General features: G+C 67.5%; 80 protein-coding genes and 2 pseudogenes (1 of these 82 only partly in view). 39 read left to right on the forward strand and 43 right to left on the reverse strand.

Annotation, left to right across the window (positions count from 1 at the left end; translation table 11 throughout):
* Positions 1-1,814 carry the 5' portion of an acyltransferase family protein gene (locus B7R21_RS02575; RefSeq protein WP_116281680.1) on the reverse strand. Its footprint begins 439 nt before the window's first position, so the window shows 1,814 of its 2,253 coding nt (coding positions 1-1,814); its start codon is at positions 1,812-1,814; its stop codon lies beyond the left edge, outside the window.
* A gap of 113 nt (positions 1,815-1,927) precedes the next feature.
* Here B7R21_RS02575 and B7R21_RS02580 point away from each other — a divergent pair, with 113 nt between their 5' ends.
* The 4 genes from B7R21_RS02580 (at position 1,928) to B7R21_RS02595 (ending at position 4,831) form a co-directional block, all read left to right on the forward strand.
* Positions 1,928-2,374, forward strand: a complete 447-nt coding sequence (locus B7R21_RS02580) for a YdeI/OmpD-associated family protein (RefSeq protein WP_116281681.1) — start codon at positions 1,928-1,930, stop codon at positions 2,372-2,374.
* A 4-nt stretch (positions 2,375-2,378) separates the two neighbouring features.
* Entirely contained in the window at positions 2,379-2,792 is a 414-nt protein-coding gene (locus B7R21_RS02585) for a nuclear transport factor 2 family protein (protein ID WP_172592018.1), read from the forward strand.
* Complete coding sequence (locus B7R21_RS02590) at positions 2,789-3,211, forward strand: hypothetical protein (protein ID WP_116281682.1); 423 nt, start codon at positions 2,789-2,791, stop codon at positions 3,209-3,211. Before B7R21_RS02585 ends, B7R21_RS02590 begins: the two co-directional genes overlap by 4 nt.
* 186 nt (positions 3,212-3,397) lie before the next feature.
* Positions 3,398-4,831, forward strand: coding sequence for a DUF6421 family protein (locus B7R21_RS02595; protein WP_116281683.1), 1,434 nt, complete (start codon positions 3,398-3,400; stop codon positions 4,829-4,831).
* Between the two features lie 41 nt (positions 4,832-4,872).
* Here B7R21_RS02595 and B7R21_RS19930 read toward each other — a convergent pair whose 3' ends face one another.
* Positions 4,873-5,043, reverse strand: a complete 171-nt coding sequence (locus B7R21_RS19930) for a hypothetical protein (RefSeq protein ID WP_172592019.1) — start codon at positions 5,041-5,043, stop codon at positions 4,873-4,875.
* A gap of 105 nt (positions 5,044-5,148) precedes the next feature.
* On the opposite strand from B7R21_RS19930, the gene B7R21_RS02600 reads away from it, so the two are divergent.
* Together B7R21_RS02600 and B7R21_RS02605 are read left to right on the forward strand one after the other, a co-directional pair.
* The gene (locus B7R21_RS02600; RefSeq protein WP_116281684.1) at positions 5,149-6,219 is read left to right on the forward strand and encodes a threonine aldolase family protein; all 1,071 of its coding nucleotides are present in this window, start codon (positions 5,149-5,151) and stop codon (positions 6,217-6,219) included.
* Positions 6,220-6,330: 111 nt separating this feature from the next.
* On the forward strand, positions 6,331-6,924 hold the full coding sequence (locus tag B7R21_RS02605) for a nitroreductase family protein (RefSeq protein WP_116281769.1): 594 nt from the start codon (positions 6,331-6,333) through the stop codon (positions 6,922-6,924).
* 36 nt (positions 6,925-6,960) lie between these two features.
* On the opposite strand, the gene B7R21_RS02610 is transcribed toward B7R21_RS02605, so the two are convergent.
* Positions 6,961-7,401, reverse strand: coding sequence for a MarR family winged helix-turn-helix transcriptional regulator (locus B7R21_RS02610; protein WP_116281685.1), 441 nt, complete (start codon positions 7,399-7,401; stop codon positions 6,961-6,963).
* Between the two features lie 175 nt (positions 7,402-7,576).
* Here B7R21_RS02610 and B7R21_RS02615 point away from each other — a divergent pair, with 175 nt between their 5' ends.
* The 4 genes and pseudogenes from B7R21_RS02615 (at position 7,577) to acs (ending at position 13,374) form a co-directional block, all read left to right on the forward strand.
* Entirely contained in the window at positions 7,577-8,416 is an 840-nt protein-coding gene (locus B7R21_RS02615; RefSeq protein WP_116281686.1) for a bacteriorhodopsin-like, read from the forward strand.
* A 117-nt stretch (positions 8,417-8,533) separates the two neighbouring features.
* Complete coding sequence (locus tag B7R21_RS02620; RefSeq protein WP_172592020.1) at positions 8,534-9,784, forward strand: lycopene cyclase family protein; 1,251 nt, start codon at positions 8,534-8,536, stop codon at positions 9,782-9,784.
* The gene (locus tag B7R21_RS20840; RefSeq protein ID WP_116281688.1) at positions 9,771-11,126 is read left to right on the forward strand and encodes a Brp/Blh family beta-carotene 15,15'-dioxygenase; all 1,356 of its coding nucleotides are present in this window, start codon (positions 9,771-9,773) and stop codon (positions 11,124-11,126) included. The genes B7R21_RS02620 and B7R21_RS20840 overlap by 14 nt, the downstream gene beginning before the upstream one ends.
* A 69-nt stretch (positions 11,127-11,195) precedes the next feature.
* Positions 11,196-13,374, forward strand: a pseudogene (acs, locus tag B7R21_RS02630) (acetate--CoA ligase).
* Between the two features lie 242 nt (positions 13,375-13,616).
* Here acs and B7R21_RS02635 read toward each other — a convergent pair.
* Entirely contained in the window at positions 13,617-15,782 is a 2,166-nt protein-coding gene (locus tag B7R21_RS02635; protein ID WP_116281689.1) for an ATP-dependent Clp protease ATP-binding subunit, read from the reverse strand.
* Positions 15,783-15,926: 144 nt separating this feature from the next.
* Between B7R21_RS02635 and mptB the strand changes: the two genes are divergently transcribed.
* Positions 15,927-17,477 carry a polyprenol phosphomannose-dependent alpha 1,6 mannosyltransferase MptB gene (gene mptB, locus B7R21_RS02640; protein ID WP_147305781.1) on the forward strand — a complete coding sequence of 517 codons (1,551 nt, stop codon included), beginning with the start codon at positions 15,927-15,929 and terminating at the stop codon, positions 17,475-17,477.
* Positions 17,478-17,519: 42 nt separating this feature from the next.
* Here mptB and B7R21_RS02645 read toward each other — a convergent pair whose 3' ends face one another.
* The 5 genes from B7R21_RS02645 to dnaK form a co-directional block, all read right to left on the reverse strand.
* Positions 17,520-18,401 carry a hypothetical protein gene (locus B7R21_RS02645; RefSeq protein WP_116281691.1) on the reverse strand — a complete coding sequence of 294 codons (882 nt, stop codon included), beginning with the start codon at positions 18,399-18,401 and terminating at the stop codon, positions 17,520-17,522.
* A 52-nt stretch (positions 18,402-18,453) separates the two neighbouring features.
* A complete protein-coding gene (locus tag B7R21_RS02650; protein WP_301182542.1) occupies positions 18,454-18,870 on the reverse strand; it encodes a heat shock protein transcriptional repressor HspR in 417 nt (138 codons plus the stop codon).
* A 75-nt stretch (positions 18,871-18,945) separates the two neighbouring features.
* Positions 18,946-19,956 carry a DnaJ C-terminal domain-containing protein gene (locus B7R21_RS02655; protein WP_116281692.1) on the reverse strand — a complete coding sequence of 337 codons (1,011 nt, stop codon included), beginning with the start codon at positions 19,954-19,956 and terminating at the stop codon, positions 18,946-18,948.
* Positions 19,949-20,596, reverse strand: a complete 648-nt coding sequence (locus B7R21_RS02660; protein ID WP_116281693.1) for a nucleotide exchange factor GrpE — start codon at positions 20,594-20,596, stop codon at positions 19,949-19,951. The genes B7R21_RS02655 and B7R21_RS02660 overlap by 8 nt, the downstream gene beginning before the upstream one ends.
* A 2-nt stretch (positions 20,597-20,598) precedes the next feature.
* Complete coding sequence (gene dnaK, locus B7R21_RS02665) at positions 20,599-22,476, reverse strand: molecular chaperone DnaK (protein ID WP_116281694.1); 1,878 nt, start codon at positions 22,474-22,476, stop codon at positions 20,599-20,601.
* A gap of 192 nt (positions 22,477-22,668) precedes the next feature.
* On the opposite strand from dnaK, the gene B7R21_RS02670 reads away from it, so the two are divergent.
* The gene (locus B7R21_RS02670; protein ID WP_116281695.1) at positions 22,669-24,015 is read left to right on the forward strand and encodes an MFS transporter; all 1,347 of its coding nucleotides are present in this window, start codon (positions 22,669-22,671) and stop codon (positions 24,013-24,015) included.
* A 5-nt stretch (positions 24,016-24,020) separates the two neighbouring features.
* Here the strand turns inward: B7R21_RS02670 and B7R21_RS02675 are convergent, their stop codons facing one another.
* From B7R21_RS02675 to B7R21_RS02685, 3 genes are all read right to left on the reverse strand, one after another.
* The gene (locus B7R21_RS02675; RefSeq protein ID WP_116281696.1) at positions 24,021-24,782 is read right to left on the reverse strand and encodes an SDR family NAD(P)-dependent oxidoreductase; all 762 of its coding nucleotides are present in this window, start codon (positions 24,780-24,782) and stop codon (positions 24,021-24,023) included.
* A gap of 70 nt (positions 24,783-24,852) precedes the next feature.
* Positions 24,853-25,629 carry a hypothetical protein gene (locus B7R21_RS02680; RefSeq protein WP_147305782.1) on the reverse strand — a complete coding sequence of 259 codons (777 nt, stop codon included), beginning with the start codon at positions 25,627-25,629 and terminating at the stop codon, positions 24,853-24,855.
* Positions 25,626-26,006, reverse strand: coding sequence for a hypothetical protein (locus tag B7R21_RS02685; protein WP_116281771.1), 381 nt, complete (start codon positions 26,004-26,006; stop codon positions 25,626-25,628). The genes B7R21_RS02680 and B7R21_RS02685 overlap by 4 nt, the downstream gene beginning before the upstream one ends.
* A gap of 179 nt (positions 26,007-26,185) precedes the next feature.
* On the opposite strand from B7R21_RS02685, the gene B7R21_RS02690 reads away from it, so the two are divergent.
* Positions 26,186-26,683 (forward strand): MarR family winged helix-turn-helix transcriptional regulator, encoded by a 498-nt coding sequence (locus tag B7R21_RS02690; protein ID WP_116281698.1) that lies wholly within the window; start codon positions 26,186-26,188, stop codon positions 26,681-26,683.
* A 36-nt stretch (positions 26,684-26,719) separates the two neighbouring features.
* Here B7R21_RS02690 and B7R21_RS02695 read toward each other — a convergent pair whose 3' ends face one another.
* The 6 genes from B7R21_RS02695 to B7R21_RS02720 all read right to left on the reverse strand — a co-directional run bounded on the left by B7R21_RS02695 (position 26,720) and on the right by B7R21_RS02720 (position 32,314).
* Entirely contained in the window at positions 26,720-27,586 is an 867-nt protein-coding gene (locus B7R21_RS02695) for a prenyltransferase (RefSeq protein ID WP_116281699.1), read from the reverse strand.
* Positions 27,583-27,915 carry a lycopene cyclase domain-containing protein gene (locus B7R21_RS02700; RefSeq protein ID WP_116281700.1) on the reverse strand — a complete coding sequence of 111 codons (333 nt, stop codon included), beginning with the start codon at positions 27,913-27,915 and terminating at the stop codon, positions 27,583-27,585. The genes B7R21_RS02695 and B7R21_RS02700 overlap by 4 nt, the downstream gene beginning before the upstream one ends.
* Entirely contained in the window at positions 27,912-28,262 is a 351-nt protein-coding gene (locus B7R21_RS02705) for a lycopene cyclase domain-containing protein (RefSeq protein WP_116281701.1), read from the reverse strand. The genes B7R21_RS02700 and B7R21_RS02705 overlap by 4 nt, the downstream gene beginning before the upstream one ends.
* A gap of 37 nt (positions 28,263-28,299) precedes the next feature.
* Positions 28,300-30,102, reverse strand: a complete 1,803-nt coding sequence (gene crtI, locus B7R21_RS20565; protein WP_437184172.1) for a phytoene desaturase family protein — start codon at positions 30,100-30,102, stop codon at positions 28,300-28,302.
* Positions 30,103-30,329: 227 nt separating this feature from the next.
* Entirely contained in the window at positions 30,330-31,268 is a 939-nt protein-coding gene (locus tag B7R21_RS02715) for a phytoene/squalene synthase family protein (RefSeq protein WP_116281702.1), read from the reverse strand.
* The gene (locus B7R21_RS02720; RefSeq protein ID WP_116281703.1) at positions 31,265-32,314 is read right to left on the reverse strand and encodes a polyprenyl synthetase family protein; all 1,050 of its coding nucleotides are present in this window, start codon (positions 32,312-32,314) and stop codon (positions 31,265-31,267) included. Before B7R21_RS02720 ends, B7R21_RS02715 begins: the two co-directional genes overlap by 4 nt.
* Before the next feature lie 57 nt (positions 32,315-32,371).
* On the opposite strand from B7R21_RS02720, the gene idi reads away from it, so the two are divergent.
* Positions 32,372-32,956, forward strand: a complete 585-nt coding sequence (idi, locus tag B7R21_RS02725; protein WP_116281704.1) for an isopentenyl-diphosphate Delta-isomerase — start codon at positions 32,372-32,374, stop codon at positions 32,954-32,956.
* Positions 32,957-33,017: 61 nt separating this feature from the next.
* On the opposite strand, the gene B7R21_RS02730 is transcribed toward idi, so the two are convergent.
* The 4 genes from B7R21_RS02730 to B7R21_RS02745 form a co-directional block, all read right to left on the reverse strand.
* The gene (locus B7R21_RS02730; RefSeq protein ID WP_116281705.1) at positions 33,018-33,728 is read right to left on the reverse strand and encodes an HAD-IA family hydrolase; all 711 of its coding nucleotides are present in this window, start codon (positions 33,726-33,728) and stop codon (positions 33,018-33,020) included.
* Between the two features lie 106 nt (positions 33,729-33,834).
* Entirely contained in the window at positions 33,835-34,884 is a 1,050-nt protein-coding gene (locus tag B7R21_RS02735; RefSeq protein ID WP_116281706.1) for a hypothetical protein, read from the reverse strand.
* A 108-nt stretch (positions 34,885-34,992) separates the two neighbouring features.
* Complete coding sequence (gene dcd, locus B7R21_RS02740) at positions 34,993-35,643, reverse strand: dCTP deaminase (RefSeq protein WP_116281707.1); 651 nt, start codon at positions 35,641-35,643, stop codon at positions 34,993-34,995.
* Positions 35,644-35,672: 29 nt separating this feature from the next.
* Positions 35,673-37,244, reverse strand: a complete 1,572-nt coding sequence (locus B7R21_RS02745) for an FAD-dependent oxidoreductase (protein WP_116281708.1) — start codon at positions 37,242-37,244, stop codon at positions 35,673-35,675.
* 128 nt (positions 37,245-37,372) lie between these two features.
* On the opposite strand from B7R21_RS02745, the gene B7R21_RS02750 reads away from it, so the two are divergent.
* Positions 37,373-37,633 carry a DUF4190 domain-containing protein gene (locus B7R21_RS02750; RefSeq protein WP_172592021.1) on the forward strand — a complete coding sequence of 87 codons (261 nt, stop codon included), beginning with the start codon at positions 37,373-37,375 and terminating at the stop codon, positions 37,631-37,633.
* Between the two features lie 72 nt (positions 37,634-37,705).
* Here the strand turns inward: B7R21_RS02750 and B7R21_RS02755 are convergent, their stop codons facing one another.
* Positions 37,706-42,253 carry an ExeM/NucH family extracellular endonuclease gene (locus B7R21_RS02755; protein WP_116281710.1) on the reverse strand — a complete coding sequence of 1,516 codons (4,548 nt, stop codon included), beginning with the start codon at positions 42,251-42,253 and terminating at the stop codon, positions 37,706-37,708.
* 250 nt (positions 42,254-42,503) lie between these two features.
* Between B7R21_RS02755 and B7R21_RS02760 the strand changes: the two genes are divergently transcribed.
* On the forward strand, positions 42,504-43,361 hold the full coding sequence (locus B7R21_RS02760) for an SMP-30/gluconolactonase/LRE family protein (RefSeq protein ID WP_172592022.1): 858 nt from the start codon (positions 42,504-42,506) through the stop codon (positions 43,359-43,361).
* Between the two features lie 43 nt (positions 43,362-43,404).
* On the opposite strand, the gene B7R21_RS02765 is transcribed toward B7R21_RS02760, so the two are convergent.
* From B7R21_RS02765 to B7R21_RS02790, 6 genes are read right to left on the reverse strand one after another with little or no spacing between them, the layout of a single operon-like run.
* Positions 43,405-44,292: a hypothetical protein gene (locus B7R21_RS02765; RefSeq protein ID WP_147305783.1), complete on the reverse strand. Its 888-nt coding sequence runs from the start codon at positions 44,290-44,292 to the stop codon at positions 43,405-43,407.
* 43 nt (positions 44,293-44,335) lie between these two features.
* Positions 44,336-45,082, reverse strand: a complete 747-nt coding sequence (locus B7R21_RS02770) for an alpha/beta fold hydrolase (RefSeq protein ID WP_116281712.1) — start codon at positions 45,080-45,082, stop codon at positions 44,336-44,338.
* 23 nt (positions 45,083-45,105) lie between these two features.
* Complete coding sequence (locus B7R21_RS02775; RefSeq protein WP_116281713.1) at positions 45,106-46,125, reverse strand: ABC transporter substrate-binding protein; 1,020 nt, start codon at positions 46,123-46,125, stop codon at positions 45,106-45,108.
* A gap of 21 nt (positions 46,126-46,146) precedes the next feature.
* Complete coding sequence (locus tag B7R21_RS02780) at positions 46,147-47,037, reverse strand: ABC transporter ATP-binding protein (protein WP_253259602.1); 891 nt, start codon at positions 47,035-47,037, stop codon at positions 46,147-46,149.
* Entirely contained in the window at positions 47,034-48,107 is a 1,074-nt protein-coding gene (locus B7R21_RS02785; RefSeq protein WP_216364089.1) for a FecCD family ABC transporter permease, read from the reverse strand. Before B7R21_RS02785 ends, B7R21_RS02780 begins: the two co-directional genes overlap by 4 nt.
* On the reverse strand, positions 48,104-49,114 hold the full coding sequence (locus B7R21_RS02790; protein WP_116281714.1) for a FecCD family ABC transporter permease: 1,011 nt from the start codon (positions 49,112-49,114) through the stop codon (positions 48,104-48,106). The genes B7R21_RS02785 and B7R21_RS02790 overlap by 4 nt, the downstream gene beginning before the upstream one ends.
* Before the next feature lie 36 nt (positions 49,115-49,150).
* On the opposite strand from B7R21_RS02790, the gene B7R21_RS02795 reads away from it, so the two are divergent.
* The 5 genes from B7R21_RS02795 (at position 49,151) to B7R21_RS02815 (ending at position 53,011) form a co-directional block, all read left to right on the forward strand.
* Positions 49,151-50,005 carry a siderophore-interacting protein gene (locus tag B7R21_RS02795; protein WP_116281715.1) on the forward strand — a complete coding sequence of 285 codons (855 nt, stop codon included), beginning with the start codon at positions 49,151-49,153 and terminating at the stop codon, positions 50,003-50,005.
* Positions 50,006-50,061: 56 nt separating this feature from the next.
* Positions 50,062-50,973 carry an alpha/beta hydrolase fold domain-containing protein gene (locus B7R21_RS02800; RefSeq protein ID WP_116281716.1) on the forward strand — a complete coding sequence of 304 codons (912 nt, stop codon included), beginning with the start codon at positions 50,062-50,064 and terminating at the stop codon, positions 50,971-50,973.
* 54 nt (positions 50,974-51,027) lie between these two features.
* Positions 51,028-51,927 (forward strand): DUF808 domain-containing protein, encoded by a 900-nt coding sequence (locus B7R21_RS02805; RefSeq protein ID WP_116281717.1) that lies wholly within the window; start codon positions 51,028-51,030, stop codon positions 51,925-51,927.
* Between the two features lie 103 nt (positions 51,928-52,030).
* Entirely contained in the window at positions 52,031-52,516 is a 486-nt protein-coding gene (locus B7R21_RS02810) for a nucleotidyltransferase family protein (protein WP_116281718.1), read from the forward strand.
* Between the two features lie 168 nt (positions 52,517-52,684).
* Positions 52,685-53,011, forward strand: coding sequence for an antibiotic biosynthesis monooxygenase family protein (locus B7R21_RS02815; protein WP_116281719.1), 327 nt, complete (start codon positions 52,685-52,687; stop codon positions 53,009-53,011).
* A 65-nt stretch (positions 53,012-53,076) separates the two neighbouring features.
* On the opposite strand, the gene B7R21_RS02820 is transcribed toward B7R21_RS02815, so the two are convergent.
* Complete coding sequence (locus B7R21_RS02820) at positions 53,077-54,192, reverse strand: hypothetical protein (protein WP_116281720.1); 1,116 nt, start codon at positions 54,190-54,192, stop codon at positions 53,077-53,079.
* 99 nt (positions 54,193-54,291) lie between these two features.
* Between B7R21_RS02820 and B7R21_RS02825 the strand changes: the two genes are divergently transcribed.
* Complete coding sequence (locus B7R21_RS02825; protein ID WP_172592023.1) at positions 54,292-54,882, forward strand: TetR/AcrR family transcriptional regulator; 591 nt, start codon at positions 54,292-54,294, stop codon at positions 54,880-54,882.
* A 52-nt stretch (positions 54,883-54,934) separates the two neighbouring features.
* Here the strand turns inward: B7R21_RS02825 and B7R21_RS02830 are convergent, their stop codons facing one another.
* Positions 54,935-55,951, reverse strand: coding sequence for a PDDEXK nuclease domain-containing protein (locus B7R21_RS02830; RefSeq protein WP_116281722.1), 1,017 nt, complete (start codon positions 55,949-55,951; stop codon positions 54,935-54,937).
* Between the two features lie 68 nt (positions 55,952-56,019).
* A complete protein-coding gene (locus tag B7R21_RS02835) occupies positions 56,020-57,519 on the reverse strand; it encodes a SulP family inorganic anion transporter (RefSeq protein WP_116281723.1) in 1,500 nt (499 codons plus the stop codon).
* Between the two features lie 146 nt (positions 57,520-57,665).
* On the opposite strand from B7R21_RS02835, the gene B7R21_RS02840 reads away from it, so the two are divergent.
* The 4 genes from B7R21_RS02840 to B7R21_RS02850 all read left to right on the forward strand — a co-directional run bounded on the left by B7R21_RS02840 (position 57,666) and on the right by B7R21_RS02850 (position 60,123).
* Positions 57,666-58,070: a MerR family transcriptional regulator gene (locus B7R21_RS02840; protein WP_253259603.1), complete on the forward strand. Its 405-nt coding sequence runs from the start codon at positions 57,666-57,668 to the stop codon at positions 58,068-58,070.
* 63 nt (positions 58,071-58,133) lie between these two features.
* Entirely contained in the window at positions 58,134-58,409 is a 276-nt protein-coding gene (locus B7R21_RS19655) for a hypothetical protein (protein WP_147305784.1), read from the forward strand.
* A gap of 9 nt (positions 58,410-58,418) precedes the next feature.
* Positions 58,419-58,823, forward strand: coding sequence for a DoxX family protein (locus tag B7R21_RS02845; RefSeq protein ID WP_116281725.1), 405 nt, complete (start codon positions 58,419-58,421; stop codon positions 58,821-58,823).
* Positions 58,824-58,833: 10 nt separating this feature from the next.
* On the forward strand, positions 58,834-60,123 hold the full coding sequence (locus B7R21_RS02850; protein WP_116281726.1) for an ATP-binding protein: 1,290 nt from the start codon (positions 58,834-58,836) through the stop codon (positions 60,121-60,123).
* Between the two features lie 74 nt (positions 60,124-60,197).
* Here the strand turns inward: B7R21_RS02850 and B7R21_RS02855 are convergent, their stop codons facing one another.
* The 3 genes from B7R21_RS02855 to B7R21_RS02865 all read right to left on the reverse strand — a co-directional run bounded on the left by B7R21_RS02855 (position 60,198) and on the right by B7R21_RS02865 (position 63,552).
* Positions 60,198-61,391 (reverse strand): thiolase family protein, encoded by a 1,194-nt coding sequence (locus tag B7R21_RS02855; RefSeq protein WP_116281727.1) that lies wholly within the window; start codon positions 61,389-61,391, stop codon positions 60,198-60,200.
* 146 nt (positions 61,392-61,537) lie between these two features.
* Positions 61,538-63,007 (reverse strand): MFS transporter, encoded by a 1,470-nt coding sequence (locus B7R21_RS02860; protein WP_253259604.1) that lies wholly within the window; start codon positions 63,005-63,007, stop codon positions 61,538-61,540.
* A gap of 137 nt (positions 63,008-63,144) precedes the next feature.
* Entirely contained in the window at positions 63,145-63,552 is a 408-nt protein-coding gene (locus tag B7R21_RS02865; protein ID WP_216364091.1) for a nuclear transport factor 2 family protein, read from the reverse strand.
* Positions 63,553-64,271: 719 nt separating this feature from the next.
* Between B7R21_RS02865 and B7R21_RS20845 the strand changes: the two genes are divergently transcribed.
* A complete protein-coding gene (locus tag B7R21_RS20845; RefSeq protein WP_301182544.1) occupies positions 64,272-64,673 on the forward strand; it encodes a GreA/GreB family elongation factor in 402 nt (133 codons plus the stop codon).
* Between the two features lie 354 nt (positions 64,674-65,027).
* On the opposite strand, the gene B7R21_RS02875 is transcribed toward B7R21_RS20845, so the two are convergent.
* Together B7R21_RS02875 and B7R21_RS02880 are read right to left on the reverse strand one after the other, a co-directional pair.
* The gene (locus B7R21_RS02875) at positions 65,028-65,729 is read right to left on the reverse strand and encodes an ABC transporter ATP-binding protein (protein WP_116281730.1); all 702 of its coding nucleotides are present in this window, start codon (positions 65,727-65,729) and stop codon (positions 65,028-65,030) included.
* On the reverse strand, positions 65,726-66,796 hold the full coding sequence (locus B7R21_RS02880; protein WP_116281731.1) for an FtsX-like permease family protein: 1,071 nt from the start codon (positions 66,794-66,796) through the stop codon (positions 65,726-65,728). The genes B7R21_RS02875 and B7R21_RS02880 overlap by 4 nt, the downstream gene beginning before the upstream one ends.
* 165 nt (positions 66,797-66,961) lie before the next feature.
* Between B7R21_RS02880 and B7R21_RS02885 the strand changes: the two genes are divergently transcribed.
* The 5 genes and pseudogenes from B7R21_RS02885 to nagB all read left to right on the forward strand — a co-directional run bounded on the left by B7R21_RS02885 (position 66,962) and on the right by nagB (position 71,553).
* A complete protein-coding gene (locus B7R21_RS02885) occupies positions 66,962-68,146 on the forward strand; it encodes a sensor histidine kinase (RefSeq protein ID WP_116281732.1) in 1,185 nt (394 codons plus the stop codon).
* Complete coding sequence (locus B7R21_RS02890) at positions 68,143-68,769, forward strand: response regulator (protein WP_116281733.1); 627 nt, start codon at positions 68,143-68,145, stop codon at positions 68,767-68,769. Before B7R21_RS02885 ends, B7R21_RS02890 begins: the two co-directional genes overlap by 4 nt.
* 342 nt (positions 68,770-69,111) lie before the next feature.
* Positions 69,112-69,324 (forward strand): hypothetical protein, encoded by a 213-nt coding sequence (locus tag B7R21_RS20570; RefSeq protein WP_253259605.1) that lies wholly within the window; start codon positions 69,112-69,114, stop codon positions 69,322-69,324.
* Between the two features lie 42 nt (positions 69,325-69,366).
* Positions 69,367-70,731: pseudogene (locus tag B7R21_RS02895) on the forward strand (sialidase family protein); the annotation flags it as partial.
* A gap of 48 nt (positions 70,732-70,779) precedes the next feature.
* Positions 70,780-71,553, forward strand: coding sequence for a glucosamine-6-phosphate deaminase (gene nagB / locus B7R21_RS02900; RefSeq protein ID WP_116281734.1), 774 nt, complete (start codon positions 70,780-70,782; stop codon positions 71,551-71,553).
* Positions 71,554-71,575: 22 nt separating this feature from the next.
* On the opposite strand, the gene B7R21_RS02905 is transcribed toward nagB, so the two are convergent.
* The 5 genes from B7R21_RS02905 to B7R21_RS02925 form a co-directional block, all read right to left on the reverse strand.
* A complete protein-coding gene (locus tag B7R21_RS02905; protein WP_116281735.1) occupies positions 71,576-72,571 on the reverse strand; it encodes a DUF4862 family protein in 996 nt (331 codons plus the stop codon).
* Entirely contained in the window at positions 72,568-73,617 is a 1,050-nt protein-coding gene (locus B7R21_RS02910; RefSeq protein WP_116281736.1) for a Gfo/Idh/MocA family protein, read from the reverse strand. The genes B7R21_RS02905 and B7R21_RS02910 overlap by 4 nt, the downstream gene beginning before the upstream one ends.
* Positions 73,614-74,639 carry a Gfo/Idh/MocA family protein gene (locus tag B7R21_RS02915; RefSeq protein WP_116281737.1) on the reverse strand — a complete coding sequence of 342 codons (1,026 nt, stop codon included), beginning with the start codon at positions 74,637-74,639 and terminating at the stop codon, positions 73,614-73,616. The genes B7R21_RS02910 and B7R21_RS02915 overlap by 4 nt, the downstream gene beginning before the upstream one ends.
* Positions 74,629-74,802, reverse strand: coding sequence for a twin-arginine translocase TatA/TatE family subunit (locus tag B7R21_RS02920; RefSeq protein ID WP_116281738.1), 174 nt, complete (start codon positions 74,800-74,802; stop codon positions 74,629-74,631). The genes B7R21_RS02915 and B7R21_RS02920 overlap by 11 nt, the downstream gene beginning before the upstream one ends.
* An 87-nt stretch (positions 74,803-74,889) precedes the next feature.
* Positions 74,890-75,630 (reverse strand): FadR/GntR family transcriptional regulator, encoded by a 741-nt coding sequence (locus tag B7R21_RS02925; RefSeq protein WP_116281739.1) that lies wholly within the window; start codon positions 75,628-75,630, stop codon positions 74,890-74,892.
* 90 nt (positions 75,631-75,720) lie between these two features.
* Between B7R21_RS02925 and B7R21_RS02930 the strand changes: the two genes are divergently transcribed.
* The 7 genes from B7R21_RS02930 (at position 75,721) to B7R21_RS02960 (ending at position 83,920) form a co-directional block, all read left to right on the forward strand.
* A complete protein-coding gene (locus B7R21_RS02930; RefSeq protein WP_116281740.1) occupies positions 75,721-77,331 on the forward strand; it encodes an ABC transporter substrate-binding protein in 1,611 nt (536 codons plus the stop codon).
* Complete coding sequence (locus tag B7R21_RS02935) at positions 77,328-78,281, forward strand: ABC transporter permease (RefSeq protein WP_116281741.1); 954 nt, start codon at positions 77,328-77,330, stop codon at positions 78,279-78,281. The genes B7R21_RS02930 and B7R21_RS02935 overlap by 4 nt, the downstream gene beginning before the upstream one ends.
* 4 nt (positions 78,282-78,285) lie before the next feature.
* Positions 78,286-80,313 (forward strand): dipeptide/oligopeptide/nickel ABC transporter permease/ATP-binding protein, encoded by a 2,028-nt coding sequence (locus B7R21_RS02940; protein WP_116281742.1) that lies wholly within the window; start codon positions 78,286-78,288, stop codon positions 80,311-80,313.
* A complete protein-coding gene (locus tag B7R21_RS02945; protein ID WP_116281743.1) occupies positions 80,310-81,167 on the forward strand; it encodes an ATP-binding cassette domain-containing protein in 858 nt (285 codons plus the stop codon). Before B7R21_RS02940 ends, B7R21_RS02945 begins: the two co-directional genes overlap by 4 nt.
* Before the next feature lie 79 nt (positions 81,168-81,246).
* On the forward strand, positions 81,247-82,173 hold the full coding sequence (locus B7R21_RS02950) for a dihydrodipicolinate synthase family protein (RefSeq protein ID WP_116281744.1): 927 nt from the start codon (positions 81,247-81,249) through the stop codon (positions 82,171-82,173).
* Positions 82,170-83,198, forward strand: coding sequence for an ROK family protein (locus B7R21_RS02955; RefSeq protein WP_116281745.1), 1,029 nt, complete (start codon positions 82,170-82,172; stop codon positions 83,196-83,198). The genes B7R21_RS02950 and B7R21_RS02955 overlap by 4 nt, the downstream gene beginning before the upstream one ends.
* Positions 83,195-83,920, forward strand: a complete 726-nt coding sequence (locus tag B7R21_RS02960) for an N-acetylmannosamine-6-phosphate 2-epimerase (RefSeq protein ID WP_116281746.1) — start codon at positions 83,195-83,197, stop codon at positions 83,918-83,920. The genes B7R21_RS02955 and B7R21_RS02960 overlap by 4 nt, the downstream gene beginning before the upstream one ends.
* 210 nt (positions 83,921-84,130) lie before the next feature.
* On the opposite strand, the gene B7R21_RS02965 is transcribed toward B7R21_RS02960, so the two are convergent.
* Positions 84,131-84,542 (reverse strand): transposase (locus tag B7R21_RS02965; RefSeq protein WP_437184171.1); only part of this gene is annotated, 412 nt, incomplete at its 5' end.

The raw sequence follows: 84,542 nt of genomic DNA on the forward strand, positions 1-84,542 counted from the left end.
GCGTCGTACGGCTGCACAGAGGCGAGCTCTGCGGTGAGGTTCGATCGCCACGTATTGCAGGAGACCGAGAAGGCATCGGCACCCGTCATCGCCTCGGTGTTCCAGGTGCAGCCGCCCTTGATGTAGGTGGTGAGCGCCCAGCCGTTCTGTTCGGCGAGCTGGATGAACGGGCCGAGCACCTGGTAGGCGTGGCTGTCGCCGATGAGCGCGACGCGTTTCGCCGAAGGTTCACTCGACCCGAAGTGGCAGGCGGAGAGCGTGGAGTCGTTCAGCGTGACGAGGCACTCCGGGTGCGAAGGGCGGTCGGCATTGCCGAAACCGGGCGACGGGATGATCGTGTCGGCCAGCGCCGGGTCGGGGCAGGACGACGAGGCAGCGTCCGCCGCGGCGGGGTCAGCGGTGGTCGCCAGGGCGCCGGTGACGACCGGGTTCGGGCCCTCCGCTGCGCCGAAGCAGTCGGGCAGGTTCGCCACGGTGCGTGCGAGCTCACTCGCCGCGGCGTCGTACTTCGGCTGCTGCACCACGGAGACACCACCGATGACAAGGCTCGCCACGGCCATGCCCGCCACCATGAAGGCGAAGCTGACGCGCGGCTTGCGCTTCGTCCAGAAGCTCCATCGGCGGGTGGGGTCTTCGACGAACTTCTTCGTGAGCCACGCCAGCAGGAAGCAGATCGCCAGGAGGGCGATGCGATTGTAGATCGACAGGCCCCAGCCGGGCACGAACGGTGCGACGACGATCAGCGGCCAGTGCCAGAGGTAGAGCGAGTACGAGATGTCGCCGATGAAACGGGGCACCCGGCTGCCCAGCACGCTGGCAGCGTCGAACCGCCGGGTGGCACGGTGCGAGACGATGATGGCCGCGGTGCCGAGAACGGGCACCAGTGCCGCATACCCCGGGAACGGCGTGTTGCGGTCGAAGACGAACCCGGCACCGACGACGGCGGCGATGCCCGCATAGCCCAGCAGGTTGCTCTGCCAGACGCGCGCGGGCCGGAACCTCGGCAGCAGGGCGAGCAGCGCACCGACCCCGAATTCCCACACCCTCGTGTAGGTGACGAAGTAGGCCGATGCGGGGTCGTTCTTCGTGAACACGATCGACAGCACGAAGGAGGCCACGGTGGCCAGCACCACGAGCACGATCATCGCGTTCCACCGGGCCTGCCCGACGGCCGGACCGCCCTGGGCGATGCCCTCGGCGAGGCGCCCCGCACCGGATCGGGAACCGGACACAGGGCCGGAGCCGGCACCACGCGCAGCCCGCCGCTTCGCGAACCGCCGCACCCCGAAAGCGGATGCCGCCAGCAGCAGGATCGGCCAGACGAGGTAGAACTGCTCCTCGAGCGAGAGCGACCAGTAGTGCTGCACCAGCGAGGCGTCGTTCGAGGCGGCGAGGTAGTCCACCGAGTTCGCCGCGAGCGCCCAGTTCTCGACGTAGAAGGCGCTCGCCAGGATCTCGCGCACGTTCTCGGCAAGGGCACTGAGAGGCATGATCGTCAGTGTCATCACCGCGCTGAAAAGCAGCACCAGCAGCGCGGCGGGCAGCAGCCGCCGTACCCGCTTCGCCCAGAAGGTGGGCAGCCGGATCCGGTCGGTGCGTTCGAGCTCGCGGGAGAGCTGCTGGGTGATCAGGAAGCCCGAGATGACAAAGAACACGTCGACACCGATGTACCCGCCCGTGAGCCGGCCGGGCCAGAAGTGGTAGATGACCACGAGCAGCACGGCGATTGCACGCAGCCCCTGGATGTGCGGAAGGAAGTGCGCGGAGACGCCTGCTTCTCGGGCAGCCGTGCTGCTGGTGTGCGCCTCGTTCATATGGCCCCATGCTACTTTGCGGCCTCTGGGCAGAGCCTCCACCGCTCGGTAACGGTGGAGAACTTGGACAGTCACCGTGGCTGTGGACGAGAAGAACCTGCATACTCCTTGATATGAGGTTTCGAACGACGCTCTTCGAGAGTGGGAGGTCCGCCACCGGCATCGTCGTACCCCTGGAGGTCTACGAGGCACTCGGAACCGCCAAGAAGCACGCCGTCGCCGTGACCATCAACGACTTCACCTACCGCAGCACCGTGACGCCCTACCGTGGCGAGATCATGCTCCCGGTGAGCGCGGCCGTACGGAAGGCGTCGGGCATCGCTCCCGGCGACGAGTTCGAGGTCGACATCGTGCTCGACGACCAGCCCCGCGAGGTGGTCGTGCCTCGAGACCTGCAGGCGGCCCTCGACGCCGCCCCCGAGGCGGCAGCGTTCTTCGAGACTCTCTCGTACAGCAACAGACGCCGCTTCACCGTTCCGCTCGAGGAGGCGAAGACGGCCGAAACCCGCCAGCGACGCCTCGAGAAGGCGATCGAGAACCTGACGATCGGAAAGCTCTAACCTCGTGCCCGACGACACCGAACCCCGGTCATCCGGAATCACCGACTGGATCGTGCGCTACCGCGCGGCCTGGGAATCGAACGAACCCGACGACATCCGCGCCCTCTTCACCCCCGATGCCGACTACCGCACCGAGCCCTACACCCCCGCCTGGCACGGCCACGACGAGATCGTCGACGGCTGGCTCGCCACCCAGGACGCGCCCTTGTCGACGACGTTCAGCTGGCAGATCCTGCGCGCTCCCGACGCCTACCTTCCCGACGATATCGCGATGGTGCAGGCCACGACCGCCTATACCGACGGCCCGACCTACAGCAACCTGTGGCTGGTCAGGCTGGCACCGGATGACCGTGCGAGCGAATTCACGGAGTGGTGGATGGAGCAGCCCGAAGCTGAACCGCAGGAGCGACCCGAATGACGACAGAAGCGACAAGCGAGCCGGTCTTCGGCCGGAAGGACCGGGGTTCGGGCAAACTCGGCGACTACGGCTATGACATGCGCCCGAAGAACGCCCGGGTGAGGCTGCAACTGGCGGGCAGCGACCCCTTCCAGCAGGCCATCGCCGATGTGCTGGCGAAGGGTGTGAGCGAACTGCAGGTGTTCATCCCCCGGCGTTCGGCCGAAGAGGAACGAACGGATGCGCCCGTTGCTGTGCGCTTCTTCGTCGATTCGCGCATGACGCCTGTCGTGGGGTTCGTTCCCCGCGGGCTCGAAGCCGTGGCTCTCGACACACTCGCCCGGTTGGAGGCCGCCGGGCGGTCGCCCCGTATCCCCGCCGCCATCGTGAAGTCCCGCGCCGGGCTTCGCGTCGACCTGCTTCTCGGCCAGACGCGCTGACCCCGGCGCGACGGCGGCGCACGGCAGCGTCAGGAGCGAACCCGCGCGCAACGATCCGCCGTCGAGCCCCGATCTGCGCGCAATAGTCGCTGCAACCTGCGGATACCGTGGCGCGAATCTGCTTAGGCTCACTGCTGAGCTGACCGGCTCGACCCCACTCTCCCCCCTCAGCGAACGGAGGTTCTCATGTCCAAGCCAGCGCTTCTCACCACCGCGGCCCGTGACGCCGTCATCGGCGAGCCGGAGGTCGTCGAAGACCTCCGTCCCCACGCCGCGAGCCTCCCCGCCGACGCCCGCCCGCACTGGGTCCTCCTCCGAACCGCGGTCACGGGCATCCAGAGCCTGCAGCTGGCCGACGGCTCTGCCGACCCCGCAGCCGATCGCGGCGAACTGCACTCGCTCGTCGAGACCGTCACGGGCGCGCTCCGGATGCTCGTGCACGAGTTTCCGCACGACGCCGGCTACCTCGCCGCCGCTGCCGACGACTTCGAGCGCTGGGCGGCAGGCGACTTCGGCGTTCCCGACTTCCTGGACTCGCTGAACGCCTTCCAGCCCCAACAGCACCGGGTCGACGGCCTGCAGCACATCGTCGTGTTCCCGATGTACACGCAGAACGGCAGCACCGAGCGCCTCTTCGAAGCCGTCGCCGTCGAGGTGGTCTGGCCCGAATTCGTGGCGACGCTGGAGGCGACGGACTACTCGAACGCCCTGTTCGTGCCGATCCGGTTCCTCGACTTCACAGCCGGGTACGACACCAACTCGGCCGTGCTGTTCCCCGAGACGATCGCGATGCGCACCGTTCCGACGTTCACCTGGGGCGCGATCTTCGCCGACCGCGAGGCCGCGCGCTTCCGGCTGGTGGTGAAGGCCGCTGCCGAAACGACCCGCCTCGAACTCCCGGCTGACGCACGGGTGCTTCTCGGCGACCAGCACCTCGCCGAAGAGACCTTCGTGATGTGGGACCTGATCCACGACCGCACGCACATGCGGGGCGACCTGCCGTTCGACCCGTTCATGATCAAGCAGCGGATGCCGTTCTTCCTCTATTCACTCGAGGAGCTGCGGTGCGATCTCACTGCGTTCCGGGAGGCCGTGCGCATCGAGCGGGAGGGGCTCTACTCGCCGCAGACGGTCGAGACGGCGAAGCGCGTTCAATATGCGATCATCTTCGACCGCATCTTCCGGTTCGCCATCACGGGCTCGCGCGTTCGCAACTACGACGGGGTCGGTGGGCAGCTGCTGTTCGCCTGGCTCCACCAGCGCCGCGTGCTGCACTGGACGGACACCCGCCTCACCATCGACTGGCCCCACGTCGCCGACGCGGTGATCGCGCTCGGCGAGTCGATCGACGACCTGTACTGGCGGTCGATCGACCGGCCGAAGACCGCGCACTGGCTCGCGGCCTATGCTCTGGTGTCGGCGACGCTCACCCCGAATCCCGCGTCGGTGTGGGCGAAGGGGCCGGATGCCCTGCCCCTCGATGGGCCGCCGCGAGGTCTGACCGACCAGGTGCTTCCCGACGAGTTCCCGCTGTCGATGTTCTACGAAGCACTCGCCAAGAAGATGGTCGGGGTGATCGACTCGACGAAGGGCCTGACGGGCGCGTCCGCGGTCGCGTGAGGCGGGGGGGCGGGGGGGCGGCCCGGGCGATGCCCAGCCGCTCACCCGCCCGGCGTCGACAGCGGCAGCGCGGGGATGTCGCGGGGCGGTGCACTCGGGCTGTAGGGCGCCCCCGGAATCACCTGCGCCACCACCAGGTAGATCACCACGGCGATCGCGGCGAGCACGATCATCGACACCGCGATGAAGACCAGCGTTCTGAGATTCTGCATGCGCCATCCACCCCCGACGCCGCCCGGCGTCTTCCAAAGAACTATGCCCGATCTTCCGCCCGACCGACCACCCGCGCTGCCGCAGTGCGCGAAACTGGAGCTGTGATGAACTTCGACCCCGCCCTCCGCCTGCACGACCCCGCCCTCCGCGGTTTCGCCTCCGACAACTACGCCGGGGTGCATCCGCTGATGCTCGAGGCGATCGCAGCGGCGAACGAGGGCCACCAGATCGCCTATGGCGAAGACCTCTACACCGCACGGCTGCAGCAGGTGATGAAAACGCACTTCGGCGAAGCGGCGGAGGCGTTCCCCGTCTTCAACGGCACCGGCGCGAACGTGCTCAGCCTGCAGTCCATGCTCCCCCGCTGGGGCGCCGTCGTCTGCACGGCGACCGCCCACATCCACACCGACGAAAACGCCGCCCCCGAGCGGATCGGCGGGCTGAAGCTCCTCACCGTCGAGACGCCCGACGGCAAACTCACCCCCGAGCTGGTCGACCGGGAGGCCTGGGGCTGGGGCGACGAGCACCGCGCCCAGCCGCTCGCGGTCTCCATCACGCAGAGCACCGAGCTCGGCACGCTCTACACGGTCGACGAGGTGCGGGCGATCGCCGAGCACGCGCACGCCCACGGCATGCGGCTGCACATGGACGGTGCCCGCCTCTCCAACGCGGCAGCGTCCCTCGGCGTGCCGCTCCGCGCCTTCACGGCGGATGCCGGGGTCGACGTCCTCTCGTACGGCGGCACCAAGAACGGCCTGCTCTACGGCGAGGCCGTCGTGGTGCTGAACCCCGAAGCATCCGAGGGCCTCAGCTACCTCCGCAAGATGGACATGCAGCTCTCAAGCAAGATGCGTTTCGTCTCGGCGCAGCTCGTCGCGCTGCTCGAGTCGGGGCTCTGGCTCGAATCGGCGTCGCACGCGAACGCCATGGCCGCCAGGCTCCGCGCCGCGGTCGAACGGATGCCCGGGGTGACGCTCACACGGCCGACCCAGGCGAACGCAGTGTTCGCCATCCTGCCGCCCGGGGTGGCCGACCGGCTCCGCGAGGTCTTCCGTTTCTACGACTGGGACAATGCGACCGGCGAGGTGCGCTGGATGTGCTCGTTCGACACCACCGAATCCGATGTGGATGCGTTCGTCGCCGCGCTCGAGGGGCTGCTCACCACACACGGCTGAGCCGAGGGCATGCGAACGCATGGAATACGGGCACGATACGGTGGGTTGAAGTACCCGAAGGACAACGGCGCCCTGACCGAGATCCGTTCGACCGATCATCCAGGAGCCACCATGACCCTCACAGACACCACCACCGCGCGCACCGCCGACACCAGTGCGCCGATCCTCGACGTTCTCGCCGGTCGCTGGAGCCCACGCTCCTTCGACGGGGCCGCCGAGGTGAGCGAGAGGGCACTCACGAGCGCACTGGAGGCGGCACGCTGGTCGGCTTCGGCTTCGAACACCCAGCCGTGGAAGTTCATCGTCGGCCGTCGCGGAGCGCCCACGTTCGATCTGATCAACGAGAACCTGATGGGATTCAACCGGGTCTGGACGCCGAACGCCAGCGTGCTGATCGTGAACGTCGCCGAGGTCGTCGACGAAGACGGCAAGCCGCGTCGCTGGGGCACCTACGACCTCGGCCAGGCCGTCGCGAACCTCACGGTGCAGGCCCACGCCGACGGGCTGCACGTGCACCAGATGGGCGGTATCGAGGTGGAGGGGCTCCGCTCCGCCTTCGGTCTCGGCGAGCGCTGGGAGCCGGTCACGGTGACCGCACTCGGGGTCGTGGCACCGGCCGAGAACCTGGCCGACGAGAAGACCCGCGCCCGCGAGGTTGCCCCGCGCGTGCGCAAGCCGCTCGACGAGATCGTCGCCACGGCGTAGCCGGCGTAGCCCCGCTGCCGCTGCCCCGGCACCGCACTACTCGCGGATCGACTCCGTCATGTGGCGGAGGGCGGCCATCGCCGCGGCGAGTTCCCGTTCGTCGATGCCTTCGACCGCCCTCTCGAGCATTGCGGCAAGCCCGGAGTGCATGGAGCGCATCGCGGTGTGCCCCGCGGGAGAGAGCGTGAGGTAGAGACTCCGACGATCATTCGGGTGGGCCTCACGGTTCAGGAGCCCGGCGGCGATGAGGCGGTCGGAGAGCCCCGTGATGGCGCCATTGGTGACACGGAGCTGGTCTGCGAGCTGCTTGGGGCGAAGACTCCCCGCTTCGGCGATCATGAAGAGTGCGCGGAACTCGATGCTGCTGAGACCGTGCTCCTCGGCCGAACGCACCCTTGGTGCCTCCATCGCCCGGATGAAGGGGATGGCCGCTCCGGTGATCCCGGTCAGCTCGTAGCTCGCACTCTCGTCGGGCATCCGTCTCTCCAAGGGTCGGTCTCACTCGCAGGTCTCTGTCCGGCGCCAAATCATACCCGATCGAGATCCGTTATGGCAGCCATACATTTGATCTACTAAGTGTTTTAGTGTCTCAATCACATGGCCGAAGCCACAGCACCCAGCTGGCGACGCGGCCCTCCGATGGAGGATTCCAGTGATTCCCGACACCCTGTCGAATGGGCAGTTCGAAACCGTCTACAACTTCCTGTCACTCGTGATCGCTTCACAGCTGTTCACGGCTGTGTTCCTGCTCATCTCGCTACCGCGCATCCTGCCCCGCTACCGGCAGGCCATCACGGTTGCGATCATCGTCTGCGGAATCGCCGCCTACCACTACTTCCGCATCTTCGATTCGTTCAAGGGCGCCTTCGTCACCGACTCGGTGGGCGGTACCGGCACCTACACCCAGGCCATGGGAGAGGGCTTCAACGAGGGCTACCGGTACGTCGACTGGCTGCTCACCGTTCCGCTTCTGCTCGTGGAACTGATCGCCGTGCTCGCGCTCACCCGCAAGATCCAGTCGAAGCTCCTCATCCGCCTGGTTCCCGCTGCAGCCCTGATGATCGCCCTCGGCTACCCCGGCGAGATCAGCGGCGACAATGGCCTCCGCGGTCTCTTCGGCATCCTGTCGACCATCCCGTTCGCCTACATCCTGTTCGTGCTCTTCACCCAGCTCAGCAAGTCGCTCGTGAACCAGCCCGCCGGGGTGCGGGGAACACTCGGACGCCTCCGCTTCCTGTTGCTGCTGAGCTGGGGCGTGTATCCGATCGCCTACCTCCTGCCCCTGCTGAACATCGCCGGCTCCGATGCGTGGGTGGCCAAGCAGGTCGGCTACTCCGTGGCGGACATCGTGGCCAAGGCGGTCTACGCGCTGATCATCTTCCATGTCGCGAAAATCAAGTCGTACGATGACGACCACGACTTCGCTGCGGTCGAGACGTCGCGTGACGAGGGCGCCGACGAGATCCGCGCACCCCGGGGAACGGCGCGCTGAGCCATGCCGCTCTCCTCGACGACAGTCCACCTGCCACGAGGGGCTGTCGTCGAGGTTCCCGCCTCCCTTCTCGAGGGAGGTCCCGGGTCTGGCAGAGCCCCCTCTTCGCTCTACGACGTGGTCATTCTGGGTGCCGGATGCGCGGGTCTGTCCGCTGCGGTGGCGATGCTCGATGCCGGGTCGACCGGCCCGATCCTGCTCATCGACTCCCGCACCGAGTACCGGGACGACCGCACCTGGTGCTTCTGGGACGTGGAGCCGACCCCCTTCAGTCACCTCGCCCGGAGCCGGATCACCACGTGGGAGGTCCGAGCCTCCCGCAACAGCGGCTCCCGCGGCAGCATCCCTCCGGGGCTCTCCGCCCGGGCATCCGCTCCCGCCACCGCCTACCTCAGCCTCGCCGCCAACGACTTCTACCAGGCCGCGCTCGACCGGCTCGCCGAATCGGGCACGGTGGGCCTGCTCCTCGGAGAGCCGGCCCTGGGCTGGCTCGAATCCCCCACGGAGGTCTTCCTCACGACGGCTTCCCGCCAGATCAGGGCGAAGCAGATCGTCGATGCCCGAGGGCTCCGGATGCCCGTGGCGGCGTCGCCCGAGGAGGCGTCGCCCGTGGAAGCGGCCGAAGCCCGACGTGGGCGCGGAACGCGCATCCACCCCTCGGAGACGTGGCTGCCCCAGGCCTTCGTCGGCCTGCACATCGTCACCGAGCGTCCGGTCTTCGATCCTGGATCGTGCCTCCTGATGGACTTCACCGTCGACCAGGGGTGCGGGCTCCGGTTCATGTACGTCGTTCCCGTAAGTACGACCGAAGCCCTGGTGGAGCACGTGTTCCTCACCGAGACCACCCTCAGCGAGGTCGGGTTCGTCGCCGGGATCGACCTGTACCTCGCCCGTGAATTCGGTCTCGAACCGCGCGACTACCGCGTACTCGCGACCGAGCGGGGGTGCATCCCGATGACCGACAGCGTCTTCAGGGACCGTCCCTCTCCCCGGGTCACGCTTCTCGGAACCCGGGGCGGGGCGACCCGCCCGAGCACGGGATACACCTTTCTGCGCATCCAGCGTTCGTGCCGCGCCCTCGCAGAGCGCCTGGTGCGGGGGACGGATGTGCGGGACCCGGCCGACCCGCCGACCCGATCCCTGCTCGATGCGATCTTCCTGCGGTTCCTCGCCGACCATCCCGGGCGTGCTCCACTGGTGTTCCACCGCATGTTCGATCGGGTCGAACCGTCTGCGCTGGTGCGGTTCCTCTCCGAGCAGAGCGACTGGCGCGACAATGCGCGCCTCATCCTCGCGCTGCCGAAAGGCCGGTTCCCGGCCGCAGCAGCCGCCGTTCTGCTGGGCCGGGTGCGCCATGCCCGGCACTGATCTCGCGATCTGGCGCCTGGCCCGGCGACGGCTGTTCCTCCCGGTCACGGTGCTGTTCATCGCGCTCTCCCTCGTCTGCCTGGCCGGGGTGCGCATCCCCGAGCCTCTCCAGTACGTGCCATTCGCCGTGGGTCTGGTGGTTCTCGGCCTGCCACACGGAGCACTCGATCACCTCGTACCCGCGCGGCTGGCCTCGCGGCCGCCCACCCTCCGCCGCATCGCGCCGGTCCTCGCCCTGTACGGCCTGCTCGGAACCGCGGTGCTGGGGCTGTGGTGGGCAGCCCCCGGGGTCGCCTTCGTGTTCTTCATCGGCCTGACCTGGTTCCACTGGGGACAGGGAGACCTGTTCGTCGAACGCCAGAGGTCCGGGCGGCCGGCCGCTACTCCACCTCGCCCGCCTCAAAGAGGACCGGAGCCACGCTGCGGCCCCCACGACCGCGACGCTCGTCCAGTCCTCCTTTACGCGGGCGGGCGCGGTGGACGGGCCGCGATCAGCCCGAGCTCCGCCGCCGACGCCACCGGGCGGGCCGGGGGTGCGGCCATGCTGGTGCTGCGGGGCGCCCTGCCCATGGTGGTGCCGCTCATCGCCTTCCCCCAGGTGTACCTCGCCGTCGCGGCGAGCGCCACGGGCGTCTTTGCGTCCGATGGGATCGGCGGCGGGGTCGGCGGCGCGGGCGGCGCGGGCGGCGCGGGCGGCGCGGGCGGGAGCGTTGGCGGCGTCGGGACCACCGGCTTGAGCGGCGGAAGTGGTGCAAGTGAGCTGACGGATGCCGCGGCCGCCCTCACCTCGACCGGGGGCCGCATCGGCCTGGCACTGGGCATCGGTGCGCTGATCGTCGCCACGATCATCCTGAACCGCTCCGCACGGCCTGTGCGACCTGCCGCGGAGACGCTCGTGCTCGTGCTGTTCTTCGCCACCGTGCCGCCGGTGCTCGCGGTGGGCCTCTACTTCTGCCTGTGGCACTCGCTCCGGCACGTGGTGCGGCTCTGCCTCCTCGACCCGGAACAGCGGAGTCCATTGCTGCAGGCACGGTACGGGGTGGTGTTGCTGCGATTCACGCGGCAGGCTGCGCCGGTGACGCTCGTCGCCCTCGTCATCCTGGTGGGTCTCTTCTTCGCGGTGCCGCACGCCGGCACAGACCTGCCGTCACTGCTGGGGCTGTACCTGGTGCTGATCTCTGCGCTCACGGCTCCGCACGTGGTGATCGTCGCGGTCATGGACCGGGTTCAGGCACGACAGCCGACCCCGGCCCGGGAGTCGCCCGGCTCCGCACCCATAGCCGCGACCGCACCCCCACCCGCAACCGCAACCGCATCGGCACCGGCCCCGGCACCGGAATGAGCGATCGCGGATGACGGCCTGTGACGAACGCGGGGCGCTGGCCCCGGCCCAGCCGGTAGCGTTTGGCACGTGTCTGCCACCATCGAGAACCTGCTCAGCGAGAACCGTCTCTACCCGCCGTCACCGGCCTTCGCCGCCGCGGCGAACGTCACGGCCGACGAGTACGACCGCGCAGCGGCCGATCCGGTCGCCTACTGGGAGCGGCAGGCCGACCGGCTCGACTGGACCGAGCGCTGGCACACCGCCCACACCTGGAAGCCGGCCCGACCGCTGACCCTGGCCGAGGCTGCCGCCCAGGAGGGCGTGACGCTGCCCGACCCGGGCGGCGCCAGCACCGCCGACCCCGCCGGCCCCGCAGCCTCCGCCTTCACCGGGCTCGACGACGACGGGCAGCCGCTCCTCAGCATCCCCGAGGCCGCCTGGTTCGTCGGCGGCCGCCTCAACGTCGCCGTCAACTGCGTCGACCGGCACGTCGATGCCGGCCGCGGCGACGTCGTCGCCATCACCTTCGAGGGCGAACCGGGCGACCGCGAGCAGATCACCTACGCCGAGCTGCAGCGCCGCGTCGCGAAGGCCGCGAACGCCCTCGAGGCGCTGGGGATCGTCGCCGGCGACCGGGTCGTCGTGTATCTGCCGGTTATCCCCGAGACCATCGTCATCACGCTCGCGATCGCCCGGATCGGCGCGATCCACTCCCTCGTCTTCGGCGGCTTCTCGGCCGAGGCGCTGAAGTTCCGCGTCGAGGACACGGGTGCGAAACTGCTGGTGACGAGCGACGGCCAGTTCCGCCGCGGCAAGGCGGTCGCGGTCAAGGCGAACTCCGACGAAGCCGTGGGCGGCCCCGTCGGCCCGGGCAGCAGCGGCGCGCCCGGTGGAGTGAACACGATCGAGCACGTGCTGGTCGTGCGCCGAACCGGCGACCTCACGCCGGACATCCCGTGGACACCGGGGCGTGACGTGTGGTTCCACGACGCGATCGCAGAGGCCGCCGACACTCACACGGCCCAGAGCTTCGACTCCGAACATCCACTGTTCATCATCTACACCAGCGGAACCACCGGCAAGCCGAAAGGCGTCGTGCACACCAGCGGCGGCTACCTCACGCAGGCCAGCTGGAGCCACGCCGCCATCTTCGACGCGAAGCCGACCGACGTCTACTGGTGCACCGCCGATCTCGCCTGGGTCACCGCGCACACCTACGTGCTCTACGGTCCGTTCTCGAACGGCGCCACCAGCGTGATCTACGAGGGCACGCCCAACACCCCGCACACCGGGCGCCACTTCGAGATCATCGAGCGCTACGGCGTCACCACCTACTACACCGCTCCGACGCTCATCCGCACGTTCATGACCTGGTTCCCGGATGGCCTCCCTGCCTCCTTCGACCTGTCGACGCTCCGCCTGCTCGGCACGGTCGGCGAGGCGATCAACCCCGAGGCGTGGGTGTGGTTCCACGAGAACGTCGGCGGCGGCCGGGCCCCGATCGTCGACACCTGGTGGCAGTCGGAGACCGGATCCGCCATCATCGCCCCCCCTGCCCGGCGTCACGGTGCTGAAGCCCGGGTCGGCGACGTTCTCGCTGCCGGGGCTCCGCGCGCTCATCGTCGACGAGGAGGGCGTGCAGGTACCCGACGGTTCGGGTGGGTACCTCGTGATCGACGGCACCTGGCCCTCGATGGCGCGCGGCGTCTGGGGGAACCCCGGCCGCTTCCGGGATTCGTACTGGAAGAAGTACGCCGCCCAGGGCTACTTCTTCGCGGGCGACGGAGCAAAATACGATGCAGACGGGTACATCTGGCTGCTCGGACGCGTCGACGACGTCATCAACGTCTCCGGCCACCGCCTCTCGACCATCGAGATCGAGTCGGCCCTGGTGTCGCATCCGGCCGTCGGCGAGGCGGGCGTCGTGGGAGTGACCGACCCGGTGACGGGTGAGGCCATCGCGGCTTTCGTCATCCCGTCGCGCGACGTGTCGGTTCAGGATGCCGCGGACCCTGCGTTCTGGGCGGGCGTCGAACGCGAACTGGGGTCGCTGCTGCGGGCTCACGTCTCGCACGAGATCGGCCCCATCGCGAAACCGAGGGACCTCGTGGTGGTGCCGGACCTGCCGAAGACCCGCTCGGGCAAGATCATGCGCCGCCTGCTCGGCGACCTCGTCGACGGCCGCCCGCTCGGTGACACCACGTCACTCCAGGACGAGGCCGTGCCCGCCCGCATCGCGGCCATCCTGCTGGCCGGCCGCGGCTGACGCGGCGCCGCACCTCCCGCCCCTCCCGCGCACGCCAGCTCAATCGAGTGGGCAGAAGCGGCCCTTGCTCCGCGGTTTAGGGGCCGAAACTGCCCACTCGATTGACGTGGCGGGCGGAACGGGGCGGACGCGGAGCGCGCGGGCGGGGCGGGCGCGGCGAGCGGCGGGGCGGCACGGGCGAACGGCCCGACGCGGGGCGGGCGGGGCGGGCGGGGCGGGCGGGGCGGGGCGGGCGGGCGGGGTCAGTCCTCGGGGACCAGCACCACGGGGCCGACCGTCAGGCCGGTGCCGTCGGGCGCGAGCCCCACGTAGGCCGTGTCGCCGTCGCGGATCGCCCCGGAGAGCAGCGCCATCGAGAGCCGGTCGTCGATCTCGCGCTGCATCAAGCGCCGGAGCGGCCGGGCTCCGAATGCGGGATCGTAGCCCGCCTCCGCGAGCCAGGACCGGGCATCCGGAGTCACCGCCAACGCCAGTCCGCGTTCCGACACCCGCCGGGCGAGCCGGTCGACGTAGAGCGACACGATCTGCGCGAGGTCGTCATGCGTCAGCGATGTGAACACCACGATGTCATCGAGCCGGTTCACGAACTCGGGCTTGAACGTCTGCCGCACCACCTGCATCACGGCCCGCTCGCGGGCATCGTCAGACAGCGCCGGGTCGACCAGGAACTGCGACCCGAGGTTCGACGTCAGAATCAGGATCGTGTTGCGGAAGTCGACCGTGCGTCCCTGCCCGTCGGTCAGTCGTCCGTCGTCGAGCACCTGCAACAGCACGTCGAACACCTCCGGGTGGGCCTTCTCGACCTCGTCCATCAGTACCACCGAGTAGGGTCGACGCCGCACCGCCTCGGTGAGCTGTCCGCCCTGCTCGTACCCGATGTAGCCGGGAGGGGCGCCGAGCAGCCGCGCGACCGAGTGCTTCTCGCCGTACTCGCTCATGTCGATGCGGATCATCGCCCGCTCGTCGTCGAAGAGGAACTCGGCGAGCGCCTTCGCGAGCTCCGTCTTGCCGACACCGGTCGGCCCGAGGAAGAGGAACGACCCGGTCGGCCGGTTCGGGTCGGAGATCCCCGCACGTGTGCGGCGCACCGCATCGGCGACCGCGCGAACGGCAGGCCGCTGCCCGATCAGCCGTTTGCCCAGCTCGTTCTCGAGGTTCAGGAGCTTCTGGGTCTCGCCCTGGGTGAGACGGTCGACGGGGATGCCCGTCCAGGCGGCGATCACGGCGGCGATCTCGGCCTCGGTGACCTGGTCGCTCACCATCCGCTCGCCATCGGGGAACTTCTCGGCGCTCTCCGCCTCGCGGAGCTGGCGTTCGAGAACGGGGATCTCCCCGTAGAGGAGTCTGGATGCCCGCTCGAGGTTGCCCTCACGCTGGGCCTTCTCGGCCGACATCCGGGCGGCGTCGAGCTGCGTCTTGAGCTCGCCGACACGGTTCAGCACGGCGCGCTCGCGATCCCAGCGTTCCTGCAGCACCGCCAGCTCGGCCGAACGCCCGGCGAGGTCGGCACGGAGCTTCTCGAGGCGCTGCTTCGACGCGTCGTCCTTCTCCTTCTTCAGCGCCAGCTCCTCGAGCTTCAGCCGGTCGACGCTCCGACGCAGTTCGTCGATCGCCACGGGCGCCGAGTCGATCTCCATGCGGAGGCGCGAAGCGGCTTCGTCGATCAGGTCGATCGCCTTGTCGGGCAGCTGGCGCCCGGAGATGTACCGGTTCGAGAGGGAGGCCGCGGCCACGAGGGCAGCGTCGGCGATCGCGACCTTGTGGTGCGCCTCGTAACGCTCCTTCAACCCGCGCAGGATGGCGATGGTGTCCTCGACGCTCGGCTCCCCCACGAACACCTGCTGGAACCGGCGCTCGAGCGCCGCATCCTTCTCGATGAACTCGCGGTACTCGTTCAGTGTGGTCGCGCCGATGAGCCGCAGCTCACCCCGGGCGAGCATGGGCTTCAACATGTTGGATGCCGCCACCGACCCCTCTCCGCCGCCGGCACCCATCAGCGTGTGGAGCTCGTCGACGAAGGTGATGATCTGGCCGTCGGCGTCGTTGATCTCCTTGAGCACGGCCTTCAGCCGCTCTTCGAACTCGCCCCGGTACTTGGCTCCCGCGACCAGCGCGGCGAGATCGAGCGAGACCAGCTGTTTGCCCTTCAGCGAGTCGGCGACGTCACCGGCGACGATGCGCTGCGCGAGGCCCTCGACCACCGCGGTCTTGCCGACGCCGGGCTCACCGATGAGCACGGGATTGTTCTTGGTGCGACGGGTCAGGACCTGGCTGACGCGTCGGATCTCGGCGTCACGCCCGATGACCGGATCGAGTTTTCCGCTGGCGGCGATCTTCGTGAGGTTGACGCCGTACTTCTCGAGAGCGCTCTGCTCGTCGACATTCTGCTGACCGCTCTGCGGCTGCATCCCGGGGAGACCTTTCGTTCGTACTTCTCAGCGACCCATAAACTTGAGTCGACCTAGCTCAACTTTACCCGAGAACATGCTCCAGCGCCACCGGTTCACCTCCGGTCATCCCCTTCACAGCCGGATCGACCTAGAGTATTGACAGTGAAGAGTATTTTGAGGCGTGAGCTGGGTTCCCCCCTGCTCCTCGGGCTGGTGGGAACCCTCTTCATCGCGCTCGGATCCCTGGCCGTCGGCTGGCTCGGGCCGGGGTCGAACGTGCGGGGCTGGCCGATCATCCAGAGCCTGCGGGGCAACGACCTGCTCGTGCACATCTCGACGTTCGTCGTCATCGGCGCGGGTCTCCTGCTCGTCATCGCGTGGCTGAAGCTCGGCTCGGCCATGCGCCGGAATCCCGCGGATGCCCTCAAGCGCGTCGTCGTCACCAGCGTCGTCTGGGCGCTGCCGCTCGCCGTGGCCGTTCCCCTGTATTCCCGCGACCTGTTCGCCTACGTGGGCCAGGGGCGGCTCATGGCCGGCGGATTCAACCCCTACGTCGACGGCATCTCGGCCATCCAGGGCTGGTTCAACATCGGCGTCGACCCCATGTGGGCGAACGCGAAGACGCCCTACGGCCCGGTCTACCTCGCGATCGAGGAGGCGACGGTGACGATCTCGGGCGACTCGCCGATCGTCGCGGTCGCTCTCTTCCGGCTCATCGCCATCGTGAGCGCCCTCGCCATCGCGTTCTACGCCTACCGGCTCGCACGGATGCGCCAGATCGACCCGGGCAAGGTGCTCTGGTTGGTGCTCGCGAGCCCCGTGGTCATGTTCAACTTCGTGGTGGCCGGCCACAACGACGCGCTGATGCTCGCGCTGCTGATCGCGGGCATGTACTACGCGCTCCGGCGGCATCCGATCATCGCGATCCTGCTGGTCACCGCCTCGGTCGGGGTGAAGCCGATCGCCGTGCTCGCCCTGCCGATCATCGGCATCATCTGGGCCGGCCAGAACCGCACCCTCCGCAGCACCGTCAAGTACTGGGTGATGACCGTCGTGATCTCGGGCGCCGTACTCGGCGCGCTCGGCTTCGCCCTCGGCATCGGCTTCGGCTGGGTGCTGACGCTGGCGACCCCCGGATCCGTGTCGCACTGGTACGCACCCGTCAACATCCTCGCGATCGCCGTCGGCGGCGCATTCGGCGCGTTCGGCCTCGACGGCGAGATGCCCGCCAACATCGTGAAGTTCGTGGCCATCGGGGCGATGGTCGTCGTCGTGGCCTGGGTGATGCTGACCAAGCGCACCTTCGACCCACTGATGCGCCTCGCGCTCGCGTTCACGGCCACGGTCATCCTGTCGCCCGTCATCCACCCCTGGTATGCGGCCTGGTGCATCATCCTGTTCGCGATCGTGGGCATCCGAGAGGGTCTGGCGACCCATCTGGCCGTCTCTGCATCGATCTTCTTCGCGTGTGTGAGCATCGCCGAAGGCATGGACATCTCGGATGCCGTGCAGGGCGACATCCTGGGCTATGTGATCCGCACGGTGTTCATCACGGGCGGTGGCATCGCGCTGATCATCGCGTACTGCATCCACGAGGAGCTGTCGGTGAAGCTGATCGTGCAACGCCTCCGGTCGTACCGGGAGCGGCGCGCCATCCAGAAACTGAACCGCGCCGCGGCGGGCGGATCGGTGAAACCCCGCACCTCGGTCTGAGGCCGAAGCCGCAGCCGCAGCCGCAGCCGCAGCCGCAGGAGGCTACAGCCCCAGCTTCGCGACCCAGTGGGCCAGGAATGCCGCCCCCGCCTCGTCGTGGATCAGCTCGCCCTCCACGATGACCCGGTACGGCTTCTCGAGGATGCCGTCGGCCGGCCGCACATCCACGTGCGCCACCTCGTAGCCGGCGGCGTACAGGTAGTCGGCCATCTTGTAGTCGCTCCGCGAGTCGCCCACCGAGCGCCAGACGCGCGGCAGGTCGCCCTGCTCCTTGAAGAACCTGACCGCCCGCTCGGCACCGCGGTCCTTGTCGAGCGTGACGGATTCCACATCGGTCGAGATGATCGTGGGATCGAGGCGGAACGGGATGTCACCCGCCGCGTTCGGCGTCTCACGCTCGCCATAGCGCGCACCGAGCCCCCGCTCGACGAGCGCGGCGTAGGCGACATCGTTGTACTGCAGCTGCAGCGGGCGGTACTCGTCAGCTGTCAGCTCCGTCCTCTGCTCCACCGACACCATCGCGAGCTTGCCCTCATCGAAGAACATCGATTCGCTGAACCGCTCCTCGACGAGCGATCGGATGTGCGACCGGAACTCCTCCGGCAGCGCCACCGTCGCATCGACCTCGACCGGCAGCGGGCCCCCGGCTCCCATCGCGAACCACACCGCACCCTTCTCGCACACCACGAACATCCGCCCCCCGCCGGCGAGTGCGTCGTCGAGCCCGGCGGCACGAAGCGGTGCCACGACCTCCTCGAGCACGAAGTCGGCGGAGCGCCCGGTGATGAACGCGATCGGGATCCCCGCGGCCGTCAGTTTCACCAGGTCGGCGAGGATGCTCGGGATGGTCACCGACCGGGTGACCGGCGAGGCGATCGGTCCGTCGATGTCGAGCAGCAGACCGAGCGGAGGGGTGTTCGTCATCCCCCCATTGTCGCAAGGTTCGACAGCCCGCCGATCCACTGACCCCCGGTGGTCAGGGGCGCCAGACCATGATCTCGGTGCGGCGCTGGCTCCGCGTGCCGTTCTTCAGTGACACGATCTCGCCCTCGGTTCCGGCGGCGAACACACGTCGGCCGGGGCGGTTCAGCAGCTCGTCTGCGAGCGCCGATTCGAGCTCGCGCACGCGGCGGGCGAGTTCCTGGTTGATGTTCTCGAGCTCCAGGATGCGCCGGATGCCCTCGAGGGTGATGCCCTCGGAGCCGAGCCGCGCGATCTCGCGCAACTGCATCACGTCGCGGAGCGAGTAACGGCGGGACTTGCCCGCGGTGCGGCTCGGGCTGACAAGGCCCAGCCGGTCGTACTGCCGGAGGGTCTGCGGGTGCATCTCGGCGAGCTCGGCGGCCACGGCGATCGCGAAGAGCGGCGCGTTCTCGTCAACGGGTTGCTGCACCGGGTCTCCCTTCGTCGTGGTCGGTGTGGTGCGGGTTCCGGATGACCGTCGGCACGGTCATCCGGAACCCGCCTGTCACTCCTGTGCCTTTGCGAGCAGTTCTGCCCGCGGATTCTCGTTCGGTTCGAGCGAATGGAAGGCGACGAGGGCTTCGCGCGCCTCATCGGACAGGTGCGACGGAACCGCAACCTGCACGACGGCGAGCAGGTCGCCCGTGCCCTTCGGCGTCTCGACTCCGCGTCCCTTGACGCGAAGCACACGCCCGCTCGGGGTGCCCGGCCCGACCCGCAGCTTCACGGGATCGCCGCCGAGGGTCGGCACTTCGATGGTCGCACCGAGCGTTGCCTCGACGAACGTGACCGGCACGTTCACCCGGAGGTTCAGCCCGTCGCGGTCGAAGACGGGATGCTTCCGCACAGACACGGTGAGCACGATGTCGCCGGGTTCGCCGCCGTCCTGGCTCTTCTCGCCCTTGCCCCGCAGCTTGATCTTCTGGCCGTCGGAGACACCCGCCGGGATCTTCACCGTGATGGTGGTTCCCTCGGCGGTCTGCAGCTTGATCGTGTCGCCCTTCGTCGCCGTGACGAAGTCGACCGTTGTGCGGGCCGTGACGTCGCGGCCGCGCGTCGGTCCGCCGTAGCCGCGGAAACCACCGCTCGGCTGGCCGAAGCCGCGATTGCCGCCGAACATGCCGCCCAGGAGGTCGTCGTAGCCGGCCTGCTGGAAGCTGTAGTTCGAGCCGGCACTGCCGCCCGCACTGCCACCCCGGCCGCCACCGCCGAACATCCCACCGAAGACGTCTTCGAAGCCGCCCGACTGGCCCTGGCCACCCGCCGTGAAGCGGGCACCTGAACCCATCGCACGGATCTGGTCGTACTCCTTGCGCTGCTCGGCATCGGCGAGAACCGAGTGGGCTTCGCTGATCTCCTTGAACTTCGCCTCGGCTGCAGTGTCACCGGGATTCGAGTCCGGATGGTACTGCCGGGCGAGCTTGCGGTACTGCTTCTTCAGGTCGGCCGCAGAGACGTCCTTGGAGACACCGAGGACCTTGTAGAAGTCCTTGTCGAACCAGTCCTGGCTAGCCATTCGGCACCGCTACGACGACCTTGGCCGCCCGGAGCAGTGTCGAGCCGAGGTAGTACCCCGTCTCGACGACGTCGGCGATGGTCGCCACCTCGACGCCCGGAGTCGGCTGCTGGAAGATCGCCTCGTGCTCCTTCGGGTCGAAGACCTCGCCCGTCGTCCCGAAGGGCTTCAGGCCGAGGCGCTCCACACCCGTGCGGAGTTTGGCGGCGATCGAGGCGAAGGGCCCCTCGGCGAGGTCGCCGTGCTTCTCGGCACGGTCGAGATCGTCGAGCACAGGCAGCAGGATCTTCACGACGTCACCCACCGTGCGCTCCCGTTCCACCTCCCGGTTCGCTTCGGTGCGCTTGCGGTAGTTGGCGTACTCGGCGGTGACGCGCTGCAGGTCGGCGAGCCGCTCCGCAGCGAGATCGTCGGCCTGGCCGGCGCTCACGGCGTCGAGAAAGCTCAGGTCGTCGTCGTTCAACGCACCCTCGCTCGGAGTCTCTACATCGGGACCTTCGGCCTCGACGAACGCTCCGTCCTCGACCGGCTCGCCCGTCGCCGGGTCCGAGGAGAATGCCTCGGGCCCGGCGGGGGGGAACTGGCCAGACTCGTCATCGTTCGGGCTCTTGCCCTCGCGGTTCGACTTGTCAGCGGCCATGGTTACTTCTGCTCTTTCGACTCTTCGTCGTCGACAACCTCGGCGTCGACGATGTCCTCGTCGGACGACGGCTCCGAAGCAGGCTCCTCGCCCGATCCCGCAGCGGCGGAGGCAGCGGCCTCGTCGGCCTGCGAATTCGCGTAGATGGCCTGGCCGAGCTTCGACTGGCTCTCGTTGAGCTTGTCGAACGCCGACTTCACCGCGTCGTCGTCGTCACCGGCGAGAGCGGTCTTCAGTGCATCCACATCGGCCTGCACCTCGGTCTTCACGTCTTCGGGCAGCTTGTCCTCGTTGTCCTTGATCAGCTTGTCGATCGAGTACGCGAGCTGCTCGCTGGTGTTGCGGGTCTCCGCAGCCTCACGACGCTTCTTGTCCTCGGCAGCGTGCTCCTCGCCCTCACGGACCATGCGGGCGATGTCGTCCTTCGACAGGCTCGAGCCGCCGGTGATCGTCATCGACTGCTCCTTGCCGGTGCCCTTGTCCTTCGCGGACACGTGCACGATGCCGTTGGCGTCGATGTCGAAGGTGACCTCGACCTGCGGGATGCCGCGCGGGGCCGGTGCGATGCCGGTCAGCTCGAACGTTCCGAGGTTCTTGTTGTCGCGGGTGAACTCGCGCTCGCCCTGGAAGACCTGGATCGCGACAGACGGCTGGTTGTCGTCGGCCGTGGTGAAGGTCTCGCTACGCTTGGTCGGGATGGCGGTGTTCCGCTCGATGAGCTTGGTCATCATGCCGCCCTTGGTCTCGATACCGAGGGAGAGAGGCGTGACGTCGATGAGCAGGACGTCTTTGCGCTCGCCCTTCAGCACACCGGCCTGGAGTGCCGCACCGACGGCCACGACCTCATCCGGGTTCACGCCCTTGTTGGGCTCACGGCCCCCGGTCATCTTCTTGACGAGGGAGACGACGGCGGGCATGCGGGTCGATCCACCGACGAGCACCACGTGCGCGATGTCGGCGACCGAGACACCGGCCTCCTTGATGACATCGTGGAACGGCTTCTCGGTGCGGGCCAGCAGGTCAGCGGTGAGCTCTTCGAACTTCGCCCGGCTGAGGGTCTCATCGAGGTTGGCCGGGCCGTTCTCGGTGAGGGAGAGGTACGGGAGCTGGATGGTCGTGGAGAGCGAACCGGAGAGTTCCTTCTTGGCCTGCTCAGCGGCCTCCTTCAGGCGCTGCTTGGCGATCTTGTCGCCGGAGACGTCGACACCGGTCGAGTCCTTGAAGCGCTTGACCAGGTAGTCGACGACGCGCTGGTCCCAGTCGTCGCCGCCCAGGCGGTTGTCGCCGGCGGTCGAACGCACCTGGATGGTGCTGAAGTCGTCGTCCTTGCCCACTTCGAGCAGGCTCACGTCGAACGTTCCGCCACCGAGGTCGAAGACGAGGATGAGCTCGTCCTCCTTGCCCTTGTCGAGGCCGTATGCCAGCGCAGCGGCGGTCGGCTCGTTGATGATGCGCAGCACGTTGAGGCCCGCGATCTCACCGGCCTCCTTGGTGGCCTGGCGCTCGGCGTCGTTGAAGTACGCGGGAACGGTGATGACAGCATCGGTGACCTTGTCGCCGAGGTACGACTCAGCGTCACGCTTCAGCTTCGCGAGGATGCGGGCCGAGATCTCCTGCGGGGTGTACTTCTTGTCGTCGACGGCCACGGTCCAGTCGGTGCCGATGTGGCGCTTCACACTGGAGATGGTGCGGTCGACGTTGGTGACGGCCTGGCGCTTCGCGGTCTCGCCGACGAGCACTTCACCGTCTTTCGTGTAGGCCACGATCGAGGGCGTGGTGCGAAAGCCTTCAGCGTTCGCGATGACGGTGGGTTCTCCACCCTCGAGTACGGACACAACAGAGTTGGTGGTTCCGAGGTCGATTCCTACTGCACGAGCCATGTGCGTGTTCTCCTTCGTGGCCTGGCGGCCGTTTCGCAAGTCCTGTGGGCCAACCCATCAGAGTTGAGTCCCGTAGCATCAAGTTTACCGACCCCGGATGCCGTGTCAAGCTCGGAGCTGAAAACTTGAGTCGGACTGGCTCAACTCTCAGGAGTTTCACTGCTGTTTACGCGAGGAATGTACTGTTCAGTCATGACAGCACCCTCCCCGACTCCGGCACGGGCATCCGGAGCTGCCGACGACCGCGTCGTGCCCCGTCGGCGCATCGCCGCCTGGGCACTCTGGGACTGGGGCGGCGCCTCCTTCAACGCCGTCGTGACGACGTTCGTGTTCACGGTCTACCTCACCGGCAATGCGGTCAACCACCCGTTCGGCGACGAGGCCTTCGTGTCGGCCCAGCTGGGCTGGACGCTCGGCGTGGCCGGCCTGATCGTCGCCCTGCTCGCCCCCGTGACCGGGCAACGCACCGACACGTCCGGGAGGCGGAAGCTGTGGCTCGGCGTGAACACCTACATCGTGGTGGCGATCATCGCGGGGCTGTTCTTCGTGCAGGCAGCTCCCGAGTACCTCTGGCTCGGGTTGCTGCTTCTGGCGGCAGGGTCGGTGTTCTTCCAGTTCGCCGAGGTGAACTACAACGCGATGCTCTCGAGCGTCTCGACGAAGCGCACCATCGGCAAGGTGAGCGGGTTCGGCTGGTCGATGGGCTACTTCGGCGGCATCGTGCTGCTGCTCATCGTGTACTTCGGCTTCATCCACCCCGATGTGGGCCTGTTCGGCGTGACGAGCGAGAACGGCCTCTCCGTGCGGGTCTCGATGCTGATCGCCGCGATCTGGTTCGGCATCTTCGCGCTGCCGGTGCTGCTCTCGGTGCCCGAACTCGAACCACACGGATCGGCAGCCCGGCCGAAGGTGAGCTTCTTCGGCTCCTACGCGCGCCTCGGGCGGGACCTCGCCGGGCTCTGGCGCACGAACCGCCACACCGTCTACTTCCTGATCGCCTCCGCCGTCTTCCGCGATGGGCTGACCGGCGTGTTCACGTTCGGCGGCGTACTGGCCGCCGGCACCTTCGGGTTCTCGGCGAGCGAGGTCATCGTCTTCGCCATCGCGGCGAATGTCACGGCGGGAGTCTCGACCGTGGTCGTCGGTCGACTGGATGACCGGGTCGGGCCGAAGCCCGTCATCGTCGTGGCTCTGGTCGGCCTGGTGATCTGCGGCTCAGCGGTCTTCCTCCTCCACGACGCCGGGAAGTCGGCGTTCTGGGTCTTCGGCCTTCTGCTCTGCCTGTTCGTCGGCCCGGCACAGTCGGCGAGCCGGTCGTTCCTCGGCCGCGTCATCCCGGCCGGCCGCGAGGGCGAGATCTTCGGCCTCTACGCCACGACCGGCAAGGCGGCGACCTTCCTCGCGCCGGCCGCGTTCGCCCTCTTCGTCACCCTCGGCGGCGCCCAGTACTGGGGCGTGCTCGGAATCGTGCTGGTGCTGCTGGTCGGGCTCATCGTGCTGCTGCCGGTCTCGGCGAAGCAGAAGCAGCTGAGCGGCTGAGGACGTCAGACCGCCACGTAGCCGCCGTCGATCGGCAGCGTGTGTCCGGTGATCCAGGCCGCATCGGAGGAGGCGAGGAAGAGCACCGCGTTCGCCACGTCGTCGGCGGTCGGCATGCCCGGGATCGGGTTGAAGTTCGCCATCCGCTCGGCCATCTCCCTCGGGTCGGGCGCGGTGTCGATGAAGTTCTGCACGAGCGGTGTCAGTACGACGGTCGGTGCGACCGCATTGACGCGGATGTTCGACTTCGCGTACTCGACGGCGGCCGATCGCGTGAGCCCGACGATGCCGGCCTTGGCGAACGTGTAGGGCGAGATGTTGTCCTGAGCGGTGAGACCGGCGGTGGACGAGGTGTTGACGATGCTGCCGCCACCGTTCGCCAGCAGGGCGGCGATGCCGTACTTCAGCACGTAGAAGACTCCGTCGCCGTTGATGTTCCGCACCTTCTCCCAGTTCGCGAGGTCCATCTCGTGGAGCTTCTGCTGCTTGCCGTCGATGCCGGCGTTGTTGAAGATGACGTCGACGTGGCCGTAGTGCTCGATCGCCGCTGCGAAGCCGGCCTCGACGCTCGCGGGGTGTGAGACGTCGACCTGCACTGCGAAGCCGTCGGGCAGCGTTGCCGCGAACGCTGTCGCGCCGTCGATGTTGAGGTCGGCGATGACCACCCTGGCGCCTTCGCCTGCGAACCTGGCGGCTGCTGCCGCTCCGAGCCCTGAGGCTCCTCCCGTGACGAAAACGACCTTGCCGTCGAACCGCTGGGCTGACATGTGTTCCTTCTTCCATTCCTGAGAAGCCGCAGGCATTTACCTGTAGTTACAGCTACCACCCTACGCCTGTTCAGAAGACGCGGATGCGGAACCGATCAGCGGCGCGAACCAGATTCTCGTCCGAGACGAGGAGGGGGTCGGGGCCGAGAGCGAGGAGGCCTGCGGACCAGTCGTCCGCCTCGGACGGCAACCAGATCGCCTGGCAGGTGCCACCGCCGTGCTTACTCCCATAGGCGATGCCGCGCGCTCTGTCTCCGCCATCCAGGGTGAGGCCCCGGATCGTCGCAGCGATCCCGGTCGTGACAAGCCTGTTCTCGCCACGGAGAACAGCAGTGGTGAGCGAGGTGATGCCATTCTCGATCAGGACGTCGCTCGCGAGAACCTCCAGCGCAGAGAGCGAGTCAGGATGCTCCACGTCGGCCCACCACCCATCCCCCTCGGCAGACACCGGGAACAGGCCTCGTTCGTGCCGCCAGATCGACGGAATCGCACCGACACCCATGAAGGACTGCTCCTGCCACTCCGTCGCGACTTCTTCGAGAAACTGTTCTCGCGTCAGTCCAAGCGCGACGGCATCGGCCTCGAGGGGGTCGCGCCCACCGATTGCTCGCTTGAACGAGGAGAGCACCTCGGCGTAGGCGGAGGTGGGGTCTGCGGCGACGTACAGCGTGGCGCCAGGAGTGTCATACCGTCCCCATCCGGCCCGACTCGCGCCTTCGACGCGCACAACAGCAGACAGCGCCTCGTATCGTCGCCGCGAAACGCGGTACCACCGATCAGCCGGATTGTTGCGCACGAGTCGGAGGCCCGTCGCAGCGCAGCGTCGTGCCGCCGCTCCTTCGGTCATACATCAGCCGCGCTGGAGAGAAAACCATCCAGAGCCACCGAGACCTCACGCAGACGATCCTCGCGAATCGCGGTGAGGGGGGTCACTTCTCCGAGCAGCGGATTACCGCCGATGAACCACTGACGTGCAACGTGCGCACCCTCTTCGCCCTCGATGCGCTTCCAGGTTCGGTGCCCGAACTGCAGGCGGCGAAGGAAGTCGGTCGATGGCGTGGGCCCGTCTGGCCTCGCCCACTTGCTCGGCAGTTTTCTGTCCTTCGAGCCCGTCATTGCCGCCACGAGAGTCGGCCCGAGCGCACCAACCATCTCCGCGGCGATCTGGTGACTGTCCATTCGCGCGGTGCTTGCGTGCTGGCCTGTCGACGTGAGGCGTGTCATGACACTCACATTACCCCTGATTTCCACGTGGCAAGCCCCTTCTTGCGTCTCTGATACCCCCTGTCCGCAAACAACGCTATGCGGGTCGCCCCCTGGCACCGAGACCCGGGAGTACTACTGAACTTATCTCATTACCTGCATCCTCGGAAACAGGGGATAGGGCTATCCTCGGAGACACCATGACCGACCCGTCGCCCACCCCCGATGCCGCGCACTTCGCCGCCTGGGCGGACTTCGTTCTGGCCTACACGAGGATCATGCGGACGGTCGAACGGGCGCTCAAAGCCGAACAGTCGATCAGCTGGGCGCAGTACGACCTGCTCTACAACCTCGGCACAGCGCCCGGGCACACCCTGAGCGTGACCGCCGTCTCCCGCACACTGCTCTACAGCAGTGGGTCGGCGAGCAACCTCGTGTCGAGCATGGTCAAGGCCGGCCTGGTCGAGCGCCAGCCGTCGCCGGATGACCGGCGGAGCAACCTCATCCGGCCGACACCGCACGGGGAGAGCACGTTCACCGCATCGACCCGGCTCGTTCTCGAGGTGGTGCAGCGGGAGTTCGCCGGGCACCTCGCGGATTCCGAGCTCGGGCCGGTGGCAGCGTTCCTCGCGCGGCTGCGGGCGCAGGATGCGCAGCTGAGGCACCCGCCGTACGATCTGCCGGTCGACCTGGGCTGATCCCGCTGCCCCCGCTCGGGCACACGCGAGCCCCGTTCAGGCCGTGAGCAGCACGTACCAGATCAGCAGCATCGTCACGAGGAACCCCGTGGCGAAGTTCAGGTAGAGGAACCTCTTCCAGCCGGCATTGGCTCTCTCCGCATCCGCGTCGGTGATCGACCAGAACGGCAGCACGCTGAACGCATAGGGCAACGCCAGAAGGGCCGCGAGGGGGCCGGGCCAGCCGGCGAAGAGCATCAGCACGCCGCCCAGCAGGTAGGCGAAGAAGGCGAATCTCACGGTCTGGCGCCCGCCGATGACGGTGGCGATGGAGGCGATGCCGCCTTCGCGGTCGGCCACGATGTCCTGCACGGCGCCGAACGCGTGGCTGGCGATGCCCCAGAGGAAGAAGGCTGCGAGGATCGCCCAGAGTCCAGGGCTGAAGACCGCGCCCGCCAGCACGAGGCCGTACACGGCCGGGCTCACGAAGTGGGTGCTCGAGGTGAGCGAGTCGAGGAACGGGCGCTCCTTGAACCGGAGCTTCGGCGCGCTGTAGGCGATCACGGCGAACACGCTGATGGCGAGCACCAGCCATGACAGCGGGGAGCCGACTATGACGAGATATGCCAGGAACGGAATATTCGTCGCTGCGGCACTGACGAGCGTGATGCGATGCATCGAACGGCTGAGCACGGCACCCTCGACGCCGCCCTTCCGGGGGTTCCTCATGTCGGACTCGTAGTCGAACACATCGTTGATGCCGTACATCGCGAGGTTGTACGGCACCAGGAAGTAGAGGGTGCCGAGCACGAACGTGAGGTCGACCTCGCGGGTCGTGAGCAGGTAGCCGGCCGCGAACGGGAAGGCGGTGTTCACCCACGACAACGGCCTCGACGAAAGGATGACCTGGCCGAGCCTGCTCATCGGGTCTCCTGCTCGGCAGCGGGGGCCGGCAGGGCGGCGCGGGCTGGCAGGAGGTACCAGAGGGCGGGGAGGAGGAGCACAGCGCCGACGACGTAGGCGAAGTCCTCGAGTGGAGCGATGCCGAGGAACGCACCCGAGATGAGGTCGCGGTTGTAGCCGACCAGACCGATTGCGATCATCACGTTGTCGAACACGGCGCTGACCACGAACAGCACCAGCACGGTGACGGCGAGAGGAAGCAGCCGGGGGCGTCGCCGCACGAGCAGCGCGACGACGGAGACCGCGAGAGCGATCGCCAGGAAGACGGCGTTGAGGGTCCAATAGGTCATGAGCGGCGCCCTGGTCGCGCGCCTGCCGCCGCGCGGGTGTGGGCGAGCATCCGGCCGACCGCCTCGAAGAGGTTCATCGTGAGGTAGCAGAGCAACGTCAGGAAGAAGACCTCCTCGAGCGGCAGTTCCTTCGCCACCAGGATGCCCGTCATGAACGACGTCTCGCCGCGGAAGAAGATACCCGCCGTGATGCCCGACACATCCCAGGCCAGGAAGAACAGCACGCCCACGACGAGCACGATCGCGGCGCGCCGGGCGTCCTGCCAGAAGAACAGCCGGAAGCGGCGGTCGAGCATCACCATCCCGGTGAGCGCAATGAGCAGCGCCAGCAGGTACAGGATGCCCATCAGCACCTCCCCCGCCGGGCTCCGGCGCGGGCCGGGCTCACAGCGGCTCCGGCAGTGCCGTCGTCGAGATGTCGCCCCGCAACCGCTTGATCACGAGTTCGGCACTGATCAGGCACATCGGAAGTCCTATGCCCGGAATGGTGGATCCACCGGCGTAGTACAGGCCGGCGACCTTCTTGCTCACGTTCCCTGCCCGGAAGAAGGCGCTCTGGCCCAGCGTGTGGGCGGGCCCGAGGGCCGTGCCGTTCCACGTGTTCAGGTCGTTCGCGAAGTCGGCGGGGCCAACCGTTCTGCGCACCGTGATGCGTTCGGCGAGGTCGGGGATACCCGCCCATTCGGCAATCTGTGCGATGGCCTCGTCGGCGATGGCCTCGACCTGCGGGGAGCCTGCACCGTCTTCGCCGCCCGACCCGATGCCCGGATCGGCGGGGATCGGCACCAGCACGAAGAGGTTCTCCGACCCTTCGGGCGCGACCGACGCATCCGTGGCACTCGGCCGGCAGACGTAGATCGACGCCGGGCTGGGAACGGAGGTCGTGACCGGCCGGCCCATGCCGACGCTCTTCAGCAGCCCGGCCGCGACACCGCCCTTGCCGAAGATCTTCTCGAAGTCGCTCTTCCACGTCTTGGTGAAGAAGAGCGTGTGGTGCGCCAGCTCGGGGATCTCGCCGGAGACGCCGAGGTAGATGAGCACGGCGCTCGGTCCGGCCGTCTTCTTGGCCCAGTAGCTCTCGGGATACGTCTGGAGCTCGGGCAGCAGCATCGTGGTCTCGACGTGCTTGAGGTCGGTGGCGGCGACCACCACATCCGCATCGAGAGTGTGTGCTGCGCCGGTGGCGTCGAGGTACTGGATGCCCGAGACCCGCACGGGCGTCACCGGGGGTGTCTCGGCAGGAGTCTCGCCCGTGAGGGCATCCGTGTCACGGGGAGCCGTGGCCTTCGTCGCGGCGCCTGTCGGCTCCGCCTCGCCCTCCAGCACTCGCCGGAGCTCGTCGCGGTCGATCACGTTGGTGTCGAACTCGTTCGTCGGGTAGTCGTACGGCCCCGGTGCGGGCGGCTCCGACAAGGCGGCGTCGAGGTCGTCGCCCGACGTCACGATGCGGCTGACCGTCGCCCCGGTGACGATGGTGACGCCCGCCGAGACGGAGAGCTGCTCGATGCTCTCGATGACGCGGGCGAAGCCGCCCTGCGGGTAGAGCACACCGTCGTCGAGGTCGAGGTGGCTCATGAGGTGGTACATGCTCGGAGTGGAATACGGCGACGAACCGAGGAAGACAGCGGGGTATCCGAGGATCTGCTGCAGCCGGGGATCGCGCACCGTGCGGCCCGCGAAGCTGTCAAGGGACTCGAGCAGAAGGCGCACGAGACGCAGCGAACGCTTCAGCACCGGCCCCTTCAGGAGCGGGCGGAAGTCCTCGAATGTCGAATAGAGAAAGTACTCCTTGGCCAGTTCGTACGTCTCGGCCGCCGAGTCGAGGTACCCGGCCATCCGCACTCCGGATCCCGGTTCGAGCGACTCGAAGAGTTCGAGGTTCTCCTCGCGGCTCGCAGCGATGTCGACGGGGCGGAACTCGTCCTGGAACAGCACCCGGTAGCCGGGGTCGAGCTTCGAGAGGTCGAGTTCGGAAGCGGCGGATGACCCCATCAGCTTGTACCAGTGGTCGAAGACCTCGGGCATGAGATACCACGAGGGGCCCGCATCGAACCGGAAGCCGTCCTTCTCCCAGAGCCCGGCGCGACCGCCCACGGCGGGCTGCTTCTCGACGACGGTGACGCTGTAGCCCTCGCGGGCGAGGAGACCGGCGGTGGCGAGTCCGCTGATGCCCGCGCCGATCACCACGGCTTTCTTGCCTGCACCCGGGCGGAGGGCAGCTGCCTCACGCTCGGCCGCGGCGCTCGGGCGGGCGGCGTAGGCATCGAGGATGTAGTCGTCGGGCAGACGCTCGATCACGTCGGTCTCCCCGTCGACGATGTCGTCGAAGGAGTTCGCGCGCGGCTCAGACTCGGCCTCGGTGGGCTCGGCGTCAGACTCGGCGCCGGTGGGCTCGGCGTCATCTCGCTCGGGGGTCAACGGTTCTCCTTGGCAGGGTTTGATCTGCTGATGGCGGTGGGCAGTGACTCGCGCGGCAGCCGGCCGGCGGCAGCGGAGGCGGCGATCCGGAGCTTCACCGGATTCGGCACACGGATGCGCGTCTCGGCCAGTACGGCAGCCGGAGTATCCCGGAGCCGCCTGGTCAGTTCGCCGAACAGACCCTGGGCGAGCGCAACCGCCCGCCGCGATGACGAGGGAAGCAGGGGGAGGCTCGCGCGCGCAATGCGGAGGTCGTTGTCGATGTCGTCGAGGATGTCGCTCTTCGCGGTCTCCCCGAAAGTCGACACGTTCACCCCGGGGAAGTAGCTTCGCCCGAGCCCCGCGAAATCAGCGGAGAGATCGCGCAGGAAGTTGATCTTCTGGAAGGCTGCGCCGAGGTGCCTGGCCCCGTCGACGAGAGTGCTTCGACGGTCCTCCGAAACCGTATGCCCCTCGAGGAATGCGCAGAGGCACATCAGCCCGACCACCTCAGCCGATCCGTAGACATACTCCTCGAACGACTCGGGGGTGTGTTCGGACTCGGTGAGGTCAGCGCGCATGGACGCATAGAACGGAACGACCAGCTCGGGGCCGAAGGAGACCTCCCGCGCCGTGAGGGCGAATGCGTGCACGATCAGGTTGGTGCTGTACCCGACGGTCATCGCGTCGAGCGTCTCCTGCTCCAGCGTGTCGAGCAGGCGCGCGATCTCGGGCGCTCCGAGCGACGCCGAGGCCGCCACGCCGTCGACGACCTCGTCGGCGAGCCGCACCAGAGCGTAGATGTTGTCGACGTGGCGCCGAACGGGCGGAGACAACAGTCGCGACGCCAGCCCGAAGGAGGTGGAATACCGGTGGATGACGATCCCCGCCGTCTCGACGGCGACCCTGTCGTAGAGCGACCGTGCCCTCGCGAGGTCGGTCGTCTGCCCGCTCACCGCACCCGCCGGAGCACGGAGTCGATGACGGGCTGGAACTCCGCGCGGGTCGCGTCGGGGAGAGCATCCGACGCCAGCTCCTCGATGGCACGGTCGGCGAACTCGCGCGCCAGATCCTCTGCGTACTTGCGGGCGCCGCAGGCCTCGAGCGACCGCCGCACCACACCGGCCTGTTCGCGGGTGAGATCGGGGAGACCGAGCCACTGCGAGATCTCGAGCCACTCCGGGCAGCCCGACGCGTAGGCGATGAGCACGGTGCGCTTGCCCTCCCGCAGGTCGCCGATGGTGGTCTTCCCGGTGGCGGCCTCGTCGCCGAAGACGCCCAGCACGTCATCCACGATCTGGTAGGCGATGCCGATGTTCCGGCCGAAGGAGGCGAGTGCACGCACGGCCTCGTCGCTCGCGCCGGCCAGAACGGCACCGGCCTCGCAGGGGCTCTCGAACGAGTAGACGGCGGTCTTCAGGCGCTCCATGTCGACGACCTCGTCGACCGTCGGCATCGACTTGAGCTGTGAGAAATCTACGTCGAAGAGCTCGCCGGCGGCCGAGGCGAACAGGGCCTCGTCGAAGATGTCGTGGAGGCGGCGGCGCATCTCGTCTCCGACACCGGCCTTGTCGATCATCCGGAACGCGTTCGAGAGCGCCAGGTCGCCGGCGATCACGGCGACAGAGAGTCCGCGGTGTTCTGCTGCCGGGATCGGGATGCCCGCGGTCTGCGCGAAATCGCGGTAGACCCCGGAGACGTTCACTCCGCCCCGCCGGATGAAGTCCCGGTCGATCACGTCGTCGTGCACGATGAGGGCTGTGTGCAGGAGCTCGAACGCCGCCCCGATGTGGGCTGCGGCTTCGATGTCGGTGCCGCCGAGGGACTCGTAGGCGCCCATGACCATGCCCGGTCGGAAACGCTTGCCACCCGAGGTGTTGCGCTCCAGGGTCTGCCACAGCGTGACGTATCGAGGCCCGATCGCCGCCGCGCGGTTCTTGGCTAGGCTGAAGAAGCGGTCAAGCACATCGTCGACATTCTTCTGTCGCCGCGAGCTTGCCACTACGAGATCCTGTGGGTCCACCTTTTGAGCGTAACCCACCGAGCGAGAGAGGGCGTTATGGCTGCCTCCGATGAGCAGGTCGTGCTACTGTCCGATGCCGGAAATCCGATCGGTGTCGCCGACAAGGCCACGGTGCACACCCTCTCGACACCGTTGCACCTTGCCTTCTCGTGCCACGTCTTCGATCGGGCGGGGCGGATCCTCGTCACCCGCCGGGCACTGTCGAAGCGCACGTGGCCGGGCGTCTGGACGAATTCGTTCTGCGGGCATCCGGCGCCGGGCGAGAGCTTCGAGGATGCGCTGGTGCGGCGGGCGAGCGACGAGCTCGGGATCGGGAGCAGCGGCGCGGGTGACGCTGGCCTCGCTTCGGTCGAGGTCGTGCTTCCCGACTTTCGCTACCGGGCGGTGGACGCCACCGGAATCGTCGAGAACGAGATCTGCCCCGTCTACACGGCGGTCTTCACGCCCCCGTCGGCGGCTTCGGATGCCCTCCAGCCCAATCCCGACGAGGTCGCCGAATGGCAGTGGTCCGAGCCTGCTGCTCTGCTGGCCGCGATCGAGGCGACTCCGTGGGCATTCAGCCCCTGGCTGACCCTGCAGCTGCCCGCGCTGATGGCGGCCCGCGCCGCCCTCGCGGCCTGACCCACTCCCGGCCTGACCCACTCCCTGCGTGACCCACTCCTCGGAGGAACAGGGGCGGGGGTCAGAAGTCGAGGCGGAAACCCCCGGGCACGGGGACGAACCGCACGTCGGCGAGGCTGTCGACCACGAGGTCGGCGTCGAGTTCTGCTGCCGAGTGCGTTCCGGCGACGCCGACGGTGGTGCATCCGGCAGCACGTCCTGCAGCCAGCCCGGCCGGTGCATCCTCGAACACGAGACAGTCGCGCGGATCCACGCCCAGCCGGCGCGCACCCTCCAGGAACGGCTCGGGGAACGGCTTGCCCCGAGGCGTGTCGTCGATCGTGACCACCGTGGCGGGGGCAGGGATGCCTGCCGCCCCGATGCGCGCCCGGGCGAGTTCGCGCGTGCACGAGGTGACGATCGCGCGGCGCTCCTCCGGCAGGCTGCCGAGCAGCTCGGCGGCGCCCCTGAGAGGCGTGATGCCGTCGAGGTCCACGAGTTCGAGGTGGAGGATGCGCGCGAACGCCTCGGTGACGAGTTCGGGGGCGATGACGGCACTCACGAGTCCGATCGCCGGCTTGCCGTGCATCCCCTCCCGGAACGCGGGGTCGAGGCCCCACTCCTCACCCCAGGTCGTCCACGAACGGTCGACGGCCGGCGTCGAGTCGATGAGCGTGCCATCCATGTCGAAGAGGGCCGCCGTGAACACGCGGTCGCGGATGCCCGGGGCCGCCGCTCGCGGGTTCTCTTCGTCGTTCGGGCGTGAGCGGGGTTCCGGGTGCTGCTGGGTCATCGTTCTCCTTACGTTTCCAGCGTATCGGCCCGGCCGCGGCGGCCCCGCCGGGATCGGCCCCTCCAGCAGTGCGGGGCCGGTTGGGAACCCGCGGCGAGGGCGCGCCTCAGTCGCGGTCGTACGGAACCGACGAGTCGAGCGTGAGCGCGCCGTCCGGCAGCCACCGCACCGAGAGCCCCACTCCGGGCGTCACCAGGCCCGAGTCCGGGTCCCGGTAGTCACGCGTCGCGAGCGACACCTGCAGCCCCCGGGTCGCCACCCGGTCGACGTCGTCGCAGGTGTAGCCGTAGTCGACCGGGTTGCCGTAGACCACGAGGCACACCTGGTTGGACGAGCTGATGGCGGCATAGACCGCCCCCGGACTGTTCTGGGAGACGTTCAGCGCCCGGAAGGTCGAGACCAGGAGCTCCTGCGCGGGTTCTGACGGCGGGAGGTCGGCGACCAGCTGCCCGTGGGAGAAGACCGCGGAGTACGAGTCGGCGCCGATCCCCGGCGGGAAGTTCGGGTAGGGCGCCGCCGTGAGCCGTGGTGTGGGAGCGGCGGAGCCGTCGCCGCCCGTGGCGCTGTAGCTCGACCCGCCGTCGGCCGCAGCCGTTCCGGCCCCGTCGGCGGCGCTCTCGGCGGCGTTGTCGCCATTGTCGCCCGGGGCTCCGTTCGCACTGTTCCCGACACTCTTGCCCGCGCTGTCGCCGTCGGCAGCGATGCCGGCCCCGCCTGCTGCGGACTGGGACGCGATCACCGTGGTCGCCACGAACACTGCCGCCCCGGCCAGGCAGCCTGCCGCGATGAAGGCTCCGGCCAGCAGCACGGTGGTCCTCCGGCGCATGGCCGGCCGGGCATCCAGAGTCGCGAGGGCCTCAGCGAGTGCCCGTTCCGTCTCGGCTCGTTCACTCTCGAGCGATGTGCCGATGGCGTCGAGTTCACTCTGGGCGGCGAGAGCCCTGACCTCCTCGCCCGCTCCGGAGGGCCGGGCGAAGGCGGCGCGCTGCAGACCGGCGAGCGCCCTCCGCGGCGCCGGTTCCCCCGACGGGCAGTCGGCAGACGGATGATCGAGCCACCACAGTGCGTCGCCGACGTCATACGCACCGTCGTATTCGGCTTCGACGGCGTGCCGGAATCGCGCGTCGCGCTCGAAGCGAGCGTGCCAGTCGGTCATGGTCACCTCCGCCCTCCGCGCTCGGTCACGCGTACCGCTGTCGCGGCTCACCCCATCATCACCCGTCCGCCACCGTGACGCCAGCCCGCGCGCTGGTCCCGGGAGGGGTCAGCCGTGACCGCCGAGAGTGGTCGGCCCGGAGGTGGAGGGGTGGGCATCCGGAGCCGAAGCCAGCGCGCCCGCCGACACGTCGGAGTGCACGAAGTTCAGGTGCGAGCGCGACGCAGTCGGCCCGCGCTGGCCCTGGTAGCGGGAGCCGTAGACGCCGGAGCCGTACGGATGCTCGGCCGGCGAGCTGAGCTGGAAGAAGCAGAGCTGGCCGATCTTCATCCCCGGCCAGAGCTTGATGGGGAGGGTGGCGACGTTCGACAGCTCGAGGGTGACGTGGCCCGAGAATCCGGGGTCGATGAAGCCGGCGGTCGAGTGGGTGAGGAGCCCGAGGCGGCCGAGCGAACTCTTGCCCTCGAGGCGGGCAGCGATGTCGTCGGGCAGGGTGATGAGCTCGAAGGTCGAGCCGAGCACGAACTCGCCGGGGTGCAGGATGAACGGCTCATCCGCTTTCGTCTCGATCAGCCGGGTCAGCTCGGGCTGGTCTTCGGCGGGGTCGATGAACGGGTACTTGTGGTTGTCGAACAGGCGGAAGAAGCGGTCGAGGCGCACATCCACACTCGACGGCTGCACCATGCGGGGCTCGAAGGGTTCGAGCCCGACCCGCCCGCTGCCCAATTCGGCCCTGATGTCGCGGTCGCTGAGAAGCATGCGGCCAGCCTACTGCGCCGCCAGAGCGGTCAGACCGACTGGGGCTGGGTGAAGAGGCCGCGTGGGTCGTGCTGCTGCTTCAGTTGCTGCAGGCGCGGGAGGTTCGCTCCGAAGTAGGCGGTCTGGGCATCCGGAACCGTGCTGTCGCAGTAGTTGACGTACGCCCAGTTCTGCCAGTGCGTGGTCATGGTGGTGCGAAAGCCACGCACGTAGGCGTCGAACGGCGCAGGGTCGGCACCGACCGCGAAGGTCGCCGTGTACTGCACCGTCATGAGCGCCTTGCGGTGCACGAACGCCGTCGCGGCAGGGTCGACCGACGAGACGACGCCGCCCAGGGCATCCATCGAGATGCCGCCCTCGGTCATGCCCGTCACGGCCTGCGCCTGCTCGACGGCCGCCACGAGGTCGTGGATCCCCGATGCGTCGAGGGTCGTGTACGCGACGTTGGATGTGCCGGATGACGGCTCGCGCGTCAACGCCCCATCGGGGCCCGTCTTGCACTGGGCCAGCGGGGTGTTCTCACATCCTGCCTCGGTCATCATCGCCTCGAGGTAGGTGTGGTGGAACGACTGGTTGTCGGTCGGCCGGGCGTCGACCCCCGCCAGCAGCGGCTTCAGCTGCTCCGGCAGGTCACCGATGTCGCCGGTCCAGGTGCCCGAGACCGAGACGCTCGGAGTTCCGGTGTGCGACTGGCCGCCGAGCAGTTTGAGAGTCGACCAGAGCCGGTTGTCGGCGCCGGGCGCCCAGACCTGCCACGACGCGACGACGTCGGATGCGCTGCTCCACGGCCACTCGACATACCAGGTGTTCACGTCTGGAGCCGACTGCGTTTCGAACATGAGCTTCGTGACGACGCCGAACTGGCCTCCACCGCCGCCCTGGCACGCCCAGAAGAGATCGGCATCCGTCTCCCTGCTGGCCTGGTGCACCGTGCCGTCTGCAGTCACGATCTCGACGCCGGTGAGCTGGTCGCAGGCGAGGCCGAACGAGCGCACCAGCACCCCGACGCCGCCGCCGAGGGTCAGTCCGGTCGCGCCGACGGTGGCGCAGGATCCGCCCGCGACGGCGCGGCCCGCCGAGCCGAGAGCACTGTAGACCTCGACGAGGGTGGCTCCCGCACCGACGCTGGCCGTGGTTCCGTCTGCTGAGAGCGCGACGTCGGTGAGCGTGGCGGTGCTGATCACGAGGGAGGGTGCGACGCCGGTTCCGGATGCTCCGCCCGCCGAGTATCCGATGTAGTTGTGTCCGCCGGAGCGGAGCGCGATCGGCACACCGTACTTCGTGGCGAAGGCGAGCCCGGCGGCGACGTCTGCCGCGCCTGCGGCCTCGAGCACGGCGAGCGGCTGCGCGTCGTCGAACCGCGGGTTCTCGGTGAGTGCTCCGGAAGCGTAGCCGGCGTCGGCGGGGAGGAGCAGGCTTCCGGTGACGGCGGCGGTCAGCTCACTCCACACCGGCGGGCCCTCGGGAGTCGGTGGTGGGGTGCCCGGTGAGGCCGTGCCCGTCGACTCCGGAGCGGGGGCGGTGCACGCGGCGAGCAGGGCGGCCGTCGCTGCGGAGCCCCCCGCCGCAATCAGGAAACGGCGGCGGGTGAGTGCGGGCATGCCGCAACTGTAGCGGCGCAGTCCCTTCCGTTGGTGCGGTTCTGAAGGCTCATCAGATTCGAATGTACTTCTGTGATGAATTCTCGTATTCTGGTGGAACCGATATTTCTTCGACTTTAGGATCACTGATGACTGACACCTCCTACACCGGCAGCGCGCCGGCCAAACTCAACACGCTCTCGATCGTCGCCATCATCGGAGGGTTCCTGGTGCCGCTCGTCGGCATCGTTCTGGGCTTCTTCGCGCTCCGCCAGATCAAGGAGACCGGCGAGCGCGGCCACGGCCTCGCGATGGCCGGCATCATCGTCGGCATCGCGCTCACCGTCATCTACGCGCTGATCGGCATCATCGGTGCCGTGGCCGGCGCCGCGATCAGCTCCGGGTACTGACGGTGACGAACGGCCGCCGGACATCACCCCGACGACCGTTCGTCACGCAGTCAGCGTCGCCGCCTCACCTTCTCAGGCGAGCCAGGGGAAGAGCGCCTTCAGCAGCGCCACGAAGTACGCGTGGAGCGCCGCCGCCACGGCCTGCAGCCAGGCCGTGAACGGGTCGACTGGCGGCGGGGTGACCGCCTTCGGCGTGACCGTCACCGGTACGCGCACGGTCGTGCCCGACTCCTTCGCAGTGATCACGATCGTGCTCGCACCAGAGGCGTTGGCGGGGATCGTGTAGGTCACGGTGGCAGCGCCGCCGCTCACTGCGGTGACGGTGCCGGAGGCGGTGTTGCCCGCCAGCGTCGTGGTCACCTTCGTGGTGACCGGGCTACCGAGCGACGTCAGGTCGAGCTTCGACAGGTTCAGAGTCACTGTGTTGCCGGCGACGACCGCGGCCGTCGGCGCGCCCGTCAGTGAGACCCCGCGACGGTCGAACGCCGGCGAGACGGGGCTCTTCGCCGCGAGGAAGCTGATCCACGCATCCCGGTCGATCAGGCCCGAGTCGCGGGTGTTCGTCCCTGCCGTGAAACCGCGGAAGTTGTCGCCGCCCTGCACGAGAAAGCTGAACGATCCGATGCGGTAGGCCTTCCGGGCATCCAGAGGCGCACCGTTCACCGTGACGGAGGTGATGCGGTCACCGGATGCCCGACTGGCGTCGTACGTGTAGGTCACGTTCTTCGACAGGCCGAGGGCCAGGAATGGACGTGAAGGCACGGTGCCCGCCGCATCCGTCTGCCACTGCTGCTCGAGCACGGTCTTGAACTGCGCCCCGGTCAGCGTGGTCGTGTACAGATTGTTCACGAATGGCAGCACGGCGTTGGCTTCGGCGTAGGTCACCACGCCATCGCCTTCACCGACCGAGGAGGATCTGTAGAGCAGGTCGCTCCGGAGCCCGCCGGGGTTCACCACGCCGATCTCGGCGCCACCGAGGTTGGCGGGCGCGAGAGCCGACACGAGTGAATCGGCGACGAGATTGCCGAGCGTCGATTCGCTGGCCCGGTCATCCCGAACCGTTCCGTTTGTCGTGTAGGCGGTCGTGATGTCCTTGGTGATGGTCGCGACCGGCTTGTTGCCGATCGTCGCGGCGCTCGCGATGGCGGCATCGACGATCCTCTTCACCTCGGCCACGCGCGGGTACGTCGCCACCAGGGTGGTGTCGGCGACCGTGGTGCGCGGCACGTTCCGGGCCGTGTACTTCACGACCGCGTCATCCGCGTTGCGGTCGACGCTCAGAACGACCTGGCCGATGTTCTCACCGTAACTGCCGGTCTGGAGCACCGGACGGGTCTTGCCGGCCTGGCCCGGGATGGGCGCATCCCACGAATACTGCTTGTGGGTGTGGCCGGTGAAGATGGCGTCGACGTCGGCGCTCGTCTGGGTGACGATCTTCGAGAAGGCGCTGTCGGTCACCCCGACCTCCTGCTCGAGGCTCGCGCCGTCGGGCGTTCCGGCGCCCGCACCCTCGTGGTACTCAGCCACGAACACGTCGGCAGCATCCGTGGCCTCGAGCTTCGCGACCACCCGGTTGACGGCGGCGACGGGGTCACCGAAGTCGAGCGAGGCGATCCCGGCGGGCGACACCAGAGTGGGCGTCTCGACGGTGACCGCACCGATGATGGCGATGCGCACCCCGTTCACCGTGACGACCTTGTATTCCGGCAGGGCCGGCGTGGTCGTGCCCTTCAGGTAGACGTTCGCGCCCAGGTAGTCCCAGTTCGCGGCGTCCGTCACCCGGCCGGTCAGGTCGGTGAAACCCTGGTCGAATTCGTGGTTGCCGACCGCCGAGGCCGTGAGGCCCAGGGCGTTCAGCACGTCGATCGTGGGCTTGTCCTGCTGCGATGACGAGGCGAACAGACTCGCGCCGATGTTGTCACCGTCGCTCAGCAGCAGGCTCGAGCCGTCGCCCTTCTCGGCCTTCAGCTGCTCGACGGTTCCGGCGAACTTCACCGTGTTGGCGTCGATCCGACCGTGGAAGTCGTTGATGTTCAGCAGGTTGAGGTCGACGACGTCGGCCTTCGGCGCGAGGTTCAGTCCGACGACGATCGGATCGTGGTCGCTCGAACGATAGGGGTTCGCCTGGTAGAAGTCGGTCGCGTTGTAGTTGTTGCGGCTGTACTCCAGGGCGATCGACTCGACCGAGTTGATGTTCCAGACGTCGACGGCGTTCACCGACGTGTTGGCAGCCGAATTCGCGAAGAGGTGGTCGAGCGAACCGACGGCGCCGTCGAAGGCGTAGGTCGACTTGCCCGTGGTGGACCCGAGGTCGACGTAACCGGCCGCGACGAGCACGTCGATCGGGTCTTCCTTCAGGTAGGCGTTGAAGTCGCCGTCGAGCAGCACGCGGTCGATCTTCGACGACGCCTTCATCGTGTCGGCGAACGCGACGAGGGCCTTAGCCTGGTTGACGCGGGAGGCATTGGATGCCCCCTGGCCGTCGCCCTGGTCGGCGTCGACCCCCGAGCCGGAACCCTTCGACTTGAAGTGGTTCACGATTGCGAGGAACGAGGTCGAATCGGCCCCACCCTTCAGCTTGAACGCCTGGGCGAGCGGCTGGCGGGCGTTGACGAAGGCGGGATCATCCAGAACCGACGACGCGCCCACGGTCTCGAGCACGGCGGGCTTGTAGATGAAGGCCGTGCGGATGACGTCCTCCGTCGCCGGCAGCGTGGCCGGTGACGGAACGAACGCCCAGGTGCCGGCGCCCGCGGCGCTGTTGAGTGCGTCGGCGAGGGTCGACAGCGCGGTGTCACGGGGCTTGCCGAAGCGGACCGAATTCTCGATCTCCTCGAGCGACACCACGTCGGCGTCGAGCGCATTGATCGCCGAGACGATCTTCGCCTGCTGGCGCTCGAGGTCGTCGGCGTTCGCGGCACCCCGGGCGTCGCAGCCACTGTTGACCGTGTTCGGGTTTCCGGCGCGGTCGGTGTAGTACGTGCATCCGGCGATCGAGTCCCCGGTGGTGGTGAAGTAGTTCAACACGTTGAACGAGGCGAGAGTCGCGTCGCCGCCCACGGTGGCCGGGGCCGCGGTGCGCGTGTTCGCAAACGTGGCGGGCTGCACGGTGGCGGCGTTTGCGGCGGTGAGCTGCTGGGTCGGCTGGAAGTTCCAGGTGCCGAACCGGTAGTCGAGCACGACGGGCTTGGTGAGCGTCGCGGCAGCGCCGATCCGCACCGGGTTCGTGGTCGACAGGTAGGGCAGTGGGGTCGCCTTGTTGGCCGCGGTGTTGAAGTTGAGGCTCGAACCGTCGTCGAGCGTGACGCTGCGGGCCGCATTCGCCGCGACGAGGGCGGTGTACTCGGCGCTGCCGGGTTCGGTGACGGCGGTGGGGGTGTCGAGCGGTTTCGTGCCCTGCGCGAGCACGATCGACGCGTAGAAGTTCGTGTCGTAGTTGTCGGTGACGGTGAAGTCGCCGGCGGGAGCGAGCAGCATGCCCTCGAGCGACTCGCGTTGGAGGGCATCCGTCGGCAGCTCGTTGGTGACGGGCACGGGCGGGGCGACCGCGTCGTTCAGCACGGTGAGTCCGCCTGCGTCGACGGTCAGCTCGGTGAGTCCCGAGAACTCGGAGACGACGCCGGTGACCCTGACGTGACTGCCGATGGTGGCCTGGCCGACCGTCGTCGCGGAGAACACGTAGAGGCCGTCGGAGGCCTTCTGCGTGCTGAAGTCGCGGGTTCCGCCGGTGCCGGGGGTCTGGATGAAGTATCCGTTGAAGCCGCCCGTGGGATAGCTCGCGGTGACGACACCGGTCGTGGTGACGGTCTGGCCGGCCAGCGGGCTCGTATCGGTGGCGCCCTGGATCTGGGCGATCGTGACGGTGTCGCCGGGCGTCGGGGCGCCGGTGGTGGGCGGATCGGTCGGGGTGGGCGGATCCGTCGGGGTGGGCGGATCCGTCGGGGTGGGCGGATCCGTCGGGGTGGGCGTGCTGGCGTCCGAGGCCGCGTTCTGCGGAGTCGGAGCCCCGGCCCTGAAGTCGGACGCGTTGCTGTCACTGTCGGCCCCGCTGCCGCTCCGGGCGAGCGAGGTGGTGACGGATGCCGCGGGAGCCGCCAGCGTCTCGTAGGTGTTCGACGTGCCGTAGCCAAGCAGGTCGACGATGGCGCTGTTGCCCGTCACCGATCCGGTGGGCGGGGCGGTCAACGCGGTGGTCTGGTTGGCGAGGAACAGGGTTCCGCCACCGGCGGCGAACGAAGCGCCGAGTGTCTGGTCTGGCGTCGGCAGTGCAGCACCGTTCGCAGCGTTCGAGGAACCGCCGATGAGGTAGTGGCCCTTCGCGGCGATAGTGCCGGTGAGCGGCAGCGTCGCGGTGGGGTTGGCGGTGCCCGTGGCCGACCGGTACTGCAGCGACATCGACGACAGCGAGATCGGGGCGTTCGTGGGATTGTAGAGCTCGACGAACTTGTTGAGGTAGGTCGCTCCAGCGCTGCCACCGTTGAGGTACGCCTCGCTGATGACGACGCCCGTGCCGGCGGGAGCGGCGAAGGCGGGAGCGGCCGCGAGCGGCGCAACGGCCAGCCCGAGGGCGGTGAGGACGGCGATGCCCAGCTGGGATCGCCTGGCGGATCTGTGGCGCATTCGTGTGGTCTCCTCGGTGTCGGATCTCGCGCAACCCCTCGGTGCGCCTCTCAGGAGCCTGCGCGATTCATGTGAACTCCGCGTTACCGAACCGTGTACCTGCCGTTCGGTGATCGGCGCTGAGTCGCTATCTGGCCAGCCAAAACGCTGGTCAGACCCCCATTCGGGGGGGGTCTTGCGTCGCTGGTAACGAATTCATAACAAATGTGTCTCCTCTCAGAATTGCGGCGCTATGGAAGACACTGGTCACATGGCGATGGCTGACCAACTCACAGACCCCGTGACACACCACGGAGAAGGCGCCGTCTGGAGCGACCTGTGGGGCGAACTCAAGTGGGTCGACATGCTCGCCGGGACCGTGCTGTCGCTTCATCCGGAGACCGGAGCGGTCAGCCGGATGCCCGTGGGATCCCCCATCGCAGCGGCCGTGCGGCCCCGGCGAAACGGCGGCATGCTCGTCGTGACCGAACGCGAGTTCACGCTCTGGCGGGGCGACACACAGGAGTTCGCGACCCCGCCGCTCTGGCGGGATGACCTGCGCCGCTTCAACGAGGGCGGCTGCGATCCCTCCGGACGGATGCTCTGCGGCACCCTCGCGTACGCCGGAGACGTCGGCGGCGGCGAGATGTTCCGCCTGAACACCGACGGGAGCACCGAGCGCCTCTGGGGCGACGTGACGACATCGAACGGGCTCGGTTTCACGGCCTCGGGCGATCGGATGTACTACATCGACTCAGAGACCCGGCGCATCGACGTGTTCGATGTCGGCGAGGACTCCACACTCTCCGACCGTCGCCCCTTCGCCCCGATCGAGGAGGGCCGGGGGTTCCCCGACGGGCTCTGGGTAGACGAACTCGACGGCGTCTGGGTCGCCCTCTACGGTGGTGGCGCCGTGCACCACTACGACAGCCGCGGCATCCTCGCCGACGTGATCGAACTGCCCGTCTCGAAGGTGACGTCATGCTGTCTCGGCGGGCCCGACCGCAACACCCTGTTCATCACGACGTCACGGGAGCACCTCGCAGCAGACGAGGAGCCCGCCGCGGGCTCGCTCTTCACAGCGCAGGCGGGTGTGCGCGGCGTGGAGGCGCGCCCCTTCGCGGGCTGAGCGCCGAACGCGCGAATCTATGGCGCCCGGCCGAACGGCAGGGTCAGCCGTTCTCGAGGCGGAGCTGTACAGCCGGCGACACGGGGGTGGAACCCGCAGCAGGCGTGCCCCACTGGGAGACCACCGTGACCGGGGCTGTTCCGGAGCCGAACACGAAATCGAAGTCGAAACTGCCGCCTGCCGTGGACGTGGTGTGCAGAACCGAGTACCCGAAGTACGGTGCGGCGAGAGACCAGCCCGAGGGAAGCCCGATCGTCCCTCCCGCGGGCAGTTCCTTCGAGACCAGGATGGAGGCCTCGGTTCCGATTGCATAGCAGTTCGCCGGAACCGTCAGCCGCAGGGTCGAGGTGCCGCCGAACGCCGCGGGGTTCGTGGTCCAGTCGAGTGCCGGGAAGCCCCGCGGCCCCACGACGATCGTCGACGAGACGGAGCCGGACGCGCCGCTCTCGGTCCACGTCGCCACGACGGTCCAGTTGCCCGACAGCTCACCCCAATCCACGTTGAAACCCTTGGAACCCGCGGTGACCCCGGGTGGAGCAACGACGGTGATGGTGCGACTCGAACCAGCCCCGGTGACGGTCCAGCCGGCGGGCGGAAGCACGGCCCGCGCCGGTGAGTAGGCGTAGCTCTCCAGCACGGTGAGCGTGAGCGTTCCTGTCCCTCTGATGACGGGGCCCCCCGCCGCTGGCGGTTGGAGCGTGAGCATCAGCAACGACGACTCGTTCTGCACACCGGGTGGATCGATCCAGGCGAGTGTCGCCGTCACAGGGCCTGGGCTGGCCACCGCGAGAGGCGCTCCGACGGCAAGTGCGACGACGGGGGCCGACCAGGCAGCGCCAAGCACGGTGCGGCGCGCCACGCGGGGCCGGACGCGGCGCACCTGCGAGGCAGGGGGCGCGTCAGCAGAGTCTGGAGTGTCGGGAACAGTCATCACAGCCCAGTGTCCTGAACGGTACATACGCCGACAAGAGCCTCTAGCGGACGTGTCCGCTAGAGGCCACGGGTGAGCCGAGGAAGTCGCGCACGACGAACGTCACGAAGTCGAGCCGCTCCTCGATGATGCCGTGCGTGGAGCCCGGCACGATGCAGAGCTCCGCGCCCGGGATCGATGCGGCGATCAGCGCGCTGTGGTCGACGCGGATGGTGTCGCGGTCGCCCGAGATGACGAGGGTCGGCGCGGTCACAACCGAAAGCGCCGAGGGCGGGATGTGCGGCTCGGTCACCCAGAGCCAGCGGAGCTTGCCGATGACAGTGCGCGCATGGCCGGGTCCGTCGGGCGACAGGGCGTCGTAGTCGTCGCGTTCCGCGCCCTGCCAGTCCGGAGGCTCCTCCTCGGGGTCGACCTCCGCGACCGTTCCGATGAAGCCTCCGGGGTCGAGGTTGCCGCTGATCGCCGTGAGCGAGAGCACGCGGGACGGATGCCCGAGGGCCAGCATCAGCGCGATGTTGGCGCCGTCGCTGAACCCGACGACATGTGCAGCACCGACGCCCGACGCATCGAGGAAGGCGAGAGCATCCAGAACCATCTCGTCGTAGCTGTACGGCCCCGGCCGATCCGGCGTGCGACCGTGGCCGGGGCGCTCGTACATGTGCACCTCGAAGTCGGCGGAGAGTGCCACAGCGAGCGGACGCAACGGTTCGAGCGAGGCGAAACCCCCGTGCAGCAGGAGCAGCGGCTCGCCCGAACCGAGCATTTCGCTGTACAGGGGCGAAGAGCCCATCAGCGGTTCGGAGTGCAGCAGGGTCAGAGCTTCTTCGTGTCGCGGATGATCGTCGCGAGCTCCGTCATGTGCTTCGCCTGCGAGGCGTAGTCGAGCGCGGCCTGGTTCCAGGGGTGGATCTGGCCGGCGACGAGTGCCGGGTCGCTGGCGAACGTGGCCTGGGCGAGCAGGTCGTCCTTCTGGAAGCCCTCGACATTGACGAGCAGCACGTCGCCATTCATCACCTGGCCCGCGTTCTCCCAGCTGTAGATGTCCCAGTAGTAGTAGCCGTCGGGGTTCTTGTTGGTGAACGTCACACCGAGGCTCGCGTAGAGCTCGGTCTCGGGCTCGTCGGCGGTCTTGGTCACGTAGATGCCGTCGGCGTCGGCGTACATCTGGGTGATCTCGATCGGGTTCTCCGCGGCGGCGGCGGTGAGGTCGGCGGCTGCGGCGTCGTACTTCGTCTTCGCAGCGGCGACCGTGTCGGCGCTGGCCCCGAGCGACTCCGACAGCCGGTTTATGCTGTTGATCACGTCGATGCCCTTGCCGCCCACCGTGATGGCGACGACCGGGGCGATCTTCTCGAGCTGGGTCTGCTGCTCGGTGTCGGCGAGGCCGTAGAGCGGGCCGGTGAGGTCGAGCGTTCCCTCGCGGTCGGTGGGGTATATCCCGGTGACGATGAGGTCGGGCGCGGTCTCAGCCAGCTTCTCGAGGTCGATCTCTCCGTAGCTGTTGCCGACGATCGCGGTCTTCGAGAGGTCGTAGTCGGCGAAGCGCTCGTCGCTGGCAACATCGACACGGCCGAAGATGGCGACGGGGTCGATGCCGTAGCTCATGAGGCCGAGGGCATAGTCGGCGTAGCTCGCCACGTTCTGCGGCTGGTGGTCGAGGGTGACCGTCTTGCCGGTTTCGTCGGTGTAGGTCCACTCGCCCGAGGCGGCGGCACCGGAGCTGCCGGAACCGGCGTCGGCGGTCTGGGCGGAGGCGCAGCCGGAGAGGGCCGCGAGGGCGATGACAGGGGCGAGGATGAGCGCCGATCGACGCAGAGCACGAGAGAGATTCACGGGATTTAGGTTAGCCTATCCTTAGGCAGAAGGCGAGTCGGGATCGGGATCAACCGGCACGATGAGGGGCGATCCACTGCTCGGATCGGGGATCACCAGGGCCTCGAGCGCGAACGCCTCGCGGAGGATCCCGGGCGTCAGCACCTCCCACGGCGTACCGTCGGCGATGATCCGCCCACCGCCCACCACGACCAGCCGGTCGGAGTAGCGCCCCGCCAGAGTGAGGTCGTGCAGCACCATCACGACGGTCGCGCCGCGCTGCCGGTTGATCGTGCGCACAAGCCGCAGCACGTCGAGCTGGTGGGTCAGGTCGAGGAACGTCGTCGGTTCGTCGAGCAGGATGGTCGGGGCCTCCTGCGCGAGGATGAGGGCGATCCACGCCCGCTGCAGCTGACCCCCTGACAGCGATCCGGCGTCGCGGTCGCCGAGCTCGGTGAGGCCGGTGGAGGCGAGCGCGGCATCCACGACGACCGAGTCGTTCGGGGTCCACGGCCGCAGCAGGCTCTGGTGGGGGTGTCGCCCGCGCGAGACGAGATCGCGCACGGTCGTCGCCGAGGGGGTGAGCGGCTTCTGCGGCAGGATCGCGAGCAGGCGCGCGACCTCCCGCGTGCCCATCGCCTTCACCGGGCGGCCGTTCAGCTCGACAGAGCCCACGCTCGGCGCAAGCAGCCGCCCGAAGGCCTTCAGCAGGGTCGACTTGCCACTTCCGTTCGCCCCGATGAGCGTTGTCACCTGGCCCTCGGCGATCGACAGGTCGAGCCCTTCGAAGATCACCGTGCGTTCGTAGGCGAGCGTGACGCCCTTCGCCTCGAGCGCCAGCGGATGCGGATGCGAGTGCTCGTGCTGGTGCGGATGGCGTTTCGTCGTGTCGCCGGACTTCGTCGTACTTCGGGCACCGGATGCCTGGTTCACGCGTTGCTCTCCTTCGAATTGCGGCGCGTCAGCAGCCAGATCAGGTAGGGCGCCCCCACGATCGCCGTGATGATGCCCACCGGGATCTCTCCCGGCAGCACCCCGCGCGCCAGGGCGTCGCCGCCGGCCACGATGATCGCGCCGACCAGCCCTGACGCGAGAAGCGGCGGCCGCCCTGTCTTCGAGAGCCGCCGGGCGATCTGCGGCGCGACGAAGGCGACGAACTCGATCGGCCCGCTCGCGGAGACCGCGGCAGCCGTCAGCAGCACTGCACAGACGATCACGATCAGGCGGTGACGCTGGATGGCCACCCCCAGACCGGTCGACACGTCGTCGCCGAGCTGGCTGATGTCGAGGTTCGTCGACTGCACCAGCGCGACCGGTGTGACGATGACCAGCATGACGAGCACAGGCCAGACACTCGCCCACGAGATGCCTGACAGGCTGCCGACGAGCCACTGGGCCGCGGTCGCGGCCTCGGTGATCTGGGCTCTGGCGATGAGGTAGCTCGTGATGCCGGTGAGGGTCGCCGTGGCGCCGATGCCGATCAGGATGAGCCGGTAGCTGTCGACGCCGCCCCGCCAGGAGAGCCCGTAGACGATCGCCGCCGTGACGAGAGCGCCGATCGTGGCGATGGCCGGCAGCCCGATGGTGAGCAGGCCCGCCGCCACGGAGTAGGTGCCACCCGCGAGCACGATCGCCGAGACGGCGCCGAGGCTGGCTCCGGATGTCACGCCGATGATGTCCGGCGTGGCGAGGGGGTTCCGGGCGAACGTCTGGGTGAGGGCGCCAGCGAGCCCGAGCGCGGCCCCCACGAGCAGTCCGCCGACCACGCGCGGCAGGCGGAGATCGATCACGATGAGGTTCTGTGCGCGGGTTCCGGCTCCGAACAGGGTCTGCAGGACATCCGGAACCGTGAGCGACGACGAGCCGGCGAGGATGCCGAGAACGCCCACCGCCAGGGCTGCGGCGAGCAGGATGATCGTGGCGGCCACCACGCGGCCTCGCCAGTGCCGGCCGAAGAACCGGTGTCCGTCACGCGATGCGGTGCGTTCGAGCTGCCTGGTCACAGGGTCGCCATCTTTCCGCGGCGCACGATCGAGATGAACACGATGCCGCCCATCACCGTGAGAACGACGCCGACCGAGACCTCTGCGTTGCCGCCGATCATCCGTCCGAGCACGTCGGCGGCCAGGAGCACACAGGCCCCGACGAGGCCGGAGGCGGGGAGGAGCCAGTGGTGGTCGCCCCCCACCAGGCGGCGGGCGATGTGCGGAGCGGTCAGGCCGACGAATCCGATCGGGCCCGAGATCGCGACCGCGGCGGCGGTGAGCAGGGTGATCGCGGCGAGCCCCACGATGCGCGCGCGCAGCAGGCTCTCGCCGAGTCCGCTGGCGAGCTCGGTGCCGAGGGCGAGGGTGTTGAGCGAACGGATGTTGGCTGCCGCGAACACCGTGCCGGCGGCCGCGAACAGCAGTGCGGCATCCACACCCGAAAGGGAGCGACCCGAGAGGGAGCCGACGACCCAGATGCGGTAGGCCGAGAGCGTGGTCTCGTCGCTCAGCACGAGGAACGAGGTGAGCGCGACGAGCAGCGCAGACACGGCGGTGCCGGCGATCGCCAGCGGAACCGGGCTCGACAGGCCCCGGCCCATCGCGGCGACACCGAAGACGACGACGCTGGCCACCGTCGCGCCGGCGAGCGCCAGCCAGAGGGTCGTCAGCACCGAGCTGGTTCCGAGCACGTAGACACCGATGACCACGGCGAAGCTCGCCCCGGCCGAGACGCCGAAGAGGCCCGGATCGGCGAGCGGGTTGCGGGTCTGGCCCTGCATGACGGCGCCGGCGACTCCGAGGCAGAAACCCACCAGCAGGCCGAGCACCGTACGCGGCACACGTGATCCCCAGACCACGGAGCCGACATCCCGGGACGGATCGAACAGGCCGGTCACCACCGCGCTCGGGCCGATCAGGTTGCTGCCGAGCATCAGGCTCACGAACGAGAAGGCGATGACCGCCGCCCCGAGCGCGACGAGCACGGCGGCGCGCGGGGATCGACGGGTCAGGGTGCGGAGCATCGTATAAGCGTAGCCTTACCTAATAAGGTGGTGTGCATGGCCCGCTATCCCCGACTCATGCCGACCGACCCGCAGCTGTTCACCACGGTGATCTCGCGATCGGAGCGGATCTCGCCGTCGTTCCAGCGCGTGACGATCACGGGCGACACCCTCTCCACCTTCGAGTGGAGCGGATTCGACCACTGGTTCCGTCTGTTCCTCCCCCCGGCAGCCGGCGCGCCACTACACCTGCCCGCCGTGACCGGGCGCGGCTGGTACAAGCACTACCTCGCGATCCCCGAGGAGACCCGGCCGCACTGCAGCAACTACACCGTCTCCGATTTCCGAACGGTCGACGGGCGCACCGAGCTCGACATCGACGTCGTCATCCATCGGGATGCTACGGGCGAGGTCACGGGCGGCGTGGCCATCTGGGCGACGACCGCCACCGTCGGCTCGCCGGTCGCGTTCCTGGACCAGGGGCCGATGTTCGACCCGCCGACAGACCTCCGCGGCGTGCACCTCGTCTCCGACGAGAGCGGCCTGCCGGCCCTTCGCGGCATCCTGCGGGATCTCGACCCGCAGGTCACGGGAACGGCCATCATCGAAGTGCCGTCGGGTGACGACGTGGAGTCGCTGGCTGCGCCGTCGGGGGTCGAGGTGACGTGGGTGGTGCGGGGCGGTGCAGCGGAGCATCCGGTGGCCGAGCATCCGGTGGCCGGGCATTCCGCGCCCGGGCACGGCGCGCTCGAGGCTCTGCGTGCGAAGATCGCGCCGCATCCTCACGACTACGCCTTCGTCGTGGGCGAGTCGACGCTCGCCACCGAGGGGCGCCGCGCCCTGCACCGAGCGGGCCTGCCCAAGTCGCGCATCACGTTCTCGGGATTCTGGAAGCACTCCCCCGCGCACTGACGCTCCGCGGCTCGCTCGTGCGCCCACTTGCCCGCCCACAGGAGCAGAATGGGGCGATGGTGACCCTTCCGAGTGCACTCATGCCCCCGCTGCTCCGCGCGATGCGGGCGAACCGCATCTTCGTGTCGGCCGACGCCGCGAGGCGACGGGTGCGGGAGCGGGAGCTCCGACCGGCCCCCTACGGGCCTCCCGGGCGCCTCCGCGAGGACGTGCGGGTCGATGTCTCCCGCCCGGCAGGACTCTGGCCCGTCTACACGATCAGCCCGTTGGCTGGAGCCCCGGACGGCTCTGTGGTCTACGTGCACGGCGGCGGCTGGGTCAACGAGATCGTCCGTCAGCACTGGCAGCTGGCGGCACAGATCGCGGCCGAGGCCCAGACGACGGTCATCCTGCCGATCTACCCGCTCGCGCCCTTCGGAACGGCTGCCGACGCATCCGCGGGCGTCGTCGATCTGGTTCTGCGCGGCCGAAAGCAGTACGGCGCCACCTGCCTGGCCGGCGACTCCGCGGGCGGACAGATCGCCCTCTCTGCCGCACTCGCGCTCCGGGACGACCACGGCGTCATCCTGCCGCAGACCGTGCTCATCTCGCCCGCACTCGACCTCAGCTGGAGCAACCCGCGCATCCCTGTCGTGCAGCCGACCGATCCGTGGCTCGCGACACCGGGCGGAAAGGTGCTGGCTGAGCTCTGGCGGGGCGACCGCGACCTGCTCGACCCGGTCGTCAGCCCGCTCTTCGGCGACCTGTCCGGGCTCGGACCGATCACCCTCTACAGCGGCACGCGCGACGTGCTGAATCCGGATGCGCACCTGCTGGTCGAGAAGGCCGCCGCCGCCGGCGTCGCGCTCGACTTCCACGAAGGTGCGGGCCAGGTGCACGTCTATCCACTCCTGCCCACCCCGGCCGGCCGTGCGGCCCGCGCCGCCATCGTGCGGGCGCTGCAGCGCGGATGCGTCCGGCTACAGTGAGAGGGCCACCCTCGCCCCGGTCGCACCGCGACCCACCCCGCCAAGGAGAACTCCATGTCGGTCGGCCTCCTCGCCGTCGTCGATGACATTCTGACCGCCGCCCTGAAGGCGAGCGCGAAGACCGCCGGCGTCGTCATCGACGATGCGGCCGTCACACCGCAGTACGTGCAGGGGCTGACCCCCGCCCGTGAACTCCCGGTCGTCTGGCGCATCGCGCTCGGCAGCCTGTTCAACAAGTTCGTCATCATCATCCCGCTCGCGCTGCTGCTCTCCGCGTTCGCTCCCGGAGTGCTGCCCTTCCTCCTTCTCCTCGGAGGCACGTACCTGTGCTTCGAAGGGGCAGAGAAGGTCTCGGAGTGGTTCGGAACGCATCACGCCACCGAGAATGCGGAACCACGGGACGAGAAGAAGCTGGTGTTCGGCGCCATCCGAACCGACCTCATCCTGAGCACGGAGATCATGCTCATCGCCCTGGCGAGTCTCGATCCCGATTTCGGAATCTGGATGACGCTCGCAGCCCTGGTCGTGATCGGCCTCGGCATGACGGCGCTGGTCTACGGCGCGGTCGCGCTGCTGGTCAAGATCGACGACGTCGGGCTGCGACTCATGAAGAACCCGTCGAGGAGCGTGCGCCGCACGGGCGCTCGGATCGTCGCGTCGATGCCCGCCGTCTTCCGGGTGATCAGCGTCGTCGGAACGGTCGCCATGCTCTGGGTGGGCGGCCACCTGGTGATCGCGAACCTGGCCGAGACGTTCTGGCACGCCCCGTACGATCTCGTGCACATCGTCACCCATGCGATCGAAGCCGCCGGGCCCGTCGTCGTGTGGTTCGCCGACACCGCCCTGTCGGCCGTCTTCGGGCTGGTGCTCGGGGCGATCATCGTGGTGATCGTGGCAGGCGCACGGCGCCTGTTCAAGCGCGACAACACGGCTCGAGCCGCAAGCGGCGTCTGATCGCAGGCCCCGCTGCTTCGTGCATCCAGCCCGAGGCCGCGCGCTCACCGCGGCGGCCGATGGCTCGTGATACCCGTAGATAGCAGGTGATAGCAGGTGCTATATGGCCGACCGTGAAGCAGTGTCCCGATTGCGAGCCACGGCGCGCAGGGCGGATCAGCTGCACGCGCAGTCCCGAAAACTTCTTGTCGAGAGCGCCCGCTCCGGGGCAGCGGCAGGCCTCTCGCAGCGGCAGATCGGCGAAGCAATCGGTCGCAGCCAACCTGAAGTATCACGACTCCTTCGATTTCACGGGCATACGACGTTGGCGCAGACGCTGGTGTCGCATCGCAAACCGCTCCTCAGCCTTCTGGCGTCGGCAGGCGGCCGGAACGTCCGCGTTTTCGGGAGTCTCACTCGAGGAGAAGACGGGCCCGATTCGGACGTGGATCTGCTTGTCGACTTCGCCAAACCGGTCGGCCTGTTCGGCCTCTCTCGCCTAGAGGCAGCTGCGACCGAGATTGTCAGCGCGCCGGTCGACGTAGTTCCGAGCACCAGCCTCCGAAAGAACCTGGCCGACAGCGTGCGGGCTGAGGCGGTGCCGCTGTGAGCCGCACCGATTCAGAGGTCGTCCAGACTGCCTTCGGGCGCTTCGACCAGTGATCTGCCAGGCACGCATCGAATGGCCCCAGCCGGCCGAAGGCCGCGCACTCCCAGCAGCGGGTGCGACGATGGATCGCACGAAGACCGCGCCGCCTCGCAGAATGGATGAAACCCCGTGACCGTCATCAAGATCAACGCCATCACCGTGTCCGCCGACAGCGGCGACGAACTCGCCCACCGTTTCGCCGCGCGAGCCGGTGCCGTCGACGGCCAGGCCGGCTTCGAGGGATTCGAGCTGCTGAAGCCTCTGGATGACCGCACCACTTGGCTCGTCATCACCCGGTGGAGCGACGAGGAGTCCTTCCAGGCCTGGGTGAGCTCCCCCGCCTTCGGCCACGGCCACCGCAGCGAAGCCGAACGCTCCGGCCAGCCCGCGCCCGCCCACGTCGGCGTCAGCAGCGAGCTCTGGAGCTACGCGGTCGCCGGCGGCTCCGCCGCCTGACGCCGACGCCTGACCCTCCGCCGCCCGACCCCCCGCCGCCCAACACCGCCGCTCGAGCGGGCCGGTCAGGCCGCGTGCGCCGGGTGGGCGTGGGCAACGTGAGCTCCGTTCGCGCCTTCACCGGTGTGCCCGGCGCGAACCGACGGTTCCTCGTTGGTGAACCGGGCCCGCACACCCTCACGGAAGTGACCCGCCAGCGCCAGCACGATACCGAGCGCCGCCCACCCGGCCACCACGAGCCAGGGGAAGAGCAGGTTCGCGGCAGGGAAGTAGGAGAGGTCGCGGAGCAGCGTCGAACCTGCTCCCGGCGGGAACCACTGGCCGACAGCGCCCCACGGCTGCGGCAGGAACTCAAGCGGCTGCGTTGCCGACGAGATCGGGTTCGCAATGAGGAGGAAGAGCACCGGCCCCACCGCGATGCCCGCCCGCCCGACCAGAGACGCGACACCCACGATCGTCGCGCTCACCGCGAGCAGCGTCAGCGCGATGGCTCCGGCGTTCACGAAGAAGTTCCCCTGCAGGGCGCCGAACCAGCCCCCGAGAATCGCCTCGAGCGCAATCCCTGCCACCACTACGTAGACCGTGATCGCGACGACTCTCCGCCACGCCCCCACGATCAGGATGGAGGCAAGGATCCCGCCGAGCATCCCACCCAGCGTGAGCGGGAACGCCGCGGCGGTCAGGCCGGAGCCGCGGGGGTCGGATGCCGCGAGCGGCACGACATCGGTGACGATGACGGTCACAGCGGGGCTCGACCCGCCGCCGGCCGCTGCCGTCGCTGCCGCGACTTGCGCCTGGAGCTTCGGAGCGAGGCCGCTGAGCAGCTGGCTCACGACCGGGCTCGCTGCAGATGACGTGAGCACCTCGGGCGACGGGCCGAGCACGATCGCGCCGTAGACCTCGCGGGACTCGATCCTCGAAACCGCTGCGGCTCGGTCCTCCGCCCCGGCGAGAGCGAAGGTGCCGGGCGATGCCGCCGTCAGAGTGGCCTCCACCTGGGTCACGGCACTCTCGGGGCCGACGACCGCGAGCGGGATGTTCTTGACCGCCGAGGTGACAGACGGCCAGGAGAAGGCAAGCACGATGACGCCGACCACTACGGCGAGCGCAACCCCGATGCCGATGATGCGGCGCCAGGGCGTCGGAGAGGGAGGTGCTGTCGTGAGCGTGCTGTCGGTCATCCTGAGCCTTTCAAAAAAGAACGTTCTTTCTTTATATGATGCGACCCCCGTAGACTCGGTGTCAAGAATGAATGTTCTTTTTCAGTCGATGAGGTGATGATGCCGAAAGTTACTGCCGAGTATCGTGAAGCCCGGCGCGACGAGATCACGGCAGCGGCACTCCGCTGCTTTCTGGCGCGGGGATTCGCCGCGACATCCATGTCCGACATCATCGCGGAGTCCGGGCTCTCAGCCGGGGCGATCTACGGCCACTTCGAGGGCAAACACGACATCATGATGGCTGCTGCGCGCGAAGTCATCGGGCACCGGATAGCCGACCTCCGCGAACTGGCCGGCGAATCGGCGCCCTCCCCCGCCGAGGTGGTCACGCGCATGATGACCGGGCTGTCTGGCGATGTCGCGAAGCCGCCGCTCCTCCTTCAGGTCTGGGCGCAGGCGATGGTCGAAGACGGGGTGCGCGAACTGTTGTGGACGGTCTTCGCCGACATCAGGGAGGCCTACGACCACTACTTCATGAGGTGGGCCGTCGAACACGAGGGCCTCGATGAGGTGGCGGCACGCGAGTGGACAGCGACCCTGATGCCCGCCGCGGTCGGGCTCGCTCAGGGGTACATCGTGCAGTCGGCCGTCTTCCCCGCCTTCGACAGCGCCGCCTACATCGCGTCGGTGCGGAGCGTTCTCCAGCAGTGACCCACTGCCGCCACCCCGCCTGCGGCTTGTCACAGACAGCTCACCCCACTCGTCAGAGCACCGACGCGAGGGCGTCAGCATCCGGCAGCGCTGCCTGCTCCTCAGGGGGCAATGACTCGTAGGCGTAGGTCGCCACAGCCATGGGGGAATCCGACCGGCCGAGCGAGTACCGCACCGTGTGATCATTGCGACTGCCGCAGATCAGGATGCCGACGGTCGGCGCATGCGCCTCGCGTCGGAGCCGGTCGTCGACCAATGCGACGTAGAACCCGAGCTGTCCGGTGAATCCCGGTTCGAACCTGCCCGTCTTCAGCTCGATGACGACATACCGCAGCTGCTCGACATGGAAGAACAGGAGGTCGAGGTAGAAGTCGTCGCCACCGACATCGAAGTGCACCTGCCGGCCGACGAAGGCGAACCCCTGGCCCAGCTCACGGAGCGTCTCGACCATCCGGTCGGTGAGCGCCTTCTCGAGCTGGCGCTCCGCCACCTCGTCGCTGAGCCCGAGAAAGTCGAAGACGTACGGGTCTTTCGCGATCTCTTGCGCGAGTTCAGAATCCGGCTTCGGGAGTTTGGACTCGAAGTTGCTCGGCGCCGACCCCGACCGCTCGAACGTGCGGTTCTTGATCTGATGGAGCAGAACGTTGCGCGACCACCCATGAGCGACCGCTTCGGATGCATACCAATCCCGCGCAGATTGGACTTGGAGACGGTCGAGCAACACGGTGACGTGCCCCCAGGGCAATTGTCCAACAGGTTGTTGGACAATTGCGTTTCGCTCAGGCCACGCAGCCGCCATTCCGCGCATGTAATGAAGATTGCTTCGGGAGAGTCCCGTCATCTGCGGGAACTCAACACGAAGATCTTCGGCAAGACGCCCAATAACCCCACTTCCCCAGCCGTCACTCTCCTGACGTTCCAGAATTGTGTGGCCGATGTACCAATAGAGGTCAATCAGCACAGTGTTCACAACACGCCGGGACCTCCGTCTGGCTGCCGTGATCTGCTCGCGCAACGAGCTCAGGAGTTCGTTATAGCCAACGGGAAGAGAAATGTTTTCGGGTTTCATTTCCTCAGCATAACTGAATTATCGTCAATATATTCGAATGAGACGAGAAATCGTCAGCGTTGGGGACGTCAGGCCCCGAGGTTGCCGCTCAGCCGCCCGTGCATCCGCGCGCTCCGGTCGTCGAGGCCGCTGATGGTCACGGCCGTGCCGTGGGCGGCGAACTTCGTCTCGATCGAGTCGAGGGCGGCGACGCTCGACGCATCCCACACCTGCGCGCGGCCGAAGTCGAGGGTCGCGAGGGGCGGATCCTCGGCGTACGAGAATCGGTCGACGAGGTCGTTGCTGCTGCCGAAGAAGAGCGGCCCGTCGATGATGTAATGCACTGACATCCCATCGTCTGCGAGCTGACGCTCGACGCGGATGACGTGAGCCACCCGGCGCGCGAACAGGATCATCGCCAACACCACACCGACCACGACGCCGATCGCGAGGTTGCCGGTCGCGACCACCACAACCATGGTCACCACCATGACGAGCGTCTCGGGAACGGGCATCCGTCGAAGAGTGGAGGGCCTGACACTGTGCCAGTCGACCGTCGTGATCGCCACGATCATCATCACGGCGGCGAGCGCCACCATCGGAATACGCCCCATGACGCCGCTCAGCCCGGTGACGAGCGCCAGCAGCACGAGGCCGGCGAAGAAGGTCGAGACCCGGGTGCGCGCCCGGCCGATCTTCACGTTCACGATGGTCTGGCCGATCATGGCGCAGCCGGCGATGCCGCCGTAGAAGCCCGCGGCGATGTTCGCGACACCGAGCGCCCACGACTCGCGGCCCTTGTGCGAGGGCGTGTCGGTGAGCTCGTCGACGAGTTTCGCGGTGAGCAGGGTCTCCATGAGGCCGACGAAGGCGACGCTGAGCGCAGTCGGCCAGATGATCTGCAGCGTCTCGAGATTCAGGGGCACGAGGAATGGAGTGAGGCCGGGCAGGCCTCCGGTGAGCGGGCCCTCGTCCGCGACATCCGGAACCATCAGACCGGCCACCACCACCAGAGCCGTCACCACCACGATGGCGACCAGCGGTGCCGGCACTGCCTTCGTGAACCTCGGCAGCACCAGGATGATCGCGACCGTCAGCGCGAACAGTGGGTACACGACCCACGGCACGTCGATGAGGTGCGGCACCTGCGCCACGAAGATGAGGATGCCCAGGGCGTTCACGAACCCGATCATCACCGAACGCGGGATGAACCTCATCAGCCGGGCGAGGCCGGCCAGGCCGAAGACGATCTGCACGATGCCGGCGAGGATGACCGCGGGGAGCACGTACTGCGTTCCGTGTTCGTGCACCAACGGCGCCACGACGAGGGCGACGGATCCGGCCGCGGCCGTGATCATCGCCGGACGACCGCCGAGGAAGGTCATCGTCAGCACCAGAACGATCGACGAGACGAGACTGACCAGCGGGTCGACGCCCGCGATGACGGAGAACGAGATGACTTCCGGCACCAGGGCCAGCGTGGTCACGATGCCGGCGAGCGCCTCCCGGGTGAGGAGCCTCGGCGAGCGGAGCACGTCGCGAACGCCGATGCTCGCGGGAGGGGCGGTCACGGTGGTGGGAAGCTGCATACGTGGACTTTCGCGAGTGGGGCACCCGGAGGGGCGCCAGTGGGCAGTGAACTGCGCACCCTTGCGCGAACATCCATGTCGATGCCCCAGAATCGTCTGAGCACAACCGACACCATCAACTCTACCCTTACGTAAGGGTAGAGTTGATGCAGGAAAGAGACGTGATGACGGATGCCCCCGAGCAGATGATGCAGATCGGCGAGCTCGCGGAGAAGACGAGCATGTCGCTCCGCACGATCCGGCACTACGACGAAGTCGGCATCCTGCGGCCGAGCGGACGTTCGGAGGGCGGCTTCCGGCTGTACACCCACTCCGACTTCAGCCGGCTGATGCTGATTCGTCGCATGAAGCCGCTCGGCTTCACGCTGGAGGAGATGGCCGAGCTGCTCCGCACCATCGACCGGATGCGCACCGAGACCGATCACGACGCGCTGGTCGCCCTCCGAAGCACCCTGGCCGATTTCGTCGAGCAGACGACCGTGCGGCGAGCTCGACTCGAAGAGCAACTGGGCATGGCCGACGAGTTCCTGGAGCTGCTGCGCGCCCAGTGAGCAGAACACGGTCGCCGTGGGCCGCGAGACCCCGCAGCGGTCCATCACGGTCACAATGCGGCAATGCGGTTGCTCGAAAACGGCGTCGATCCTTCGGATCGTGAACAGCGCTGTCTGCCTATGACCTTCCATCAGGAGGCCCGCGTTGACGAGGATCAGGATGTTCACGATGCGCCCGTTTCCGTCTTCGAAAGATCCGATGTCGCCAATGCCGCTCGAAGATCCTCACAACGTGTAAAAAAATCGCCATATTTTTTACACGTTCCGATGATGTGTAAAAAGCCTTTGCATATCTTGTCGGCGGGCAGCATCAAGACAGCGGGAAACCGGCGTCGGTAGAATTGTGCGATGACACGCAGCGCATCGAGCTCCCCCGCACGCACCATCGCCCGCCTCCTGCTCGGCGGAGCCCTCGTCTTCGCCGGAACGAGTCACCTGACCTTCGCGCGCGACGACTTCCGCGCCCAGGTACCGGACTTCGTGCCACTGAAGACCGACACCACCGTGCTGGCCTCCGGTGTGGTCGAGATCGGCCTCGGCGCCGCTCTGCTGCTCACGCGGGGCAGCGCGCGGAAGGCCACCGGCAGCATCGCGGCCGCGTTCTTCACCGCCATCTTCCCGGGCAACATCGCCCAGCTCGTGCACCACCGCGACGCTTTCGGTCTCGACACCGACCGGAAGCGGGCGATCCGCCTGGTCTTCCAGCCCGTGCTCATCGCCGTTGCCCTCTGGTCGACGCGCAGCCCCCGGTGATGCGCCTCCCATGACCACGGCCCGCATCCGCGACTTCCAGCCAGACGACATCGACGGCATCCTGCACCTCTGGGAGGAGATGCGCCTGGCCCAGACCGAGCCGGTCTACAGCCTTCCCGAGGTGCTCGCCTCCTGCCAGCAGGACCACGCCGTCGTGGCCGTGATAGACGACGTTGTGATCGGTGCCGCTGTGGGCCGGGCCGCCCATGCCCAGGGCTGGATCGTCTTCCTGGCCACGGCCGCGACGCACCAACGCCTGGGTATCGGCGGCAAGCTCCTCGCTGCCCTGGAGAAACGGATGGCGCCGCTCGGCCTGTCGAAGCTGTCGGTGCTGCTGCCCGAGAACGTCGTGCAGGTCGGTGCGTTCAGCGAGCAGGGCTTCGAGACCAAGAAGAACCTCCGCTACCTCGAACGCCGCATCCCCGTGCAGCGCAACGAGCTGAGCGCGCTCAGCGAGCTGGGCGGACGGATCCTGCCGCGCGGCCTCTGGACGTCGATCGGCGGCATGGCGAAGGAGAAGGAACTGCTCGAACGCCGGCTGGTCATGCCGCTCGCGAACAGCGACCTCGCCGAACGGTTCGGCGTGCAGCCGCCGAGCGCCGTGGTGCTGTTCGGGCCTCCCGGCACCGGCAAGACGACGTTCGCCCGGGCGATCGCCTCACGCCTGGAGTGGTCGTTCGTCGAGGTGTTCCCGTCTCGCCTCGCGAGCGATCCGGCGGGCCTCGCCGGCGCTCTCCGGGAGACTTTCACGAAGATCGCCGACCTCGAGCACGCCGTCGTGTTCATCGACGAGGTCGAGGAGATCGCCGTTCAGCGCGGCGGCGAGCCGCCGTCGGCGATGCAGGGCGTGACGAACGAACTGCTGAAGATCATCCCGACCTTCCGTGACCAGCCCAACCGCCTGCTGGTGTGCGCCACGAACTTCATCCGGGCGCTCGACACGGCCTTTCTCCGTCACGGCCGGTTCGACTACGTCATCCCTATCGGCCTGCCCGATGAGGATGCCCGTGCGTCGATCTGGGCCCGCTACATCCCGCCCCAGTCGCTGGAGGGCGTCGACCTGCCGGCGCTGGTCGCCCGCACCGAGGGGTTCTCGCCCGCCGACATCGAGTACGCCGCTCGCCGGGCCTCGCAGGGAGCGCTCGAGGCGGCACTCTATCCGGAGCAGGATGGCGCGGTGCGAGCGACGGGCCCGCAGACGGCCGACTACCTGCACGCCATCGGCGAGACGCGGGCGACGGTGTCGTCGGATGTCGCCGCGGCCTTCCTCGAGGACATCGACCGCATCGCGAGGCTCTGACCCGAGCGGTCGCACCCGGCCGAGCGGTCGCACACAGCCCGCGGTGGGTCCCCGCCCCGACCGGCCGCACCCGGTCAGAGTCGCTCGATGATCGTCGCGTTCGCCATGCCGCCGCCCTCGCACATCGTCTGGAGGCCGTAGCGGCCGTGCGTCTCCTCGAGGTGGCCGAGCAGCGTTCCGAGCAGCCGGGTGCCCGACGATCCGAGCGCGTGCCCGAGGGCGATCGCCCCGCCACGCGGGTTGAGCTTCGCCGGATCGGCGTCGAACTCGTGCGACCAGGCGAGCGGCACAGAGGCGAACGCCTCATTCACCTCGTACGCGTCGAGGTTGTCGAACGAGAGGCCTGAGCGCTCGAGAATGCGCCGCGTCGCCGGGATCGGCCCGGTCAGCATGAACAGCGGATCGTCGCCGACCACCGCGAAGTCGACGAAGCGGGCGCGCGGCCGGAGCCCGAGTTCGAGCGCCTTCTCCTCGCTCATGATGAGGGTCGCCGACGCTCCGTCGGTGAGCGGAGACGAGTTGCCGGGCGTGATGTTCCAGTCCACGTCGGGGAACCGCGCGGCGAGCTGCTCCGTGCGGAACGCGGCCTGCAGTCCGGCCAGCCCCTCGACCGTCGTCGACGCCCGGATCGTCTCATCGCGCGCGAACGGCGCGGATCCGGCGGCAGCACCCGGCATCTCGACGGGCAGCAGCTCCCCTTCGAACAGCCCCGCCTCTGTCGCAGCCGCAGCGCGCCGGTGCGACTCGGCAGCGAAGGTGTCGAGCGCTGTGCGGTCGAAGCCCCACTTCGTGGCGATCAGTTCGGCCGACACGCCCTGGTTCACCAGGCCCTCCGGATAGCGGCCCCTGAACGACTCACCGAACGGAGTGCCGCCGGCAGACGACGACCCGAGCGGCACCCGGCTCATCGACTCGACCCCGCCCGCGATGACGATGTCGTACGCTCCGGCCATCACCCCCTGCGCGGCGAAGTGCACCGCCTGCTGGCTCGATCCGCACTGCCGGTCGATGGTGACGGCAGGCACCCGTTCGTCGAATCCCGCTGCGAGAACGGATGTTCGGGCCAGGTTCAGGCTCTGGTCTCCGACCTGGCTCACGCAGCCGAGCAGTACGTCGTCGACCCGCAGGGAGTCGAGCCCGCTCCGTTCGAGGAGGGAGCGCAGCACCTGCCCCATCAGGTCGGTGGGATGGATGCCCGACAGGGATCCGCCCGGCTTGCCCTTCCCGGACGCGGTTCGGACGACATCGACAATGACGGCGGTGGGCATGATGCTCCTTCGGATCAGGCAGTCGGTCCCGCTTTCAGACCTCTCCCCAACCTACCCCCGCACCAGCACCCGATCGACTTTCCCGGACGTGCAGCGGATGCCGCAGATCCCCGCGCGAACGGGAAGGTCGACGGGAGCGCGGGCGCTCACGGGCGGGGGCGGGACGGGCGGGGCGGGCGGGGCGGGCGGGGCGGGCGGATGCCCGCGCCGATCGTTGCGGGCGCCCGCAGCGCTTCCACGGTGGCGATGAGCGTCAGGATGCCCAACAGCACGAAAGCGAACGAGTAGGCGCTGAACGCGGGAGCGGCATCCGGAGCGGAAGCGGAAGCGGAAGCCGACTGCAGCACGTCACCGAAGCGCAGTGCGAGCGCCCCGACCGCCACCCCGAGCCCCGCAGCGAGCTGCTGCAGCGTCGACGTCAGCGTGTTGACCTCCGTCATCGCCCCGTCCGGCACGTCGGCGAAGGCGATCGAGTTGTAGGCCGTGAAGCCGACCGAACGCACGACGCCGCTGATCACCATCAGCGCGACGATCAGCCCGAGCGGGGTATCGCCGCCGAGCGTCGCCGTGACGAACATGCTGAGAGCAGCCCCGCCGGTCGCCGCCACGATCACAGACCGGAATCCGAACCGCCGGATCAGCCCCGTCGTCGCCGGCTTGATCGCCAGATTCCCGACGAACAGGAACAGCACGAGCGTGCCCGAGAGCACCGGCGTCAGGCCGAAGCTCTCCTGGAAGAGCAGCGGCAGCAGGAACGGCATCGCGCTGATCGTCAACCGGAACACGGATCCGCCCGCGTTCGCCACCCGGAGGCTCGGAATCCGCAATGCCCGGAGATCGAGGAGTGGATGTCGCGTGCGCAGGAGGTGGCGCGCCGCGAGGCCGGTCAGCGTGGCCCCCGCCACCGCGGCGACGGGAACGAACATCCCGCCCGCTGTTCCGTCGGCCACCGCATGACCGTCCGCCAGCGCCGAACCCGCCCCCACCAGCAGGCCGAGCCCCAGCCCGATCAGCACGAAACCGAGCCAGTCGAGGCGCTCCGAGACCTCCCGCTCGGTGCGAGGCATCAGCCGGAGTGCCGCGACGATCGCGACCGCGCCGAGCGGCACGTTGATGAGGAAGATCCAGTGCCACGACGCCACCGTGACGATGATGCCCCCGGCCAGCGGCGCGATCACGGGTGCCGCGAGGGCCGGCCAGGTGAGCAGGGCGATGGCCCGCAGCACATCCTTCCGCTCGGTCACCCCCAGCACCACGAGCCGGCCGACCGGCACCATCATCGCTCCCCCGGCCGCCTGCAGCACCCGGAAGGCGGTCAACTGCAGCAGGTCGGCGCTCAGCGCGCAGAGGATCGAGCCGAGCGTGAACACCACGATGGCGAGCACGAACACCCGGCGAGCGCCGAACCGCCGCGTGATCCAGCCGCTGATCGGCACCAGCACCGCAAGGGTGAGCAGGTAGGCCGTGATCGTCACGCCCACTGCCGCCGGGCTCACACCGAGCGAATTCCCGATGGCGGGAGCTGCCGTCGTGACGATGGTGCCGTCGAGGTTCTCCATGAAGTAGGTGCCCGCGACCAGCAGCGCGAGGTTCCTGGATGCTCGGGGCGACGTCACAGCATGTGAGTCTGTCAGTCCCCGGCGCTCAGATGGGGATGTGGGGAGGCTCCCGTGACAGCAGCGTGACACCCAGGCTGTTCGCCGAGGCACCCGGTCTCGGCGTCGGCCTCGGCCTCTCGTCCGTCGTCGCGTTCTCAGCCGGCCTGGTAGACCTTTCGGAAGGCGTCCTTTCGGGCGATCTTTCCGCCGCGGAACTCGTAGATGTCGCAGCCCCGCGTGACCTGGACCTGACCGTCGGGCCCAGTCCCGGTGAACGACCAGGTGCCGGCACCGCGGGTCCCGGCGATGATGGGCCCCTCGTCCTCGTGGCGCTCCTGCCCGGTGTCATGGGCGAGCATGATCGCGAAACCCTCCCGCACCTGCTCCGTGCCCGACCAGGTGCGCCCGGGTTCGGGACCGACGGACGCACTGTAGACGCAGTCGTCGGTGATGTGGCTCATCAGCGCCTCGAGGTCGTGGCGGGCCCACGCGTCGCTGAACGCCGCCAGCACCTCGGGCGTCATGTCACTCGTGCTGTCTGCGGTCAAGGAGGAATCAGTCATAGGTGAACTATGGCACCGGACTCGGCAGGATGTCTCGCCCGCTTCCGGACATGACCGCTAGAGGATGTTGCGACCGCACTCTGCGTCTTGTGGGGGTTTGCCGGCAGAGGTGCGCGTCTGCCGAAAGGTCGGCCATGCCCGAGTGGTAAGGATCCTCCTCCAACTCGCCCGACACCACGCGTCGCTGTCACCGGCGCCGCCTCCCCCGCCATCCCGACGCGCCCTTTCGCGTCGGCGTCATTCCCGTCGACCCGAACCTCCGCCGCAGCGGAACCTTGGTGACCTAAGTGATCGCGGAGGACATCCTGCTCGCCCGACTGCCTCGAGCCTGCGCTTCGGATCCGCTCAACTCTTTCACGAGGCAGCCCTCCGACGCCGAAAGGCGTGATCGATAATCCCGCCCGCGTCTCAGGAACCCTCCAGCTGCATAACAAGACGTCACGTCCAGCGAGACGAGTTGTTGAGACAGGCCAGTCCTGCGAGATCCAGCGCATCCCGACAGCGGCCAGGGAGACCCGCCCTGTGTCTTGAAATCCTTTAGGTTTTCGAAGCACGCTAAATCGTATTGACCCGAACCTCGCAGGGTGTTTTCGGTAGCGGGGCACGGTGGCCTTTGCCTTCCAGATCGAGTAAACCGTCCGCAGTCCCCGTAGGCTGTTCAGTTCATCTGGTGACAAAGCCACCTAACCTCGAGAGAAGGAAAAGGTATGTACGACGAAATGACGTGGATCCCGCCGTCTGCGCTTGCAACGTTAACGGAGGAATTCGCGAAACTCACGAGCCTCCCCACCCCAACCCCAACCGAAGTTGAACGGGTGCAGGAATTGCGGCAACTCCTTCGGCGTGCTGAAGCGACGATCAAGCCAGACGACGGCCTTGTCGAACCCGGGATGCGAATCACCGCTCTGTTCGCAGGCGACACCCGCTCCACCGTCTTTCTCCTCGGCGATAGGAACCTTTCCGTACTCGACCCGAATGTCACCGTCGAGGTGTACTCGCCATCATCATCGCTCGGGCACGCGATCATCGGCAGCCATGTCGGAGACACGATCAGCTACACCTCCCAGTCGGGGGCGCAGCTCACTGTCGAGATCCTCGCGGCCGCGCCCTACAACGGATAGGCCCGGTTCTTACGAGTGCCGGCTTCAGCGACGAAGCTGCGGTCGGCATTCGTTCTTTTATATATTCAACACAGAATACTGATGATTGAATTGCCCAGTTTCTCTAGCCGTTGTCCGCTGTCTTTAGTGCTTGATGATCTTTTAGGAGAACATGCTTTCGGCGGCGGCCGTGTTCGCGAACTGGGGGAGGCAGCCGCATCACATCTCGTCCGGATTCCGATCAATAGGCACGGAAATCGAGCGAGGTAGTCCCGCGTCTACGCGTCACCGAGCGATCACGGAACAAGGCCATTCACCGGTTAGCTCAGCAACACAAGGTCGCGGCAACCCATGCTGTCTACTGGATATCCACATCTAGGACGGGCTTATTGTGGCCATTTCGTCGACGAGTCGGCCGTCGACGAGGTGGACTGTTCCGTGCATCCTGGGTAGGTGGACGAGGTCGTGGGTGACGAGCAGGGTGGACGTGTTGAGCTCATCGGTTAGTCGAACGATGAGGTCGATGATGCTTGCACCGCGTTCCTGGTCGAGGGCGCTTGTGGGTTCGTCGATCAGGAGGACACTGGGGTTGTTCATCAGGGCGCGGGCGATGTTGATGCGTTGGCGTTGGCCTCCGGAGAGCTGGTGGGGTCTTTTGTCGCCCTGGCCTGCGAGGCCGACGGCGTCCAGGAGACGGTCTGCCCTGGCGGAAACGACGGTGCGGTTGCGCCTGCCGTGCGGGGCACCGAGTTCGTTCATGACGGTCAGCTGTTCGCGGGCGGTGAGGGAGGGGATCAGGTTGGCCTGCTGGAAGACGATTCCGATCTTCGTGCGGCGGAGCTCGGTTGCCTCACCGGGGCTCAGCCGGGTGGCGTCGATGTCGTCGATGAGTACCTGGCCGGAGTCGGGGCGGATGAGGGTGGCGGCGACGGCGAGGAGGCTGGATTTGCCGGACCCGCTGGGCCCGGTGATCCCTGTGACGGTTCCGGGGTGGGCGGGGAGGGAGATGTTGTCGACGGCGGTGACGCGGGCGTCGCCGTCGGGGAAGGTGAGGGTGATGTTGTTCAGGCGGATCATCGGTTGCTCCCAAGGGCTGTGAGGGGGTCGGCGGAGGTGACGGAACGAAGAGCGAACGCGGCCCCGACAAGGCCCAGGACGATCATGATCGTGCCGGGAATAATGGTCGTGATCGGGCTGAGGAGGAAGGGCAGCGCGGTGCCGGCGAGGGTACCGAACACGGTCACCAATCCCAGGCCGATACCGATTCCCAGGATCAGCACGATCAGTGCTTGTCCGAGTGCGTCGCGGATCAGCGAGCGCGTGCTGGCGCCGAGGGCTTTGAGGACAGCGACATCGCCTTTTCGTTGCATGGTCCAGACGGTGAAGAACGCGCCGATCACGAGTCCGGAGATGCCGAACAGCATGACGACCATGAGGAGTAAGGATCCGATCTCGGAACGGAACGCGCCGAGCGCCATCAGTGATCCGAGAGTGCCCTGGGACACGGTGGCGTTCGTGGTGTCTGCGGTATCCCAGTCCGGGCTGCCGGTGACGGCGAGAACGGTGGCGTAGGCGCCAGCATTGCCGGTCGAGGCGGAGTAGGCCTGCCAGTCGGTGAGGGTCATCTGCACGACGGGGGTGTGGCTGTACCAGCCGTCTCCGCCTATCGTTTCGACGGTGTAGGTGGTACCGGCGATGGTGACCTCGTCGCCGCCGGTCACGTCGAGTGCTTTCGCTGCGGGGTCGGACAGGCCGAGCAATCCGTCGCCTGTCGGCGCATCGGGGTCGAAGCCCGGTTCCACGCCGAACACGGCGATCGCTGCGCGGGTGTCGCCGGCCTCCCCGCGGGTCTGGCTGATCCCTATGGGTTTGGCGGACGTGACTCCGCTCGTGTTGGCCCAGTCTGTTGCCTGCTGCTTCGTGATGGTGGAGTCGGAGAAACTCGCGCCGCTGTCTCCGGTGGTGGGCGCAGAGAACACGACACGGTCACCGGGCAGCGCGAGCACGGCCGAAATGTTCTGGGTGGCGAGTCCACCCGTGAGGCCGCTGAGGAAACCGACGAGGATGGTGATGAGGGCGACGACGGAGCCGATCAGGATGAACCGGCCGCGGGCGAAGCGGAGATCGCGTAACGCGACGAACATGGTGTGTGCCTTTCCTGCCACCGGATGCGGCGGCCACTCCACTCTCGCGTCCCGGCGGGGCCGGGTCATCGGCCACCCGGACACCCTTTCCCGCCCGAAATGGTGAGGCCCCAATCGTCCTTTTGTACGATGACCCACACGGAGTCGCCGCGTAGAGTTCAGGCCATGGCGCACAACGCATTGACTCCCGTTTTCGTGGGGTTGCGCGCAGGCCTGCACGTGCTCGTCATCGCCCTCACCGCGCTGGTCATCCTCCGCGCCATCCTCACCCCGACCGACGCGAGCGTCGCGGTGGTCCTCGTCGCGGTGTTCCTTGGGCTGACCTATGCTGTCGGCGCTGTGCTGCCACGAACCGTTCGATCAGGCAGAGGACTGCGTCTGGTCTGGTTGGCGGCCCTGACCGTGGAATGGGTTGTTCTGCTGTGGCTGAGCCCGGATGCCGCCTACCTGGTTTTCCCGCTGTTCTTCCTCTTTCTTCATCTCCTCGGACGTTGGTGGGGGTCGGCCGCGATCCTGGGGTCCACGATTGTCGCGATCTGCGCCCTCGGGATCCATGGCGGCTGGACCGTTGGAGGTGTCGTCGGCCCGCTCGTCGGCGCTGGCGTCGCACTACTTATCGGGCTCGGCTATCAGGCTCTCGCCCGCGAGGCCGTGCAGCGCGAAGCGCTGCTGAGCGAGTTACTGGCAACCCAGGGCCGGCTCGCGGCGACCGAGCACGAATCGGGTGTTCTCGCCGAACGGGCACGGCTCGCCCGCGAGATCCACGACACTCTCGCGCAAGGTCTCTCCAGCATCCAGATGCTGCTGCACGCCGCGGAACGCGCCGACCCCGGCCGCCCCGGCATCGAACACCTCCGGCTCGCCCGCGAGACAGCTGCTGCGAACCTCGTCGAGGCGCGCCGGTTCATCCGCGAGTTGACCCCGCCCCAGCTGGATGACCAGACCCTCGGCGCTGCGCTCCGCCGCCTTGCCCGCACGCAGTGGGTGGCCCAGGGACTCGACGTTCACGTGCGGGTCTCCGACACGATCACTCTGCCGATGCACCTGCAGACAGCGCTGCTGCGCATCGCGCAGGGAGCAGTCGCGAACGTCATCCAACATGCCCACGCCACCACCGCGACCATCACCATCGCCACCGACCACGACGAACTCCACTTCACCGTCACTGACAACGGAACCGGCTTCGACCCGGAGCACCTTCTGCAGGATACGGCCGAAAAGTCGGACTCCTTCGGATTGCAAGCCACCTCGGAGCGGGTCCAGCAGCTCGGCGGAACCCTCACCCTCGACGCCGCGCCCGGCCGCGGCACCACCCTGGCCGTCGATCTGCACCTGGCGGAGGTCACATGATCCGGCTCGTGATCGCGGATGACCACCCCATCGTCCGCGCCGGTCTCGTCGCCCTGTTCAGCCTGGAGGAGGATTTCGTGGTCGCCGCCGAAGCCGGCACACCCGACGAGGCCGTCGATCTCGCCGAACGCACCAACCCGGACGTCGTGCTGATGGATCTCCAATTCGGCTCCCAGCAGACAGTCACCGGTGCAGACGCCACACGGCGGATCCGCGCCCTCGAAGCCCCGCCCTATGTCCTCGTGCTCACCAACTACGACTCGGACTCCGACATCCTCAACGCCGTCGAGGCCGGAGCCAGCGGCTACCTTCTCAAAGACGCCCCACCCCACGAACTCATCGCTGCTGTCCGCGCCGCCGCAGCAGGTGAGAGCGCCCTCGCCCCGGTCATCGCCTCCCGGCTCCTCAACCGGATGCGCGCACCCCAGATCAGTCTCAGCGGCCGCGAAATCCAGGTGCTCGAACTCGTCGCCGCAGGCCGATCGAACACTGAAGTTGCCGAGGAGCTCTTCGTCAGCGAGACGACCGTCAAGTCCCACCTCGCGCACATCTTCTCCAAACTCACCGTCAATTCCCGCACCGCCGCCGTCTCCGCCGCCCGCCGACAAGGCATCCTCCGCTAACTGCCGACACGATCCAACAAGCAGAGCTCGGCCTCAATGCCCGTGGGGGACAAATAGTGCTGCAGCCAAGAGGCCAATCATCGCCGCGATTCCCACATATGGGCCAACCGTTTGGGTGAGTGGTGTGCCTCAGAAACTTCAGGTTTCCGAAACAGCACAAGTCGGCAGGCAACTCGCCGGCCCTGACGCGTCGATCAGGGTGACAGGAATGGTCATATCAGGCGGGGGAGTGCTGACGAGCCGGTCAGTCCATTCGGCAAGCCTGGCTTGACGTGTGATGCGGCAATCCTCTACCCTGAGCGACATAGGACATCTGATGTCATCTGTTCAAAGGAGCTTGCAATGTCGCATCGCCGCTGGTTGTCACCAATCGTTGCAATCGCTGTCGCCGTAGGCCTTGTCGCCACTGGCGCCATTGCTGCACAGGCGACCCCGACCGATCCGCCAGGCACCTTCGCTCAGCAGAACCTCGGCTCGACGCTTGCCGGGAATTTCGCCGCCTATCGAATTCCAGCGCTCGCCTATCTGGGCAACAACATTGTCGTGGCGGCTTGAGACGGGCGGCCCACCAGTGCGGCCGATTCGCCGAATCCGAACTCGATCGTGATGCGGCGCAGCACAGATAATGGTGCGACGTGGGCCGCGCAGACCATCGTTCGCGCCGGCAACCCTGACACAGCCGGTAATGGCGCCGCCAAGATCGGCTACAGCGATCCGAGCTTTGTCTACGACGCGGTGGCCGCGAAGCTCTTCGTGTTCTCGGTCTACTCGAAGGGCCAGGGCTTCGCAGGAAGCGCGTACGGAAATGACGACGCGAACCGCAGCATCATCAGCGCGCAGGTGTCAGAGTCGACCGACCTAGGGCTGACGTGGGGAGCCCCACAACTAATCACGACCATCGTGAAACCCGGAACCAGTGGAAGCAGCCCTCAACCGGGCGCCGTCAAAGGAATGTTCGCCTCGTCGGGAGAGGGCATCCAGCTGAAGTATGGAGCGTATGCAGGCCGACTCGTGCAACAGTTTGCCGGAACGGTGCTGCAGGCGGATGGCTCCACGACCGTGCAGGCGTATTCGGTGTATTCCGACGACCATGGCGCGACCTGGAGACGCGGTGCCTTCGTCGGCACGGGAATGGATGAGAACAAGGTCGTCGAGCTATCGAACGGGTCGCTGCTGCTGAATTCGCGGGCCAGTACGGGCGGCAGTCGCAAGGTCGCGACTTCGACTGACGGCGGTCAGACCTGGGGTGCGGTGACCACCGACACCGATCTGCCCGATCCGGGCAACAACGCGTCGATCACGCGGTTGTTCCCCGACGCGGCGCTTGGTTCTGCGGACGCGGCCAAGCTGCTGTTCACGAATGCTGACAGCACGAGCTCCCGTCAGAACGTGTCAGCTCGTGTGTCCTGTGACAATGGTGCGACATGGTCGTCGGTGCGTCCGATCGCTTCCGGGTTCTCGGCGTATTCGACGGCGACCAGGCTGGGCAACGGGCAGCTCGGGGTTCTCTACGAGTCCAGCTACACCTCGGGCATCCAGTTCGCCCGCTTCAGCGACACCTGGCTCGACTACAGCTGCCCATCGGCTGCGACGACCACAACGTCGATCGATGGAGTGCACATCACGGGTTCCCGAAACGATGCAGGTCGGAACGTCACCACCCAGCCCTACACGGCCGGCGAACTGGTTCCCTACTCTTTCGCGGTGACCAACACCTTCTCGACAACCGTCACCGTCGCACCGACCTCGGGCAATGTCTCGCCCCTTGTCCCCCCGGGCGCGGGCAATTGCCGGTACACCAATCTTGCTCCCGGCGCCGGGTACACGTGCTCTACGCCGAAGCACACGGTCACGGCCGCCGAGGTCGCGCAGGGCTACTTCGTGCCCGATTCGACCTGGACGGTCACCAGCGCCTCGACCTCGACCGCCCGCGTGATCGGCGCCCGTGTGGCTCTGAAATAGGTTCTCGTGTCGCTGTCAATTTTTTCGACCTGTATATAAGGAGTCGTTGTGTCTGAAGTCGTGATTGTCGCAAACGCGGAGGAGGCTGGTGTTCTGGCCGCTGGCATCATCGGTCGACTGGTGCAGGATTATCCTGCCGCCGTGCTGGGTGTGGCGACCGGTTCCACCCCGCTTCCGCTCTACCGGGCGTTGGCGGCTCTCGGGCTCGACTTCTCAGGGGTTACCGCGTTCGCTCTCGACGAGTATGTCGGGTTGCCGACCGGGCACCCCGAAAGCTACCGGCAGGTCATCGAGCGGGAGGTGGTCGCGCCGCTCGGGCTCGATCCTTCGCGGGTTCATGTGCCGAACGGTAACCCGGACGAACTGGCGCATGCCGGCGCCGACTACGAGGCTGCGATCGCTTCAGCTGGCGGCGTCGATGTGCAGGTGCTCGGCATTGGCACCGATGGTCACATCGGGTTCAACGAGCCGGGGTCATCGCTCGCTTCACCGACGCGCGTCAAAACGCTGACACCCGAAACGCGGGCCGACAACGCGCGGTTCTTTGACTCGATCGATGACGTGCCAAAGCATTGCGTCACACAGGGGATCGGCACCATCCTCCGTGCACGGCACCTTGTTCTGCTGGCATTCGGTGAGGCCAAAGCCACTGCGCTTGCTGCGGCAGTCGAGGGGCCGGTGACCGCGTCTGTTCCGGCCTCCGCCATCCAGCTGCATCCGCGCGTGACGGTAATCGTCGACGCTGCGGCCGCGGCGCAGCTCGAACGTGCCGACTACTACCGGTACGTCTACGCGAACCGTCCAGCCTGGCAGCAGCTCTGACGAAGCGTCGTTACTCAGGCGCTCAGGATGGGCTCCCGGACCGGGTTTGAGCGGTGAGGGTGGTGAGCGCGCCGAGCGTTGCAAGGGTGGGCTGTACGCGCTGTCCGATCGACGTCATCTCCGGTGCCGCACCCACCTTCACTCCGGCGTACATCAGCGGCCCTGCCGTGGCCAACAGTGCACCCATCGCCTCGGTCGTGAGCAGTGACGTCGGCTCGGCACCAGTGTTCTCCGGGATCCCCGGGCAGGAGAGTTCTGGAGCGCAGGGCAGGTGCGCGTCCAGCCAGGCTACGCCGTAACCGGTCGCTTCAGGCGAAACCCCCGAGAACATGAGCGCGGTACGTGCGCCCGCTTCGCGGAGAAGTACCGCGTGCCGGGACGCCTCCAAGGGATCGTGGGTCTCGATGACCGATCGCGCCCAGTTGAGGGTGTGGCCGAGGCGAGTGCCGCTCGCCTCGGCATCCTGGACCGCGGCGATCTCCTCCTTCAGTGTGAGAAAACCCTTCTGGGCAGCCCACGCAGCCTCCGGCAGGAAGGCGTCGCAGTGCTCCACCATGAGGGCGGCTCCCCGCCAGTCGAGCGCCTGGAGTTCGGCCAGCGATGCGGTGAAGGCGCCGACTGACGACGCGGCGACGGTTCGGTTCGGTGCTGACTGCAGTTGGATCGCTTGCACGGAGCCTTCGCCGAGAAGATCAGTGAGTGCCGTGACCTCGGTATGCACCGTTCGCATGTCGGTGAGCGCACGCCGACGACCAGCCGGGTCGTTCGACGCGAGACCGTAGAGCGGATCGGTGGGGAGGATGCGTCCGGTTCCGGGAATGCAGGTCACAACGTTTCGCCAGGCAGGGTCGAGCAGATGGGCGAGCCGTGCCATGCCCCCCGCATGAAGCGTTGAGGCGAATGGCAACTCCAGCCCGGTGGTGCCCGGCGTCTGGCGGAGCCTTCGGTACCACTCTTGCTCGAGATCTGGTCTCGAGGCGAGGTCAGGCGGTGCAGCCGCGTAGGCGCCGACGATCATCGCGGCACCGTGACGGCGCCCGAGGCGATCGCCCGGTAAGCGGCGTCGATCACCGAGATGGAGGCGCGGGCATCCGCAATACCGTAGTCCGGCGTTCGCCCCGCAACGAGTGCGTCTACGAGGTCTGTGAAGAACCCCGCCAGCGCGGCACCGGATCCGACTCCTCCCACGGCGTGGGAAGCGACAATCGGCTCGCGGCCATAACGCGTGACGGCTGGCCGGTCATCGTCGATACTCGCGTGCCCGTGCGATCCGAGCAGCCGGATGCTTGTGCTCGTCGGCCCGAGCCCGGGAGCGAAGGGAACGCGCCCGACCGTCACGGTCGCCGTCACTCCGTGTTCGAGCCCGAGCGAGACGACCGCCGTGTCTTCGACGCCGAAGCGTGCGTGGCCATTGTCGAACAGTGCACCGGCCATCGCGTAGACGCTGGTCGTCTCGATGCCGGTCAGGTACCGGATGCTGTCGACGCAGTAACCCAGAAAGTTCAGCAGCTCGCCGCCGCCGCTGAGAGCGGGATCGATCACCAGCTCAGGGCGTTCGACTGACGTGGTGAAGTGGGCGCCGCTTGCGAGAAACTCGACGTCGATGTGGCGCGGCAGGCCGAGGTGCCCGGCATCGACCCAGGCGCGGGCCCGGCGAAGCCCTGGGGCGTGGGTGCGGTTGATGACGGCACAGACCCGTCCGGTGCGGCGGGCGGCGGCGGCGATCGCGTCCGCGTCGGCGAGGGTGGTCGCAACGGGTTTGTCTACGAGGACGTCGATGCCGTTTTCGAAGGCTTCGAGGGCCAGCTGGGCGTGCCGGGTCGGTTCGCTGCAGACTACGACAAGGTCAACGGCCTGAGCATTGAGGGCGTGTGCGATATCGCCGAGCCACGGTACGCCCGCCTCCGCTGCAGTCCGGCGGCTGTCGGCGATCATCCAGTCGGGGCAGTCGTCATGCTCAGCCACCCCAACGATCTTGACCCGGGGGTCACGGCCGAGCAGCTGGAGGTAGGGCAGCGCATGCCGGACGCCAGACGCAAAGCTCACTCTGAGCGGAGCGGTCATGCCGCGACTCCCGTTAATCGGGCTTTCGGTTGGTCATGCGAGATTCGAACGGGCTGGCCGGTCTCGAGGGAACGCTGCGCCGCAACCGCGGTCGCCAACGCGACACGCGCCTGCGTCGTCGTGACGATGAATGGTTCGAGGCCCTGCGCCGCCCGCACCCAGTGCCCGAGCTGCAGGGAGAGAGCGTTCTCGATCGAGGGCGGGGCAACCGGATGCCCGGGCGAGGAAAGCCCCGGATCGCAGTCGGTGCTGTGCGCCAGCGTGCCTTCCGTGCCGACGAGTACGATGCGCCGAAGGAACTCGCCCGGTTGACGGAGCGCGTAACAGAGCTCCAGCGTCGCAAGTGCTCCGCTCTCGAATCGCACCTGCACCTGGAAGCTGTCGGGCATGGGCATCTCTGCCGCAAAAGTGGGGAAGTTCCGCGCGAATACCTCGACCGGCGTCGAGCCGGTCAGCCAGACGGCGAGATCGATGCTGTGCGTGCCGTTATGTACCGGGTGCCCGCCCGACCGTGACACGTCGAGCTGCCAACCCCGCCAGCCGTTCGGCCAGACATGCCCGGTGTACCAGCTCACATGCAGAAGTTTCGGATCACCGATCTCACCGCGTGCGAGGGCCTGCTGCAACTCCGTGATCACCGGCTGGAAGCGTACAGTCTGACCCACCATCAGGGTGACACCACGGCCTTCGGTCGCTTCCACCATCTCGTCGAAATCGCTGACAGTGAGGGCGGCGGGTTTGTCGACGTGAACGTGCTTACCCGCCTCGCCCGCGGCCACAGTCCACCGGTGGTGGTCTGGTGTCGCGTTCACGACGTCGACCGCGTCCACATCGTCCCGGTCAATGGCGGCGTGAATGTCGGTGGTGGCGGCAGCGCCGCCAGCCAGCGCCGCGAGGGCATCAGCCCTGCGAAGATCGGAGCCTGCTACATGCGTGACGGCCACGCCGGGGAGGCTTCGCAGTGCGAGTACATGCTCGCGGGCGAACGCACCGGTGCCGACGACCGCGACTCTAAACGTCATCGGTGGCGGCGGGGGTGCGAAGCTCTGGCTTGACCTCGTCTTTGAGGATACGAGCCGACTGGCCGAGGCTGCGCGCGAGTGCGGGAAGCTTCGTTGCTCCAAACAGAAGGAGCAGAACAGCAATGACGATGACGGCGTGCCAGCCGTTGAGATTTGCGAGCATGTGGGATCCGGTTTCTACTGGAGGTCCGCCCACCCAACCACATCAGACATCCTATGTCCAGCCCGTACGTGGTATCGTCGCCAAAGCTCAGTGAGCCGTGGTCGCTTTCTCGAGAGCGCGGCGAAGGGGCTGGTAGTGGTCGATGACGGCCTTTTTAAAAGCCTCGAGGTCGCCGGTCTGTGCGGCGTCGAGCATGGCACCGTGGGCTTTCGCTGTCTCGTCCATGTCGGCCGCAGGCGGTAAGCCGAGGAGGGGGTATACGACAGTGTTGACCTCCCAGAATGCGGCCACGAGCTGTCCCACCAGAGCGTTGTCGAGATAACTCAGGAGGCGGGAGTGGAATGCGAGGTCTTCGTCGGGGAAGGACTCGCCGGCTGTGGACTTCTTGACCATTGTTGCCACCAATTCCCTGAGGGCGAGATCGTTCGACCCATTCAGGGCCGTGACAATCGCCGGCGCCATGGCCAGGTCGAGCGCCTCGCGAACTTCCACGACCTCACGGAGGGCTGCGAAATTGTTCTCAGGGCTGAGCACGCCCCGGAAGACCAGGCCCTCGACGAGAGGTGCCAGAGACAGGTTGCCGACATACGTGCCATATCCGTGGCGCACCTCGACGATGTCCAGAGCTTGAAGGGTGCGGATAGCCTCGCGAACGCTTGACCGGCTCACGTCCAGCGCGGCACAGATCTCCGACTCCGTGGGCATCAGATCACCCGGGCGAAGCTCGTTCTTCAGGATGTAGTTCTTGATCTGGTCGGTGACCGTGTTGCGGCGGCGGCCGGGTTCGATGATGAACGCTTCGCGTGGAGGCGTTGTAGTGGATTCCATCTCGAGCTTGACCTTTCGCGTGGTGAGGTATTAGTTTCAGTGTACTGACTTAGGACATCTGATGTCCGATATTCCCTCGAAAGGCAGAACATGCTCAAAGACGTGCTCCACCTGCAGACCAGCCGCCGCGCCTTCATCGGCTCCGTCGGCGCCATGGGTATTGTCGCCGCACTGGCGGCCTGCTCCGGCCCCAGCTCGACGACCGGAGCCAACGGTGCCGCCGGCGGGTCCGCCGGTCCGGTCAAGACCGACGGGCTCATCACCGCCGGAATGTCCTACCCGCTCTCGACCGGCTTCGACCCCATGACCACCTCGGCCGCGCTGACCGTCGCAGGCAACTGGCACGTGCTGGAGGGCCTCGTCGACCTCGACCCGGTCACCCGCAAGCCCTACGCTGCCCTTGCCACGTCCCTTCCCACGCAGGTCGACGACACGACCTGGCAGGCGACGCTCCGCAGTGGGGCGACGTTCCACGACGGCAGTCCGGTGACGATCGACGATGTCGTGTTCTCGTTCACCCGCGTGCTCGATCCGGCGAACAATTCCCTGTATCTCGGCTTCCTGCCGTTCGTCGATTCAGTGACCGCTGTCGACGCCTCGACCGTGCAGTTCAAGCTGAAGTACGCCTTCAGTCTGTTCCCGAGCCGCATCTCGGTCGTCAAGGTCGTGCCAAAGGCCTTGGTGACGGCCGACCAGGCCGCTTACGACAGCCTACCCGTGGGCTCAGGGCCGTACAAGTATGTTTCGGCTACCAAAGACGACAAGATCGTGTTCGAGCGTTTCGATGCCTACAACGGCCCGCGGCCAGCGCTTGCCGCCGGCATGACCTGGAACCTGCTCTCGGATGCGTCGGCCCGGGTCACCGCCGCGCAGTCGGGCCGGGTCGAGGCGATCGAGGACGTGCCCTACCTAGACGCCGACGGACTCGCCAAGACGCTGACCGTCGACTCAGTGCAATCGTTCGGATTGCTGTTCATGATGTTCAACTGCTCAGTGGCCCCCTTCGACGACAAGCGTGTTCGCCAGGCCTTCTTCTACGCCATCGACATGGACAAGGTGATCAGCACAGCCCTGCTCGGCAACGCGACGGCCGCGACGAGCTTCGTACCGAAAGATCATCCCTCCTATGTCGAGGCGAAGACGGTCTACAGCCACGACCCGGCCAAAGCGAAGCAACTGCTCGCCGACGCCGGTGTCTCCAACCTCGCGGTGACGCTCCTGACCACCGATACGGCGTGGGTGAAAGACGTCGCACCGCTAATCAAGGAGAGTCTCGACTCGGTGGGCATCGCCACGACACTCGACATCGGCCAGTCGGGGGGTCAGTACAAGAAGGTTGACGGCGGAGAGCTGCAGGTCATGGTCGCGCCCGGTGACCCGTCAGTATTCGGTCCCGACGCCGATCTGCTGCTGCGCTGGTGGTTCGCCGGTTCGGTCTGGCCGGTCAGTCGCTACCGTTGGGCGGGCACTCCGGAATTCGCCGAGGTGACATCGTTGCTCAACCAGGCTGCGTCAGCGTCCGACGAAGCCGCCCAGAAGGCGACGTGGGGCCAGATCTACGACATCATCTCTGAGAACGTCCCTCTCTATCCCCTCTTCCACCGCAAGCTGCCCACGGCGTACGACGGCGCGAAGGTCCCCGGTTTCAAGCCCCTGTCGATCACCGGCCTGTCGTTCCTGGACGTGGGTTCGACCGTATGATCGCACTGCTGAGGCTGGCGGGGCGGCGGCTCATCTGGCTGCCGTTCATGGTGCTCGGTATCACGCTGCTCGTGTTCTTCGTGATGCAGTTCACGCCGACGGATGCCGCCACCAATGCGCTCGGTGAGAGCGCCACGGAGGCGGCCAAGCAGGCCTACCGTGTCTCGCATGGGCTGACCGATCCGTTCTTCGTGCAGTACTTCCGTTTTCTCGGCGGGCTCTTCACCGGCAACCTCGGCGACACGGTCCCTCCCGCCCAGCCGGTCACCTCGCTCATCTCAACCGCGTTCCCGCTCACCCTGCAGCTCACCTTCCTCGGGCTGCTGATCGCGGTCGTGCTCTCGCTCGTGCTCGGAGTACTGGCTGCGCTCTACCGCGACCGGTGGCCCGACCAGGTCATCCGGGTGGTGTCGATCGCCGGCATCGCCACGCCGTCGTTCTGGCTGGCCATCCTGCTCATCAAGTCATTCGCTCTCGACCTGCAGATATTCCCGAGCGGTGGCTACGTCAACCCAGGCGACTCGTTCACCGGCTGGCTGCAGTCGCTCTGGCTTCCCGCACTCGCCCTGGGAATTCCCGTAGCGGCCTCGCTCACCAGAGTTGTGCGAACGTCGATGGTCGAAGAACTCGACCGGGACTACGTGCGCACGGCCATCGGATCTGGTCTGCCGATGAGGGTAGTCGTGGGCCGCAACGTGCTCCGCAACGCCCTCATCACACCCGTCACCGTTCTTGGGCTTCGGGTGGGCTACCTGCTGGGCGGCGCGGTGGTGATCGAGGTCATCTTCGACCTCCCTGGTATGGGAAAGCTCATTCTGAACGGAGTGACCGCCGGTGACACGAACCTGGTGCAAGGCGTGACGCTGATCATCGCGCTCACCTTCGTGATCGTCAACATCGTCGTCGACATGCTCTACCTGCTCATCAACCCACGAATCAGAACGGTCTGAGACCATGCGCCGTACGCTCACCGACCGCCTCAGCGCACCCGGCCTGCGCCTGAAAGCGCTGCCAATCGGATCGAAGATCGCCCTCGTCTTCTTCGCACTCATCGTGCTGGCCGCCGTCTTCGCCCCCCTCGTGGCACTGCACGACCCACTCGAGTCCGGCATCCCCGCACAACCGCCATCGGCCGATCACTGGTTCGGCACCGATCGCACCGGCCGGGACATCTACGCCCGCCTGGTGTATGGAGCGCGCTACTCGCTCGCCATCGGCCTGGGAGCGACCGCCATCGCGCTCGTCGCGGCTGCCGTACTCGGCTCGATCGCCGCGACCGCGAGGAAGGCCGTCTCCGAGACGATCATGCGCCTGCTCGACATCGTGATGTCGTTCCCCGGCATCGCCCTCGCCGTCGTCTTCGTGGCGGTGTTCGGCAAGTCGCTGCCCGTGCTGATCTGCACGCTGGCGTTCCTCTATGTTCCGCAGCTCTCGCGCATCGTCAGGGCGAATGTGCTCAGCCAGTTCGGAGAAGACTATGTCCTGGCCGAGCGGGTGATGGGCGCGCGCATCGGGTACATCCTGCTGAAGCACGTCGCCCGCAACTGTGCGGCGCCGGTGATGGTCTTCGCGACCATCCTCGTCGCCGACGCCATCGTGTTCGAGGCAAGCCTGTCATTCATCGGGGCGGGCGTTCAGGACCCTGCACCCTCCTGGGGCAACGTCATCTCCTACGGACGCAACCTGCTGCTGAGCGGCGGCTGGTGGGCCACATTCTTCCCCGGCCTCCTCATTCTGCTCACGGTGCTCGCCCTCAACATCCTCGCCGAAGGCATCACGGATGCCATGGTGCGACCGAGCGTACGCAAGAACGCTGCCGCCGTGGCGGCCGTCGCCGAAGTCGACGGGTCGGAGGCAGAGCTGGCAACGGTCACGACCGCCGCGACGCTCTATGAGCCTGAGACGCTCCGCCGCCACCTCGATCAGCTGCGGGCAGCCGAACGCGGCCGCACCGACCGTCTGGTGTACCGCGGGATCGCTGCCCCGCTTCTGGAGGTCAAGAACGTGAGCATCCGGTTCCCGGAACGGCACGGCGATGTCGCCGTGGTCGACAACGTGAGCTTCTCGGTGCGACCCGACGAGACCATGGCACTTGTCGGCGAATCAGGCTGCGGCAAGAGCATCACCAGCCTGGCGATCATGGGGCTGCTGCCCGCATCAGCGAAGGTCACCGGCGAGATCCTCTTCGAGGGAAGGAACCTGCTTGAACTTGCTCCCGGCCAGCGCAATGCGCTGCGTGGCCACGACATGTCCATGGTCTACCAGGACGCCCTCAGCTCACTGAACCCGTCGATGCTCATCCGCAGCCAACTGAACCAGCTGCTCAAACGAGGCGGAACCCGCACCGCCGAAGAGCTGCTCGAACTAGTGGGACTGGACCCTGCCCGCACGCTGAAGAGCTACCCGCACGAACTGAGTGGCGGCCAGCGGCAGAGGGTACTGATCGCGTTGGCGCTGACCCGCAGCCCGAAGCTCATCGTCGCCGACGAGCCCACCACTGCACTCGATGTCACGGTGCAGGCGCAAGTGATCGACCTGCTGAACGACTTGCGCGAGAAGCTCGGCTTCGCGATGGTGTTCGTCAGTCACGACCTCGCCCTCGTGGCAGAGCTCGCCCACCGCATCACCGTGATGTATGCCGGCCAGGTGGTGGAGTCGGCACCGACGACCAGCTTGCTCGTCAGGCCTCAGCACGAGTACACCAGAGGGCTGCTCGGCTCAGTGCTCTCGATCGAAGATGGGGCGGAGCGCCTGCACCAGATTCCCGGCATGGTGCCCTCTCCCCGAGACTTCGCCTCGGGCGACCGGTTCGCGGCGCGATCCCTCAGCGGGTCTGTTGTTCGTGCGGAGCGGCCGGAGCTGCAACTCATCCCGGGCACGGAGCACTCCTTCGCAAGCTTCAACCCCGTCGACCTACCGGTCGGTGACGAACTAGCGGCCGGCATCGGCCTGCCCGTCGATGAACTGGAGGCGCGGCGATGACCGGCACGGCAGACACGGGCGCAGCCACGGTTGCGACAGGAACAGCGGCGACAGGAACAGGTGCGACCGAGATCCTGCGGCTCGAGAACATCAATGTGGTGCACAAGGCGCGTACCGGTGGGCTGTTCCGGCCCGACCGTGTCCACGCCGTCAATGACGTGAGCCTGAGCGTTCACCGCGGTGAGACGATCGGTGTCGTAGGGGAGTCGGGCTGTGGCAAGTCCACCCTCGCCCGAGTGATGGTGGGGCTGCAAAAGCCCACCTCGGGCTCGGTCTTCTTTCGCGGTACGAACATCGACAGGCGGTCGGCATCGACCGCGAGGGCCTACGGCAAGGCCGTGTCGGTGATCTTCCAGGATCCGGCCACCGCGCTCAATCCTCGGATGAGCGTGCACGACGTGCTGATCGATCCTCTGAATGTGCACGGGATCGGCTCGAAGGCTGCGCGGGAGAGCCGCGTGGCCGAGTTGCTGGCCTTGGTCGGGCTGCCACCATCGGCCGCCGAAGTGCTTCCGTCTCAGATCTCCGGCGGCCAGCGCCAACGCGTCGCGATCGCGCGGTCGCTCGCGCTGGAGCCTGACGTGATCATCGCCGATGAACCGACTTCGGCGCTTGACGTGTCAGTGCGGGCGCAGATCCTGAACCTGCTCACCGACCTTAAAGTACAACTCGGGCTCGGGATGGTCTTCATCTCGCACGACATCCAGACCGTGCGCTACGTCTCCGACCGCATCCTCGTCATGTACTTCGGGCGGGTCGTGGAAGACGGTACGGCAAGACAGGTGTTCGAGCATCCCGCCGACCCGTATACCCGCACGTTGCTGGGCGCTGCCCCCGGGCTCCTGACGCGCTGACCCGACAGGCGGGCCAACCACCTTGGAGCCTCGCCGCCGACTTTCCCTACCTTTCTTCACCAATTCAAGGAGAACCACCATGACCACCCCCCGCTTCCACGGCGTCATCCCGCCCGTCGTCACCCCCCGCACCGCCGACGGCGCTCTCGACCTGCCCTCGCTCGCAACCCTCATCGAGTACCTGATCGCCGGTGGGGTGCACGGTCTCTTCGTGCTCGGTTCATCCGGCGAGGTCGCCTTTCTGACCGACGCTGAGCGTCGCACGGTCATCGAAGAGGCCGTGCGAGTCGCGGCCGGCCGGATTCCGATCGTCGTCGGGCTCAACGAGATGACGCCGCCGCGGATGCTCGAGCAGCTGCAGCTCGTCGAAGCAGCCGGCGCCGACGCTGTCGTCGCGACCGCTCCCTTCTACGCCCGGCCGAGCGCCGCCGAGATCGAAGCCCACTTCCGCATCCTCTCCGCCGCCACCACGCTGCCGGTGTTCGCCTACGACGTCCCGGTGCGGGTGTACAACAAGCTCTCGGTCGAGATGCTCGTGCGGCTCGGCAGCGAGGGTGTCATCGCGGGAGTGAAGGACTCCAGCGGCGACGACGTGGCATTCCGCCGCCTTGTACTGGCCAACAGGGCCGCTGGCAGCCCGCTCGTGCTCTTCACCGGACATGAGGTCGTAGCCGACGGCGCACTGCTCTGGGGCGCCGACGGCATCGTGCCAGGTCTCGGAAACGTCGACCCGCGCCGCTATGTCGAGATGTACAACGCCTCACAGAATGCCGAATGGGATCGCGTCCGGGACCTGCAGGAAGACCTCTGCTCACTGTTCGAAATTGTCTTCCAGGCGCAGGGTGTAAGCGGTGAGGCTGCCGGTCTCGGCGCGTTCAAGACGGCCCTCGTCCGACTGGGCATCATTGCCACCAACCACATGTCGCCTCCAGTGCCGCCGCTCGACACCACCACCACCGACCTCATCAACGCGATCGTTGACCGCGCGGGTCTGCTCGTTCGATGAGTGCGAGCACGGTACCCGTGTTCGAGGCCGACGAAGGCCGGGTCTCGGCCGGGGCAGATGCGCCGGCCGGAGAGTTAGTGCTCGGCATCGACATCGGCGGCACCAAGACAGCCGTCGGGCTGGTCGACACAGACGGCCGGGTCTGGGCCGGAACATCCGCCCGCACACCCTCCGAGCTCGGGCCCGAAGCCGTTGTCGAAACCGCGATCCGGCTCGCCGTCGCCGTGCTCTCGCGATCGGGTGCCTTGCCGGTGCTGGGTTGCGGCGTCGGCTCGGCCGGTGTCATCGAACCGGGTGTCGGCCGTGTCATTTCGTCGACCTCCTCCCTGCCCGGCTGGACTGGCACGCCGTTGTCACGCCTCCTTGCGACGCGACTCCGGATGCCCGTCACCGTCGTCAACGATGTACACGCCCATGCCGTGGGTGAGTCCCAGTTCGGTGCTGGCCGGGGTGCACGAACAGTGCTGATGGTCACCGCTGGCACCGGGATCGGAGGCGCCCTCGTCATCGACGGCACCGTGCAGACGGGCGCCCACGGTGCATCCGGACACTTCGGGCACATGCCCTCTGCCGAGGCCTCGGGCCTGCCGTGCACCTGTGGGCGGAGCGGGCATCTCGAGGCAGTGGCCTCCGGTCCGGCGATCACGTCTGTCTATTCGGCCCGTGCGCTGCCCGCTGGAATCGATCCTGCGACGAACGCCGAGGCCGTCTTCACGCTTGCCGATGGAGGCGATTCGCTCGCCGCCATCGTCATCGACACCGCTGGCATGGCACTCGGCCGAACGCTCGGTAGCCTCATCAACGCTTTGGACCCCGATGTCGTCGTGGTTGGTGGTGGTTTAAGCGGCGGCGGTGACCGGTGGTGGTCGGCGGTATTGCGAGGGATCGAGAATGAGGTCATTCCGATGCTCCGCGCCTGCCCCGTCGTACCCGCCGAGTCAGGTGCGGATGCTGCACTCGCGGGAGCGGCGTCGGTTTTCCGCAGTGAGCATCCAGCCCTAATCGAGGCGGGGGCGGTCTCGTGAGCGGCCTCACACCCGAGACCCCGTCGACCCTTCTCTCAGTGCGGGGCGGGCTGATCGTGTCGTGCCAGGCCTATCCCGGGGAGCCCATGCGCAACGCCGAGACCATGACGCAGATCGCAGAGTCCGCGGTTCTAGGGGGAGCGGTCGGAATCCGCGCGCAGGGCCTCGGCGACATCGCCCTCATCCACGAACGCGTAGCCCTACCCCAGATCGGCCTCTGGAAAGACGGCCACGACGATGTCTTCATCACGCCCACGTATGAGCATGCTCTGGCTGTTGTGCGCGCGGGCGCTGAAATCGTTGCGATCGACGGTACACGCCGGGCGCGGCCCGACGGGTTGTCGCTCGCCGAGACGGTTCGGCGCCTGCATAAAGAGACCGGCGCTCTGGTGATGGCTGACGTGGGGTCTTTCGATGATGGCCTCGCCGCAGAAGATGCGGGAGCGGACTGTGTCGGCACCACGCTCAGCGGGTACACGGGCGAACGGCCCAAAACCGATGGACCCGACCTGGAACTGCTTGCAGCGCTGGCCGGTCGCCTCGCTGCACCTGTCATTGCCGAAGGGCGCATACGAACGCCAGCCCAAGCGCATGACTGCCTCACTGCCGGCGCCTTCGCAGTGGTCGTCGGCACGGCAATAACTCACCCCCAATCGATCACCCGCTGCTTCGCCGATGCGGTCGCAGACGCGCGTGCCGGAACGGCACCCACGCGCACCTGAAAACAGCCGCCCGAGGGCCTCGAGAACTCGCATAGCGGACCGAGTGTGAGAACTAATCGGCCTCGGCTAGCCATCGCCGACGTGTCTCGTAAACCTATTCTTAACCCAATTCCAGAAGTTCTTACGTCCCTGATTTACTGCCCTTCAAGTGGATTCCCGAGGACAAGAGGGTCTGCCCAGAGTTTGGTTGTCACTGGGGGTTGATGGTTTTCAGGCCGCGTTTGCGGTTGTGTAAATTGTCTCAAACTCGACGGGGGTGAGTTTTCCGAGCGGTCGTTGGCGTCGGCGGCGGTTGTATTTCGTTTCGATCCAGACCACGATCGCGAGGCGGAGCTCCTCGCGGGTGTTCCAGCGCCGGGTGTTCAGAACGTTCTTTTGAAGGAGCGAGAAGAACGATTCCATGGCCGCGTTGTCACTGGAGGACCCCACCCGTCCCATCGATCCGTGCAGCCCGTTGTTCTTCAGCAGCCGCACGACGCGTTTGGATCTGAATTGGCCGTATTCAAGCAGTCGATGCAACAGCGGCTTGTTGTGTTGAGCGTAGCTGTTCGGCGAAGGCTTCTGCGGGGGTTCGCCAGCCCAGGATTTCTCGGGGCCGGTTATTGATGGTGTCGGCGACGGC

This window comes from Subtercola boreus (assembly GCF_003399625.1).
Taxonomy (GTDB): Bacteria; Actinomycetota; Actinomycetes; order Actinomycetales; family Microbacteriaceae; genus Subtercola; species Subtercola boreus_C.

Coding starts and splice junctions, on each gene's coding strand:
- B7R21_RS02635 (WP_116281689.1), bottom strand. CDS start 15,782: ATGCAGCCGCAGAGCGGTCAGCAGAATGTCGACGAGCAGAGCGCTCTC.
- B7R21_RS02755 (WP_116281710.1), bottom strand. CDS start 42,253: ATGCGCCACAGATCCGCCAGGCGATCCCAGCTGGGCATCGCCGTCCTC.
- B7R21_RS02600 (WP_116281684.1), top strand. CDS start 5,149: ATGAACTTCGACCCCGCCCTCCGCCTGCACGACCCCGCCCTCCGCGGT.
- B7R21_RS02955 (WP_116281745.1), top strand. CDS start 82,170: ATGAGTGCGAGCACGGTACCCGTGTTCGAGGCCGACGAAGGCCGGGTC.
- B7R21_RS02590 (WP_116281682.1), top strand. CDS start 2,789: ATGACGACAGAAGCGACAAGCGAGCCGGTCTTCGGCCGGAAGGACCGG.
- B7R21_RS02690 (WP_116281698.1), top strand. CDS start 26,186: ATGACCGACCCGTCGCCCACCCCCGATGCCGCGCACTTCGCCGCCTGG.
- B7R21_RS02935 (WP_116281741.1), top strand. CDS start 77,328: ATGATCGCACTGCTGAGGCTGGCGGGGCGGCGGCTCATCTGGCTGCCG.
- B7R21_RS02700 (WP_116281700.1), bottom strand. CDS start 27,915: ATGACCTATTGGACCCTCAACGCCGTCTTCCTGGCGATCGCTCTCGCG.
- B7R21_RS02830 (WP_116281722.1), bottom strand. CDS start 55,951: ATGAAACCCGAAAACATTTCTCTTCCCGTTGGCTATAACGAACTCCTG.
- B7R21_RS20845 (WP_301182544.1), top strand. CDS start 64,272: ATGACGTGGATCCCGCCGTCTGCGCTTGCAACGTTAACGGAGGAATTC.
- B7R21_RS02805 (WP_116281717.1), top strand. CDS start 51,028: ATGTCGGTCGGCCTCCTCGCCGTCGTCGATGACATTCTGACCGCCGCC.
- B7R21_RS02880 (WP_116281731.1), bottom strand. CDS start 66,796: ATGTTCGTCGCGTTACGCGATCTCCGCTTCGCCCGCGGCCGGTTCATC.
- B7R21_RS02950 (WP_116281744.1), top strand. CDS start 81,247: ATGACCACCCCCCGCTTCCACGGCGTCATCCCGCCCGTCGTCACCCCC.
- B7R21_RS02825 (WP_172592023.1), top strand. CDS start 54,292: ATGCCGAAAGTTACTGCCGAGTATCGTGAAGCCCGGCGCGACGAGATC.
- B7R21_RS02915 (WP_116281737.1), bottom strand. CDS start 74,639: ATGACGTTTAGAGTCGCGGTCGTCGGCACCGGTGCGTTCGCCCGCGAG.
- B7R21_RS02945 (WP_116281743.1), top strand. CDS start 80,310: ATGACCGGCACGGCAGACACGGGCGCAGCCACGGTTGCGACAGGAACA.
- B7R21_RS02835 (WP_116281723.1), bottom strand. CDS start 57,519: ATGCAGCTTCCCACCACCGTGACCGCCCCTCCCGCGAGCATCGGCGTT.
- B7R21_RS02645 (WP_116281691.1), bottom strand. CDS start 18,401: ATGACGAACACCCCTCCGCTCGGTCTGCTGCTCGACATCGACGGACCG.
- B7R21_RS20840 (WP_116281688.1), top strand. CDS start 9,771: ATGCCCGGCACTGATCTCGCGATCTGGCGCCTGGCCCGGCGACGGCTG.
- dnaK (WP_116281694.1), bottom strand. CDS start 22,476: ATGGCTCGTGCAGTAGGAATCGACCTCGGAACCACCAACTCTGTTGTG.
- B7R21_RS02685 (WP_116281771.1), bottom strand. CDS start 26,006: ATGACACGCCTCACGTCGACAGGCCAGCACGCAAGCACCGCGCGAATG.
- B7R21_RS02800 (WP_116281716.1), top strand. CDS start 50,062: ATGGTGACCCTTCCGAGTGCACTCATGCCCCCGCTGCTCCGCGCGATG.
- B7R21_RS02810 (WP_116281718.1), top strand. CDS start 52,031: ATGGCCGACCGTGAAGCAGTGTCCCGATTGCGAGCCACGGCGCGCAGG.
- B7R21_RS02865 (WP_216364091.1), bottom strand. CDS start 63,552: ATGACTGATTCCTCCTTGACCGCAGACAGCACGAGTGACATGACGCCC.
- B7R21_RS02750 (WP_172592021.1), top strand. CDS start 37,373: ATGACTGACACCTCCTACACCGGCAGCGCGCCGGCCAAACTCAACACG.
- B7R21_RS02795 (WP_116281715.1), top strand. CDS start 49,151: ATGGCCCGCTATCCCCGACTCATGCCGACCGACCCGCAGCTGTTCACC.
- B7R21_RS02735 (WP_116281706.1), bottom strand. CDS start 34,884: ATGACCGACTGGCACGCTCGCTTCGAGCGCGACGCGCGATTCCGGCAC.
- B7R21_RS02940 (WP_116281742.1), top strand. CDS start 78,286: ATGCGCCGTACGCTCACCGACCGCCTCAGCGCACCCGGCCTGCGCCTG.
- idi (WP_116281704.1), top strand. CDS start 32,372: ATGGCTGCCTCCGATGAGCAGGTCGTGCTACTGTCCGATGCCGGAAAT.
- B7R21_RS19930 (WP_172592019.1), bottom strand. CDS start 5,043: ATGCAGAATCTCAGAACGCTGGTCTTCATCGCGGTGTCGATGATCGTG.
- B7R21_RS02925 (WP_116281739.1), bottom strand. CDS start 75,630: ATGGAATCCACTACAACGCCTCCACGCGAAGCGTTCATCATCGAACCC.
- B7R21_RS02850 (WP_116281726.1), top strand. CDS start 58,834: ATGACCACGGCCCGCATCCGCGACTTCCAGCCAGACGACATCGACGGC.
- B7R21_RS02655 (WP_116281692.1), bottom strand. CDS start 19,956: ATGGCTAGCCAGGACTGGTTCGACAAGGACTTCTACAAGGTCCTCGGT.
- B7R21_RS02790 (WP_116281714.1), bottom strand. CDS start 49,114: ATGCTCCGCACCCTGACCCGTCGATCCCCGCGCGCCGCCGTGCTCGTC.
- B7R21_RS02920 (WP_116281738.1), bottom strand. CDS start 74,802: ATGCTCGCAAATCTCAACGGCTGGCACGCCGTCATCGTCATTGCTGTT.
- B7R21_RS02695 (WP_116281699.1), bottom strand. CDS start 27,586: ATGAGCAGGCTCGGCCAGGTCATCCTTTCGTCGAGGCCGTTGTCGTGG.
- B7R21_RS02930 (WP_116281740.1), top strand. CDS start 75,721: ATGCTCAAAGACGTGCTCCACCTGCAGACCAGCCGCCGCGCCTTCATC.
- B7R21_RS02580 (WP_116281681.1), top strand. CDS start 1,928: ATGAGGTTTCGAACGACGCTCTTCGAGAGTGGGAGGTCCGCCACCGGC.
- B7R21_RS02745 (WP_116281708.1), bottom strand. CDS start 37,244: ATGCCCGCACTCACCCGCCGCCGTTTCCTGATTGCGGCGGGGGGCTCC.
- B7R21_RS02820 (WP_116281720.1), bottom strand. CDS start 54,192: ATGACCGACAGCACGCTCACGACAGCACCTCCCTCTCCGACGCCCTGG.
- B7R21_RS02730 (WP_116281705.1), bottom strand. CDS start 33,728: ATGACCCAGCAGCACCCGGAACCCCGCTCACGCCCGAACGACGAAGAG.
- B7R21_RS02885 (WP_116281732.1), top strand. CDS start 66,962: ATGGCGCACAACGCATTGACTCCCGTTTTCGTGGGGTTGCGCGCAGGC.
- B7R21_RS02840 (WP_253259603.1), top strand. CDS start 57,666: ATGCAGGAAAGAGACGTGATGACGGATGCCCCCGAGCAGATGATGCAG.
- B7R21_RS20570 (WP_253259605.1), top strand. CDS start 69,112: ATGTCGCATCGCCGCTGGTTGTCACCAATCGTTGCAATCGCTGTCGCC.
- B7R21_RS02765 (WP_147305783.1), bottom strand. CDS start 44,292: ATGACTGTTCCCGACACTCCAGACTCTGCTGACGCGCCCCCTGCCTCG.
- B7R21_RS02910 (WP_116281736.1), bottom strand. CDS start 73,617: ATGACCGCTCCGCTCAGAGTGAGCTTTGCGTCTGGCGTCCGGCATGCG.
- B7R21_RS02875 (WP_116281730.1), bottom strand. CDS start 65,729: ATGATCCGCCTGAACAACATCACCCTCACCTTCCCCGACGGCGACGCC.
- B7R21_RS02670 (WP_116281695.1), top strand. CDS start 22,669: ATGACAGCACCCTCCCCGACTCCGGCACGGGCATCCGGAGCTGCCGAC.
- B7R21_RS02680 (WP_147305782.1), bottom strand. CDS start 25,629: ATGACCGAAGGAGCGGCGGCACGACGCTGCGCTGCGACGGGCCTCCGA.
- B7R21_RS02610 (WP_116281685.1), bottom strand. CDS start 7,401: ATGCCCGACGAGAGTGCGAGCTACGAGCTGACCGGGATCACCGGAGCG.
- dcd (WP_116281707.1), bottom strand. CDS start 35,643: ATGCTTCTCAGCGACCGCGACATCAGGGCCGAATTGGGCAGCGGGCGG.
- B7R21_RS02605 (WP_116281769.1), top strand. CDS start 6,331: ATGACCCTCACAGACACCACCACCGCGCGCACCGCCGACACCAGTGCG.
- B7R21_RS19655 (WP_147305784.1), top strand. CDS start 58,134: ATGCGGTTGCTCGAAAACGGCGTCGATCCTTCGGATCGTGAACAGCGC.
- B7R21_RS02705 (WP_116281701.1), bottom strand. CDS start 28,262: ATGGGCATCCTGTACCTGCTGGCGCTGCTCATTGCGCTCACCGGGATG.
- B7R21_RS02595 (WP_116281683.1), top strand. CDS start 3,398: ATGTCCAAGCCAGCGCTTCTCACCACCGCGGCCCGTGACGCCGTCATC.
- B7R21_RS02770 (WP_116281712.1), bottom strand. CDS start 45,082: ATGGGCTCTTCGCCCCTGTACAGCGAAATGCTCGGTTCGGGCGAGCCG.
- B7R21_RS02845 (WP_116281725.1), top strand. CDS start 58,419: ATGACACGCAGCGCATCGAGCTCCCCCGCACGCACCATCGCCCGCCTC.
- B7R21_RS02760 (WP_172592022.1), top strand. CDS start 42,504: ATGGCGATGGCTGACCAACTCACAGACCCCGTGACACACCACGGAGAA.
- B7R21_RS02675 (WP_116281696.1), bottom strand. CDS start 24,782: ATGTCAGCCCAGCGGTTCGACGGCAAGGTCGTTTTCGTCACGGGAGGA.
- B7R21_RS02855 (WP_116281727.1), bottom strand. CDS start 61,391: ATGCCCACCGCCGTCATTGTCGATGTCGTCCGAACCGCGTCCGGGAAG.
- B7R21_RS02905 (WP_116281735.1), bottom strand. CDS start 72,571: ATGATCGTCGGCGCCTACGCGGCTGCACCGCCTGACCTCGCCTCGAGA.
- B7R21_RS02660 (WP_116281693.1), bottom strand. CDS start 20,596: ATGGCCGCTGACAAGTCGAACCGCGAGGGCAAGAGCCCGAACGATGAC.
- B7R21_RS02890 (WP_116281733.1), top strand. CDS start 68,143: ATGATCCGGCTCGTGATCGCGGATGACCACCCCATCGTCCGCGCCGGT.